Annotated in this window: 107 protein-coding genes and 1 tRNA gene (2 of these 108 only partly in view); 72 read left to right on the forward strand and 36 right to left on the reverse strand. The window is 66.0% G+C overall.

From position 1 onward, the window contains the following. The 3 genes in view from L880_RS34175 to L880_RS0103055 are tightly spaced (at most 37 nt apart) and all read left to right on the forward strand, a layout consistent with a single transcriptional unit that may run on beyond the window. Positions 1 to 1,430: the 3' portion of a hypothetical protein gene (locus L880_RS34175; RefSeq protein ID WP_157462558.1), read on the forward strand. 814 nt of this gene lie to the left of the window's left edge; 1,430 of the gene's 2,244 nt are visible here — the last part of the coding sequence; its start codon lies beyond the left edge, outside the window; its stop codon occupies positions 1,428 to 1,430. Between the two features lie 37 nt (positions 1,431 to 1,467). After that, positions 1,468 to 2,910, forward strand: coding sequence for an exodeoxyribonuclease I (gene sbcB / locus L880_RS0103050; RefSeq protein ID WP_027474410.1), 1,443 nt, complete (start codon positions 1,468 to 1,470; stop codon positions 2,908 to 2,910). 36 nt (positions 2,911 to 2,946) lie between these two features. Next, complete coding sequence (locus L880_RS0103055; RefSeq protein ID WP_027474411.1) at positions 2,947 to 4,188, forward strand: cystathionine gamma-synthase family protein; 1,242 nt, start codon at positions 2,947 to 2,949, stop codon at positions 4,186 to 4,188. Positions 4,189 to 4,218: 30 nt separating this feature from the next. On the opposite strand, the gene L880_RS0103060 is transcribed toward L880_RS0103055, so the two are convergent. The 8 genes from L880_RS0103060 to L880_RS0103095 all read right to left on the reverse strand — a co-directional run bounded on the left by L880_RS0103060 (position 4,219) and on the right by L880_RS0103095 (position 13,018). Further along, complete coding sequence (locus tag L880_RS0103060; protein WP_027474412.1) at positions 4,219 to 5,490, reverse strand: amidohydrolase family protein; 1,272 nt, start codon at positions 5,488 to 5,490, stop codon at positions 4,219 to 4,221. A gap of 36 nt (positions 5,491 to 5,526) precedes the next feature. After that, positions 5,527 to 6,450 (reverse strand): ABC transporter permease, encoded by a 924-nt coding sequence (locus L880_RS0103065; RefSeq protein ID WP_027474413.1) that lies wholly within the window; start codon positions 6,448 to 6,450, stop codon positions 5,527 to 5,529. Further along, positions 6,447 to 7,508: an ABC transporter permease gene (locus L880_RS0103070; RefSeq protein ID WP_027474414.1), complete on the reverse strand. Its 1,062-nt coding sequence runs from the start codon at positions 7,506 to 7,508 to the stop codon at positions 6,447 to 6,449. The genes L880_RS0103065 and L880_RS0103070 overlap by 4 nt, the downstream gene beginning before the upstream one ends. After that, positions 7,505 to 9,082 (reverse strand): ABC transporter ATP-binding protein, encoded by a 1,578-nt coding sequence (locus L880_RS0103075; protein WP_027474415.1) that lies wholly within the window; start codon positions 9,080 to 9,082, stop codon positions 7,505 to 7,507. Before L880_RS0103075 ends, L880_RS0103070 begins: the two co-directional genes overlap by 4 nt. Next, positions 9,075 to 10,019: a 5'-methylthioadenosine/S-adenosylhomocysteine nucleosidase gene (locus L880_RS0103080; protein ID WP_043328384.1), complete on the reverse strand. Its 945-nt coding sequence runs from the start codon at positions 10,017 to 10,019 to the stop codon at positions 9,075 to 9,077. The genes L880_RS0103075 and L880_RS0103080 overlap by 8 nt, the downstream gene beginning before the upstream one ends. Beyond that, entirely contained in the window at positions 10,019 to 10,987 is a 969-nt protein-coding gene (locus L880_RS0103085) for a BMP family protein (protein WP_425389163.1), read from the reverse strand. Before L880_RS0103085 ends, L880_RS0103080 begins: the two co-directional genes overlap by 1 nt. A 127-nt stretch (positions 10,988 to 11,114) precedes the next feature. Then, complete coding sequence (gene upp / locus L880_RS0103090; RefSeq protein WP_019575588.1) at positions 11,115 to 11,744, reverse strand: uracil phosphoribosyltransferase; 630 nt, start codon at positions 11,742 to 11,744, stop codon at positions 11,115 to 11,117. A gap of 284 nt (positions 11,745 to 12,028) precedes the next feature. Further along, positions 12,029 to 13,018 carry a LysR family transcriptional regulator gene (locus tag L880_RS0103095; protein WP_027474418.1) on the reverse strand — a complete coding sequence of 330 codons (990 nt, stop codon included), beginning with the start codon at positions 13,016 to 13,018 and terminating at the stop codon, positions 12,029 to 12,031. A gap of 127 nt (positions 13,019 to 13,145) precedes the next feature. On the opposite strand from L880_RS0103095, the gene L880_RS0103100 reads away from it, so the two are divergent. After that, the gene (locus tag L880_RS0103100) at positions 13,146 to 13,412 is read left to right on the forward strand and encodes a DUF2798 domain-containing protein (protein WP_027474419.1); all 267 of its coding nucleotides are present in this window, start codon (positions 13,146 to 13,148) and stop codon (positions 13,410 to 13,412) included. 24 nt (positions 13,413 to 13,436) lie between these two features. Here L880_RS0103100 and L880_RS0103105 read toward each other — a convergent pair whose 3' ends face one another. After that, positions 13,437 to 14,411 (reverse strand): threo-3-hydroxy-L-aspartate ammonia-lyase, encoded by a 975-nt coding sequence (locus tag L880_RS0103105; RefSeq protein ID WP_027474420.1) that lies wholly within the window; start codon positions 14,409 to 14,411, stop codon positions 13,437 to 13,439. 18 nt (positions 14,412 to 14,429) lie between these two features. Beyond that, entirely contained in the window at positions 14,430 to 15,977 is a 1,548-nt protein-coding gene (locus L880_RS0103110) for a helicase HerA-like C-terminal domain-containing protein (RefSeq protein WP_027474421.1), read from the reverse strand. Between the two features lie 62 nt (positions 15,978 to 16,039). Between L880_RS0103110 and L880_RS0103115 the strand changes: the two genes are divergently transcribed. The 9 genes from L880_RS0103115 (at position 16,040) to L880_RS31465 (ending at position 23,836) form a co-directional block, all read left to right on the forward strand. Next, a complete protein-coding gene (locus L880_RS0103115) occupies positions 16,040 to 16,759 on the forward strand; it encodes a YebC/PmpR family DNA-binding transcriptional regulator (RefSeq protein WP_027474422.1) in 720 nt (239 codons plus the stop codon). Positions 16,760 to 16,764: 5 nt separating this feature from the next. Next, a complete protein-coding gene (gene purD, locus L880_RS0103120; protein ID WP_027474423.1) occupies positions 16,765 to 18,045 on the forward strand; it encodes a phosphoribosylamine--glycine ligase in 1,281 nt (426 codons plus the stop codon). Continuing rightward, a complete protein-coding gene (gene hemF / locus L880_RS0103125; protein WP_027474424.1) occupies positions 18,045 to 18,983 on the forward strand; it encodes an oxygen-dependent coproporphyrinogen oxidase in 939 nt (312 codons plus the stop codon). Before purD ends, hemF begins: the two co-directional genes overlap by 1 nt. A gap of 20 nt (positions 18,984 to 19,003) precedes the next feature. Further along, positions 19,004 to 19,582, forward strand: coding sequence for a nicotinate (nicotinamide) nucleotide adenylyltransferase (gene nadD, locus L880_RS0103130; RefSeq protein ID WP_245614910.1), 579 nt, complete (start codon positions 19,004 to 19,006; stop codon positions 19,580 to 19,582). Continuing rightward, positions 19,582 to 20,346, forward strand: coding sequence for a ribosome silencing factor (rsfS, locus tag L880_RS31460; RefSeq protein ID WP_019575579.1), 765 nt, complete (start codon positions 19,582 to 19,584; stop codon positions 20,344 to 20,346). Before nadD ends, rsfS begins: the two co-directional genes overlap by 1 nt. 12 nt (positions 20,347 to 20,358) lie before the next feature. Next, positions 20,359 to 20,826 (forward strand): 23S rRNA (pseudouridine(1915)-N(3))-methyltransferase RlmH, encoded by a 468-nt coding sequence (gene rlmH, locus L880_RS0103140; RefSeq protein ID WP_027474426.1) that lies wholly within the window; start codon positions 20,359 to 20,361, stop codon positions 20,824 to 20,826. A gap of 70 nt (positions 20,827 to 20,896) precedes the next feature. Beyond that, a complete protein-coding gene (locus tag L880_RS0103145) occupies positions 20,897 to 21,517 on the forward strand; it encodes a Maf family protein (RefSeq protein WP_019575577.1) in 621 nt (206 codons plus the stop codon). A 37-nt stretch (positions 21,518 to 21,554) separates the two neighbouring features. After that, entirely contained in the window at positions 21,555 to 23,039 is a 1,485-nt protein-coding gene (gene rng, locus L880_RS0103150; protein WP_027474428.1) for a ribonuclease G, read from the forward strand. An 8-nt stretch (positions 23,040 to 23,047) separates the two neighbouring features. After that, positions 23,048 to 23,836, forward strand: a complete 789-nt coding sequence (locus tag L880_RS31465) for an aldose epimerase family protein (RefSeq protein WP_051443020.1) — start codon at positions 23,048 to 23,050, stop codon at positions 23,834 to 23,836. 232 nt (positions 23,837 to 24,068) lie between these two features. Here the strand turns inward: L880_RS31465 and msbA are convergent, their stop codons facing one another. After that, positions 24,069 to 25,883 carry a lipid A export permease/ATP-binding protein MsbA gene (msbA, locus tag L880_RS0103160; RefSeq protein ID WP_027474429.1) on the reverse strand — a complete coding sequence of 605 codons (1,815 nt, stop codon included), beginning with the start codon at positions 25,881 to 25,883 and terminating at the stop codon, positions 24,069 to 24,071. Between the two features lie 235 nt (positions 25,884 to 26,118). On the opposite strand from msbA, the gene tolB reads away from it, so the two are divergent. The 15 genes from tolB to typA all read left to right on the forward strand — a co-directional run bounded on the left by tolB (position 26,119) and on the right by typA (position 41,953). After that, positions 26,119 to 27,438, forward strand: coding sequence for a Tol-Pal system beta propeller repeat protein TolB (tolB, locus tag L880_RS0103165; RefSeq protein ID WP_027474430.1), 1,320 nt, complete (start codon positions 26,119 to 26,121; stop codon positions 27,436 to 27,438). A gap of 69 nt (positions 27,439 to 27,507) precedes the next feature. Then, positions 27,508 to 28,050 carry a peptidoglycan-associated lipoprotein Pal gene (pal, locus tag L880_RS0103170; RefSeq protein ID WP_027474431.1) on the forward strand — a complete coding sequence of 181 codons (543 nt, stop codon included), beginning with the start codon at positions 27,508 to 27,510 and terminating at the stop codon, positions 28,048 to 28,050. Positions 28,051 to 28,070: 20 nt separating this feature from the next. Further along, on the forward strand, positions 28,071 to 28,844 hold the full coding sequence (ybgF, locus tag L880_RS0103175; RefSeq protein WP_245614911.1) for a tol-pal system protein YbgF: 774 nt from the start codon (positions 28,071 to 28,073) through the stop codon (positions 28,842 to 28,844). Between the two features lie 4 nt (positions 28,845 to 28,848). After that, positions 28,849 to 29,655 (forward strand): tRNA threonylcarbamoyladenosine dehydratase, encoded by an 807-nt coding sequence (locus tag L880_RS0103180; protein ID WP_027474433.1) that lies wholly within the window; start codon positions 28,849 to 28,851, stop codon positions 29,653 to 29,655. A 42-nt stretch (positions 29,656 to 29,697) separates the two neighbouring features. Continuing rightward, positions 29,698 to 29,773, forward strand: a tRNA-Lys gene (locus L880_RS0103185). 72 nt (positions 29,774 to 29,845) lie between these two features. Beyond that, on the forward strand, positions 29,846 to 30,916 hold the full coding sequence (locus tag L880_RS31470) for an acyltransferase family protein (RefSeq protein WP_169737719.1): 1,071 nt from the start codon (positions 29,846 to 29,848) through the stop codon (positions 30,914 to 30,916). A 124-nt stretch (positions 30,917 to 31,040) separates the two neighbouring features. Further along, positions 31,041 to 31,757, forward strand: a complete 717-nt coding sequence (locus L880_RS0103195) for a c-type cytochrome (RefSeq protein WP_051443069.1) — start codon at positions 31,041 to 31,043, stop codon at positions 31,755 to 31,757. 47 nt (positions 31,758 to 31,804) lie between these two features. Beyond that, positions 31,805 to 33,055, forward strand: a complete 1,251-nt coding sequence (locus tag L880_RS0103200; protein WP_245614912.1) for a cytochrome c — start codon at positions 31,805 to 31,807, stop codon at positions 33,053 to 33,055. A gap of 42 nt (positions 33,056 to 33,097) precedes the next feature. Then, positions 33,098 to 33,490 carry a thioredoxin family protein gene (locus L880_RS0103205; RefSeq protein ID WP_027474436.1) on the forward strand — a complete coding sequence of 131 codons (393 nt, stop codon included), beginning with the start codon at positions 33,098 to 33,100 and terminating at the stop codon, positions 33,488 to 33,490. A gap of 192 nt (positions 33,491 to 33,682) precedes the next feature. After that, positions 33,683 to 34,276, forward strand: coding sequence for a ribosome maturation factor RimP (gene rimP / locus L880_RS0103210; RefSeq protein WP_027474437.1), 594 nt, complete (start codon positions 33,683 to 33,685; stop codon positions 34,274 to 34,276). Between the two features lie 66 nt (positions 34,277 to 34,342). Further along, the gene (gene nusA / locus L880_RS0103215) at positions 34,343 to 35,827 is read left to right on the forward strand and encodes a transcription termination factor NusA (RefSeq protein ID WP_027474438.1); all 1,485 of its coding nucleotides are present in this window, start codon (positions 34,343 to 34,345) and stop codon (positions 35,825 to 35,827) included. Positions 35,828 to 35,851: 24 nt separating this feature from the next. Continuing rightward, positions 35,852 to 38,725 (forward strand): translation initiation factor IF-2, encoded by a 2,874-nt coding sequence (gene infB / locus L880_RS0103220; RefSeq protein WP_027474439.1) that lies wholly within the window; start codon positions 35,852 to 35,854, stop codon positions 38,723 to 38,725. Between the two features lie 30 nt (positions 38,726 to 38,755). Beyond that, complete coding sequence (gene rbfA, locus L880_RS0103225; RefSeq protein WP_027474440.1) at positions 38,756 to 39,127, forward strand: 30S ribosome-binding factor RbfA; 372 nt, start codon at positions 38,756 to 38,758, stop codon at positions 39,125 to 39,127. Positions 39,128 to 39,131: 4 nt separating this feature from the next. After that, positions 39,132 to 40,133 (forward strand): tRNA pseudouridine(55) synthase TruB, encoded by a 1,002-nt coding sequence (gene truB / locus L880_RS31475; RefSeq protein ID WP_051443021.1) that lies wholly within the window; start codon positions 39,132 to 39,134, stop codon positions 40,131 to 40,133. After that, positions 40,130 to 41,953 carry a translational GTPase TypA gene (gene typA / locus L880_RS0103235; protein WP_027474441.1) on the forward strand — a complete coding sequence of 608 codons (1,824 nt, stop codon included), beginning with the start codon at positions 40,130 to 40,132 and terminating at the stop codon, positions 41,951 to 41,953. Before truB ends, typA begins: the two co-directional genes overlap by 4 nt. 125 nt (positions 41,954 to 42,078) lie before the next feature. On the opposite strand, the gene L880_RS0103240 is transcribed toward typA, so the two are convergent. From L880_RS0103240 to cyoA, 7 genes are all read right to left on the reverse strand, one after another. Next, positions 42,079 to 42,615 (reverse strand): response regulator transcription factor, encoded by a 537-nt coding sequence (locus L880_RS0103240; RefSeq protein ID WP_019575559.1) that lies wholly within the window; start codon positions 42,613 to 42,615, stop codon positions 42,079 to 42,081. Next, positions 42,605 to 43,909 (reverse strand): ATP-binding protein, encoded by a 1,305-nt coding sequence (locus tag L880_RS0103245; protein ID WP_051443022.1) that lies wholly within the window; start codon positions 43,907 to 43,909, stop codon positions 42,605 to 42,607. Before L880_RS0103245 ends, L880_RS0103240 begins: the two co-directional genes overlap by 11 nt. 67 nt (positions 43,910 to 43,976) lie before the next feature. Then, positions 43,977 to 44,762: an SURF1 family protein gene (locus L880_RS0103250; protein WP_027474443.1), complete on the reverse strand. Its 786-nt coding sequence runs from the start codon at positions 44,760 to 44,762 to the stop codon at positions 43,977 to 43,979. Beyond that, positions 44,759 to 45,178: a cytochrome o ubiquinol oxidase subunit IV gene (gene cyoD, locus L880_RS0103255; RefSeq protein ID WP_019575556.1), complete on the reverse strand. Its 420-nt coding sequence runs from the start codon at positions 45,176 to 45,178 to the stop codon at positions 44,759 to 44,761. The genes L880_RS0103250 and cyoD overlap by 4 nt, the downstream gene beginning before the upstream one ends. Beyond that, positions 45,175 to 45,822 carry a cytochrome o ubiquinol oxidase subunit III gene (cyoC, locus tag L880_RS0103260; protein WP_019575555.1) on the reverse strand — a complete coding sequence of 216 codons (648 nt, stop codon included), beginning with the start codon at positions 45,820 to 45,822 and terminating at the stop codon, positions 45,175 to 45,177. The genes cyoD and cyoC overlap by 4 nt, the downstream gene beginning before the upstream one ends. After that, entirely contained in the window at positions 45,815 to 47,821 is a 2,007-nt protein-coding gene (gene cyoB / locus L880_RS0103265) for a cytochrome o ubiquinol oxidase subunit I (protein WP_027474444.1), read from the reverse strand. The genes cyoC and cyoB overlap by 8 nt, the downstream gene beginning before the upstream one ends. A 70-nt stretch (positions 47,822 to 47,891) precedes the next feature. Next, positions 47,892 to 48,944, reverse strand: coding sequence for a ubiquinol oxidase subunit II (cyoA, locus tag L880_RS0103270; protein ID WP_051443023.1), 1,053 nt, complete (start codon positions 48,942 to 48,944; stop codon positions 47,892 to 47,894). A gap of 169 nt (positions 48,945 to 49,113) precedes the next feature. On the opposite strand from cyoA, the gene L880_RS0103275 reads away from it, so the two are divergent. The 3 genes from L880_RS0103275 to L880_RS0103285 all read left to right on the forward strand — a co-directional run bounded on the left by L880_RS0103275 (position 49,114) and on the right by L880_RS0103285 (position 52,609). Continuing rightward, a complete protein-coding gene (locus L880_RS0103275) occupies positions 49,114 to 50,454 on the forward strand; it encodes an MFS transporter (RefSeq protein WP_084461006.1) in 1,341 nt (446 codons plus the stop codon). A 188-nt stretch (positions 50,455 to 50,642) separates the two neighbouring features. Further along, positions 50,643 to 51,518 (forward strand): DMT family transporter, encoded by an 876-nt coding sequence (locus L880_RS0103280; RefSeq protein ID WP_027474447.1) that lies wholly within the window; start codon positions 50,643 to 50,645, stop codon positions 51,516 to 51,518. Beyond that, complete coding sequence (locus L880_RS0103285) at positions 51,515 to 52,609, forward strand: enoyl-CoA hydratase/isomerase family protein (RefSeq protein WP_027474448.1); 1,095 nt, start codon at positions 51,515 to 51,517, stop codon at positions 52,607 to 52,609. The genes L880_RS0103280 and L880_RS0103285 overlap by 4 nt, the downstream gene beginning before the upstream one ends. Before the next feature lie 23 nt (positions 52,610 to 52,632). Here L880_RS0103285 and L880_RS0103290 read toward each other — a convergent pair whose 3' ends face one another. The 4 genes from L880_RS0103290 to smpB form a co-directional block, all read right to left on the reverse strand. Continuing rightward, the gene (locus L880_RS0103290) at positions 52,633 to 53,499 is read right to left on the reverse strand and encodes an anti-sigma factor family protein (RefSeq protein WP_043328475.1); all 867 of its coding nucleotides are present in this window, start codon (positions 53,497 to 53,499) and stop codon (positions 52,633 to 52,635) included. A gap of 25 nt (positions 53,500 to 53,524) precedes the next feature. Beyond that, complete coding sequence (locus tag L880_RS0103295) at positions 53,525 to 54,094, reverse strand: RNA polymerase sigma factor (RefSeq protein ID WP_027474450.1); 570 nt, start codon at positions 54,092 to 54,094, stop codon at positions 53,525 to 53,527. Positions 54,095 to 54,106: 12 nt separating this feature from the next. Continuing rightward, entirely contained in the window at positions 54,107 to 54,505 is a 399-nt protein-coding gene (locus L880_RS0103300) for a COG4315 family predicted lipoprotein (RefSeq protein ID WP_043328394.1), read from the reverse strand. A 90-nt stretch (positions 54,506 to 54,595) separates the two neighbouring features. Then, entirely contained in the window at positions 54,596 to 55,069 is a 474-nt protein-coding gene (smpB, locus tag L880_RS0103305; protein ID WP_027474452.1) for an SsrA-binding protein SmpB, read from the reverse strand. A 179-nt stretch (positions 55,070 to 55,248) separates the two neighbouring features. Between smpB and L880_RS0103310 the strand changes: the two genes are divergently transcribed. Further along, positions 55,249 to 55,689, forward strand: coding sequence for a type II toxin-antitoxin system RatA family toxin (locus L880_RS0103310; protein WP_027474453.1), 441 nt, complete (start codon positions 55,249 to 55,251; stop codon positions 55,687 to 55,689). Continuing rightward, entirely contained in the window at positions 55,682 to 56,038 is a 357-nt protein-coding gene (locus tag L880_RS0103315; RefSeq protein ID WP_027474454.1) for an RnfH family protein, read from the forward strand. Before L880_RS0103310 ends, L880_RS0103315 begins: the two co-directional genes overlap by 8 nt. A 6-nt stretch (positions 56,039 to 56,044) precedes the next feature. Here L880_RS0103315 and L880_RS0103320 read toward each other — a convergent pair whose 3' ends face one another. Further along, positions 56,045 to 56,566, reverse strand: coding sequence for a DUF4124 domain-containing protein (locus L880_RS0103320; protein ID WP_027474455.1), 522 nt, complete (start codon positions 56,564 to 56,566; stop codon positions 56,045 to 56,047). A gap of 107 nt (positions 56,567 to 56,673) precedes the next feature. Between L880_RS0103320 and guaB the strand changes: the two genes are divergently transcribed. After that, complete coding sequence (gene guaB, locus L880_RS0103325) at positions 56,674 to 58,143, forward strand: IMP dehydrogenase (protein ID WP_027474456.1); 1,470 nt, start codon at positions 56,674 to 56,676, stop codon at positions 58,141 to 58,143. 14 nt (positions 58,144 to 58,157) lie between these two features. Next, the gene (gene guaA, locus L880_RS0103330) at positions 58,158 to 59,777 is read left to right on the forward strand and encodes a glutamine-hydrolyzing GMP synthase (protein ID WP_019575541.1); all 1,620 of its coding nucleotides are present in this window, start codon (positions 58,158 to 58,160) and stop codon (positions 59,775 to 59,777) included. 104 nt (positions 59,778 to 59,881) lie between these two features. Here the strand turns inward: guaA and L880_RS0103335 are convergent, their stop codons facing one another. Continuing rightward, positions 59,882 to 60,289, reverse strand: a complete 408-nt coding sequence (locus L880_RS0103335) for a hypothetical protein (RefSeq protein WP_027474457.1) — start codon at positions 60,287 to 60,289, stop codon at positions 59,882 to 59,884. 159 nt (positions 60,290 to 60,448) lie between these two features. Here L880_RS0103335 and L880_RS0103340 point away from each other — a divergent pair, with 159 nt between their 5' ends. The 13 genes from L880_RS0103340 (at position 60,449) to L880_RS0103400 (ending at position 73,038) form a co-directional block, all read left to right on the forward strand. Beyond that, entirely contained in the window at positions 60,449 to 60,709 is a 261-nt protein-coding gene (locus L880_RS0103340; RefSeq protein ID WP_027474458.1) for a DUF167 domain-containing protein, read from the forward strand. A 114-nt stretch (positions 60,710 to 60,823) separates the two neighbouring features. Continuing rightward, positions 60,824 to 62,050, forward strand: a complete 1,227-nt coding sequence (locus tag L880_RS0103345) for an efflux RND transporter periplasmic adaptor subunit (protein ID WP_027474459.1) — start codon at positions 60,824 to 60,826, stop codon at positions 62,048 to 62,050. A gap of 1 nt (position 62,051) precedes the next feature. Further along, positions 62,052 to 64,091 carry a MacB family efflux pump subunit gene (locus L880_RS0103350; protein WP_051443025.1) on the forward strand — a complete coding sequence of 680 codons (2,040 nt, stop codon included), beginning with the start codon at positions 62,052 to 62,054 and terminating at the stop codon, positions 64,089 to 64,091. A 114-nt stretch (positions 64,092 to 64,205) separates the two neighbouring features. Then, positions 64,206 to 65,582 (forward strand): efflux transporter outer membrane subunit, encoded by a 1,377-nt coding sequence (locus tag L880_RS0103355; protein WP_051443070.1) that lies wholly within the window; start codon positions 64,206 to 64,208, stop codon positions 65,580 to 65,582. A 119-nt stretch (positions 65,583 to 65,701) separates the two neighbouring features. Beyond that, positions 65,702 to 66,355: an FMN-binding negative transcriptional regulator gene (locus L880_RS0103360; protein ID WP_027474462.1), complete on the forward strand. Its 654-nt coding sequence runs from the start codon at positions 65,702 to 65,704 to the stop codon at positions 66,353 to 66,355. Then, entirely contained in the window at positions 66,355 to 66,588 is a 234-nt protein-coding gene (locus L880_RS0103365; RefSeq protein WP_027474463.1) for a hypothetical protein, read from the forward strand. Before L880_RS0103360 ends, L880_RS0103365 begins: the two co-directional genes overlap by 1 nt. Positions 66,589 to 66,595: 7 nt before the next feature. Then, positions 66,596 to 68,032 (forward strand): tRNA adenosine(34) deaminase TadA, encoded by a 1,437-nt coding sequence (tadA, locus tag L880_RS0103370; RefSeq protein ID WP_051443026.1) that lies wholly within the window; start codon positions 66,596 to 66,598, stop codon positions 68,030 to 68,032. A gap of 65 nt (positions 68,033 to 68,097) precedes the next feature. Then, positions 68,098 to 69,090, forward strand: coding sequence for an LD-carboxypeptidase (locus L880_RS0103375; RefSeq protein WP_027474465.1), 993 nt, complete (start codon positions 68,098 to 68,100; stop codon positions 69,088 to 69,090). 116 nt (positions 69,091 to 69,206) lie between these two features. Continuing rightward, on the forward strand, positions 69,207 to 70,628 hold the full coding sequence (locus L880_RS0103380; RefSeq protein WP_027474466.1) for an aldehyde dehydrogenase family protein: 1,422 nt from the start codon (positions 69,207 to 69,209) through the stop codon (positions 70,626 to 70,628). Between the two features lie 41 nt (positions 70,629 to 70,669). Beyond that, positions 70,670 to 71,290 (forward strand): flavin reductase family protein, encoded by a 621-nt coding sequence (locus L880_RS0103385; protein WP_027474467.1) that lies wholly within the window; start codon positions 70,670 to 70,672, stop codon positions 71,288 to 71,290. 14 nt (positions 71,291 to 71,304) lie between these two features. Beyond that, entirely contained in the window at positions 71,305 to 71,757 is a 453-nt protein-coding gene (arfB, locus tag L880_RS0103390) for an alternative ribosome rescue aminoacyl-tRNA hydrolase ArfB (protein ID WP_027474468.1), read from the forward strand. Between the two features lie 106 nt (positions 71,758 to 71,863). Continuing rightward, a complete protein-coding gene (locus L880_RS0103395; protein WP_157462559.1) occupies positions 71,864 to 72,193 on the forward strand; it encodes a hypothetical protein in 330 nt (109 codons plus the stop codon). Positions 72,194 to 72,291: 98 nt separating this feature from the next. Next, positions 72,292 to 73,038 carry a Crp/Fnr family transcriptional regulator gene (locus tag L880_RS0103400; RefSeq protein ID WP_245614914.1) on the forward strand — a complete coding sequence of 249 codons (747 nt, stop codon included), beginning with the start codon at positions 72,292 to 72,294 and terminating at the stop codon, positions 73,036 to 73,038. A 16-nt stretch (positions 73,039 to 73,054) separates the two neighbouring features. On the opposite strand, the gene L880_RS0103405 is transcribed toward L880_RS0103400, so the two are convergent. Next, the gene (locus L880_RS0103405; protein ID WP_027474471.1) at positions 73,055 to 73,492 is read right to left on the reverse strand and encodes a universal stress protein; all 438 of its coding nucleotides are present in this window, start codon (positions 73,490 to 73,492) and stop codon (positions 73,055 to 73,057) included. Between the two features lie 156 nt (positions 73,493 to 73,648). Next, the gene (locus L880_RS0103410) at positions 73,649 to 75,658 is read right to left on the reverse strand and encodes a peptidase U32 family protein (protein WP_027474472.1); all 2,010 of its coding nucleotides are present in this window, start codon (positions 75,656 to 75,658) and stop codon (positions 73,649 to 73,651) included. A gap of 115 nt (positions 75,659 to 75,773) precedes the next feature. Here L880_RS0103410 and L880_RS0103415 point away from each other — a divergent pair, with 115 nt between their 5' ends. Next, positions 75,774 to 76,520 carry an acetyltransferase domain-containing protein gene (locus L880_RS0103415; RefSeq protein ID WP_027474473.1) on the forward strand — a complete coding sequence of 249 codons (747 nt, stop codon included), beginning with the start codon at positions 75,774 to 75,776 and terminating at the stop codon, positions 76,518 to 76,520. A 64-nt stretch (positions 76,521 to 76,584) separates the two neighbouring features. Here L880_RS0103415 and L880_RS0103420 read toward each other — a convergent pair whose 3' ends face one another. The 6 genes from L880_RS0103420 to L880_RS0103445 form a co-directional block, all read right to left on the reverse strand. Continuing rightward, on the reverse strand, positions 76,585 to 77,370 hold the full coding sequence (locus L880_RS0103420; RefSeq protein WP_027474474.1) for a peptidylprolyl isomerase: 786 nt from the start codon (positions 77,368 to 77,370) through the stop codon (positions 76,585 to 76,587). 87 nt (positions 77,371 to 77,457) lie between these two features. Then, positions 77,458 to 77,727: a BolA family protein gene (locus L880_RS0103425; protein ID WP_027474475.1), complete on the reverse strand. Its 270-nt coding sequence runs from the start codon at positions 77,725 to 77,727 to the stop codon at positions 77,458 to 77,460. Continuing rightward, positions 77,724 to 78,272 carry a septation protein A gene (locus L880_RS0103430; protein ID WP_027474476.1) on the reverse strand — a complete coding sequence of 183 codons (549 nt, stop codon included), beginning with the start codon at positions 78,270 to 78,272 and terminating at the stop codon, positions 77,724 to 77,726. The genes L880_RS0103425 and L880_RS0103430 overlap by 4 nt, the downstream gene beginning before the upstream one ends. Beyond that, on the reverse strand, positions 78,269 to 78,679 hold the full coding sequence (msrB, locus tag L880_RS0103435; protein ID WP_019575520.1) for a peptide-methionine (R)-S-oxide reductase MsrB: 411 nt from the start codon (positions 78,677 to 78,679) through the stop codon (positions 78,269 to 78,271). Before msrB ends, L880_RS0103430 begins: the two co-directional genes overlap by 4 nt. Next, the gene (locus L880_RS0103440; RefSeq protein WP_027474477.1) at positions 78,676 to 80,157 is read right to left on the reverse strand and encodes a protein adenylyltransferase SelO; all 1,482 of its coding nucleotides are present in this window, start codon (positions 80,155 to 80,157) and stop codon (positions 78,676 to 78,678) included. The genes msrB and L880_RS0103440 overlap by 4 nt, the downstream gene beginning before the upstream one ends. 50 nt (positions 80,158 to 80,207) lie before the next feature. Continuing rightward, entirely contained in the window at positions 80,208 to 80,933 is a 726-nt protein-coding gene (locus L880_RS0103445; RefSeq protein ID WP_051443027.1) for a Crp/Fnr family transcriptional regulator, read from the reverse strand. Positions 80,934 to 81,216: 283 nt separating this feature from the next. Between L880_RS0103445 and L880_RS0103450 the strand changes: the two genes are divergently transcribed. The 17 genes from L880_RS0103450 (at position 81,217) to menA (ending at position 100,776) form a co-directional block, all read left to right on the forward strand. Continuing rightward, positions 81,217 to 82,860 carry a 3-(methylthio)propionyl-CoA ligase gene (locus L880_RS0103450; protein WP_027474479.1) on the forward strand — a complete coding sequence of 548 codons (1,644 nt, stop codon included), beginning with the start codon at positions 81,217 to 81,219 and terminating at the stop codon, positions 82,858 to 82,860. 138 nt (positions 82,861 to 82,998) lie between these two features. After that, entirely contained in the window at positions 82,999 to 84,231 is a 1,233-nt protein-coding gene (locus L880_RS0103455) for a branched-chain amino acid ABC transporter substrate-binding protein (RefSeq protein WP_027474480.1), read from the forward strand. A gap of 81 nt (positions 84,232 to 84,312) precedes the next feature. Then, a complete protein-coding gene (locus tag L880_RS0103460) occupies positions 84,313 to 85,266 on the forward strand; it encodes a branched-chain amino acid ABC transporter permease (protein WP_027474481.1) in 954 nt (317 codons plus the stop codon). 3 nt (positions 85,267 to 85,269) lie between these two features. Then, positions 85,270 to 86,571: a branched-chain amino acid ABC transporter permease gene (locus L880_RS0103465; RefSeq protein ID WP_027474482.1), complete on the forward strand. Its 1,302-nt coding sequence runs from the start codon at positions 85,270 to 85,272 to the stop codon at positions 86,569 to 86,571. A gap of 3 nt (positions 86,572 to 86,574) precedes the next feature. After that, positions 86,575 to 87,357 (forward strand): ABC transporter ATP-binding protein, encoded by a 783-nt coding sequence (locus L880_RS0103470; RefSeq protein WP_019575513.1) that lies wholly within the window; start codon positions 86,575 to 86,577, stop codon positions 87,355 to 87,357. Between the two features lie 2 nt (positions 87,358 to 87,359). Further along, positions 87,360 to 88,055: an ABC transporter ATP-binding protein gene (locus L880_RS0103475; protein ID WP_019575512.1), complete on the forward strand. Its 696-nt coding sequence runs from the start codon at positions 87,360 to 87,362 to the stop codon at positions 88,053 to 88,055. Between the two features lie 212 nt (positions 88,056 to 88,267). After that, complete coding sequence (locus tag L880_RS0103480; RefSeq protein ID WP_027474483.1) at positions 88,268 to 90,382, forward strand: 3-hydroxyacyl-CoA dehydrogenase NAD-binding domain-containing protein; 2,115 nt, start codon at positions 88,268 to 88,270, stop codon at positions 90,380 to 90,382. A gap of 26 nt (positions 90,383 to 90,408) precedes the next feature. Further along, positions 90,409 to 91,878, forward strand: coding sequence for a M20 family peptidase (locus L880_RS0103485; protein WP_027474484.1), 1,470 nt, complete (start codon positions 90,409 to 90,411; stop codon positions 91,876 to 91,878). Positions 91,879 to 91,918: 40 nt separating this feature from the next. Beyond that, positions 91,919 to 93,094, forward strand: a complete 1,176-nt coding sequence (locus tag L880_RS0103490; RefSeq protein WP_027474485.1) for an acetyl-CoA C-acyltransferase — start codon at positions 91,919 to 91,921, stop codon at positions 93,092 to 93,094. A gap of 135 nt (positions 93,095 to 93,229) precedes the next feature. Next, the gene (locus L880_RS0103495) at positions 93,230 to 95,056 is read left to right on the forward strand and encodes an acyl-CoA dehydrogenase (protein ID WP_027474486.1); all 1,827 of its coding nucleotides are present in this window, start codon (positions 93,230 to 93,232) and stop codon (positions 95,054 to 95,056) included. Positions 95,057 to 95,067: 11 nt separating this feature from the next. After that, entirely contained in the window at positions 95,068 to 95,289 is a 222-nt protein-coding gene (locus tag L880_RS0103500; protein ID WP_027474487.1) for a hypothetical protein, read from the forward strand. Positions 95,290 to 95,439: 150 nt separating this feature from the next. Next, complete coding sequence (locus tag L880_RS0103505; protein WP_027474488.1) at positions 95,440 to 96,231, forward strand: SDR family oxidoreductase; 792 nt, start codon at positions 95,440 to 95,442, stop codon at positions 96,229 to 96,231. A gap of 53 nt (positions 96,232 to 96,284) precedes the next feature. Continuing rightward, entirely contained in the window at positions 96,285 to 96,704 is a 420-nt protein-coding gene (locus L880_RS0103510; protein ID WP_027474489.1) for a PaaI family thioesterase, read from the forward strand. A 55-nt stretch (positions 96,705 to 96,759) separates the two neighbouring features. Beyond that, complete coding sequence (locus L880_RS0103515) at positions 96,760 to 97,776, forward strand: NADP-dependent oxidoreductase (RefSeq protein ID WP_027474490.1); 1,017 nt, start codon at positions 96,760 to 96,762, stop codon at positions 97,774 to 97,776. Between the two features lie 88 nt (positions 97,777 to 97,864). Continuing rightward, positions 97,865 to 98,803 (forward strand): glutathione S-transferase family protein, encoded by a 939-nt coding sequence (locus L880_RS0103520; RefSeq protein ID WP_027474491.1) that lies wholly within the window; start codon positions 97,865 to 97,867, stop codon positions 98,801 to 98,803. Between the two features lie 34 nt (positions 98,804 to 98,837). Next, a complete protein-coding gene (locus L880_RS0103525) occupies positions 98,838 to 99,743 on the forward strand; it encodes an SDR family oxidoreductase (protein WP_019575502.1) in 906 nt (301 codons plus the stop codon). Between the two features lie 142 nt (positions 99,744 to 99,885). Continuing rightward, positions 99,886 to 100,776 (forward strand): 1,4-dihydroxy-2-naphthoate octaprenyltransferase, encoded by an 891-nt coding sequence (menA, locus tag L880_RS0103530; protein ID WP_043328487.1) that lies wholly within the window; start codon positions 99,886 to 99,888, stop codon positions 100,774 to 100,776. Between the two features lie 4 nt (positions 100,777 to 100,780). Here menA and L880_RS31480 read toward each other — a convergent pair whose 3' ends face one another. After that, positions 100,781 to 101,293 (reverse strand): hypothetical protein, encoded by a 513-nt coding sequence (locus L880_RS31480; RefSeq protein WP_043328399.1) that lies wholly within the window; start codon positions 101,291 to 101,293, stop codon positions 100,781 to 100,783. 4 nt (positions 101,294 to 101,297) lie between these two features. Beyond that, positions 101,298 to 103,163 carry a monovalent cation:proton antiporter-2 (CPA2) family protein gene (locus L880_RS0103540; protein ID WP_027474493.1) on the reverse strand — a complete coding sequence of 622 codons (1,866 nt, stop codon included), beginning with the start codon at positions 103,161 to 103,163 and terminating at the stop codon, positions 101,298 to 101,300. A gap of 159 nt (positions 103,164 to 103,322) precedes the next feature. Here L880_RS0103540 and L880_RS0103545 point away from each other — a divergent pair, with 159 nt between their 5' ends. The 4 genes from L880_RS0103545 to L880_RS0103560 all read left to right on the forward strand — a co-directional run bounded on the left by L880_RS0103545 (position 103,323) and on the right by L880_RS0103560 (position 108,745). Then, complete coding sequence (locus L880_RS0103545) at positions 103,323 to 105,668, forward strand: Tex family protein (RefSeq protein ID WP_027474494.1); 2,346 nt, start codon at positions 103,323 to 103,325, stop codon at positions 105,666 to 105,668. A gap of 36 nt (positions 105,669 to 105,704) precedes the next feature. Beyond that, positions 105,705 to 106,529: an HDOD domain-containing protein gene (locus L880_RS0103550; protein WP_027474495.1), complete on the forward strand. Its 825-nt coding sequence runs from the start codon at positions 105,705 to 105,707 to the stop codon at positions 106,527 to 106,529. 12 nt (positions 106,530 to 106,541) lie between these two features. Beyond that, the gene (locus tag L880_RS0103555) at positions 106,542 to 107,615 is read left to right on the forward strand and encodes a patatin-like phospholipase family protein (protein WP_027474496.1); all 1,074 of its coding nucleotides are present in this window, start codon (positions 106,542 to 106,544) and stop codon (positions 107,613 to 107,615) included. 98 nt (positions 107,616 to 107,713) lie between these two features. Continuing rightward, entirely contained in the window at positions 107,714 to 108,745 is a 1,032-nt protein-coding gene (locus tag L880_RS0103560) for an Rpn family recombination-promoting nuclease/putative transposase (protein WP_027474497.1), read from the forward strand. Positions 108,746 to 108,751: 6 nt separating this feature from the next. Here the strand turns inward: L880_RS0103560 and L880_RS0103565 are convergent, their stop codons facing one another. Further along, positions 108,752 to 109,888 (reverse strand): iron-containing alcohol dehydrogenase, encoded by a 1,137-nt coding sequence (locus L880_RS0103565; RefSeq protein WP_027474498.1) that lies wholly within the window; start codon positions 109,886 to 109,888, stop codon positions 108,752 to 108,754. Positions 109,889 to 110,084: 196 nt separating this feature from the next. Here L880_RS0103565 and L880_RS0103570 point away from each other — a divergent pair, with 196 nt between their 5' ends. After that, positions 110,085 to 111,074, forward strand: coding sequence for an alpha/beta hydrolase (locus L880_RS0103570; RefSeq protein ID WP_027474499.1), 990 nt, complete (start codon positions 110,085 to 110,087; stop codon positions 111,072 to 111,074). After that, the gene (locus tag L880_RS0103575) at positions 111,071 to 111,943 is read left to right on the forward strand and encodes a YbgC/FadM family acyl-CoA thioesterase (RefSeq protein ID WP_027474500.1); all 873 of its coding nucleotides are present in this window, start codon (positions 111,071 to 111,073) and stop codon (positions 111,941 to 111,943) included. The genes L880_RS0103570 and L880_RS0103575 overlap by 4 nt, the downstream gene beginning before the upstream one ends. Before the next feature lie 7 nt (positions 111,944 to 111,950). Here the strand turns inward: L880_RS0103575 and ygfZ are convergent, their stop codons facing one another. Continuing rightward, on the reverse strand, positions 111,951 to 112,261 hold the 3' end of the coding sequence (ygfZ, locus tag L880_RS0103580; RefSeq protein WP_245614916.1) for a CAF17-like 4Fe-4S cluster assembly/insertion protein YgfZ. It continues 631 nt past the right edge of the window; the window shows 311 of its 942 coding nt (coding positions 632–942); the start codon falls outside the window, past its right edge; the stop codon is at positions 111,951 to 111,953.

Raw genomic sequence — 112,261 nt, forward strand, 5'->3', positions numbered from 1 at the left:
TGAGTCTGCAGGCCCAAACCCGCCAGGACACGCTGTACCTGCGTCTGCGCTCCCGCGGCAACAACCATGCGCCGCTCTGGCAGTCGGCGCTGCCCCCACTGCAATACCTGGTGGCAGGGCAGTCTGCCCCACTGAACCTGCAGGCCCGCGACCCCGACGGCGATGCCTTGCGCTGGCAATGGCTGGGGTCCGTGCCGCCAGGGCTGAGCCTGGAGCCCGATGCGCAGGCCGTCTCGGGTGTCTCGGGCGCCACCGTGACCGCCCGCTTCGATCAACCCGGCCGCTACGGTGCCGAGGTGCAGGTGCTCGACGGCGCCGGCGCGCAGGCCCGTGTCGTGCTGGCCTGGGAAGTGGCCCCGGCCCCCATCGAGGCCGACCCGGATGCGGGCAGCTGTGGCGTGCTGGGCGGCGGTGGCCTGAGCACCGGCGGGGTGGACCGGGCCGGCCTGTCCTATGTCACCGCCACCGACTACGCCACGCTCAAGCGTCACCTGGATCGGCTGGAGCCCTTGATCTACGTGCCCGCCGGGGTCACCATCGACATTCCCAACCGCAAGTACGCCGTGGTGCTGCTCCGGGGGCAGACCTTGTTTGGTGATCGTGGGCAAGACGGGCAGCCTGGGGCCTTGCTGCGCGTGGCCTACGAAGACGAGCAGCCCCATGAGTGGGCGGTGTTCAGCCTGGACACAGGCTCCCGCATCAGTGGCCTGCGCATCGAGGGGCCTTACCAGGCGGCCAACACGGCCAACAACACCATCGGTCTGCAACTGGCGGTGGATGCCCTGGACATTGAAGTCGACAACTCCGAGATCTATGGCTGGCCCTGGGCGGCAGTGTCGGTCAAGGCCTCGCGCCAGGCGCGCATCCACCACAACCACATCCACCACAACATCAAATCGGGCCTGGGCTATGGCGTGGTGGTGCAAAACGGGCGCACCTCGGCCGACATCGCCTGCAATGTGTTCCATTTCAACCGCCACGCCGTCGCGGGCTCGGGGCAGACCGGCGAGCGCTATGAGGTGCACCACAACCTGGTGCGGCCCGGCGGCGGGCGTGACGCCTACCACCAGGTCGACATGCACGCCTACCCCAACACCACCCAGGCGGGGGCGTTCCTGAACATCCACGACAACTGGTTCGACTACGGGCAATACGGCACCATGAGCCGGGTGGTGATCGGCATCCGCGGCATCCCCACCGAGGGGCCGCCGGTGATCTACGGCAACTTCTTCAACCAGCCCTACCACGTCAGCGCCACCCAGGACAGCATCTCGCTGACCCTGAACCCCACGCCCACCGAGGCCGATCTGCTGCGCGACAACCGCTTCAAAGTGGGTTTCTCGTACCGGCGTGAGGGCCCCAAGTGCGTGCTGGGCTGGCTGGGGCAGCGCCAGACCGTGTCGTGCAGCAGTGTCGGCCTGGCCCCTTGAGGCAGGAGGTGCTGCGCAGCAAGGATAATGGGCGCCCATGTCGCACACCTTCCTCTGGCACGATTACGAAACCTTTGGCGCCAACACCCGGCGTGACCGCCCGGCGCAGTTCGCGGCCATCCGCACCGATGCCGAGCTCAATGAAATCGGCGCGCCGCTGATGCTGTATTGCCAGCCGGCGCCCGACTACCTGCCTGACCCGCAGTCCTGCCTGATCACAGGCATCACCCCCCAGCTGTGCCTCGAAAAAGGCCTGCCAGAACACCAGTTCGCCGCCCAGATCGAGGCTGCGTTCTCCGAGCCCGGCACCGTGGGCGTGGGCTACAACACCATCCGGTTTGACGATGAGATCACGCGCTTCATGTTCTGGCGCAACCTGATCGACCCCTATGCGCGCGAGTGGCAGAACGGCTGCGGCCGCTGGGACCTGCTGGACGTGGTGCGCATGGCCTACGCGCTGCGGCCCGAGGGCATTGTCTGGCCCACCAAGGAAGACGGCAGCCAGAGCTTCAAGCTGGAGCACCTGAGCGCCGCCAACGGCCTGCTGCATGAAGCCGCCCACGATGCCTTGTCGGACGTGCGTGCCACCATCGCGCTGGCCCGGCTGATCCGCGACAAGCAGCCCCGCCTGTTCGACTTCTGCTTCAGCCTGCACAAGAAAGACCGCGTGGCCACCGAACTGGGTCTGCCCACCTCGCCCCAGCACGCCAAGCCCTTTCTGCATGTGTCGGGCATGTTCCCGGCCGATCGCGGCTGCCTGGCCGTGATGTGGCCCCTGGCCACCCACCCGACCAACAAGAACGAGCTGCTGGCCTGGGACCTGTCGCAAGACCCCAGCGAGCTGGCCTCGCTCGACGCTGCCACGGCCCGGCAGCGCCTGTTCAGCAAGCGCGACGAGCTGCCCGAGGGCGTGCACCGCCTGCCCGTCAAATCGGTGCACCTGAACAAGTCACCCATGGTGGTGGGCCAGCTCAAGACGCTGCGGCCCGAGATGGCGCAGCGCTGGGGCATCGACCTGGAGCAGGCCATGCGCCATGCCGAAAAGGCCCTGGCTCTGCCCGACCTCAGCGAGCTCTGGAAGGCCGTGTTCAACCGGCCCACGGATGACCAACCCACCGATGTGGACCAGGATCTGTACGGCGGCTTCATCGGCCCGGCCGACCGCCGCCGCCTGAACCAGCTGCGCGCCCAGTCGCCCGAGGAACTGGCCACCAGCCGAACGGGCTTCGATGACCCGCGCCTGGGCGAGTTGCTGTTCCGCTACCGCGCGCGCAACTTCCCGGCCACGCTGTCGCCCGCCGAAGCCCAGCGCTGGGAGCAACTGCGCACCGCCCGTCTGTTTGAAGGCGAGGGCGGGGCGCGCACCCTGGAGCAGCTGTTTGCCGAGATCGATTCACTCTCCGAGACCGCGGACGAGCGTGGCGAGGCCCTCTTGGGCGCCTTGTACGATTACGCCGAACACATTGCCCCCGAGTTCTGAGGGCACAACCGTTTTTCCTGTTTTCCGAATCCTGCCATGACCGATACCCACACCAACGGCTTCACCACCCAGATCGTCCACGCCGACCGCCGCGGCAACGTGGAGCACGGTGGCGTGCACAAACCCGTGCACAACTCGGTGCAATATGGCTTCGAACGTGTCGAAGACCTGATCGCCGTGTTCCAGGGCACCGCCAAGGGCGGCTTCAACTACGCGCGCCAGGGCACCCCCACCACGGCCGCGCTGGAGGCCAAGCTCACCCAGATGGAGCAAGGCCTGGGCAGCATCAGTTTCTCCACCGGCATGGCCGCCATCTGCGCCGTGTTCCTCACCCTGCTCAAGGCGGGCGACCACCTGGTGGCCAGCCGTTTCGTATTCGGCAACACCAACAGCATCTTCGGCACCCTGGCCGACCTGGGCATCCAGGTCAGCACCGTGGACGCCACCGACGCGGCCCAGGTGGCCGCAGCCGTGCGGCCCAACACCCGCATGGTGTTTGTCGAGACCATTGCCAACCCCGGCACCCAGGTGGCCGATCTGGCCGGCATCGGCCAGTTGTGCCGCGACAAGGGGCTGCTCTACGTGGTCGACAACACCGTGGCATCGCCCTACCTGTTCAAGCCGCGCAGCGTGGGCGCTGGCCTGGTGATCCACTCGCTGACCAAGAGCATCGGCGGCCATGGCAACGCGCTCGGCGGCTCGGTCACCGACACCGGCCTGTTCGACTGGGCCGGCTATCCCAATATCTTTGCCTCCTACCGCAAGGGCGACGCCAAGGGCTGGGGCCTGCAGCAGATCCGCAAAAAGGGCTTGCGCGACATGGGCGGCACGCTGTCCTCGCATGCGGCCAACCAGCTGGCCACCGGCGCCGAGACCTTGGCACTGCGCATGGATCGCACCAGCGCCACCGCCCTGGCCCTGGCGCAGTGGCTGGAGCAGCACCCTGCGGTGGCCCGTGTGCTTTACCCCGGCCTGCCGTCGCATCCGCAGTACGAGCGCGCGCGTGAGCATTTCAAGGCCGGCTCCTGGTTGCTGTCGTTCGAGCTGAAAAACGCTGACGACTGCCTGGGCCTGTGCAACCGCCTGCAACTGCCCATCAAGGCCACCGGCCTGGCCGACACCCGCACCCTGATCATCCCCGTGGCCCACACCATCTTCTGGGAGGCCGGCGCCGAGGTGCGCGCCGGCATGGGCATTGCCGACAGCATGATCCGCCTGTCGGTCGGGCTGGAAGAGGCCGACGACCTGATCGCCGACTTTGCCCAGGCGCTGGGCTGAGTCTTCAGGCAGGCCGGCTGAGGCCCCGGCTCAGCTTCGGAAGGCCGTGCTGTCGGGGCGGCCTGGCAGGTGCAAGGTGCTGACCGCCGGCTGCGATTGCGCAATGCATTTCCCACGGCGGTAGACGCGCAGCCGGGGCGGACGCAGGCGCAGCGCCTCGATCGGGTCGCGGGCGTCGAGCAGCACAAAGTCTGCGTGGCAGCCGGGGGCGATGCCGTAGCCCTTCAGATGCAGCAGGCGCGCTGGCGCCGTGGTCACGGCCTCGAAGCACTGGCGCATGGCGGCCTGGCTGGTCATCTGGGCCACGTGCAGGCCCATGCTGGCCACCTCCAGCATGTCGCCCGAGCCCAGGCTGTACCAGGGGTCCATCACGCAGTCGTGGCCAAAGGCCACGGTCAGGCCGGCGGCCAGCTGCTCAGGCACGCGGGTCATGCCACGGCGCTTGGGGTAGCTGTCGTGGCGGCCCTGCAGGGTGATGTTGATCAACGGGTTGGCCACCACGCCCAGCTGGGCTTCGGCCATCAGGGCCAGCAGCTTGCTGACGTAGTAGTTGTCCATGCTGTGCATGGAGGTCAGGTGCGAACCGGTGACCCGGCCGTGCAGCCCCAGGCGGTGGGTTTCGGCGGCCAGGGTTTCGACGTGGCGCGACAGCGGGTCGTCGGACTCGTCGCAGTGCATGTCCACCAGCAGGCCGCGTTCGGCGGCCAGCTCGCACAGCAGCTTCACGCTGTCGGCGCCGTGCGCCATGGTGCGCTCGAAGTGCGGAATGCCGCCCACCACCTCCACCCCCAGGTCCAGGGCGCGCTTCAGGTTGTGGAGGGCGTTGGGCGAGCGCAGCACCCCGTCCTGCGGAAAGGCCACCAGCTGCAGGTCGAGGTAGGGCGCCACGGTCTTCTTGACCTCCAGCAGGGCCTGCACCGCCAGCAGGCGGTCATCGCACACATCCACATGCGAGCGGATGGCCAGCAGTCCGCGGGCCACGGCCCAGTCGCAGTAGCTCAGGGCCCGTTGCACGATGGCCTCGTGGGTCAAATGGGGCTTGAGCTCGCCCCACAGGGCAATGCCTTCCAGCAGGGTGCCGCTCTGGTTGATGCGGGGCAGGCCGTAGCTGAGCGTGGAGTCCATGTGGAAGTGCGCATCCACGAAAGGCGGGCTCAGCAGCCGGCCTTGGCCGTCCAGGGTCTCGTGGGCCGGGGCCTGCAGGCCGGCGGCCACTTCGACAATGCGTCCGTCCTGCACCGCCACCGATTGGTCGCGGCGGCCGTCGGGCAGGTTCACGTGTTGGATCAGAAGGTCAAGCATGCGCGGGTTCCATGAGGGGGCTTGGCGGCGGGCGGCTCAGCGCTCGCCCTTGCGGTAGGGTTTCATCAGGGCCTGGGGGTAGCTGGCCTTGCGCGCCACCACCACCAAGGCCAGGATCGACAGCGCATAGGGCAGCATCAGGTAGAGCTGGTAGGGCAGGGTGCTGCCCCCGGATTGCTGCAGGCGCAGCTGCAGCGCGTCGAAGAAGGCGAACAGCAGGGCCCCGAGCAAGGCCTTGCCGGGCCGCCACGAGGCAAACACCACCAGGGCCACGCAGATCCAGCCCCGGCCATTGACCATGTTGAAGAAAAAGGCATTGAAGGCCGACAGGGTCAGGAATGAGCCCGCCACCCCCATCAGGGCCGAGCCGGCCACGATGCCCGCGGTGCGGGTGCGGCCCACGCTCAGGCCCTGGCCCTCGGCGGCCTGCGGGTTCTCGCCCACCATGCGCAGCGCCAGACCCGACGGGGTGCGGTACAGCCACCAGGCCAGGGCCGGCACCAGCAGCAGGGCCAGCAGGGTGAGCGGGGTCTGGGCCGACAGCACCGGGATGCCCAGGCCTTCCATGGGCGCGAAGGGGGTGATGGTGGGTGGCGTGTTCACCTTGGGAAAGCTGACCCGGTAGCCGTAGTAGCTGAGCGCGGTGGCCAGCATCGTGATGCCCAGCCCGGCCACATGCTGCGACAGCGCCAGCCCGACGGTGAGCGCCGCATGCAGCAGGCCGAAGGCGGCCCCCGTCAGGGCGGCCACGGCCACGCCGCCCCACAGCGGCAGGCCCAGGTACACCCCCAGCCAGCCGGCAAAGGCCCCTGCGACCATGATGCCCTCGATGCCCAGGTTGAGCACGCCGGCGCGTTCGCACAGCAGCACGCCCAGGGTGCCGAAGATCAGCGGTGTGGCAATGCGCAGCACGGCCACCCAGAAGGCGGGTTGGGCCAGGATGTCGAGCAGTTCGGTCATTTCAGGCGCACCCGGTATTGCGTGAGCAGGGTGGCCACCAGCACCGACAGCAGCGAGGCCGCCACGATCACGTCGGCGATGTAGGTGGGCACGCCCACGGCGCGGCTCATGCTGTCGGCGCCCACCTGCACGCCAGCCACAAAAATGCTGGCGGCCAGCACGCCCAAGGGGTGCAGCCCGGCCAGCATGGCGATCACGATGCCGCTGTAGCCATAGCCGGGCGACATGTCCAGCGTCACGTAGCTGGTGCGGCCGGCCACCTCGATGGCCCCCGCCAGGCCGGCCAGGGCCCCCGACAGCACCGCCACCAACAGGGCGGTGCGCCCGGTGGCCACCCCGGCAAAGGCGGCCGCACGGGCGTTGGCACCCGTGGCCCGGATGTCGAAGCCCAGCACGGTGAAGCGCATCAGCACCCACACGCCCAGGCACAGCGCCGCCGCCAGCAGCAAGCCGGTGTGCACCCGGGTGCCCTCGATCAGGCGCGACAGCTCCAGTTCGGGCTGCAGGGCCACGCTCTGCGGCCAGCCCAGCGCCGTGGGGTCTTTCATGGGGCCGTCCAGCAGCGCTGACACGCCCAGCAAGGCCATGAAGTTGAGCAGCAGGGTGGTGACCACCTCGTCCACGCCCAGCCGGCTTTTCAGCAGCGCCGGCCCGAGCAGCAGCAGTGCACCGGCCGCGGCGGCTGCCAGCAGCATCAGGGTGAACAGCAGGGGCAGGGGCAAGGCCCAGCCAGCGCTGTCGTGCACGCCCCCCACGGCCACGGCGGCCAGTGCGCCGGCATACAGTTGGCCCTCGGCGCCGATGTTGAACAGGCGGGCGCGGAAGGCCACGGCCGCCGCCAGGCCGGTGAAGATGAGGGGGGTGGCGCGGGTCAGGGTCTCGCTCCAGGCGAACAGCGAGCCGAAGCCCCCCTGCACCAGCAGGCCGTAGGTGCGCCCCACCGGGGCCCCTGCCCACAGCACCAGCAGTGCGCTGATCAGCAGGGTGAAGGCGATGGCCCCCAGGGGGGCCAGCACATGGGCCAGGGGCGAGGCCTGGTGTCGTTTCTCCAGTCTCATGGGGTCTCCGTCATGCGCTGGGCGGGGGCGCTGACCGGGCCACCGGCCATGGCCAGGCCGATGCTTTCGCGGCTCCAGTGGGTGGCCGGGTGGGCCGGGCTCAGGTGGCCGTGGTGCATCACCGCAATGCGGTCGCCCAGGGCCAGCACCTCGTCCAGGTCATCGGAGATCAGCAGCACGGCGGCCCCGGCATCACGGGCGGCCAGCAACTGTTGCTGCACATAGGCCACGGCCCCGATGTCCAGCCCCCAGGTGGGCTGGTGGGCCACGATCAGGCTGGGCACCTGGCTGGCCGCCTGCCCGGGCAGGGGCAGCAAGGCGCGGCCCAGGATGAGTTTTTGCATGTTGCCGCCCGACAGGGCCCGGGCCGGGCTCAGGGGCCCGGCGCCGCGCACATCGAAGGCCTCGATCACCCGCTGGGCATGCTGCCGGGCCACGGCGCGGCGCACCCAGCCCCAGCGCGAGAACACGGGGTGGCGCAGGCGTTCAGAGACGGCGTTCTCCCACACCGGCAGATCGCCGACCACACCCACGGCGTGCCGGTCTTCGGGAATGCGGGCCACCCCCTGGGTGACCAGCCAGGCGGGGGAGGCTTGCAGCGGCTGCCCCTTGAGCAGCACCTCGCCCTGGGCGGCGCGGCGGCTGCCGCACAGCAGCTCGGCCAGTGCCAGTTGCCCATTGCCCGACACCCCGGCAATCGCCACGATCTCGCCGGCCCGCAGTTGCAGGTTGACCTGGCTCAGGCGCTCGCGCTGGCCGGCCGGGGTGCTGACCTCGCGCAGCTCACACGCCACCGGGCCCGGTGCGCCGGCGGGGCGGCGTTCGGGCGCCGACACGGCGTGGCCCACCATCCATTGCGCCAACTGGGCCTGGCTGGTGCCGGCGGCCGGGGCCTCGGCCACCAGGCGGCCAGCCCGCAGCACGGCCACCCGGTGCGATACGCGCAGCACCTCGGCCAGCTTGTGGCTGATGAAGATCACCGACAGGCCCTCGCGCACCAACTGGGCCAGGGTGTCGAACAGGGCTTCGCTCTCTTGCGGGGTGAGCACGGCCGTGGGCTCGTCCAGGATCAGGATGCGCGCGCCCCGGTACAAGGCCTTGAGGATCTCGACCCGCTGGCGCTCGCCCACCGAGAGCTGGCCCACCCGGGCCTCGGGCTGCACAGCCAGGCCAAAGCGCTGGCCCACCTCCAGCAGGCGGGCCCGTGCGCGGGCCCGGGCCGACCAGGGCTGCCACAGGGGTTCGGTGCCCAGGATCACGTTGTCCAGCACGCTGAGGTTGTCGGCCAGCGTGAAGTGTTGGTGCACCATGCCGATGCCGGCGGCCAGGGCCGCGGCCGGGTTGCCGGGCGGCAGGGGCTGGCCGTGCAGGGTGATGTGACCGGTATCGGCCCGGTAGTGGCCGAACAGGATGGACATCAGGGTGGATTTGCCGGCACCGTTCTCGCCCAGCAGGGCCAGCACTTCGCCCGCATTCAGGCTCAGCGAGATGTTGTCGTTGGCCACCAGGCTGCCAAAGCGCTTGGTGATGCCCTGCAATTGCAGCACCGGGGCTGTGCCTGGGGCCTCAGTCATGGTGGGCCGCCAGAAAAGCCAGCAGAACCCGCGCCGAATTGCTGGCCGCCAGTGTCATGAAGGTGTGCATTTCGTTCTCGCCCTCGCCGCCGCCGGCGAGGTCGCTGAGGGATCTGAAGGCAATGAAGGGCACCCGGTTGCTGTAAGCCACCTGAGCGGTGGCGGCGCTTTCCATGTCGAGCACCTGGGCCTGGAAGGTGTTGAATGCGTATTCGCGCCAGGCGGCATTGTCGACAAAGGCCGCGCCCGAGACGCCGCTGCCGCCCACCACCACGCGGGGTGCCTGGCTCAGGCATTGGCGCTGCGCATCGCAGCGCTCCAACGGGGTCTGGGCGATGCGCTCGGCGGTGGCCAGCAGAGCGGCATCGACTTCGAACCAGGCTTTGCGTTCGGTGTCGGCCTGGCGGCTGGATCGCACTTCGACCGTGCGCGGAATGAAGGGGCCGAAGCCCGGGCCGACCAGATCGTTCATCCAGGGCGGCGGCTGGTACTGGCCTGTAGCTGTTTCGCGGGCCAGCACGCCTTCGAGGTAGGGTGCCCAGCGCCGCGGCACGGCCACGTCGCCAATGTGCAGGCTCGGGTCGACGCCGCCGGCAATGCCGCTGAACAAAATGCGTCGCACCTTGAAGTGGTCCAGCGCGCGCTGGGTGTTCATGGCGGCATTGGTCATGCTGATGCCGCTGAGAAACAGCAGCACCGGTTTGCCCTGCAGCCGGCCAGTGGTGAAGTCGACGCCGCCGATGCGGTGGACCCGGGCCTGCCGCAGCTGCGAGCGCAGCAGCACCAGCTCGGGCTCGAAGGCCGACACGATGGCCGTGCGGGGCACGGCATCGAGCCCGGGGGCGGCTTGCAGCGGGGCGACCAAGGCGGTGGCCAGCAGGCCCGCCGTCAGCAGGCCGCGCCACCCCGTTTTGCCGGGTGCGGCAGGCTGCCTCATCACTTGGCGCTGGATTTGGGCTGGCTGTCGTCCACCTTGACGGTGAACTTGCCGGCCAGGATCTCGGCCTCACGCGCCTTCACCTTGTTCACGATGTCGGCCGGCACCTTTTTCTCGAAGGTGCCCAGGGGGGCCAGTTCCGAGCCCTTGTGCTTCATCATCGAGTACGGGCCGTAGTCTTCGGCAGTGAACTTGCCTTCCTTGACCAGCTTGAGGGCGCGGTCGATGCTGGGCTCCATGTTCCAGAGCGCAGACGCCACCACGGTGTCGGGGTACTTGTCCTGGGTGTTGATCACGTTGCCGATGGCCAGCTTGCCTTTTTCCTTGGCGGCGTCGCTGACGCCAAAGCGCTCGGCGTACAGCACATCGGCGCCCTGGTCGATCATGGCGAAGGTGGCTTCCTTGGCCTTGGGCGGGTCGAACCAGCTGTTGATGAAGCTCACGCTGAACTCCACCTTGGGGTTCACTTCCTTGGCGCCGGCCATGAAGGCGTTCATGAGCCGGTTCACCTCGGGGATGGGGAAGCCGCCCACCATGCCGATCTTGTTGGATTTGGTCATGCCGCCTGCCACCATGCCGCTGAGGTAGGCCGGCTCCTGGATGAAGTTGTCGAAGACGCTGAAATTGGGCGCCTGGGGCTTCCCTGAGGAGCCCAGCAGGAAGGAGGTCTTGGGCGAGTCCTTGGCCACCTTGCGGGCCGCCGCCTCGACGCCGAACACCTCGCCGACGATCAGCTGGTTGCCCCCGGCGATGTACTCGCGCATCACGCGCTCGTAATCGGCATTGGCCACGTTCTCGCTGGCCTTGTATTCGATCTCGCCACGGGCTTCGGCGGCCTTCAGGGCCTTGTGGATGCGGCTCACCCACTGCTGCTCGAAGGGCACGGTGTAGATCGCCGCCACCTTGATCTTGGCCTGGGCCAGGACGGGCAGAGAGACCGAGGCTGCGAGCGCGGTGGCAGCCACCATCAGGTGGCGGCGGGACGGGGCGAAACGACGGGACATGAAGGCTCCTTTTGGCAAAGTTGGCGGGGGTTGCGAAATTGAGCGGGCCCGGCAGGCTTCGACGGCCCGTCGTGGCGGCCGTGAGATGCGTTTACTGGGTGCCGAAGATCCGGTCGCCCGCATCGCCCAGGCCCGGCAGGATGTAGCCGTGGTCATTGAGCTGGCGGTCGATCGAGGCGGTGTAGATGGGCACGTCGGGGTGGGCGGCCTGCATGGCGGCCACGCCCTCGGGGCAGGTGAGCAGGCAGACGAACTTGATCGATTTCGGCTTGAGGGCCTTGAGCTTTTCGATCGCGGCGATGGCCGAGTTGCCGGTGGCCAGCATGGGGTCGACCACGATGATGTCGCGCTCGGTCATCTCGGAGGGCATCTTGAAGTAGTACTCGACCGGCTTGAGCGTGTCGGGGTCGCGGTACAGGCCGATGTGGCCGACCCGGGCGCCGGGCACCACGTTGAGCATGCCTTCGAGGATGCCGTTGCCGGCACGCAGGATGGACACGAACACCAGCTTCTTGCCATCGATCACGCGGCCGGTGGTGGTTTCCAGCGGGGTCTGCACCTCGATGTCCTGCAGCGGCAGCTCGCGGGTGATCTCGTAGGTCATGAGGCTGGCCAGTTCGCCGAGCAGGCGGCGGAAGCTGTTGGTGCTGGCCTCGCGGTTGCGCATCAGGGTCAGCTTGTGCTGAACCAGGGGGTGGTCGATGACGTGGACGTTGCTCATGGTGTGTGGCTGGAGTGCAGTGAAAAGTCAGGGACGCCCGCCGGCAGCGCTGGCCGGACCGGGGTGATTAGTGCAAGCGCTGTGCCAGGATGGGTGAAGACCGGCGGCATGGGGTGGCGGGGCTCCTGCAGGGCTTGGCAAAGAGGGGTCGCTGTCGGGCGAGCCCGGGCCAGAGCGGATGCAGGGCCAGGGCGCCCCCCCGCAGCGGGCGGCAGCTGGGGCAAAAGAATACCATGCAGGCGCACCCGGCTGGTGCCTGGAGAGCACCAATTTTGATCAGATGGTCAAGAAATGGGCGGCCGGGGCGCCCCCGGGCAGCGGGGCATGCGCAGCCCGGGGTGATCACTCAGGGCCTCGCTGAGTTCGTCGATGAACAGGCGCAGCTTGGGCGGCACATGCTGGCGGTCGCGGTAGCACACAAAGAACTCCAGCGGCTCGGGAGCCGCATGGGCCTGAGCCGCTTCAGCGCCCCCGTGGATGGCGGGTTCGATGAACAGCGGGATCAACTCGCCCGACTCGATCAGCGGGTTGGACACAAAACTGCCCAGGCGTGCAATGCCGGCACCGGCCAGGCAGGCCTGGGCCAGGGTGTCGATGTCGCTGCAGGTGAGGCTGGGCTCAAAGGCAGCCTCGATGCGCAGGCCGCCGCGGATGAAGGGCCAGGGCATGATCCGCCCGTCCATGGCCATGCGGTAGGCCAGGCAGCGATGCCGGGCCAGGTCTTCCAGGGTGGCCGGCTGCCCGTGCCGGTTCAGATAGGCCGGAGAGGCACAGTAGTGGATGGGCGCACTGGCAATGCGCCGGGCCACCAGGCCAGGCTCCAGCATGTGCTGGTAGCGGATGCTGGCGTCCACGTTCTCGTGCATGAAGTCGACCTGGCGGTCGACCACCAGCAACTCCACATTCAGGCGCGGGTAGCGTTGCATGAAGCCGGTGATCCAGGGGCCCAGCACATGCCGCCCGAAGGCCACCGAGCACGCCACCTTGAAGCGGCCCTGCGGCTCGCCGCGCAGGGCGCCGATCTCGCCATGGGCGTCCTCCAACACCCCGAGCACCGGGCGCACGCGTTCGAAGTAGATCTGGCCCTCGTCGGTCAGGGCCAGGGATCGGGTGCTGCGCCGCAACAGGCGGGTGCCCAGTTCGGCCTCCAGGCGGGCAATGCTCTGGCTGGCGGCCGCCGCGCTCAGGCCCAGCTGGCGGCCCGCTGCGGCAATGCTGCCGCCCTCAACGGCCTTGATGAAGGCCTCGATGCCGCGCAGGGAGGGGGTGGTCATAGGTTTTGAATGGAAGGCCTCAGTCATCACATTTTTGGATGACTGACGGTGTGTGAAGCCACCTTCCGCGGATGCGGCAGGCTGGCCAGAATGCCTCCATCCATTTGAATATCTGAGGGACTTTTCCATGACACACCCCACCAAGAGCCAGCCGCAGCGGCGCCTGCGGCGTCTGCACAAACGCTTCACCCCCCTGGTTTTCGCCTTCTACATGGCGGGCATCATGGCCTTTCTGATGTCGGCCGTGATTGTGGCTGCCGGCTCCGGCCTGGGGGCGGACTACCTCTGGCGCGTGCTGCGCGCCTATGCGCTGGCCATGCCAGTGGCTTTTGTCTGCGTGATGGGGGTGCGGCCTCTGGTGATGCGCCTGGTGGCCATCACCGTTCAGGCCTGAGCCTCCAGCCTACTAAGCTGGAGTTCAGACGCCCTGGCTCAGCAACTGGGCATAGCGCGGCAGGTCGACGTTGCCACCGCTGATGATCACGCCCACCCGCAGGCCCTTCAGGGACAGCCCCCCATGGTGGGCGCCAGCCAGGCTGAGGGCGCCGGTGGGCTCGACCACCAGCTTCATGCGTTCGGCATAAAAACGCATGGATTCGACCAGTTGGGCGTCGTTGACGGTCAGGATGTCGTTGACATCGCGGCGGATGATGCCGAAGGTGAGCTGCCCCAGGTGCTGGGTCTGGGCGCCGTCGGCAATCGTGCGGGGCGGGGCGATGTGCACCACCTCGCCACGGCGCAGCGATTGCTGGCCGTCGTTGCCGGCTTCGGGTTCGACCCCGTACACCCGGCAGTCGGGCGAAAGAGCCCGTGCGGCCAGTGCGCTGCCGGCCAGCAGGCCGCCGCCGCCCAGGCAGACCAACAGCACATCGAGTGGGCCCACTTCGTCGAACAACTCCTTGGCCGCCGTGCCCTGGCCGGTGATCACGTCGGCGTGGTCGAAGGGCGGGATCAGGGTCATGCCGCGCTCGGCCGCGATGCGCCGGCTGATGGCGTCGCGGTCTTCGCTGTAGCGGTCGTAGGTGATGACTTCGGCGCCGTAGCCGCGGGTGGCCTGCAGCTTGGCGGCCGGGGCGTCGGCCGGCATCACGATCACGGCCGGCATGCCCAGTTCACGGGCCGACAAGGCGATCGCCTGGGCGTGGTTGCCGGACGAGAAGGCCAGCACACCGGCGCGCCGCTGGTCGGCGCTGAAGCGGCTCAGGGCATTGAAGGCGCCGCGAAACTTGAAGGCGCCCATGCGCTGCAGGTTCTCGCACTTGAAATACAGCGAGGCCTGCAGGGCCGCATCGGCCGTGCGCGAGCGCAGCACCGGGGTGCGGTGGGCATGGCCGGCCAGGCGGGCCGCGGCGGCTTCGACATCGGCGTAGGTGGGCAGGGTCAATTCGGTCATGGTCTGGGGCCCTTGTGTTCAGCGGCTCTTGCCGCCAAAGATGCCGCCCAGCACGCCGCGGATGATTTCCTTGCCCACGCTGGAGCCCATGGTGCGCAGGGCCGATTTGGCCACGGTCTGGGCCAGGCCGTCGTGGTGGCCCCCCCGCGGGCCGGTGGTGCCGAACAACACATCGTTGAGCACCGAGCCCAGGCCGGGGCCGCCGGCCTGCGTGTTGGCCTGTGTGTTGGCCGGCTGGAGGCCGGGCAGGGTGGGCTTGGCCGTTCCCTGGGCCGGGGCGGGTGGCGCGCTGGCGGTGCGGCCTCGGAGCACTTCGTAGGCGGATTCTCGGTCCACCGCCTTTTCATAGACGCCCGCCACCAGCGAGCCTGCCAGCAGGGCCTGGCGTTGCGCCGGGGTGATGGGGCCGATCTGGCTGCCGGGCGGCAGCACGTAGACGCGCTCGGTCTCGCAGGGGCGGCCCTTGGCGTCCAGCAGGCTGATCAGGGCCTCACCCACGCCGAGTTCGGTGATGGCGGCCTCGATGTCCAGGCCGGCCTTGGGTCGCATGGTCTGGGCGGTGGCCTTGACGGCCTTCTGATCGCGCGGGGTGAAGGCGCGCAGCGCGTGCTGCACGCGGTTGCCGAGCTGGGCCAGCACGGTGTCGGGGATGTCGAGCGGGTTCTGGGTGACGAAATACACGCCCACGCCCTTGGAGCGCACCAGGCGCACCACCAGTTCGATGCGCTCGACCAGCACTTTGGGCGCCTCGTTGAACAGCAGGTGGGCCTCGTCAAAGAAGAACACCAGCTTGGGCTGGTCGGGGTCACCGATCTCAGGCAGGTGCTCGAACAGCTCGGACAGCATCCACAGCAAAAAGGTGGCGTACAGGCGCGGCGAGTTCATCAGCTTGTCGGCCGCCAGGATGTTGACCACGCCACGGCCGTCCACGGTCTGCATCAGGTCGCTGATGTTGAGCATGGGCTCGCCGAAGAACTTGTCGCCGCCCTGGGTCTCGATCTGCAGCAGCCCACGCTGGATGGCGCCCACGCTGGCGGCGCTGATGTTGCCGTAGCTGGTGGTGAACTCCGAGGCGTTGTCGGCCACGTGCTGCAGCATGGCGCGCAGGTCCTTGAGGTCGAGCAGGGCCAGGCCGTGGTCGTCGGCGATCTTGAAGACCAGGTTCAGCACGCCACACTGGGTGTCGTTGAGGTTGAGCATGCGCCCCAGCAGCAGGGGGCCCATGTCAGTCACCGTGGCCCGCACCGGGTGGCCTTGCTCGCCGAAAACGTCCCACAAGGTGGTGGGGCAGGCCAGGGATTCGGGCGTGGGAAGCTGGCGCTCTTTCAGGGCGGCGGCCAGCTTGCCGCTGATCTGGCCGGCCTGGCTGATGCCGGTCAGATCGCCCTTGACATCGGCCATGAACACCGGCACACCGATGCGGGAGAAGTTCTCGGCCAAGGTTTGCAGGGTGACTGTCTTGCCGGTGCCGGTGGCGCCTGTGATCAGTCCGTGGCGGTTGGCCAGGCTGGGCAGCAGGGTGCATTGGGCGTGGGCATTTTGGGCAATCAGGATCGGGTCGGCCATGGTGGGGTGGGCGAAAAGTAAAATCGGTCCCGATAGATTAAACAATTAATAAGGAATCTCCCGTGGCTGGACACAGTAAATGGGCCAATATTCAACACCGCAAGGGCCGTCAGGATGAAAAGCGCGGCAAGGTGTGGACCCGCGTCATCCGTGAAATCATGGTGGCTGCACGCGCCGGTGGCGGTGATCTGACGATCAACCCGCGTCTGCGCCTGGCCGTGGACAAGGCCAAGGCCGCCAACATGCCGGCCGACACCATCAAGCGCAACATCGACAAGGCCACCGGCAACCTCGAAGGCGTGAGCTACGAGGAAATCCGCTACGAGGGCTATGGCATCGGCGGCGCCGCGATCATCGTCGACACCATGACCGACAACCGTGTGCGCACCGTGGCCGATGTGCGCCACGCCTTCAGCAAGTACGGCGGCAACATGGGCACCGAAGGCTCGGTGGCTTTCCAGTTCAAGCACTGTGGCCAGATGATCTTTGCGCCGGGCACCGACGAGGACAAGCTGATGGAAGTGGCCCTCGAAGCCGGGGCCGAAGACGTGATCACGGGCGATGACGGCGCCATCGAGGTGCTGACGGCGCCGGCCGATTTCGAAGCTGTGAAGAACGCCCTGGAGGCCGCCGGCCTGACGCCCGAAGTGGCCGAAGTGACCATGCGTGCCGAAAACACCATCGAGCTGACCGGCGACGACGCCGCGAAGATGCAAAAGCTGCTCGACATGATCGAAGACCTGGACGATGTCCAGGAGGTCTACCACAACGCTGCACTGTGAGCACCATGAAAGTTTTAGTCATTGGCGGCGGTGGCCGCGAACATGCCCTGGCATGGAAACTCAACCAGTCGCCCAAGGTGCACAAGGTCTATGTGGCGCCCGGCAACGGTGGCACAGCCCTCGACGATCGCCTGATCAACGTGCCCATCACCGATGTGAAGGCCTTGCGTGAGTGGGCCCAGGCCGAAAAGATCGGTCTGGCCGTGGTGGGCCCTGAGGCCCCGCTGGCAGCCGGTGTGGTGGACGAGTTCCGGGCCCACGGCCTGCGGGTGTTCGGCCCGACCAAGGCCGCGGCCCAGCTGGAAAGCTCCAAGGCCTTCTCCAAGGCCTTCATGAAGCGGCACGGCATCCCGACCGCGGAGTACGAGAGCTTCACCGACGCGGCCCTGGCCCATGCCTATGTGGACGCCAAGGGCGCGCCCATCGTGGTCAAGGCCGACGGCCTGGCCGCCGGCAAGGGCGTGGTGGTGGCCATGACGGCGGCCGAGGCCCATGAAGCCATCGACTTCATGCTGCTCGACAACAAGCTGGGCGTGGTACACAACGACGGCGGCGCTCGCGTGGTGATCGAAGAGTTCCTGCAGGGCGAAGAGGCCAGCTTCATCGTGCTGTGCGATGGCAAGAACGTGACCGCCCTGGCCACCAGCCAGGACCACAAGCGCTTGCTCGACGGTGACGAAGGCCCCAACACCGGCGGCATGGGCGCCTACTCGCCCGCCCCGGTGGTGACGGCCGATGTGCATGCCCGCGCCATGCGCGAGATCATCCTGCCGACCATCCGCGGCATGGAAAAAGACGGCATTCCGTACACCGGCTTCCTGTATGCCGGCCTGATGATCGACGCCCAGGGCCGGCCCAAGACGCTCGAATTCAACTGCCGCATGGGTGACCCGGAAACCCAGCCCATCATGATGCGCCTGAAGAGCGACCTGTCGGACGTGCTGGCCGCTGCGGTGGACGGCAAGCTCGATCAGGTCGAGCTGCAGTGGGACCGTCGCACTGCCCTGGGTGTGGTGATGGCGGCCCATGGCTACCCCATGAACCCGCGCAAGGGGGATGTGATCACCGGGCTGCCCGCCGAGGCCGATGATGCCGTGGTGTTCCATGCTGGCACCGAGCTGAAGGATGGCGTAGTGCACGTGACCGGCGGTCGGGTGTTGTGCGTGACGGCCCTGGCTGACAGCGTCAAGCTGGCTCAGCAACGCGTCTACGAGGTGGCGGCAGGCATCCATTTCGATGGCGCCCAGTACCGTCGCGACATCGGCCACCGGGCGGTGAAGAGCTGATGGAGGCCGCACACGACGCCGTGGCCTCGGTGCGGGCCTGGCTGCTGGGCTTGCAAGATCGCATCACCTCGGCGATCGAGGCCCAGGAAACAGCCGGCGGCGGCACAGCCCGCTTCCTGGCCGATGCCTGGGACAAACCCGCCGGCGAGAAGCTGCAAGGCAATGGCCTGACCAAGATCCTGGAAGGGGGCGCGGTGTTCGAGCGTGCCGGTTGCGGTTTTTCGCACGTACGGGGCCCCCAGCTGCCGCCTTCGGCCACCCAGCACCGGCCCGAGTTGGCTGGTGCGCCCTTCGAGGCCATGGGCGTGTCGCTGGTGTTCCACCCACGCAACCCCTATGTTCCGACCGTGCACATGAATGTGCGCATGATTGCTGCCACCCCGGCGGGCAAGGCGCCGGTGTGCTGGTTCGGTGGTGGCATGGACCTCACGCCGTTCTATGGTTTTGACGAGGATGCACGGCACTTTCATGCCATCTGCCAACAGGCGCTGGCGCCTTTTGGCGACGACAAATACCCCCGCTTCAAGACCTGGTGCGATGAGTACTTCTTTTTGAAGCACCGCAACGAGCAGCGTGGGGTGGGTGGGGTCTTTTTTGACGACTTCGCCGAGCTGGGTTTTGACCAGAGTCTGGCCATGACCCAGGCTGTGGGGGATGCGTTTTTGCGGGCTTACCTGCCCATCGTCGAGCGCCGGGTGGCCACGCCCTATGGCGAACGCGAACGCGAGTTCCAGCTCTACCGCCGCGGCCGCTATGTGGAGTTCAACCTGGTCTGGGACCGAGGCACCCACTTCGGGCTGCAGTCGGGTGGGCGCACCGAATCCATTCTGCTGTCGATGCCGCCGCTGGCCAGTTGGGCCTACCAGCAGACCCCGGCCACTGGCACGCCCGAGGCGCGCCTGTACGAGCACTTTCTGGTGCGCCAGGCGTGGGTCTGACGCAACGGCCACGTCTGGGGGTGTTCGGCGGGGCCTTCGACCCCCCGCACCGGGCGCATGTCGCGCTGGCCGAGGCCGCGCTGCAGCAGCTGAGCCTGGAGCGGCTGCACGTGCTGCCCACCGGGCAGGCTGCCCACCGGGCCGGCTTGTCGCCGGGTGAGCATCGCCTGGCGATGGCCCGGCTGGCCTTTGCGGCGCTGCCGCGCGTGGTGGTGGATGAGCGCGAATTCCACCGCGCCGGGCCCAGCTTCACGGTGGACACCCTCGATGAATTGCAGCGTGAATTCCCGGCTTTTGAACTGGTGCTGATCATCGGTGCGGACCAGGCCCGGGCCTTCGGGCAATGGCATCGCCACGATGAGATTTTGCGCAAAGCTATAATTTCGGTAGCTGGTCGTGAGCAAGGTGCTGCGGCCGGCGGTCAAACTGAGCTTCAAGATCTCCCGGGAGGGCGATGGGAGCCTCTGCAGTGGCCCCTCATGTCCGTGAGTGCGACGGACATCCGGTCGCGCGTCGCACAAGGCCTGGGTATCGAACATCTGGTTCCCGCTGGCGTTGCGCGCTATATTGAACAACATCATCTTTACGAATCCGCCTGATGACCACCTCCACGGACTCCACCGCCAAAAAAGACATCCAGAAACTCCAGCGGGCCATCGTCGATGGCCTGGAGGATGTGAAGGCCCAAGACATTCAGGTTTTCAACACCGAAGCCCTCTCGCCGCTGTTTGAGCGTGTGATCGTGGCCTCCGGGACCTCCAACCGCCAGACCAAGGCCCTGGCCTCCAGCGTGCGTGATGCCGTGCGTGAGGCTGGCTTCAACAAGCCCCGTACCGAAGGCGAAGAAAACGGCGAATGGATCATTGTGGACTGCGGCGCAGCCGTGGTGCACGTGATGCAGCCCGCCATCCGCCAGTACTACCGCCTGGAAGAGATCTGGGGTGCCACCCCGGTGCGTCTGAAGCTGGGCGCACCCAAGCCTGTGGCTGCAGAAGGCGCCAAGGCACCCGCCAAGAAGGCTGCTGCCAAGAAAACAGCCGCCAAGTCGGCCAAGGCAGCCGAGCCGGCCGCCACCACCCCGGCCAAGGCTGCTGCCAAGGCTGCCAAAGCCCTGAAGGGCACACCGGTGGCCGAAAAGGCACCGGCCAAGACCTCGACCCGGGCGCCGGCCAAGAGCGCTGTCAAGGCACCTGCCAAGACGGCTGCCAAGACTAGCACCGCCAAACCTGCTGCCAAATCCGCAACCAAGCCGGCCGCCAAGAAGGCGCCGCTCAAAGTGATCAAGGTGGGTGCGCCCAAGAAGCCGGCCGCCAAGAAGGCGGCTGCTGCACCGGCCCCGCGCAAGAAGCCCAGCAAGGCTTGATGGATCGCTGGCATGAAGCTGGTGATCGTGGCGGTCGGGCAGCGCGTGCCCGACTGGGCCCAGACGGCGTGGGATGACTACGCCAAGCGCTTCCCGCCTGAGCTCAAGGTGGAGCTCAAGACCGTGAAGACCGAGCCGCGCAGTTCCAAGACGCTCGAAACCCTGCTGGCGGCCGAGCGTGAGCGCATCGAGGCGGCCATTCCCAAAGGGGCCCGTGTGGTGGCGCTTGATGAACGCGGCACCCAGCTCACCACCCTGGCGCTGGCCTCCAAGCTCAAGGGCTGGCAACTGGAGAGTGACGACGTGGCCCTGATCATCGGCGGCCCGGATGGTCTGGAGCCCGCGTTTCGCCAGGCCGCGCATGAGCGCATCCGGCTGTCTGACCTGACCCTGCCTCACGCCATGGTGCGCGTGCTGCTGATCGAGCAGCTGTACCGGGCCTGGTCGGTCAACGCCGGCCATCCCTATCACCGCGAGTGATCTCCGGGTGATTTCCCGGGCCTGGCCTTGGCCCGGCCCTGTTCCGTGTCCAACCGGCTGGAGCCTGACCATGGCCAACCCTGAATTCATCTACCTCGCCTCCCAAAGCCCGCGTCGACGCCAGTTGCTGGAGCAGCTCGGTGTGCCCCACCGGCTGCTGCTGCCCAACACCGACGGCGACCTGGGCGAAGACGCCGAGGCCATCGAAGCCGTGTTGCCCGGCGAGGCGCCGGCCACCTATGTGCAGCGCGTGACCGGACTCAAGCTCGATGCGGCGCTGGCACGGCTCAAGCGCCGGGGCCTGCCGGTGGCGCCGGTGTTGTGCTCAGACACCACGGTGGCCCTGGGCCGGCAGATTTTTGGCAAGCCCGACGATGCGGCGCACGCCCGGCGCATGCTGGCTGAGCTGTCGGGCCAGACCCACCGGGTCTTGACTGCGGTGGCCCTGCAAAAAGGGCGCAAGCGCGTGACGGCCCTGAGCACCTCCAAAGTCACTTTCGCCGAACTCACGCCGGCGCGCATCAAGGCTTACGTGGACAGTGGCGAGCCCATGGGCAAGGCCGGGGCCTATGCCGTGCAGGGCCGCGCGGCGGCCTGGATCTCGCAGTTGAGCGGAAGTTATTCGGGCATCATGGGGCTACCGATGTTTGAAACCGCCGAACTGCTGCGCCAGTGCGGCTGGAAACTTTGAGGCCTGCCCGGCCTGACTTTGAGGAAAAAGCCAAGCCATGCAACAAGACATTCTGATCAACTGGTCGCCCCAGGAAACCCGTGTCGCCGTCATCGAGCACGGCGCCGTGCAAGAGCTGCACATCGAGCGCTCGCTGGAGCGGGGCCTGGTGGGCAATGTCTACCTGGGCAAGGTGACCCGGGTGCTGCCCGGCATGCAATCGGCTTTCATCGACATCGGCTTGGAGCGCGCGGCCTTTCTGCATGTGGCCGACGTGTGGCAAAAGCACCCGGAAGGGGAGGCGCCGCCTTCGCGCCAGGCCCAGCCCGCCGTGCCCATCGAGCGCCAGGTGTTCGAAGGGCAGGCCTTGATGGTCCAGGTGATCAAGGACCCGATTGGCACCAAGGGGGCGCGGTTGTCCACCCAGATCAGCATCGCCGGGAGGCTGCTGGTATTTCTGCCGCAGGACGAGCACGTGGGTGTTTCGCAGAAGATTCCCGTGGGCGAGCGTGAGGCCTTGCGCAGCCGCTTGCAGGCCCTGGTGGGTGAAAAAGCCACCGGGGGAGGGGGCGGCTTCATCCTGCGCACCAATGGTGAGGATGCCACGGATGCCGAACTGGGCGACGACATCGCCTACCTGCGCAAGACCTGGGCCCGCATCAAGGATGCCTCGGTGCGCCTGCCGCCGGCCTCCCTGCTGCACGAAGACCTGAACCTGCTGCAGCGCGTGCTGCGCGATCTGGTGGGCGAGCAGACGCAGAACATCCGCATCGATTCGAAGGAGCAATCCGAGAAGCTGCTGGCGTTCGGCCAGGAGTTCATGCCCTCGGCCGTGGGCAAGCTGCAGCATTACAAGGGCGAGCGGCCCATCTTCGACCTGTTCGGGGTGGAGGAGGAGATCGCGCGTGCGCTGGGGCGGCGGGTGGATCTGAAATCGGGTGGCTACCTGATCGTGGACCAGACCGAAGCCCTGACCACGGTGGATGTGAACACCGGCGGTTTTGTGGGGGCGCGCAATTTCGACGACACCATCTTCAAGACCAACCTGGAGGCGGCCCAGGCCATTGCGCGGCAACTGCGGTTGCGCAACCTGGGCGGCATCATCATTGTCGACTTCATCGACATGGTGCGCGATGACCACCGCGAAGCCGTGCTGGGTGAGTTCCGCAAGCAGTTGGGGCGTGACCGGGTCAAGACCATGATCGGGGGCTTCTCGCAATTGGGGCTGGTCGAGATGACGCGTAAACGCACGCGTGAATCGCTGGCCCACATGCTGTGTGAGCCTTGCCCGCTGTGCCAAGGCTCGGGACAGGTCAAGACCGCCCGCAGTGTGACCTACGACATCCTGCGCGAAATCCTGCGCGAGGCCCGACAGTTCAACCCGCGTGAATTCAGGGTGGTGGCGTCGCCTCAGGTGGTCGATCTGTTCCTTGACGAGGAAAGCCAGCACCTGGCCGGCCTGTCGGACTTCATCGGCAAGCCGATCTCGCTGCAGGCCGAAGGCAGCATGGGGCAGGATCAGTACGACATCGTGTTGCTGTGAGGTCCGGGATGGAGGATTTTTCAGAGGACGCACAAGGCCTGCAGCATCAAGTCCTGGGGGCGCAGATCCTTCAGGCGGTGACCCCGCAGGGCTTGCCTTTGTTGTACCTGAGCCCTTTGAGCGTGGCTGGTCAGCCGGCCCGTGGGGGTGTGCCCTTGCTGTTCCCTCAGTTTGCCCAGTTTGGCCCAGGGCGCAAGCACGGTTTTGCCCGGCATCACCCCTGGGTGCTGGAGCACGCTGAGCCTCAGTCCCTGAGCTATCGCCTGGATGTGTTGCCGGGCCAGTTCGAGGGATGGCCTCACGCTGCGCGATTGCGTCTGAAGGCCACCCTGGCCAGCGAAACCTTGAAACTGCAATGGCAGGTGGAAAACACCGGCCAGACGGGTTTCGAATGGGGTGGCGGCCTGCATCCGTATTGGGCAGTGCCGTCGCTGGAGGCCTGTGAGCTGTTGGGGCTGGAGCATACGCCGGGGCTGGACAGCCTGTCGGGCCAGCCCTTGCTGCCCCAGGCTCAGCCCTGGCGCTTTGGTCCTGAGGGCATGGAGTATTTGTTCGAGGGGCTGCCCGCGCTGCAACTGAGAACCCCCACCCACACCCTGCACTTGCAGGGCAGTGGATTCACGCAGTGGATGGTCTGGAATCCAGGGTTGGAAGGGGCCAAGGGGTTGGCGGATCTACCCGATCATGATGCCCTGCGTTTCATTTGCATCGAACCGGTGTGCGCCCGCCCCATGCAGTGGCTGGCGCCGGGCGCGGGTTTCGAGGGCACGCTGCAGGTGCGTTGGGAAGGCGCTTAGGGGCTTATCCCCGCTGCGCCTGAAGATGCCCTGCACAGGTGGTCCTTGCAGGGCAGCGGATTCGTACAGTGACTGATTTGGAATTCGTCGCTTGAAGAGGGCATGGGCCCCGCAGCGAGGCCTAATTAAAGGGCCTAAATGTTATCTGCATCGATTTTAATCGACGCCTCTCAAGCCAGTTTTCCAGAAGCAAGGGCGTTGAGAGGGGGCTTCAGGCACGCTGGGAGCGTCCTCAGGGCCCGGTTGCGCTGTCGAGCGAGGTGCTTGGGGCGGTGCCGTGCCCGCCGCCGCTTTGGGCCTGCAAGCGTGCGTAAAGGCCTTGGCGGGCCATCAGTTCCGCATGGGTGCCTTGTTCGGCAATCCGCCCCTCCGCCATCACCACCACACGGTTCGCATGCTCGATGGTGGACAGGCGGTGGGCGATCACCACGGTGGTGCGGCCCGCCATCAGCCGGTTCAAGGCCTCTTGAACCAGGCGTTCGGACTCGGTGTCCAGTGCTGAGGTGGCTTCGTCGAGGATCAGGATCGGGGCGTCCTTGTACAGGGCCCGGGCAATGGCCAGACGTTGCCGCTGTCCACCCGACAATTGATGCGCGTTGTGCCCCACGACGCTGCGCAGCCCATCGGGCTGCCTGGCCACGTAGTCGCCCAGGTTGGCGGCCTGCAGGCAGGCCAGCACACGCGCATCATCCACGGCCTGGCCCATGGCCACGTTGTTGGCCAGGCTGTCGTTGAACATCACCACATCTTGGCTGACCAGAGCGAACTGGTGGCGCAGCGAACCCAGGTTCCAGTCGGGCAGGGCGACGCCGTCCAGCAAGACCTGGCCCTGGCTGGGGCTCACAAAACGGGGCAGCAGATTGGCCAGTGTGGTCTTGCCTGAGCCCGAGGGACCGACCAGGGCCACCACCTCGCCGGGCTCGATGCGCAGGCTGACCTTGTCCAGGGCGGGCGGGCTGTCGGCGTGGTAGCTCACGGAGACGTCCTGCAGTTCCAGATGCCCGCGCACGGTGGCGGCCCGGTGCGGACCTTCGGTTTCGGGCTGAACCTGGTCCATCAGGCGCAGGCCCCGCTCCAGCGCAGCCAGCCCGCGGGTCAGCGGATTGGCCAGGTCGGCAAGGCGCCGGATGGGGGCGATCAGCATCAGCATGGCGGTGATGAAGGCCACAAAGCCCCCCACGGTGATGGACGCGTTGGCGGCACCGGCCACCTGGCGTCCCTGCCAAAGCGCCACGCAGATCACCACAGACAAGGCGCCCGCCGACAGCAACTGGGTCAGGGGCGTCATGGCGGAGGAGGCAATCGTGCCCTTGATGGCCAGGCCGCGCAGGCGCTGGCTCAGCCCCTCAAAACGGCCCGCCTGGCCACTCTGCGCGCCATGCAGTCGCACCATGCGGTGGGCCAGCACGTTCTCTTCCACCACATAGGCCAGCTCATCGGTGGCTTGCTGGCTGGCCTTGGTCAGGCGGTAAAGGCGTTTGGACAGCGTTTTCATGACCCAGGCCACACCCGGTACCACCACCCCCACGATCAGGGTGAGCTGCCAGTTCAGGTACAGCAGGTAGCCCAGCAGGGCCAGCAGGGTGAAGCCATCACGTGAGAAGCCGAGGGCCGATTGCACCAGCAATTGGGCACCGGTCTGCACCTCGTAGACCACCGTGTTGGACAAGGCGCTGGCACTTTGCTCGCGAAACAGACGCAGGTCGGCGCTGAGCAAGCGTGCAAACAGGTCTTTGCGCAGGCGCATCATGCCGTCATTGGCGATGCGTGCCAGCGCGTACTGGGCGACAAATTGGGCCAAGCCGCGCACGGCGAACAGGCCCATCAAGGCCAGTGGCACAAACCACAGCGGCAAGGTGCCCTTGGTGAAGCCCTGGTCCAGCAGCGGCTGCATCAGGGCCGGGATCAAAGGTTCGGTGCCGGCCCCGACCAGGGTGGCCAGCACCGCCATGCTCCAGGCCATGGGCTGGCGGCCGAAGTAGCCATTCAGGCGCGCCAGTCGTTGGCGCAGGGGCAGGGTGGGGTGGTTGGCTTCGTCGGTGGGCATGTTGGCGCCGATTCTACGGGCCCCCTGCTTGCCTCAACGGTTCGCAAGCAGGCGTCGGGACGGCGTGAAGGTCCGTGTTTGATACAGATTGACACCTCTGCAGGGCGTGTAAAGTACACACTTTGTGACAGTGCCCCTCGGGCAGTGTGTAACATCACGGTCTTTGGCGCGGCCCCTTTCGCCTTTCATCAGCCGCCCGACCGATTCCCGTGTCGTCACCTGACCACCACTGCGAATGAATCTTCAACGTCACGATCTCCCCGCTTCCGCTCCCCTGTTCCATGCTTCGCGGCGCGTTGTGCTGTCGGCCTTGGCCTTGTCGGCCGCCGTGCCGGCACTGGCCCAGTTCCGTGTCGAAGTATCCGGTGTGGGCCTGACGCAATTGCCCATTGCGGTGGCACCCTTCAAGGGCGAAGCCGGCACTCCGCAAAGGCCGGCCAGCATCATCGCCGCCGACCTGGAGCGAAGCGGCCAGTTCCGCCCCATCGACGCCTCCGGTCCTCAACTGGATGAGGCCTCCCGCCCCGAGATGAGCGCCTGGCGACAGCGAAACACTGATTCGCTGGTGACGGGCAGCATCTCCAAGTTGGCCGATGGCCGTTACGACGTCCGCTTCAGGTTGTGGGATGTGGTGCGAGGGCAGGATCTGGGCGGCCAGAGCTATGCCGTACCGGCCGGCGATCTTCGCCTGGTCTCGCACCGCATCGCTGACTTCGTCTACGAAAAGCTCACCGGTGAAAAGGGCATCTTCTCGACCCGCATCGCCTATGTGACCAAGGCGGGTCAGAAGTACAACCTCTGGGTGGCCGATGCCGATGGCGAAAACGCCCAGTCGGCCCTGACCAGCCCCGAACCCATCATCTCGCCGGCCTGGTCGCCCTCGGGCGGGCAACTGGCCTATGTGTCCTTCGAGTCGCGCAAGCCGGTGGTCTATGTTCACGACGTGGCCAGTGGCAAGCGCCGACTGATCGCCAATTTCAAGGGCTCCAACAGTGCGCCGGCCTGGTCGCCCGATGGCCGCCAATTGGCCGTCACGCTGAGCCGCGATGGGGGCTCCCAGCTCTACACCATTGACTCGGTCAACGGCGGTGAACCCCGCAGGCTTTTGCAGAGCAATGGCATTGATACCGAGCCGGTGTATTCGGCCGATGGCCGATACATCTACTTCGTCAGTGACCGTGGCGGTGCTCCGCAGATCTACCGCGTGTCCACCTCCGGTGGCGCTGCAGAACGGGTGACCTTCACGGGGGGCTACAACATTTCGCCCACGCTGAGCCCGGACGGCCGCTGGCTGGCCTATATCTCGCGTGTGTCCGGCGCCTTCAAGCTGCATGTGATGGACCTCGGCTCGGGCACCGTCAACGCGATCACCGACACGATGGCTGATGAGAGTCCCAGTTTTGCACCGAACGGCAAGCTGATCGTCTACGCCACCCAGCAAGGGGGTCGTGAAGCCCTGATGACCACCACGCTGGACGGCAAGATCAAAGCCCGCCTGGCCGGGCAGGGCGGTGACATCCGCGAGCCGGACTGGGCCCCATTCCAGAAAAATTGAGCTTGGCCGTGCCTTGTGCACGGCGGGCCTGACAGACCTACAGATCCACATCATTCAGGAGTTTTTTTCATGAGCCAACGTTTCTCTATCGCCCTGGTCGCCGCCATGCTGGTGGCTGGTTGCAGCTCCGGCGTCAAGCTGGATCAGGCCCCGGTCGAAGACCGCAGCGCCACGAGCACCACGGGCTCCACCGATGCCAACGGCAACACCTCCGGCACGGCCCAGAGTGGCGTCAAAGGCGTTGACCTGAACGGTGCCGACAGCAAGGTGGCGGGCCCGGTCGGTGTGGAACGTCTGGTGTATTTCGATTACGACAGCTACGTGGTCAAGCCCCAATTCCAGGCACTGCTGGATGCCCATGCACGCTTCCTGAAGGCCAATCCGGCCCGCAAGGTGAACCTGGAGGGCCACACCGACGAACGCGGTGGTCGCGAATACAACCTGGCCCTGGGCCAGAAGCGTGCCGAGGCTGTGCGTCGTTCGCTGACCTTGCTGGGTGTGTCCGATTCGCAGCTGGAAGCGGTGAGTTTCGGCAAGGAAAAGCCGGTGGCCCTGGGCTCTGACGAAGCCTCCCTGGCGCAGAACCGTCGCGTTGAGATCACTTACCGTTGATCATGGCCATGCGCTGCACCATGACCCCTGTTGCCCGCGCCCTGTCGGGTGTGGCTTTGGCCTGCGCGGCCCTGGTTTCGCAGCCCAGCCAGGCTGCGCTGTTTGGTGACGATGAGGCGCGTCAGGCCATCATCGAGTTGCGCCAGAAAGTGGATGTTCAAGCTCGGCGCCAAGCTGATGAGGCCTCTCGGGCCGCCGAGGACTTGGGCCAGTTGCGCCGCAGCCTGCTGGATCTGCAAGCTCAGATCGAGACCTTGCGTGCCGAGCAGGCCAGTCTGCGCGGTCAGAACGAACAACTTGCGCGCGACGTGGCCGAACTGCAACGGCGTCAGAAGGACATTGCCCAGGGCGTGGACGACCGCCTGCGGCGCTTCGAGCCTGTCAAGGTGACTGTGGATGGGCGTGAGTTCTCTGTCGATCCGGCCGAGAAAAAGGATTTCGAAGCCGCTTTGGGGCAGTTCCGCCAGGGGGCCTTCCCCCAAGCGCAGAGCGCATTTGCCGACTTCATCCGACGCTATCCGCAAAGCGGCTACATGCCCACCGCGTTGTTCTGGCTGGGCAATGCCCAGTATGCAACGCGTGATTACAAAGAGGCCATTGCCAACTTCAAGACGCTGCTGAGTGTGGCCTCCGACTCCCCGCGTGCGCCCGAGGCCGCGTTGTCGATTGCCAACTGCCAGACCGAGTTGAAGGACACCAAGGCTGCCCGCAAGACGCTGGAAGACCTGGTCAAGGTGTACCCGCAGTCCGAGGCCGCCACGGCGGCACGCGACCGCATCGCCCGCATGAAGTGACCCTGTGACGGATGTGCTGGTGGGCCTGGAGCCCGATCTGGAGCGGCGCTTCGGCGGGCTGGCCCGTTTGTACGGTGTCGATGGCGCCGCGCGCATCCGTGCCGCCCACGTGGTGGTGATTGGCATCGGGGGCGTGGGCTCTTGGGCGGCCGAGGCCTTGGCGCGCAGTGGTGTGGCCGAGTTGACCTTGATCGACCTGGACAACGTGGCTGAATCCAACATCAATCGGCAGATCCACGCCCTGGGTGCGACGGTAGGTCAGGCCAAGGTGGATGCCATGGCCGAGCGCATCGCCGACATTCATCCGGCCTGCGTGGTGCACCGGGTGGAAGACTTTGTGACGCCAGAGAACTGGCCGGGCTTCTGTCCAGCCGGGGCTTCGGCGGTCATCGATGCCTGCGATCAGGTCAAGACCAAGACGGCACTGGCAGCCTGGGCCAGGCGCAGTTCGGTGCCCTTCATTTCGGTGGGCGCGGCTGGTGGCAAGCGGCACGCCCATCTGGTGGACATCGACGACCTGAGTCAGACCACGCACGACCCCTTGCTGGCCCAACTTCGGTATCGCCTGCGGCGCGAGCAGGGGGCCCCCAAGGACGGCAAGCGCATGGGGGTGTGCTGCGTGTTCAGTCGTGAGGCGGTGGCGCCCCCGGATCCATCCTGCCAGTTGTCCGGTGATGGGTCCTTGAACTGCCATGGCTACGGCTCGGTGGTCAGTGTGACGGCGACGTTCGGACAATGCGCGGCAGGTTGGGTTCTGGATCAATTGGCTGCGCCGAGTTCAAAAAAGCTCAAAAAACACGATATAATCTGAGGCTTCGCTGATTCAGATAATCAAAAATTTGAAAAGGCTGTTGGGACGTTAGCTCAGTTGGTAGAGCAGCGGACTTTTAATCCGTTTGTCGTGGGTTCGACCCCCGCACGTCCCACCAAAGACACCCAAGCCAGCCCGTGGGGCTGGCTTTTTTCATGGGCCGTCAATGACTTCTAGTGCTGTCAATCGAATGCCTCTGGTCGATGCCCTCAAGGGCGTCGCCTGTGTGCTCATCGTGAGTCACCATCTGGCTTTTTACGGGCCCATGTCTGATGTGGCGCTGTCCTTGGCGCCCTCGCTCATCAGCTGGCTGTATGACTACGGTCGCCTGGCGGTTCAGGTGTTTCTGGTCATGGCTGGCTTTCTCACCGCAGGTCAGCTGTCCCGCTTTGCCCGTTCTGGGCAGTGTGTTCCCCTCATGTCTCTGGTCTGGCAGCGCTATCTTCGCCTGGCGATTCCCTACGTCTCTGCCTTGCTGGTGGCCATCGTCATTGCCGCTTTGATCCGGCCTTGGTTGCACCACGAGTCGGTGCCCTCGGCGCCTGATTTCTGGCGCGTCATCTCCCATGTGTTCATGTTGCACAACTGGGTGGGACATGAGGCCTTGTCGGCTGGCGTCTGGTACGTGGCCATCGATTTGCAGTTGTACAGCCTGGCGGTGCTGCTTTTCTGGATCGGCCAGAAGCTGGCTGGCCCAATGGATCCTCATGACGTGGTGGCCCGCTCGCGACTGACCGCATGGGTGGTCAGCCTGACGAGCATGTTGATGCTTGCGTCGCTCCTGTTCTTCAACCGGGATGCGGGCTTCGACATCACCGGTCTTTACTTCTTTGGCTCCTATGCCTTGGGCATGATGGCCCGCTGGGCCTCGGGTCGCCGACACCCCTGGCTGTGGTTGGCGGCCTTGGCTGCGGTGGGGGGTCTGGCCTTGATGTTGGAGTTCCGCATCCGCATTGCGATCGCCTTGGCAACGTCCATGGTGTTGGGGGTGGTGTTGTTGCGTGGTTCCTGGCATTGGTTGCATCACGGCTTGCTGGCCTGGTTGGGGCGCATCTCCTATTCGGTGTTTCTGATCCATTTCCCGGTGTGCCTGGTGTTCAACGCCGCATGGCACCAATGGTTCCCGACCCAGCCCTGGATGAACATCTTGGGGATGGGCTTGGCTTTGGTGACCAGCCTGGCCTGCGGTCATCTCTTCTGGGCGCTGGTTGAAAATCGCGGCAGCGCCAAGGTGATGGGCGCACTGGGCGCTCTGCGCTGATCCGGTCTTTTATCGGGCTTCTGCTATGGGCCGCATGGCCGGCACCCGTTAGAGTCTTCGCATCGTTGATTCAAGCCGGGCGAGGTAACGGGTGCATGGTGTTTGCTTGTTGAGGGTTTTGCTGATGCCGGTCCTGCTGGCCTCGGCCCTGTCTTGGGCGCAAAAGCCGGATTTGGGTGCGCCAACGGCGGCTTCCGCTGTACCCCCTCCTGACTCGATGGCGGCGCGGGTCCAGGCCTGCACGGCCTGCCATGGCCGTGAAGGGCGGGCCACGCCGGATGGCTACTTCCCCCGTCTGGCGGGGAAGCCACAAGGCTATCTTTATCACCAGCTGTTGAATTTCCGCGATGGTCGGCGTCGCTACCCGCTGATGTCCGGCCTGCTGGAGCACCTGAGCGATGCCTACCTGGCTGAGATGGCGGGCTACTTTGCCAGCCTCGAGATCCCTTATCCGCCGCCTCGGCCTCCGATGGTGGATTCGGCGTTGCTGGAACGCGGCAGGCGCCTGGTGCAGCGGGGTGATGCAGGGCGGGGCTTGCCCGCTTGCGTTCAATGCCACGGCTCGGCCATGACGGGTCTGCTTCCGGCGGTGCCGGGTTTGCTGGGGCTGCCCCGGGATTACCTCAACAGCCAGTTGGGGGCCTGGCAGACCGGTCAGCGACAGGCTCAGGCGCCAGATTGCATGGCCAAGGTGGCGCGCATGTTGAGCGCGGACGAGGTCAGTGCCATCTCGGCGTGGCTGGCCAGTCAGGCGCTGCCTGCCAATCCCGGGGCAGTCAAGAGTCTGCCCCAGCCTTTGCCCTTGAAGTGTGGTGGCCTGGCCGCCGGGGAGGGCTCATGAGGCGGTGGTTTTGGGGTGGGGGGCTTGTACTGGGCTTGGGGGTGGCTGTGTTTGCTGTGCTGCTCTGGATGGGGTGGCGCCAGGTGCCGGACTCCTGGTCTGCCGCGGCCGGGGCTTCTGGGCAAACGTCGCCGGTTGATCAGGTGTCGCGGGGTGCCTATCTGGCTCGGGCGGGTAATTGCGCGGCTTGCCACACGGCGCAAGGCGGCAGGCCTTATGCCGGAGGGCGGGCGATCGAGACGCCGTTTGGGCGGGTGTATTCCAGCAATTTGACCTCCGACCCGACAACAGGCCTGGGGCGTTGGACGGAGGAGGACTTCTGGAAAGCCCTGCACCATGGCCGCTCGCGCGATGGGCGGCTGCTGAATCCCGCATTTCCGTATGTTGAGTACAGCCGTGTGACGCCTGAGGATGCGAGCGCCTTGTGGGCCTTCCTGAGAACAGTCCCGCCAGTCGCTCGTGAAAACACAGCCCACGAACTGCCCTGGCCGTATCGCACGCAATGGGCGCTGGCATTCTGGCGTGGCTTGTATTTCCGGCCGGCGGTCTGGCAGGAGCTGTCTGATCAAAGCCCCTCGTGGAATCGGGGTGCTTACCTGGTGCAGGGGTTGGGGCATTGTGCGGCCTGCCACACCCCGCGTGACGCCCTTGGGGGCTATCGGCCGGGTGCTGAATTTGGGGGGTATCACCTGCCTGCGCAGGGTTGGTATGCGCCATCCCTCAAGGATCTTGGTCAGGCCGGGGTGGAGGCTTCGGGTCGAGATGAATGGGTGAGGGTGCTCAAGTCGGGTGCTGGGGCTGCGGCTGTTGTGACCGGTCCCATGGCTGAAGTGGTCTCGCAAAGTACGCAATACCTCAGCGCGGAGGACTTGCATGCCATGGCGTCCTATCTGGCCTCATCTGCCGAGGCGTCGGGTCTTGCTGCGTTGGCGCAGGGGGCGCAGGGGGCTGTAGCCGTTGCTGGGTCGTCGGGGGCGGGGGCTCAACTTTACGAACGGCATTGCTCCTCTTGTCATGGTGAGCGAGGGCAGGGTGTGTTGGGGGCCTATCCTCCGCTGGCAGGCAATCGGGCCGTGCTCATGGCGCAAACCGGCAACCTCGTCCGAATGGTGCTGGAGGGGGGTTATTCGCCCAGTACTGCGGACAACCCTCGGCCGCATGGCATGCCGCCTTTTCGCCTGGTCTTGCGTGACGATGAGGTGGCTGCCGTGTTGTCCTATGTGCGCAATGCCTGGGGGAACTCAGCGCCTCCCATCGTTCCCCTGGATGTTCTTCGAGAGGGTGTGTCCGTGCAGTGAAAAGCGAATCCTGATCTGAAGTTGGCAGGGGTTTGCGCTACCATGCCGGCCAGACTGGGGGTGCTGATGTCAGAGTGGTTTGTGGTTTGTCTGTGTGCCGGCTGGTGCGGGGTTTGCAAGGAATACTCGGCAGGATTCCGCGCGCTGGCCTCGCGCCACCCGGAGGCGGCCTTTCATTGGGTTGATATCGAGGACGAGGCCGATGTCATGGGCGATGTGGATGTGGAAACCTTCCCCACCTTGCTGATCGCTTGCGGTGCCGAGGTGCACCACTTTGGCGCCTTGCCTCCTCAGCCCGAGGTCCTCGCCCGTTTGTTGAGTGGTTTCCAGGCCGAGTCGGGGCGGGTTCCCAGGGCGGATGCAGAGGCAAGGGCCTTGTGGCATCGGGTGCGCGGGGTGTTGGGGCCCGGTACGGCATGCACCGATCCTCCTTGATGCAAAAACTAAAGCCGAAACCTTTGCAAATCAACACTTTAGACGTTACAATAAGGGCTTCACGACCAAACGGGCGGGTAATTACCGCCCGTTTTTTTTGGTTAATCGTTTTTGGTGTGGTGCCTGCGCCCCGGTATGAACCGGGGTTTGAGCGCCACTGACCACCTCTTAACAGGTTGCATCCGGATCAACGTGGCGCTACAGCAAACCGTCGAACAAACCGTAACTGGACTGGGTTATGACCTCGTGGAGATCGAGCGCTCCGCAGGGGGCTTGCTACGCATCACCATCGATCTGCCCTGGTCTCCCGAAGCCGCATCTCAAACGCCCGTCTATGTCACGGTCGAAGACTGCGAAAAAGTCACCCGCCAACTGCAATTCGCTCTTGAAGTCGAAGATGTGGACTATCGGCGTCTCGAGGTCTCCTCCCCCGGCCTGGATCGGCCTTTGCGCAACGAGCAGGACTTCGTGCGTTTTGCGGGCGAGATCATCGACATCACCCTGAAAAGCCCGATGGGCGCCGCAGCCGGCGGCCTGGTCAGCGCCAATCGCAAGAAATTTCGCGGCACGCTGGAGCGTGTCGAATCTGCCGAAGTACCGGCCCAATGGCAAATCGTCTGGCGTGATGAGCCGGCCGTCAAGCCTGGGCAGAAGATCAGCAAGAAGCGCGTGCCTGCGCCCTTGCAGGTGCTTGGTTTCACGCTGGATGAGCTTCGCGAAGCCCGTCTGGCCCCCATTGTCGATTTCAAAGGACGCGCTTCCTCGCAGGAAGCGCCGTCTGCTTGAACGGGTGCATGGCCGAGCGATCTGCCAGCGCCCTCATTGCATCGTTTTGGATAGGAGAGTCGTGACATGAATCGCGAATTGTTGATGTTGGTCGAAGCCATCTCGCGCGAAAAGAATGTGGAGCGTGATGTGGTCTTTGGTGCCGTCGAATCGGCACTGGCCCAGGCTACCAAGAAGCTCTACGAGGGCGAGGTGGACATTCGCGTGGCGATTGACCGCGACACGGGCAATTACGAGACCTTCCGCCGCTGGCACGTGGTGCCCGATGAAGCGGGTCTGCAGCTGCCCGACCAGGAAATCCTGTTGTTCGAAGCCAAGGAGCAGATCCCTGACATCGAACTCGACGAATACATCGAAGAGTCCGTTCCTTCTGTGCCGATCGGCCGCATTGGCGCCATGGCCGCCAAGCAGGTCATTCTGCAGAAGATCCGAGACGCCGAGCGCGAGATGCTGCTCAACGACTTCATGTCTCGTGGCGACAAGATCTTTGTCGGCACCGTCAAGCGCATGGACAAGGGCGACATCATCGTCGAGTCCGGCCGGGTCGAAGGCCGCCTGCGTCGTGGCGAGATGATCCCCAAGGAAAACCTGCGCAACGGCGACCGCGTGCGCGCCATGATCATGGAAGTCGATCTGACCCTGCGTGGGGCTCCGATCGTGTTGTCCCGTTCCGCGCCTGAATTCATGATCGAGTTGTTCCGTCAGGAAGTGCCTGAAATCGAGCAGGGTCTGCTTGAAATCAAGTCCTGTGCCCGTGATGCCGGCTCCCGCGCCAAGATCGCCGTGCTCTCGCACGACAAGCGTGTGGACCCGATCGGCACCTGTGTCGGCGTGCGTGGTACCCGCGTCAACGCGGTCACCAACGAGTTGGCCGGTGAGCGTGTCGACATCGTGCTGTGGAGCGAAGACCCGGCCCAGTTCGTGATCGGTGCCCTGGCCCCGGCCAATGTGCAGTCCATCGTGGTGGACGAAGAAAAGCACGCGATGGACGTGGTGGTGGACGAAGAAAACCTCGCCATCGCCATCGGGCGCGGCGGCCAGAACGTGCGCCTGGCCTCCGACCTGACGGGTTGGAAGATCAACATCATGGATGCGGCCGAATCGGCGCAGAAGCAAGCCAATGAAACACAGGCCACGCGCCAGTTGTTCATGGAAAAGCTCGATGTCGACGAGGAAATCGCCGAGATCCTGATTTCCGAAGGCTTCACCAGCCTCGAAGAAGTGGCCTATGTGCCGATCCAGGAAATGCTGGAGATCGAAAGCTTCGACGAAGACACGGTGAACGAACTGCGTTCGCGGGCCAAGGATGCTCTGCTGACCATGGAAATCGCTCGGGAAGAGAGCGTTGACGAAGTTTCCCAGGACTTGCGTGATCTCGAGGGCCTCAGCCCCGAACTGATCGCCAAGCTGGCAGCTGGCGGGGTCCATACCCGCGACGAACTGGCGGATCTGGCGGTGGATGAACTCACCGACATCACCGGCCAGACCCCTGAAGAAGCCACAGCTTTGATCATGAAGGCACGCGAACATTGGTTCGCGGGTCAAGAGTAATGGTCATGGAGGCAAGAACCAAATATGTCCAGTACCACTGTCGCCGAGTTCGCTAACGAGCTCAAGAAGTCCCCTGAAACCCTGCTCGAGCAGCTTCGCACGGCGGGCGTTTCCAAGCGCTCCTCTTCCGACAATCTGACCGAGTCCGACAAGCAGCAGCTGTTGAGTTTCCTGCAGGCAAGCCACGGCACCACTGCCGTGGACCGCAAGAAGATCACGCTCGTGAAGAAGTCGACCAGCGAAATCAAGCAAGCCGATGCCACTGGCAAGGCCCGCACCATTCAGGTGGAAGTGCGCAAGAAGCGCACCTTCATCCAGCGCGAGGAAGACGTGCGCCCTGAATCGGCCGCCGTGGTCGAGCAGGAAGTGCCGCCCACCGCTGCTGAGACGGCCCACAACGCCGATCTGAGCCGCCGTGAGGAAGAGGCCCGCCGCCAGGCCGAGCAGATCCGTGACCAGGAAACCGAGTTGGCGGCCAAGCGCCGTGAGCGCGAAGAGCTGGAGCGCCGTGAGCGCGAGGCCGAAGAGCGCGCAGCCGCTTACGCAGCCCAGGAAGAAGCCCGTCGGGCCCAGGCCATGGCTGAAAAGGAAGTGGCCAGCAAGGAGCAGGCTGAAGCCGCTGCTGCTGTGCGCGCTGCCGCTGCCGCTGCCCGTGAAAAGGCCGAGGCAGAGTCCCGTGCCCGCGCCCAGGAAGAAGCCACTCGCGCTGCCGACCTGAGCGAGCGTCGCCGCAAGGCCGAGGCCGAAGCTGCTGCCATCCGCTCGATGATGGCCACGCCCAAGAAGGTTCTCGTGGCCAAAAAGCCCGAAGAGCCGAAGCCCGTGGCCAAGCCTGGCGATGCCAAGGCCGGCGTCAAGGGCACTCTGCACAAGCCTGCCGGTACCCCCGGAGCAGGTGCAGGCACCCGCACGGCCAATGCACCGGCTCCTGCAGCAGGTCCTGGTGGCAACAAGGAAGTCAAGTCGGCCAAGCTGTCCTCCAGCTGGGCGGGCGATCCGGCCAAGAAGAAGGAAATCAAGACCCGTGGTGACAGCAGTGGCGGCGTGGGTCGCAACAGTTGGCGCAGCGGTCCGCGTGGCCGACGTGGCAACGACCGTGACAGCCGCGAAGACCAGCAGCAACAGGCCCCGGTCGAAGCACGTGTGATCGAAGTGCACGTGCCCGAAACCATCACCGTGGCCGAACTGGCTCACAAGATGGCGGTCAAGGCCTCTGAGGTGATCAAGCACCTGATGAAGCTGGGTCAGATGGTCACCATCAACCAGCCGCTGGACCAGGACACCGCGATGATCGTGGTCGAGGAAATGGGTCACAAGGCCATCGTCGCCGCACTGGATGATCCGGAAGCCTTCACCGACGAAGACGTGGCAGCCCAGGACGCCGAGCAACTGCCTCGTGCTCCGGTCGTGACCGTGATGGGTCACGTCGACCACGGCAAGACCTCGCTGCTGGACTACATCCGTCGCACCAAGGTGGCCTCTGGCGAAGCCGGTGGGATCACCCAGCACATTGGCGCCTACCACGTGGAAACCCCGCGCGGCATGGTGTCCTTCCTGGACACTCCGGGTCACGAGGCCTTCACGGCTATGCGTGCCCGTGGCGCCCAGGCCACCGACATCGTCATCCTGGTGGTGGCAGCCGACGACGGCGTGATGCCGCAGACCAAGGAAGCCATCAAGCACGCCAAGGCGGCTGGTGTGCCCATCGTGGTTGCCATCAACAAGATCGACAAGCCCGATGCCAACCTGGAGCGCGTGAAGAGCGAGCTGGTGGCTGAAGAGGTCGTGCCTGAAGAGTTCGGTGGCGAGTCGCCCTTCGTGCCGGTGTCGGCCAAGATGGGCACGGGCATCGACGAACTGCTCGAACAGGTGCTGCTGCAGGCTGAAGTGCTGGAGCTCAAGGCCCCGGTCGACGCCAACGCCAAGGGCCTGGTGATCGAAGCCAAGCTCGACAAGGGCCGCGGCCCGGTGGCGACCGTGCTGGTCCAGTCCGGTACGCTCAAGACGGGTGACGTGGTGCTGGCAGGCCAGACCTACGGCCGTGTGCGCGCCATGCTCGACGAAGCGGGGCGCACCATCAAGTCGGCTGGTCCGTCGATCCCGGTGGAAATCCAGGGTCTGACCGAAGTGCCGCAGGCCGGTGATGAATTCATGGTGCTCACGGATGAACGCCGTGCCCGTGAAATCGCCACCTACCGTGCTGGCAAGTTCCGCAACACCAAGCTGGCCAAGCAACAGGCCGCCAAGCTGGAGAACATGTTCTCCGACATGTCGGCTGGCGAAGTCAAGACCTTGCCGATCATCATCAAGGCCGACGTGCAGGGTTCGCAAGAAGCTCTGGCTGCCTCGCTGCTCAAGCTGTCCACCGACGAAGTCAAGGTGCAACTGGTCTACGCCGCTGTGGGCGCGATCAGCGAATCCGACATCAACCTGGCCATCGCTTCGAAGGCCATCGTGATCGGCTTCAACGTGCGTGCCGATGCCGGTGCCCGCAAGACGGCCGAAGGCAACTCCGTCGACATCCATTACTACAACATCATTTACGACGCCGTCGATGAGTTGAAGGCTGCGATGTCGGGCATGCTGACGCCGGACAAGAAGGAAGAAGTCATCGGTACGGCCGAAATCCGCACCGTGTTCGTCGCCTCCAAGATCGGCACGGTGGCTGGCTGTATGGTCACCTCCGGCATGGTCAACCGCTCGGCACGCTTCCGCCTGCTGCGCGACAACGTGGTCATCTACACCGGCGAGCTCGAGTCCCTCAAGCGCGTCAAGGACGATGTCCGCGAAGTCAAGGAAGGCTTCGAGTGCGGTATCAAGCTCAAGAACTACAACGACATCTCCGTGGGCGACCAGCTGGAGTTCTTCGAGATCAAGGAAATCGCCCGCACGCTGTGAGCGTGAGGTGATGACGACCTGAGCACGACGATGGCAAAAAAGCCCTCCAGCACCCCCAACCGCAGCTTCAAGGTGGCCGATCAGATCCAGCGTGATCTGACCGAGCTGATCGCGCGCGAACTCAAAGATCCGCGCGTCGGCATGGTCACCTTGCAGGCGGTGGAGGTGACGCCCGACTATGCGCACGCCAAGGTGTATTTCAGTCTCCTGATTGGCGACCCGAAAGAAACCGAAGAAGCGCTGAACCAGGCCGCCGGCTTTCTGCGCAACGGCCTGTTCAAGCGTCTGCACATTCACACCGTGCCGACACTGCACTTCCACTTCGACCGCACCACCGAGCGTGCGGCCGACATGAACGCCTTGATTGCCAAGGCGGTCTCTTCTCGCGCGAAAGACGACTGAGCCCATGAACGCGCCACGCACAAGGGTGCAACGGCGCCCTGTGCATGGGGTGTTGTTGCTCGACAAACCGCTCGGACTCTCGAGCAACAATGCCTTGCAGAAGGCCAAATGGTTGCTGCGCGCTGAAAAAGCGGGCCACACCGGCACGCTCGATCCCTTGGCCACCGGGGTGTTGCCGCTGTGTTTTGGTGCTGCCACCAAGTTCAGCCAGCTCCACCTGGACGCCGACAAGACTTATGTGGCCGTGGCTCGGCTGGGCCAGCGCAGCAGCACGGGCGACCGCGAGGGCGACATCATCGAGACCCGTGAGGTGGATCCTGCCTGCCTCAGCCCCGAGTCTCTGGCTGCGGTCCGTGAGCGCTTTCTGGGGCCGATCCGTCAGGTGCCGCCCATGCACAGCGCCTTGAAGAAAGACGGCAAGGCCTTGTACGAATATGCCCGCGAGGGCATCGATGTTGAGCGCCCGGCGCGTGATGTGACCATTTTTGAGCTGCAGCTGACCGACGTTTCGGCAGAGCAGGGCTTTCCAGCCCTGCGCATCGAGGTCCGTTGCAGCAAGGGCACCTACATCCGCACCCTGGGCGAAGACATTGGTCAGGCGTTGGGCTGCGGGGCTTACCTCGTGTCCCTGCGTCGCACCGTGACCGGTGATTTCGACCAGAGTCGGTGTGTCAGCCTCGAAGCGTTGGAAGCCCTGCCGGAGGCGGAGCGCTTGGCCAGCCTGATGCCGGTACAGACCTTGCTGACGCATCACACCCGCGTCACGCTGGACAGTCAGAATGCGGGGCGATTTCTGAGCGGCATGCGCCGCCGGGGTGCCTGGGCCGATGCCCGGGCCGTGGCGGTGTTCGGTGACGCGCCGCCCGCCTTGCTGGGGGTGGGCCACGTGTTGGCCGGTGAGCTGATCCCGGAGCGGCTGCTGAGCCCCCTCGAGATCCAACAGATTCTTGAAAACATGGAACGAACCCACGGAAGCGAAGGCAACCGTACTGAGGAAACGAAATGAGCAAACAAATTCGAAACATCGCCATCATTGCCCACGTTGACCATGGCAAAACCACCATGGTTGACCAGCTGCTGCGTCAGTCGGGCACCTTCGCGGAACACGAAAAGATCGTGGACACCGTGATGGACAACAACGCCATCGAAAAAGAACGTGGCATCACGATTCTGGCCAAGAACTGCGCTGTGAGCTGGGAAGGCACCCACATCAACATCGTCGACACCCCGGGCCACGCGGACTTCGGCGGTGAAGTTGAACGCGCTCTGTCGATGGTGGACGGTGTGGTGCTGCTGATCGACGCCCAGGAAGGCCCGATGCCGCAAACCCGTTTCGTGACCAAGAAGGCCCTGGCCCTGGGCCTGCGCCCCATCCTGGTGGTCAACAAGGTCGACAAGCCCGGTGCCAACCCGGACAAGGTCGTCAACGCTGCTTTCGACCTGTTCGACAAGCTGGGCGCGACCGACGAACAACTGGACTTCCCTGTCGTCTATGCCTCGGGCATCAACGGCTGGACCTCGCTGGAAGAAGGCGCTCCCGGCGAACAGTGGGGCCCCGACATGTCGGCCCTGTTCAACACCATCCTGAAGCACGTTCCGTCGCAAAAGGGTGATCCGAACGCTCCTCTGCAGTTGCAAATCTCGGCACTGGACTTCTCCACCTTCGTGGGCCGCATCGGCGTGGGCCGCATCAGCCAAGGCACGCTCAAGCCCATGAGCGATGTGCTGGTCATGGAAGGCCCGGACGGCAAGGCCATCAAGGGCCGCGTCAACCAGGTGCTGACCTTCCAAGGCCTGGACCGCGTCCAGTCCACCGAAGCCGGCCCGGGTGAAATCGTGTTGATCAACGGCATTGCTGACATCGGCATCGGCGTCACTGTCACCGACGTGAACAACCCGGCTCCGCTGCCCATGCTGAAGGTGGACGAACCCACCCTGACCATGAACTTCTGCGTCAACACCTCGCCGCTGGCCGGCCGTGAAGGCAAGTTCGTGACCAGCCGTCAGATCTGGGACCGCCTGCAAAAGGAACTCCAGCACAACGTGGCCCTCCGCGTGAAGGAAACCGACGAAGAAGGTATCTTCGAAGTCATGGGCCGCGGCGAACTGCACTTGACCATCCTGCTGGAAAACATGCGTCGTGAAGGCTACGAAATGGCCGTGTCCAAGCCGCGCGTGGTGTTCCGCGACATCGACGGCGTACGCTACGAGCCGATCGAGCTGGTGACGGCCGACATCGAAGAAGGCCACCAAGGCGGCGTGATGCAAGCCCTGGGCGAGCGCAAGGGCGAGTTGGTCAACATGGAACCCGATGGCCGCGGTCGCGTCCGTCTGGAATACCGCATCCCGGCCCGTGGCCTGATCGGTTTCACCAACGAATTCCTGAACCTGACCCGTGGTTCCGGCCTCATCAGCAACATCTTCGACAGCTACGAACCGCACAAGGGTGAGATCGGCGGCCGCAAGAACGGCGTGCTGATCTCCATGGACGACGGTGAAATCTTCACCTACGCCCTGGGCAAGCTGGACGACCGTGGCCGCATGTTCGTCAAGGCCAACGACCCGGTGTATGAAGGCATGATCGTCGGCATCCACAGCCGTGACAACGATCTGGTGGTCAACGCCACCCGCACCAAGCAGCTGACCAACTTCCGCGTGAGCGGCAAGGAAGATGCCATCAAGATCACGCCTCCGATCGAACTGACGCTCGAATACGGCGTTGAATTCATCGAAGACGACGAACTGGTCGAAATCACGCCCAAGTCGGTGCGCCTGCGCAAGCGCCACCTGAAGGAACAGGATCGCAAGCGCGCCAGCCGCGCTTGATGATGTCCTCGCCCGGCCTGTGTTCATGTGATGCAGGCGGGGGCAGGGGAGAAAAAAGGGGCCATGGGCCCCTTTTTGTTTTTGGACCGGCTGCAGCCGCCCCGAAGCGATGGCTTCGGCTTTGCTTACTTGACCCGCTGCTTCTCCAGCTTGCGGGCCAGGGTGCGGCGGTGCATGCCCAGACGGCGGGCTGTTTCGGAGATGTTGAAGCCCGTCTCGGCCAGGGTTTCGTGGATGCGTTCCCACTCCAGCGTCTTGATCGAGGTGGAGCGGTTGGTCAGCTCCACCTCGGTGCTGCCGGCCACATGGCCGAAAGCGGCCTCGATGTCGTCGGTGTTGGAGGGCTTGGCCAGGTAGTGGCAGGCGCCCAGCTTGATGGCTTCCACGGCGGTGGCGATGCTGGCAAAACCCGTCAGCACCACGATCAAGGCCTCGGGCACCTGTTGGTGCAATTGCTGCACACAAGCCAGGCCTGTGGCATCGCCGTTGAGCTTGAGGTCGATCACAGCGTAGGCCGGCTGGTGCTCCTTCAGCAGGGCCTGCATTTCCTGCAGCGTGCTGGCGTGCAAGGTGCGGTAGCCACGGCGCTCAAACGATCGGCCCAGGGTGCGCGCAAATGCGGCATCGTCTTCGACGATCAATAGCAGACGTTCAGCTTCCATGGCCGCTATTGTCGTCGAGTGTGATGGCCCGCAAGGGCAATCTCAGGGTGACAACCGCGCCCCCGTCAGGGCGATTTTCAGCCCGTACCGTGCCGCCCAGCGTGCGGGCCACGTTGAAGACCAGAAACAGGCCCAGTCCGCCGCCCTGGCGCCCTTTGGTGGACTGGTAAGGTTTGCCGATCTGGCGCAGAACCTCGGCTGCAAATCCTGCCCCTCGGTCTGACACCTGCAGGGTCAGCCAGTCATCGTCACTGTTCGCGCTCACCCGCACCCAGTCTGGTGAAGCCTCCTGGGCGTTGTCCAGCACATTGCAGATCATCTGGCGCAGGGTGGTGTCGGCCGCCATGGGCAGGTCGGTCTTCAGCTTCAGTTCAAATTCAAATCGGCCCAGTTCGCGCGTGCCGCGCCACTGTGTCACCACCTGCTCCAGAAACGCCTGCAGGGTGCTGCGCTCCGCCCCTTCGCCGCGCGCCTCGCCGGCCGACATCAGGATGCCGGTGACGATGGCCTTGCAGCGTGCCAGTTCGCCTTGCATGTCGGTCAGCTCATCGAGCATCTCGGGGTTCTGGCGGAACAGGGGCATGCGCCGCCAGTCTCCGAGGATCACCGCCAGTGTGGACAAGGGGGTGCCCAGCTCATGGGCCGCGCCCGAGGCCAGCAGCCCCATGCGGATGATGTGCTCCTGTTCGGCAGCCTGCTGCCTCAGGTTGGCCAGACGGGCATCGCGCAGGCGCAGGTTGTCCTGGATGCGGGTCATGAAGACCACCAGCAAGGCCGCGTTGAGCATGAAGCACAGCAGCAGGCCCAGCACATAGAAGCTGGCCAGGCCCCGGTCGTGGTCCAGCGGCAGGTCCAGCGGCCGGGCCAGCAGGGCCAGGGCCGCCACACACAGCGTGCACACCACCACCATCGCCCAGGTGGACCAGGCCTCCAGCAGCATGGCGCACAGGGCGATCTGCAGCAGGTACAAGAAGACAAAGGGGTTGGTGGTGCCCCCGCTCAGGTACAGCTGCAGCGTGAGGGCCGCCACGTCCACGCTCAGGGCCAGCAGCAGCTCGTGGTTGCCCACCTCGCGTTGTTCATGCCAGCGCAGGTGGCTGGCGATGTTGAAGCCGATCAGGCAGGCCAGCACTTCCACCATCTGCGGCATGGGCAGATGGATGTCCAGCATCAGCTTGGCGACGGCGATGGTGGCAATCTGGCCCGCCACCGCAAACCAGCGCAGCTGGATCAGCAGCAGCATGTTGCGGTGCCCGGTCAGGTGGTCCAGCCGGGATTGCTCGGTGCTTTTCATGGGGCGGCGCTTCAGGGTTTCAGGGGCGGCTTCAAACGGCCCGCCACACCATGGGCGCGGCAGACTGTCAGGTAGGGGTGGGCTTTTGGCGCCAGGCATAGACCATGGCACCGGCCACCATCAGGGCCAGGGCAAACCAGGTCAGCGCATACACCAGGTGGTTGTTGGTGAAATTCACCACCGTCAGGCCAGCCACGGGTTGCTGGGGCTCACCGGGTTTGGCATCCTCGCCGGCGCCGGATTGTCCCAGATCGCCGGCGCTGGCGTCGGCATCGATGAAATAGGGGGCTGCGGCGCTCAGGCCATGGGCCTGGGCCAGGGCCTGCACATCGCGGGAGTACCAGCGTTGCGCGCCCGGGTCGTTGTGGCGCAGGAAGCCGCCGCCGGGTTCGCTCAGGCGCAACAGTCCTTGCACCTCAACCTCTGTGGCCGGGGTTTCGGCCACCGGGGCGCGCTGCGGTACAAAGCCGCGGTTGACGAAGACCACTTCGCCGCCCGCGGTGCGCAAGGGGGTCAGCACCCAGAAGCCGGCACCGCGCACGGTCGAGGCCTGCACCAGGCTGGTCTTGTCATATAGAAATTGCCCACGCAGGCTGACGTGGCGGTATTCATCGCTGCGGGCGGTGATCTGGGGCCACTGCGCCGGGCCAGGGGCCGGGGTGGCGGGGGCGTGAACGCGTTGCTCGACGCGCTCGATCAGGTCCAGCTTCCAGCCCAGGCGTTGCACCTGCCAGCTGCCCAGAGCCAGAAACAAGACCATCAGCAGCACCCCCGCCAGCATCAGCACCACCTGCAGCCCGCGTGAGCGGCGCCGTGGTTCAGCCGGGTAGAGGGGCGCTGCCGTCGGGCTCATGGCAGGTTGCGCATCTCATGTGCCGAGGTCGGCATCATGTTGTGGTTGAGGTGGAACATCACCCACAGCGAGCCGGCCAGGGTGATCACCACCAGCATGGTCGTGAAGATCAGGGCCAGCATGGTCCAGCCGCCTTCCGAGCGGGTGTTCATGTGCAGGAAGTACACCATGTGCACCACGATCTGGACGGCCGCAAAGCCCAGGATCACCATGGCGGTGGTGCTGGAGCTGCCGAAGGTCTTGCCCATCACCAGCCAGAAGGGGATGGCGGTCAGGATCACCGACAGGATGAAACCCGTGGCGTAGCTCTTCAGGCTGCCGTGGTCATGGCCGCCGTGTTCATCATGACCGTGGTCGTGACCATGTTCGTCATCGTGGCCATGGTCGGCGTGGTCGTTGTGGTGGTGTGCGGTCATGGCAGGACTCCCATCAGGTACACGAAGGTGAAGACGCCGATCCAGACGACGTCCAAGAAGTGCCAGAACATCGACAGGCATTGCAGACGGCGGCGGTTGGCGGCGTTGAGGCCGTGGCGCTTCAGTTGGAACACCAGCGTCACCAGCCACACCAGGCCAAAGCTGACGTGCAGGCCGTGGGTGCCCACGAGCGTGAAGAAGGACGACAGGAAGGCGCTGCGCTGCGGGCCCGCGCCTTCATGGATCAGGTGGGCGAACTCATACAGCTCCAGGCTGATGAAGCCTGCACCGAGCACGCCCGTGACCAGCAACCAGGCGATGGTGCTGTTGAGCCGCTTCTTCTGCATTTCCAGCATGGCAAAGCCATAGGTGATGGACGACAGCAGCAGCAGCGAGGTGTTCACCGCCACCAGGGGCAGGTCGAACAGCTCGGCGCCCGAAGGCCCGGCCGCGTAGCTGCGGCCCAGCACGGCGTAGGTGGCAAACAGGCAGGCAAAGATGAGGCAGTCGCTCATCAGGTAGAGCCAGAAGCCCAGCAGCGTGCCGTTTTCCGGGTGGTGCTCCAGCACGTAGTAGCGCGAGCTCGGGTTCGAGCCCGCCGAGGCGCCGGCCAGGCCGGCAGAGGCGGTGTGTGACTTAGACATGGGCGGTGGCCAGTTGACGGGTACGGGCGGCTTCAACACGCACGACCTCGTCGGCCGGGATGTAGTAGTCGCGCTTGTAGTTGAAGGTGTGGACGATGATGGCGACCAGCGTGGCCACAAAGCCCAGGCCAGCCAGCAGCCACATCTGCCAGATCAGACCGAACGCCATGGCGGCACTCAGTGCGGCGATGACGAAGCCGGCAGCCGTGTTCTTGGGCATGTGGATGGCCACAAAGCCTTGTTGCGGACGCTGGTAGCCGTTCTTCTTCATGTCGTCCCAGGCGTCGTTGTCATGCACCACGGGTGTGAAGGCGAAGTTGTAGTCGGGCGGGGGCGACGAGGTCGACCACTCCAGGGTACGGGCATTCCACGGGTCGCCCGTGGTGTCGCGCAACTGGTCGCGGCGCAGGAAGCTCACCACCAGCTGGATGATGAAGCTGCCGATGCCCAGGGCGATCAACACGGCGCCCAGGGCGGCCACCTGGAACCAGATCTGCAGCGACGGGTCTTCGAAGTGGCTCAGGCGACGGGTCACGCCCATCAGGCCCAGCACGTACAGCGGCATGAAGGCCAGGTAGAAGCCGATCAGCCAGAACCAGAACGAGCACTTGCCCCAGAACGAATCCAGCTTGTAGCCGAAGGCCTTGGGGAACCAGAAGTTGATGGCGGCAAACACGGCAAACACCACGCCGCCGATGATCACGTTGTGGAAGTGGGCGATCAGGAACAGCGAGTTGTGCAGCACGAAGTCAGCCGGGGGCACGGCCAGCAGCACGCCGGTCATGCCGCCGATCACGAAGGTCACCATGAAGCCGATGGTCCACAGCATGGGCACCTCGAAGCGGATGCGGCCCTTGTACATGGTGAACAGCCAGTTGAAGATCTTGGCCCCGGTCGGGATCGAGATGATCATGGTGGTGATGCCGAAGAACGAGTTCACGCTCGCCCCCGACCCCATGGTGAAGAAGTGGTGCAGCCACACCAGGTACGACAGGATGGTGATCACCACGGTGGCATAGACCATCGAGGTGTAGCCGAACAGGCGCTTGCCGCAGAAGGTCGACACGATTTCGGAGTACACGCCGAAGCAAGGCAGCACCAGGATGTAGACCTCAGGGTGACCCCAGATCCAGATCAGGTTCACGTACATCATGGCGTTGCCGCCCAGGTCGTTGCTGAAGAAATTGGTGCCGACATAGCGGTCCAGCGACAGCAGGGCCAGCACGGCAGTCAGCACCGGGAAGGCCGCCACGATCAGCACGTTGGTGCACAGGGCGGTCCAGGTGAACACCGGCATCTTCATCAGGGTCATGCCGGGAGCGCGCATCTTCACGATGGTGGCGATCAGGTTGACCCCTGACAGCAGCGTGCCCACCCCCGCAATCTGCAGAGACCAGATGTAGTAATCCACCCCCACGTCCGGGCTGCCCAGGATGCCCGACAGCGGCGGGTAGGCCAGCCAGCCGGTGCGGGCGAACTCGCCCACGAACAGCGAGGCCATCACCAGCACGGCGCCGAAGGTGGTCATCCAGAAGCTGAAGTTGTTCAGGAAGGGGAAGGACACGTCGCGCGCACCGATCTGCATGGGCACGATGTAGTTCATCAGGCCGGTCACGAAAGGCATGGCGACGAAGAAGATCATGATCACGCCGTGCGCCGTGAACACCTGGTCGTAGTGGTGCGGCGGCAGGAAGCCGGTGGCGTCACCAAACGACAGGGCTTGCTGCGCGCGCATCATCAGCGCGTCGGCAAAGCCGCGCAGCAGCATGATCACGCCCAGGATCATGTACATGATGCCGATGCGCTTGTGGTCGATGCTGGTGATCCAGTCGCGCCACAGCGGGCCCCACAGGCGGAACTTGGTCAGCAGGGCCAGCACGGCCAGGCCGCCGAGCGCCACCATGATGAAGGTGCCCAGCAGAATGGGTTCGTGGAACGGGATGGCGTCCCAGGAGAGACGGCCAAAGATAAGCTTCGTCAGGTCAAGATGTTCGAGCATGGTCAGTCTCGCGGGGAAAGAGTAGGGGAGCCGTGTGCGGCCAGGCCGCAGGCATCAGTGGCAGCTCGTGTCACAGGCCGGTGGGGGCATTGGCCCCGTCCAGGTTGCTGCGGTCATTGGGGGTGCACAGTTCGGCTTTCACATAACGTGCGCCGCGCTGCTTCCAGCCTTGGGCTTCGCCCCGGGTGGCCACGCTGAAGTTGTTGGTGCCCATGCCGCCGGCGGCGTCAATGGCCATCATCTCGTTCATGCACATCTTGCTGCTGTCCACACAGCGGTTCAGGATGGCGTTGTACAGATCAGGTGCCACGCTCGCAAAGCGCTGCACCGGGTCGCGTTCGCTGGGCTGCTCCAGCTTCAGGTACTCGGCGCGGCCCAGGGTGCTGCCCGCGCTCTTGTTGGTCTGCACCCATTTTTCGAAGTCGGCGCCGCTCAGGCCATGGAACTTGAAGCGCATGCCCGAAAAGCCGGCGCCGCTGTAGTTGGCCGAGAAACCTTCAAATTCGCCAGCCTGGTTGATCACGGCGTGCAACTGGGTCTGCATGCCCGGCATGGCGTAGATCTGGCCAGCCAGCGCCGGGATGTAGAACGAGTTCATCACCGTCGAGGCCGTGATCTTGAACTGGATCGGCACATCCACCGGGGCGGCCAGCTCGTTCACGGTGGCAATGCCTTGCTCGGGGTAGATGAACAGCCACTTCCAGTCCAGCGCCACCACTTCCACCGTCAGGGGCTTGATGTCGGAGGGCATCTCATGTTGCGCATCCAGGCGGTGCAGCGGGCGGTACGGATCCAGCGTGTGGGTGCTGATCCAGGTCAGCAGGCCCAGCGCGATGATGATCAGCAGCGGGGCGCCCCAGATCACCAGCTCCAGCTGGGTGGAGTGATCCCAGTCCGGTTCGTAGGCCGCAGCCTTGTTGCTCTGGCGGTAGCGCCAGGCAAACACCAATGTCAGCACGATCACCGGAACGATGATCAGCAGCATCAACAAAGTGGACACCACGATCAGGTGGGCCTGCTGGGATGCGATGTCGCCCGAAGGGTTCATCACCACGGTATTGCAACCGGTCAAGAGAACTGCAGCCAGCGGCAGCAATCCCCGAAGGGGCTTGAGGAGGGTCATGCCAGGGAAAAGCAGTATGTGCTATGGAGGGATGGTGCGGTAATCTAGCGCTGCCTGCCGCGTTTGGCGATTGGACGTTTTGTCCCAGGTCAAATGTTGGCGGGGGTTCGCTCTGGGCCTTCCCAGGCGGATGGCACAACTATTTGAGAGGCAAACTATGGTGTCCAGCATGACTCATACCCTCGGCCTTGGCGCCGACGCAAACCTGCCGTCTCAGGACGCAGCCCGCCGTGAGGGCCACGGCGCCCATGGCAGTCCCATCGCCCCCGGCGAGATCGCCGTCGGCGTGATTGTCGGGCGAGCGTCCGAGTATTTCGACTTCTTCGTCTATGCCATCGCTTCGGTGTTGGTCTTTCCCAGCGTCTTCTTTCCCTTCGAGGGGCGTCTGGAAGGCACGCTGTATTCCTTTGTGGTGTTCTCATTCGCCTTCGTGGCCCGCCCGGTGGGCTCGGTGCTGTTCATGGCCATCCAGCGGCACATGGGGCGCGAGGCCAAGCTGACCCTGGCCCTGTTTCTGTTGGGAATCTCCACGGCAGGCATGGCCTTTTTGCCTTCCTATGCGCAATTGGGTGCAGCGTCCATCGTGCTGCTGTCAGCGTTCCGGATCGCCCAGGGCATTGCCCTGGGGGGCTCTTGGGATGGTCTGCCCTCGCTGCTGGCTCTGAACGCGCCCGCCGAGCGCCGGGGCTGGTATGCGATGTTGGGTCAATTGGGTGCGCCCTTGGGCTTCTTCGTCGCCGCCGGCCTGTTCTCCTTCCTGCTGGGCAATCTGGAGTCGTCTGACTTTCTGGAGTGGGGCTGGCGTTACCCCTTCTATGTGGCCTTTGCCATCAACGTGGTGGCCCTGTTCGCCCGCCTGCGTCTGGTGTCGACCAATGAATACGCCCGCCTGCTGGAAGAGCGTGAGCTGCAACCCACCCGGGTGACCGAGCTGGTGCGCTCGCAAGGCCGCAACCTGATCATCGGCGCCCTGGCCGCCCTGGCCAGCTACGCGCTGTTCCACCTGGTCACGGTGTTTCCGCTGTCCTGGATCACGCTGTACTCCAACCGCTCCATCAGCGACTTCCTCATGGTGCAGATGTTTGGCGCCGTGCTGGCGGCCGGTGGGGTGGTGATGTCAGGCCTGATCGCCGACCGCTTTGGCCGCCGTACCACCCTGGGCACCCTGGCCGCCCTGATTGCGCTGTTCAGCGCGGCGGCCCCCACCCTCATGGGCGGCGGGCAGTCGGGGCAGGATGCCTTCATCGTCACCGGCTTCCTGTTGCTGGGCCTTTCTTATGGGCAAGCGGCCGGCGCCGTGACGGCCAACTTCCCTGCCAAGTTCCGCTACACCGGGGCTGCGCTCACCTCCGACCTGGCCTGGCTGGTCGGTGCCGGCTTCGCGCCGCTGGTGGCCTTGGGCCTGTCGGCCCATTTCGGGCTGGCCTATGTGGGGATCTACCTGCTGTCGGGCGCCATCGGCACCCTGGCGGCCCTGAGCCTGAACCGCGCCCTGGAGTTGCGCGACTGAGCTCTGCTGCTCAGTGGCCCTTGCCGTGATCATCCCCCGGCACCATGCCGGGGTGCACGCCAGCCAGGCTGGCCCAGGCGTTCGGCGCACTGGGCCCATGATCGTGCAAAATGTTCGATTTGGCCCTTGGCGAAGGGGCCAGCCCCTTGTCCGGGCCCCATGAGGGGCCCGGTTTTTCTTTCTTTGTGATGCGACTTTCCCATTCCCGAGCGGTCATCCTGATGGTGGCCGTGACCCTCATGTGGTCGATTGCCGGCGTCGTGACGCGACAACTCGAACATGCCCAGAGTTTTGAAGTCACCTTCTGGCGCAGCCTGTTCAATGTGTTGGCCCTGTTGCTGATCCTGCCCCTGGTACAGGGGCGCGCTGTGTACGCCAACATGCGCCATGGCGGTCGAGCGCTGTGGGTGTCGGGGGTGTGCTGGAGCGTGATGTTCACTGCCTTCATGGTGGCCATCATGCTGACCACGGTGGCCAATGTACTGGTCACCATGGCCTTGGGGCCGCTGTTCACGGCCTTGATTGCCCGGGTGTTTCTGGGCCACCGCATCGCCACCCGGACCTGGCTGGCCATCGTGGTGGCGGGCCTGGGTATCGCCTGGATGTACGGCAGCCAACTGGGCCACGCGCCGTGGGTGGGCACCCTGGTCGCCCTGTGTGTGCCGCTGGCGGGTTCGATCAACTGGACCGTGGTTCAGCGCTCGCATGCCCAGGGCCACACCATCGATCTGGTGCCGTCTGTGCTGATCGGCGCCTTGATTTCCGTGCTGACCACCTTGCCGCTGGCCTTTCCGTTCCGCGCCAGTGGCGCCGACCTGGGGTGGCTGGCCTTGCTGGGGGTGGTTCAGCTGGCGATTCCCTGTGTGCTGGCGGTGCGCTGCGCCCGGGTGCTGAAGGCGCCCGAGGTGGCCTTGCTGGCCCTGCTGGAGGTGATTTTCGGCATTCTGCTGGCCTGGCTGGGGGCCGGAGAGCGGCCCGCACCCCAGGTGCTGGCCGGCGGGGCCCTGGTGATCGGGGCCCTGGTATTCAACGAACTATTAGGTTGGAAGGAGCAAAAAGCATGAGCATTTTCAATGGCGATGTGGTGACCGAGGTGCGTGGCCGCATCGGCCTGATCACGCTGAACCGCCCGCGGGCGCTGAATGCGCTGTCCCTGGGCATGGTGCGTGATCTGACCGTGGCCCTGCAGGCCTGGGCGCAAGACCCGGCCGTGCTGGCCGTGGCCATCCGCGGCAGCAACAAAGAGGGCGTTTTCGGTGCCTTCTGTGCCGGTGGCGACATCCGCTTTCTGCACCAGGCGGGCAGCACGGGCGATCCGGATCTGGAGGCCTTCTTCACCGAAGAATACGCACTCAACCACCTGATCCATGCCTACCCCAAACCCTACATCGCCTTCATGGACGGCATTGTCATGGGCGGCGGCATGGGCATCAGCCAGGGCGGCAGCGTGCGCATCGTGACCGAGCGCACCAAGATGGCCATGCCCGAGACCAACATCGGCCTGTTCCCCGACGTGGGGGGCGGCTACTTCCTGTCGCGCTGCCCGGGGCGCGTGGGCGAATGGCTGGCCCTGACGGGCGACACCATCGGCGCCGCAGACGCCCTGGCCTATGGGCTGGCGGATCACTTCCTGCCGGCCGATCGCCAGGCCGGGCTGTGGGAGGCCCTGGCCAGCGGCCCCTGGGAGACGACCGAGGCGCTGCAAGCCTTCTTGCGCGACCAATGGGCGCAGCCCCCTGTGGCCGAGCAGGCCCATCGAGCCGCGGTGGACCAGCATTTCGCCCTGCCGGATGCAACCGCCATCGTGGCCTCGCTCGAGGCGTCGGCTGACGACTGGGCCCGCCACACGGCGGCCACCTTGCGCAAGCGCTCGCCCCTGATGCTGCACGTGGTGCTGGAGCAGATCCGGCGCGCCCGCAGCCTGGACCTGGCCCAAGACCTGCGCATGGAGCGCGACATGGTGCACCGCTGCTTTCACCTGCGCCCAGGCCAGAGCGAGACGGTGGAAGGCATCCGCGCCCTGGCCGTGGACAAGGACCACCAGCCCCGCTGGAACCCGGGCCGGGTCGAAGAGGTGCCAGCCACCCTGGTGGCGCAGTTCTTCAGCAGTCCCTGGTCGGCCTCTGAGCACCCGCTACGTGACCTGAAGGGCTGAGCCACAGGCGTTGCACGCCGGGTTCAGAGCTGTTTGTAGACGACCAGCGCCAGGTCCAGCAAGGTCTGGCGCGGCAGATCTGCCTGCAAGGCGTAGCCGAAATCGCCTTCCACCCAGTAGAACGAGGGCACGGGCCCCTCTTGACTGAAGCTGAACCCTGCCAGCGGGGCCGGGGCCGCTGCAGGCTGGCCGGCGCCGGCTGCCTGGGCCGGCGAGGCGGGCAGGGCACCCAGGTACAGCGTGAGCCGCTGTCCTTGCGCATTCTGGTACATGAACTGGGCGCGCGCTCCGGTGTCGCCGGGCAGCAGTCGCCCGCCCACCAGGGCGTAGCCCTTGGCCTGCAGGTCGGGCAGCTTGAGGGGGCGGCCCAGGCGCTTGGAGAGCCACTGCACCAGGTGCTGCTGCTGGCTGGCATCCACCTCCACCGGGTGTTTCTGTTCTGGTGCGTAGACGGCGTGGGCCACACTGGCCTGCGCCGAGAACTGGCGGCCGGGAGCCCGCTCCAGGGCCAGCTCGTGGTCGCCGCCGGCCTGCTGAAGGCCCCGGCCCCACCAGCCGGCACCAAACGTCAGCAGCACGGCCGCGGCCATGCCAGCCCAGCGGCCCGCACTGCGCCAGCTTTGCTGCCGCCGGGCGGCACGGGCCAGCGTGGCTTGCAACACGGTGGGCGGCGCCTCTTCAAGCACCTCGGTATGCAATGCCTGCAAGGCCAGCCGATCGGCCTGTTGGGCCCGCACCTCGGCTGCTCGGGCTGGATGCTGGGCCAAGGCTTGCCAGGCGGACTCCGTTTCCGCCATCGACAGGCGCTGGTCGATCAGGGCCTGCAACACGTCATCGGGCGGCAGGGCGGGTGGCTTGCCTTGGGGGGGGGAGGAGGGGGTGTCTGACATGGCAGCGGTGGGCAAAAGGGGCGCCTCAATGGGGCCGGCGCTGGGCAAGGGGACGCACCTTGCCAGCCGAGTCTTGCACTGGGGGGTGTGCCGAGGCCTGGGCCTGGGCCGGGGCTTCCAGCAATTCCCGCAGGCGCGCCCGGCCCCTGGACAGGCGCGACATCACGGTGCCCACGGGCACGCCGGTGACGTGGGCCACCTGTTCGTAGCTGAGGTCTTCCAGGCTGACCAGCAGCAGGGTTTCTCGTTGTTCGGGCGGCAGCCGCAGCAGGCAGCGCTGCAGGTCCAGTGCCTGTTCATGGCCGGAGTCGGGGGCGGCCACCCTATCCAGGGCGGCGTCCAGCGGGTGGTCCGGCCCGGGGCTGTCAGCCACGATGTGCAGGGCCGGCCGGCGCAACTGGTTGATGAACACGTTGTGCATCAGCGCGAACAGCCAAGCCCGCAGGTCGGTGCCGGGCAGCCACAGCCGCCACTTGCTGCAGGCCCGTTCCAGCGTGTCCTGCACCAGATCGTCGGCAGCCCAGCGATCGCCCGTCAGCGAGCGCGCATAGCGCCGCAGGCGGGGGATGTGTTCGCTGAGCGCCGTGGCGTTCATGGTGTGGGGTGCTCAGGGCCGTGCCGTGTGCCAGACCTGGTTGAACCCATCGCCCGTGCGGTCACCGGGCTTGCTGTCCTTGGCCCAGTGGTACAAAGGCTTGCCCTTGAAGGCCCACTGCAGCTGGCCGTCGTCACGGGTGATCACGCTGTAGTCGCCTCGGGCCTTGTCGGTGGCATTGGCCTTCAGGGGCGGCCAGTTGGTGGCACAGGCGCCGTTGCAAACGGATTTGCCCGAGCCGGCCGCGTCGCGGTCAAACACATACAGCGTCATGCCGGTGGGGCCCACCAGGGCATCGCCCGACACGGTGGCGGGCGGGGGCGGGGCGCTCATCGAGGCGCAACCACCCAGCAGGGCGGCGGTCAACAGGTTGGCGGCAAGCGCCGAACGGGAAAAATTCAGGGCGTTCATGGTGTTCTCCTGGGTGTGCAGGGGGTCTGCAGTGGGGTGAACACGCGGCAAGCCCGGAATATTCCATGCCGCTGAAAAATAGTTTCAGCCTCAGCGGTTGCGGCTCTTCATGGCCCGCTCGACCTCGCGCTTGCCTTCACGGTCCTTGATCGTGTCGCGCTTGTCGTGCTCGGCCTTGCCCTTGGCCAGGGCCACCTCGCATTTGATCTTGCCGTTCTTCCAGTGCAGGTTGATCGGCACCAGGGTGTAGCCTTTTTGCTCCACCTTGCCGATCAGGCGTTTGATCTCGTCCTTCTTCATCAGCAGCTTCTTGGTGCGGATGGAGTCCGGGCTGACGTGGGTGGAGGCCGATTTCAGCGGGTTGATCATGCAGCCCAGCACGTACAGCTCGCCGTCGCGGATCACGACATAGCCATCGGTGAGCTGGACCTTGCCTTCTCGGGCGGCCTTGACCTCCCAGCCTTCCAGCACCATGCCCGCCTCGAAGCGCTCTTCGAAGAAATAATTGAATGCGGCCTTCTTGTTGTCGGCAATGCGGGTAGAGGTTTCGGGTTTTTTCGCCATGGTGTCCAGATGGGGCGGCAACAAGAGATTGAAAGAGCCGGGCCATCCCGACCCTGCTGTTGCCGCGGCTTGCGGCCGAAGGGCGGCAGCCACTCACTACAATCCGTTTCGCCTGAATCCGCGATTTTAGGCGCCCCGTTGCCTGTGGGGCGCCGAGTTGCGGGCTGGCCCGCAAATTCATGAAAACCGTCAACAAGTCCGTCCTGATCTGGTACACCCCGCAGGAAATGTTCAAGCTCGTCACCGACGTAGCGCAATACCCGCAATTCCTGCCCTGGTGCGACCACGCCCAGGTGTTGGCTCAGCAAGAGGGTGGCATGACGGCCGAGGTGGGCATTGCCTTCAGCGGCATCCGCCAGACCTTTGTCACCGAAAACACCCATGTTGAAGGCCGCGAAGTGGGCATGAAGCTGGTGAAGGGGCCTTTTTCCAATCTCGAGGGAACCTGGCAATTCCTGCCCGTAGGTGACGGCACCCAGCGGGCCTGCCGGGTTGAGTTGGTGCTGAGCTATGGCTTTTCCAACAAGGCCTTGGGCGCCTTGGTGGGGCCGGTCTTCGACAAGATTGCCGGCAGCCTGGTGGATGCCTTTGTCAAGCGTGCCGAGCAGGTGTATGGCTGAGCCCGCCAAAGTGCTTTCCCTCACGGTGGCCATGGCACCGGCACCGCGTCAGGTGCGCGAGCAGTCGGTCTGTCTGCCGGCGCCTGCCACGGTCATGCAGGCGCTGCGCGCCACGGGCTGGCTGGAGGCTGGCGAGGGCGTCGATCTGAACCTTTACACCGTCAGTGTCTGGGGGCGCCGCGTGGGCTGGGAGCAGGCCCTGCGCGAGGGCGACCGCATCGAGCTGTGCCGCGCCCTGGTGGTCGACCCCAAGGTGGCTCGCCGCGAGCGCTTTGCCAAGCAGGGTGCCCGGGGCACCGGTTTGTTTGCCCGGCGCCGGCCCGGGGCTGCGGCCGGCTACGGCGCCTGAAGCGCCTCAGCGGCAGTCTGAGTCGATCGTGGCCTGGGCGCGGCTGACTTCCGCGTTGCGGGCGCTGTCGTCCAGGATGATGCGCTCGCCGTTCTCGTTCACCTGAGCCAGGCGGATGCCCGACTGCAGCGTGGCCATGTTCTGGCGGGCGCGGGCGCAGTTGTCGGCCTTCTGGCTGGCAATGCGGGCCTCTTCAGCCTTCTTCTTGTCGTTTTCTGCCGCTTCGGCCTGGCGCTTGCGCTCTTCCACGGCCTTGTCCAGGCCGCTCTTGCCAGGGGCGGCGGCCTTGGCGGCATCCGGGGCGTCGCTGCGTGCGCCGGCTGCGCCATCGCTGGCCCCTGCGGCATCGCTGGCAGACCGTGCGGGCATGCCGGGCTGCTTCAGGATGCTCTTGGCCGGCACCTCGGGCGGCGGCGCGCGGTCGCTGAACACCTTGCGGCCTTCCTTGTCCAGCCACATCCATTGGGCGAAAGCAGGGGTTCCCGCCAACAACAGGGCGGCGCAAAGCAGCAGCGAAAGTGATCTCATGGCTTGAGTTTATCCTGCCGCCACAGTCCGGCCAAAGGCATGTTCCAAGGGGTCAAGCCGGTAAGGAGGCGCCGACACGGCTACAATCCTTCTTTTGGAGCTTTGACATGCGCCTTCTCGGAAAAGCGCTCACCTTCGACGATGTGTTGCTGGTGCCAGCGTACTCCCAAGTCCTGCCAAAGGACACTTCCCTCGCCACGAAATTCACCCGAAACATCACCCTGAACCTGCCCTTGGTGTCTGCCGCCATGGACACGGTGACGGAAGCCCGCCTGGCGATCGCGATCGCCCAGGAAGGGGGCATCGGGATCGTCCACAAGAACCTCACTGCGCAAGAGCAGGCCGCCCAGGTGGCCAAGGTCAAGCGCTACGAATCCGGCGTGCTGCGCGATCCGGTGGTCATCACCCCTGAGCACACCGTGCTGCAGGTGATGCAGCTGTCCGAGCAACTGGGCATCTCGGGTTTCCCGGTGTGCGACGGTGGCAAGGTGGTGGGCATCGTGACCGGGCGTGACCTGCGTTTCGAAACCCGCTACGACGTCAAGGTCTCGCAGATCATGACGCCGCGCGAAAAGCTCATCACGGTCAAGGAAGGCGCCACCGCCGAAGAAGCCAAGGCCCTGCTGAACAAGCACCGCCTGGAGCGCCTGATGGTCGTCAACGACGCCTTCGAGCTCAAGGGCCTGATCACCGTCAAGGACATCACCAAGCAGACCAGCTTCCCCAACGCCGCACGCGACCCCTCGGGCCGTCTGCGCGTGGGTGCGGCTGTCGGCGTGGGTGAGGGCACCGAGGAGCGTGTCGAAGCCCTGGTCAGGGCCGGCGTCGATGCCATCGTGGTCGACACCGCCCACGGTCACAGCAAGGGCGTGATCGAGCGCGTGCGTTGGGTCAAGCAGAACTACCCCCAGATCGAAGTCATCGGCGGCAACATCGCCACCGGCGCGGCTGCGCTGGCCCTGGTGGAAGCCGGTGCCGACGCCGTCAAGGTCGGTATCGGCCCGGGCTCGATCTGCACCACCCGCATCGTGGCCGGTGTGGGCGTGCCCCAGATCATGGCCATCGACAACGTGGCCAGCGCCTTGAAGGGCACCGGCGTGCCCCTGATCGGTGACGGCGGTATCCGCTACAGCGGCGACATTGCCAAGGCTTTGGCCGCAGGCGCTTCCACCGTGATGATGGGTGGCATGTTTGCAGGCACCGAAGAAGCCCCTGGCGAAGTGATCCTGTTCCAGGGCCGCAGCTACAAGAGCTACCGCGGCATGGGCAGCATCGGCGCCATGCAGCAAGGCAGTGCTGACCGCTACTTCCAGGAGTCCAGCACCGGCAATCCGAATGCCGACAAGCTGGTGCCTGAAGGCATCGAAGGCCGCGTGCCCTACAAGGGCTCGATGGTCTCCATCGTGTACCAGATGGCTGGCGGCATCCGGGCCTCCATGGGCTACTGCGGCTGCGGCACCATCGCCGAAATGCATGAGCGCGCCGAATTCGTCGAGATCACCTCGGCCGGCATCCGCGAAAGCCACGTGCACGACGTGCAGATCACCAAAGAAGCGCCCAACTACCGCGCCGAGTAAGCGAAGCCCCTGCGATGCAACACCAGAAAATCCTCATCCTCGACTTCGGCTCCCAGGTCACCCAGCTGATCGCACGTCGCGTGCGCGAAGCCCATGTGTTCTGCGAGGTTCATCCCTGCGACGTGTCTGACGAATGGATTCGCCAATATGCGGCCGATGGCCAGCTCAAAGGCGTGATCTTGTCCGGCAGCCATGCCAGCGTCTATGAAGAAACCACCGACAAGGCCCCGCAGGCCGTGTTCGAGCTGGGGATTCCGGTGTTGGGCATCTGCTATGGCATGCAAGCCATGGCGCACCAACTGGGTGGCAAGGTGGAGGGTGGCCACAAGCGCGAATTCGGCTTTGCCGCCGTGCGCGCCCGGGGCCACACCCGTCTGCTCGAAGGCATCCAGGACTTCGTCACCGACGAAGGCCACGGCATGCTCGACGTGTGGATGAGCCACGGCGACAAGGTCACCGAGCTGCCCCCGGGCTTCAAGCTCATGGCCAGCACCGACAGCTGCCCCATCGCCGGCATGGCCGACGAAGACCGCCGCTTCTACGCCGTGCAGTTCCACCCCGAAGTCACGCACACCAAGCAGGGCCCGGCCCTGCTGCAGCGTTTCGTGCTGGGCATCTGCGGCGTCTCCCCTGACTGGATCATGGGCGACTACATCAGCGAGGCGGTCGAAAAGATCCGCCAGCAGGTGGGCGACGAAGAGGTGATCCTGGGCCTGTCGGGCGGTGTGGACTCCAGCGTGGCCGCCGCGCTGATCCACCGCGCCATCGGCGACCAGCTGACCTGTGTCTTCGTCGACCACGGTCTGCTGCGCCTGAACGAGGGCGACATGGTGATGGAGATGTTTGAAGGCAAGCTCCACGCCAAGGTGATCCGGGTCGATGCCTCCGATCTGTTCCTGGGCCAACTGGCCGGCGTCAGCGAGCCCGAAGCCAAGCGCAAGATCATCGGCCGCGAGTTTGTCGAGGTCTTCAAATCCGAAGCCGCCAAGCTCAAGGCCGGCAATGGCGGCCACAAGGGCGCCACCTTCCTGGCCCAGGGCACCATCTACCCCGACGTGATCGAGTCGGGCGGTGCCAAGAGCAAGAAGGCCGTCACCATCAAGAGCCACCACAACGTGGGTGGCCTGCCCGAGCAATTGGGCCTGAAACTGCTCGAACCCCTGCGCGAGCTGTTCAAGGACGAAGTGCGTGAGCTGGGCGTGGCCCTGGGCCTGCCCCACGACATGGTCTACCGCCACCCCTTCCCAGGCCCCGGCCTGGGGGTGCGCATCCTGGGCGAGGTCAAGAAGGAATACGCCGACCTGCTGCGCCGTGCCGACGCGATCTTCATCGAAGAGCTGCGCAACTTCCGCGACGAGGCCACCGGCAAGACCTGGTACGACCTGACCAGCCAGGCCTTCACCGTCTTCCTGCCCGTCAAGAGCGTGGGCGTGATGGGCGACGGCCGCACCTACGACTATGTGGTGGCCCTGCGCGCCGTACAGACCAGCGACTTCATGACCGCCGACTGGGCCGAGCTGCCCTACGCGCTGCTCAAGAAGGTCTCCAGCCGCATCATCAACGAGGTGCGCGGCATCAACCGCGTCACCTACGACGTCAGCTCCAAGCCGCCGGCGACGATCGAGTGGGAGTGATCCTGCCTCGGGCATGGCCTAACAGCCCATGACCAGAAACCAGAAAGCCCGCGTGAACGCGGGCTTTCTGTGTTTTGGGGCTGACGTTTCGCAAGGAGACCGTTTCACCCCATCCCGAACAAGCCCCCCTCATCCAGCAACTCGAACGCAATCTCAGGGCGCTGCTCCAGGCTTTTCTTGATGGCGGCGGGGATGGCCTGGCGGGTTTTCTTGCACAGGCCGGGCTGCTCGTGGACCAGGATGGTGATGCCGCGCAGGGTGCGCACCTCGTTGGGGCTGGTGCTGATGGTCAGGCGGATGCCGAGCTGCTGCTCCAGGCGCTCCTCGATGCGGCGCAGATCGCTGAGGCTGCCCAGGTTTTCCAGCCGCTGCAGCAGGCGCTTTTCCTCCTCGCGGGTCAGGCGCAGCACGCGCAGGTCGCCGCTGGGGTTCTGCAGCAGTTCGTCGCGCCCGCAGACGCAGGCGCCGGGCGGGCATTCGGTGCGGATCGGAAATGGAGGTGTGGGAGACATCACTGCGCTGCGGGCCTTCATGGGTGAGACCCTTGTGGCTGGGCATCTTACTGAATCTGCAATGCCCCGGCGGCGGGCAGGCCACCGCGCACCGAGGCGACGGCGCCACGGCCTCTATGATGCTGCCAGGCCCGTCCGGGCCGTTTGCTTCCAACCTCCATGGCCAAGATCGTTCTCTACTGCCAACCCGGCGCCAAACAGACCCAGCTGATGGGCACCCATGATGGCAAGCCCAAGATCCAACTCAAGGCGCCGCCGGTGGACGGCGAGGCCAACAAGGCGCTGATCGCTTTTGTGGCCCAGCGCTGTGGGGTGTCCAAGTCGGCGGTCACCATCGAGCTGGGCAGCAGCGGGCGTACCAAGCGGGTGGCGGTCGACGGGCTGGACGATGCCGCACTGCGGGCCTTGTTCGGGCTGTGACGGGGGCCCGTTCGGGGCGGGGCGGCGGCTCGCTTTACCTTCCTGTGACGCTGCGCAAGCCGTGATGTCACGCTGGGCTGGCACACTGGGTGGCTTGCAAGCCTCAGATTTTTCATGAACTTTGAATTCAAACGCCTGATCCGCCCAGGGATCGCGGTCGGGGTATTGGCCATCGCCCTGGTGGTGGGCAAGAAGACCTTTTTCGCGCCGCCACCGGCCCCCGCCTACATCACGGCCCCGGTCGCCCGGGCCGACATCGAAGACACCGTGCTGGCCAACGGCACGCTCAAGGCCTTCAAGCAGGTCAGCGTGGGCGCCCAGGTGTCGGGCCAGGTCAAGTCACTGAAAGTGGCCTTGGGTGACGTCGTTCACAAGGGCGACCTGGTGGCCGAGATCGACTCCCTCACCCAGCAGAACACCTTGCGCAACAACGAGGCCGCCCTGGCCAATGTGCAGGCGCAGCTGCGTTCCGCTGAGGCCACCCTGACCCAGGCCGAACTGGCCTTGAAGCGGCAGCAGCAGATGCGCGCCTCGGAGGCCAGCTCGCAAGCCGACCTGGAGGCCGCCCTGGCCACTGAAAAGACCAGCCGGGCCAGCGTGGAGGCGCTGCGCGCCCAGGTGGACCAGGCCAAGGTGGCCGTGGACACCGCCCGCGTCAACCTGGGCTACACCCGCATCGTGTCGCCCATCGACGGGCAGGTGGTGGCCCTGGTGACGGAAGAGGGCACCACCGTCAACGCCAACCAGTCCACCCCCACCATCATCATCGTGGCCAAGGTCGACACCATGACCGTCAAGGCCTCGATCTCCGAGGCCGATGTCACCTCGGTCAAGCCGGGCCAGCGGGTGTATTTCACCATCCTGGGCGAACCCCAGAAGCGCTACGACGCCACCTTGCGCACCATCGAGCCGGCCACCGACAGCATCAGCACCTCCACCACCAGCAGTTCGTCGAGCAGCAGTTCCAGCAGCACCTCCACCAGCAGCGCCACGGCCATCTATTACAACGGCCTGTTCGATGTGCCCAACCCCGACAACAAGCTGCGCATCTCGATGACCGCCATGGTCTACATCGTGCGTGGCCAGGCCAAGAACGCTCTGACCGTGCCCGTGGGCGCGCTCAGCGCCCGCCAACGTGACGGCAGCTACCGCGTCAGTGTGCTGGGTGGCGATGGGCAGGTGCAGGCTCGCACGGTGCACGTGGGCATCAACAACAACGTGACGGTGGAGATCCTGGACGGCCTGAACGAGGGCGAGAAGGTGGTGCTGGGCAGCGCCGCCGGGGCCCCTTCGGCCACAGGCGAGCAGCGCAGCATGCGCCCGCCGCCGGGTGGGTTCTGACATGAGCGCGCACCCAACACCGGGCAGCGCGGCCCTGAACCAGGCTTCGGCTGCGGCACAGCCCCTGCTGTCGCTGCAGGGCGTGTGGCGTGAGTTCCTGGTGGGCGACAGCCCGCTGGCCGTGCTGAAAGACATCCGGCTCGAGGTGGCCGCGGGCGAGATGATCGCCATCGTGGGCCAGTCGGGCTCGGGCAAGTCCACACTGATGAACCTGATCGGCTGCCTGGACCAGCCCAGCCGAGGCAGCTACCAGATCAACGGCCGCGAAGTGGGCAGCCTGCACGCCGATGAGCTGGCTGCGCTGCGGCGCGAGCATTTCGGCTTCATCTTCCAGCGCTACCACCTGCTGGGCGACCTGTCGGCCGCCGGCAACGTAGAGGTGCCCGCCATCTACGCCGGCTCGGGCGCCCGTGAGCGCCGGGCCCGTGCTCTCGCCCTGCTGGAGCGGCTGGGCCTGGCCGGGCGCACCTCGCACGTGCCGGGCAAGCTGTCGGGTGGCCAGCAACAGCGGGTGTCGATCGCCCGTGCGCTGATGAACGGCGGCAGCGTCATCCTGGCCGACGAGCCCACCGGCGCACTGGACACCCAGTCAGGCGCCGAGGTGATGAAGATCCTGGCCGAGCTGCATGCGCTGGGCCACACCATCATCCTGGTCACGCACGACATGCAGGTGGCCAGCCACGCCCAGCGCATCGTCGAACTGCGCGATGGCGAGGTCGTGTCCGACCGCCCGAACACGCCCACCCACGGGGCCTCCGAGGCCCTGGTCGACGACTCCGTCGCCCAGATGCTGAGCCCGGCCCAACACGTGCGCCAGGGCGCCTGGGCCGCCTTCGGAGCCTGGGCCGATCGCCTGGGCGAGGCCTTCCGCATGGCCTTGCTGGCCATGAATGCCCACCGCCTGCGCACCCTGCTGACCATGCTGGGCATCATCATCGGCATTGCCTCGGTGGTGTCGGTGGTGGCCTTGGGCGAGGGCTCGCGCCAGAAGGTGCTGGCCAACATCAGCTCCATCGGCACCAACACCATCGACGTTTACTCGGGCACGGGCTTTGGCGACCCGCGCGCGGCCCGCATCCAGACCCTGAGCCCGGCGGACGCCGATGCGCTCAAGGAGCAGAGCTACGTCGACAGCGTCACCCCCAATGTGCAGGCCTCGGTCACGGCGCGCTACGCCAACATCGATGCCTCGGTGCAGGTCACGGGCGTGGGCGAGCAGTATTTCCGCGTCAAAGGCCTGCAGATGGCTGGCGGCACCGCCTTCAGCGATGCCGCCGTACAGGCCTACGCGCAGGTGGCCGTGATCGACGAGAACGCGCGCAAGAAGCTGTTCCCCAACACCAACCCGGTGGGCCAGGTGCTGCTGCTGGGCAGCATGCCCGTCTATGTGGTGGGCGTGACGGCCAAGAAGGACGGCGGCTTCGGCCCCAGCATGGAGACCCTCAACGTCTTTGTGCCCTACACCACGGCCATGCGTCGCCTGATCGGCCAGGGCTACCTGCGCAGCATCACGGTGCGGGTGGACGACAGCACCTCGATGGCGGCGGCCGAACAAGGCATCAACCAGTTGATGGAGCGCCGCCACGGGCGGGTGGACTTCTATGTGCTCAACACCGACAGCATCCGCCAGACCATCGAAAGCACCACCCGCACGCTCACGTTGCTGGTGTCGTCGATCGCCGTCATCTCTTTGGTGGTGGGCGGCATCGGTGTGATGAACATCATGCTGGTGAGCGTCACCGAGCGCACCGGCGAGATCGGCGTGCGCATGGCGGTGGGGGCCCGGCAAAGCGACATCCAGCAGCAGTTTCTGATCGAGGCCGTGCTGGTCTGTCTGTTGGGCGGTGTGCTGGGCATCTCACTGGCCCTGGGCTTTGGCGCCCTGTTCAAGCACTTCAGCAACAACTTCACGCTGGCGTTTTCCACCTCGGCGATGGCGGCGGCCTTTCTGTGCTCCACCCTCATCGGTGTGGTGTTCGGCTTCCTGCCGGCACGCAGCGCGGCCCGGCTGAACCCTGTCGAAGCCTTGGCCAGAGACTGACCCCAGATGGCCGCCCCCGGACACAAGGCGCTGCGGCGCAACGACTTCATGATGGATTCTTCTTATTCAAAGCCAACCACACCGGGCCAATGGCGACCCGGGCTGCCGCTCGCTTTGGCGCTTGCTTTGGCCCTGGCCTTGGGGGCCTGCACTTCGGTGCGTACCCCCTACCAGGCCCCGCAGCTGGCGGTGCCCGGCACCTGGTCGAACAAGGGCGCGGTGGTGACGGCTCCTGCCGATGTGCCCGACGCCTGGTGGGGGGCCTTTGGCGACCCGCAACTCAACACCCTGGTCGAGGCGGCCCTGAGCCGCAACAACGACCTGGCCGTGGCCGCCCTCAAGGTGCGCAAGGCGCGCCTGCAGGCCGAACTGGCCGAACGCAACCGTTGGCCCACCCTCAGCGGCAGTGTCAGCACCCAGGCCCAGAAGCCGCTGGAAGGCGGGGCCAGCACCCGCAGCAGCGGGGCCAGCGTTTCGGTCAGCTACGAGGCCGACCTGTGGAACCGCCTGGGCAGCCTGAGCGATGTGTCGCGCTGGGAGTCGCTGGCCACCGAGCAGGACCGCCAGGCCACCCGCCTGAGCCTGATCGGCAGCGTGCTGCAGGCCTACTGGCAACTGGCCTACCTGAACCAGCGCATCAGCACCGGCGAGCAAAGCGTGGCCTATGCCGAGAAAACCCGTGACCTGGTGCAGGCCCAATACCGGGCTGGTGCGGTGTCGGCCCTGGAGGCCAGCGAGGCCGAACGCACGGTGCTGAGCCAGCGCGCCACCCTGGCCGACCTGCAACAGCAGCGCCTGAGCGCCCGCACCACCCTGGCCCTGCTGTTCGATGTGGCTCCGGGCGACACCGCACTCCAGCCCTGGCTGGGTGCCGAGCCGCAGCGCCTGCCGTTGCAGGCCATGCCCGAGGTGGCGCCCGGCCTGCCGGCGCAGCTGCTGGCCCGCCGCCCCGACCTGCGTGCGGCAGAACTGCGCCTGCGTGAGACCCTGGCCAGCGCCGATGCCGTGGCCGCCAGCTACTACCCGGCGCTCACCCTCACCGGGGCTCTGGGCAGCAGCAGCCTGGCCCTGGGGCAGGTGCTGTCCAACCCCTATGCCTTGCTGGGCGCAGGCGTGAGCCTGCCGTTTCTGCAGGTCAACACGATGAAGCTGAACAACGCCATCGCCCGCACCCAGTACGAGAGTGCGGTCGTCAGCTACCGCCAGACGCTTTACTCGGCCCTGGGCGATGTCGAGAACGCGCTGGGCACCCGCAGCGCCCTGGCCCAGCAAGGGGAGCTGTTGGCCGGCTCGCTGGCGGCCAGCCGGCGCAGTGAGCAGTTGTACGAGGTGCGCTACCGCCAGGGCTCGGTGGCCCTGAGCCTGTGGCTCGATGCCCAGGAGACACGGCGCACTGCCGAGACCGCCTGGGCGCAGAACCAGCTGTCGCAGCTCAAGAACCAGGTCACCCTGTACCTCGCCCTGGGGGGCAGCGCGCAGCCGGCGCAGTGATGGCCTGATGTGGCTTGGCGGGGTTTGACATGGCTTGACGCGGCTCCAGGGCATGAGAAGGGCGAAATCAGTTTCACAATAGCGCACTTGTCACGCTCTGACGCCAAGAGGTTCTTCTCATGTACCTGCCCCCGCAATTCGCCAGTTCGGACCCGGCGCTGGCCCATGCGCTGATGCGCGAGCACCCGCTGGCCAGTCTGATCTCGAACGACGATGACGGCCTGCCCTATGTCACCCATCTGCCGCTGCATCTGGTGGCCGAGGGCGGGGCAGGGGGTGATGCAGAGGGGGGGCCGCGGTTGCTGGGCCACTGTGCCCGGGCCAACCCGCATTGGCGCTACCTGCAGCAGCGCCCGCGCGCGGTGGTCACCTTCATGGGGCCGCAGGCCTACCTGTCGCCTGCCGTCTACCCCGATCTGGCCCGGGTGCCCACCTGGAACTACCTGGCCGTGCACGCCACCGTGCAGGCCCGTCTGCTGGACGAGGCCGAGGCCAAGGACGCCTTGCTCAAGCACTTGATTGCCGATCACGAGCCGGCCTACGCCGACCAATGGCATGGGCTGGACGCCGATTGGCGCCAGGGCATGCTGCGCGGCATCGTGGCCTTCGAGCTCAGCGTCGAGGCGCTGCAGTGCAAGCTCAAGCTCAACCAGCACCGGCCCGAATCGCATGCCGCCATGCTCCAGGCCTACCGCAGCGCCGACAACGACGGCGCGCGGGGGCTGGCCGATTGGATGCAACGTCTGGGCCTGGTCCCACAGGAGGGTGTGTGATGCGCGGTGGAATCGGTTTGATCGGATTGGTGCTGGCCCTGGTCATCACGGGCCTGCTGGTGAAGCGGCAACTGGGCACAGCCGTGGCCACGCCCCCCTTGGTGCGGCCAGCGCTGCCCGGTGCAGCCGGGGCCCCACCGGCAGCTGTGCCCCTGAACCCGTTGCCCCAGCAGACCAAGGAGGCGGTCGACGCCCTGATGCAAAAGCCCCGGCCCATGCCGGAGGAGCCTTGAGGGCACCATGACGACCACCACGACCACCACCATCGACCCGGTGCTGCCTGACCCGCAGTCCACCCTCGACCACGCCTTCATGCAACTGGCCCTGGCCGAGGCCCGGCTGGCCGCGGCCGCGGGCGAGGTGCCGGTGGGCGCGGTGGTGGTCAAGGACGGGCGGGTGATCGGCCGGGGCCACAACCAGACCATTGCCCGCCACGACCCCAGCGCCCATGCCGAGATCGTGGCGCTGCGCGAGGCCGGCGCAGCGCTGGGCAATTACCGGCTCGACGGCTGCAGTCTGTACGTCACGCTGGAGCCCTGCGCCATGTGCAGCGGGGCCTTGCTGCAGGCCCGTCTGGCCCGGGTGGTGTTTGGTGCGGCCGAACCCAAGACCGGGGCGGCCGGCTCGGTGCTCAATCTGTTTGCCCAGGCCCGGCTCAACCACCAGACCACGGTGCAGGGCGGCGTGGCCGAACACGACTGCAGCGTGGCGCTGCAGCATTTCTTCCAGGCCCGGCGCACGGCCCAGCGCGAGCAGGCCCGGGCCGCCCACCCCTTGCGCGACGACGCCGTGCGCACGCCCGACAGCGCCTTTGCTGAGCTGCCGGGCTACCCCTGGGCGCCCCGTTACCTGAGCGATCTGCCCGCCCTGGCCGGCCTGCGCCTGCATTACCTCGACGAAGGGCCGGCGGACGCGCCCCTCACCTGGCTGTGCCTGCATGGCAACCCGGGCTGGAGCTACCTGTACCGCCACATGCTGCCGGTGTGGCTGGCGGCGGGCCACCGGGTGGTGGCCCCCGACATGCCCGGTTTCGGGCGCAGCGACAAGCCCAAGAAGCCGGCAGCCCACGGTTTCGAATGGCATCGGCAGGTGCTGCTGGAGCTGGTGCAGCGCCTGGATTTGCAGCGCGTGGTGCTGGTGGTGCAGGACTGGGGCGGCATCCTGGGCCTCACCCTGCCCATGGCCGAGCCGGCGCGCTACCAGGGCCTGCTGGCCATGAACACGCTGCTGGCCACCGGCGAAGAGCCCCTGTCCAAAGGCTTTCTGGCCTGGCGCGAGATGTGCCGCAGCAAACCGCTGTTCGATGTGGGGCGCCTGATGGCGCGTGCCGTGCCCAGCCTCAGCGCGGCGGAGTGTGCGGCCTACAACGCCCCGTTTCCCGATCGCGGGCACCGCGCGGCGCTGCAGGCCTTCCCGCCCATGGTGCCCGAGCACCCTGACGCCGCCGGGGCTGCGCTGTCGCGCCAGGCGCGCGATTTCTGGCAGCAGCAGTGGAGCGGCCGCAGCATGATGGTGGTGGGGGCGGCCGACCCGGTGCTGGGGTTGCCGGTGATGCAGCGCCTGCGCCAGCAGATACGCGGCTGCCCTGAACCCTGGGTGCTGCCCGAGGCCGGGCATTTTGTACAAGAGCACGGCGAGCCGATTGCCCGCCGGGCTGTGGAATACTTCAGGCCATGAACCCCGGTGGCTGCAGGCCACCGCCCAACCACGGAGCCGCGGCCCCAAGCCGGCGGACAAGCACTTTGTCAGAGCACGACGATCACGACCACGCCGCCTGCGGCCACGACCACGGCCCCAAGCACATCTACATCTTCTCGCCTTCGAGCGCGGTGCGCGACAAGGCGGCCTTCCGCCGTGGTGTGGCCCGGCTGCGTGCCATGGGGCATGAGGTGGAGATCGACCCCGACGCGCTGGCCAGCCACACGCGCTTCGCCGGCGATGACGAAACCCGGCTGGCCGCCATCAGCCGGGCGGCTGCCAGCGGGGCCGACATCGCCTTGATCTCGCGCGGCGGCTATGGCCTGACGCGCCTGCTGCCCCAGCTGCCTTACAAGGCGATTGCCAAGGCCATCGAGCGCGGCACCGAGTTTGTCGGCATCAGCGATTTCACCGCCTTCCAGAACGCCGTTCTGGCCAAGACGGGCGCCATCACCTGGGCTGGGCCGGCCCTGGGGGCCGACCTGGGCACCGAAGAAGAGCCCGACGACATCATGCTGGCCTGCCTGGACGACCTGTTCAGCGGCCATGGCGAGGGCGCTGGCTGGGAACTGCCTCGCCCGCGCAAGGGCACGGCTGCGGCCGCGGCAGCCCCTGTGCAAAAGCCCTTCACGGTCAAGCAAGGCACGCTGTGGGGTGGCAACCTGGCGGTGCTGTCCAGCCTGATCGGCACCCCCTACCTGCCCGACATCAAGGGCGGCGTGCTGTTCTTCGAGGACATCGGCGAACACCCTTATCGCCTGGAGCGCTTGCTCACGCAGTGGCTGCACGCCGGCCTGCTGGCCCGTCAGAAGGCCATCGTGCTGGGCCAGTTCAACGAATACAAGCTCACCGCCCACGACAAGGGCTTCAAGCTGGACTCGGTGGTGCAATGGCTGCGCAGCCAGCTCAAGGTGCCGGTGCTCACCGGGTTGCCACACGGCCACGTGCCCACCAAGGTGTTGCTGCCGGTGGGCGCTCCCGTGTCGCTGTCGGTGGACGAGCGTGATGCCTTGCTGTTCTGGGGCCATCTGCGCTGAAGTCGGGTCGTCTGGCCCGGCCAGCACCTCGGGGACAAGAGCGACCGACCGGGTCGGGCAGGGCGCTGCATAATCGCCGCTCGCTGCAGGGCCTGTCCTGCCAGTAGGAGACCAGGGTGAAGAACTACGCATCGCACTACATCAACGGCCAATGGGTGGCCGCACACAGCGCCGACCGCTTTCCGGTGCACGACTCGAGCACCGAAGAGGTGTTTGCCTGCGTGCCCGCTGGTGACGCCGATGAGGCCGCCAATGCGGTGCTTGCCGCCCGTGCGGCCTTCGAGGCCTGGGCCGCCACACCGGTGGAAACCCGGGCCGCTCTGCTCGACAAGGTGGCGGCCGGCCTCAAGGCCCGCACCGACGAACTGGCCCTGACCATCGCCCGCGAAGTGGGCATGCCGCTCAAGCTGGCCCGCGCCGTCCAGGTGGGCGGCCCGACCTGGGGCTGGGGCCATTTCGCCAAGGTGGCCCGGGGTTTCGAGTGGGAGCAACAGGTGGGCAACTCGCGCGTGCTGCGCGAGCCCATCGGCGTGGTGGCCTGCATCACGCCCTGGAACTTTCCGCTCAACCAGATCACGCTCAAGGTGGCGGCGGCACTCGCGGCCGGCTGCACGGTGGTGCTCAAGCCCAGCGAAATCGCCCCCGTGAACGCCATGATCCTGGCCGAGATCATCCATGAGGCGGGCTTCCCGCCTGGGGTGTTCAACCTGGTGAACGGGGCCGGCCCGGTGGTGGGCGAGGTGCTGGCCAGCCACCATGAGGTCGACATGGTGAGCTTCACCGGCTCCACCCGGGCCGGCAAGCGTGTGGCCGAGCTGGCGGCCCACAGCGTCAAGCGCGTGGCGCTGGAGCTGGGGGGCAAGTCGGCCAGCGTGGTGCTGCCCGATGCCGATTTTCCGGCCGCCATCAAGGGCAGCGTGTCGGCCTGCCTGCTCAACAGCGGGCAGACCTGTTCGGCCCACACCCGGCTGCTGGTGCCCGAAGATCGCTACGACGAGGTCAAGGCGCTGGCCCAGGCGGCGATCGCCCGTTTTGCCATCGGCCCCAGCCTGGACGAAGCCAGCAAGCTGGGCCCTTTGATCAGCGCGGCCCAGCGCGACCGGGTGCTGGGCTTCATCGAGCAGGACCTGCGCGAGGGCGCCGAGCTGGTGGCCGGCGGGCCGGAACGGCCGGCCTTCGACAAGGGGTATTTCGTTCAACCTACCATCCTGCGGGTGAAGCCTGGGGACACCCTGGCGCGTGAGGAGATCTTCGGCCCGGTGCTGGTCATCATCACCTACCGCGACGAAGAAGAAGCCATCCGCATTGCCAACGACACCCTCTATGGCCTGGGCGGCGGCGTCTGGAGTGCTGACGAGGCCCATGCCGTGGCCGTGGCCCGCCGCATCCGCACCGGGCAGATCGACATCAACGGGGGGCCTTTCAACCCCCAGGCCCCGTTCGGGGGTTACAAGCAATCGGGCAACGGGCGTGAGAACGGCATCTACGGCTTCGAGGAGTTCCTGGAGTACAAGTCGCTGCAGTTCCAGCCGGCTTGATGCCTGGGCCCCGTCTCTGACACCTTGCACGAAAGACCGCCATGACTGAAGACCGCCATGTTTACGAACCGGCCCAGGGCCATGGCCTGCCGCACGACCCCTTCAACGCCATCGTGGGGCCGCGCCCCATCGGCTGGATCTCCACCTGCTCGGCTGCCGGGGCGCTGAACCTGGCGCCGTACAGCTTTTTCAACGCCTTCAATTACGTGCCGCCCATCGTGGGCTTTGCCAGCATTGGCTACAAGGACACGGTGCGCAACATCGAGGAGACCGGCGAGTTCGTCTGGAACCTGGTGAACCGGCCGCTGGTCGAGCCCATGAACCAGAGCTGCGCCGCGGTGCCGCCCGAGGTCAGCGAGTTCGAACTCACGGGGCTGACGCCGCTGCCCTCGCGCCTGGTGAAACCGCCCCGGGTGGGCGAAAGCCCGGTCAACTTCGAATGCCGCCTCACCCAGTTGATCCAGCTCCAGACAGCGGCCCATGAGGCCGTGCCCACCTGGCTGGTGCTGGGCGAGGTGGTGGCGGTGCACATCGAGCGCAGCCTGCTGCGCGACGGCGTCTTTGACACGGCCGCAGCCGGCCCCGTGCTGCGCGGCGGCGGCCCGGCCGACTACTTCAGCGTCGGGCCTGAGCAGCTGTTCAAGCTGTACCGACCGCGCTGAGCGTGGGCGTGAACGTGGGCGCAGACGACGACACCCCTGGCCCGGCCCAGGCGGCCCCGGGTCCGCTGGTGCGCGAAGACGAGGTGGAGTTCACAGCCATCCGGGCCCAGGGCGCGGGCGGCCAGAACGTCAACAAGGTGTCCAGCGCGGTGCACCTGCGCTACAGCATTCCCGAGGCGTCACTGCCCGACGATCTGAAGGAGCGGCTGCTGGGGCTGCGCGACCACCGCATCACCGCCGACGGGGTGGTGGTGATCAAGGCCCAGACCCAGCGCAGCCAGGAGCAGAACCGCCTGGAGGCCTTGCAAAGACTGCAGGCCTTGATCGACTCGGTGGCGGTGCCCCCCAAGACGCGGCGTCCGACCAAGCCCACCCGTGGTTCACGACTGCGCCGCCTGCAAGACAAAAACCAGCGGGGCCTGGTCAAACAGCAGCGCAGCCGCCCACGCGATGAGGGCGGTGCCTGAGCCTGTTGCGCCGCTGCTGCAGCCCGCGCGCGGACAATCTGCAATTCGGAATCCGGCTTGACTGCCGTTGCCGGTTTGCATTTATCATTCGCGCAAGGGAGATGATATGAAACAAATTGTTCAATCCTTGCGCTCCAGCCAAGCCCAGCGACAGGGGCAGATCGCCCGCATCCTGATCGTGTTGGGTCTTTCCGCTGCCTGGGGGCACATGGCTGGCCATTCGATGGGCCTCAGCAACCAGAGTGCGTCTGCGCTCACCCCGATCAGCATTTTGGCGTTGGTCGCCGGTTTTGCACTGGCGGCCCTGACACGACAAGAGCTGAAGGCCTGCCTGGCCCAGCAACAGGCGGCCGCGGAAGACACCATGCACGTGTCGATTGCAACGCGCAGACTGCAATTGATTCACGGCAGCCGCACCGCCGACCCCCAACACTGAACAGAACCCTGCGCCCAGGCCAAGCCCCACGGGCTTGATGGGCTCGCCCGGCACGGCCTGGGTGCCTCGGGTGCTTCAACTGCGACACAATCGAGGGCTTGACGACGCATTTTTCGCGCGTGCTGCCCATGATCCCCATCAAAACCGAATCCGCCTGGCGCGGCACCTCCGACTGCCGTGCCTGCGCCGTGCGCGACATGGCGCTGTTTGCCGAACTCGATGAGCGCGACTTCGCTCAGATCCATGCCCCGATCGACGACCTCGAATACAAGACCGGCGAGTCCTTGTACTCGGAGGGGCAGGGTGCCCAGGGTGTTTTCACGCTGCGCAAAGGGCTGTTGAAACTGGTTCGGCTCACCTCCGACGGGCGCCAGCGCATCGTGCGCGTGGTGCGGCCCGGCGATGTCGCGGGGCTGGAGGCCTTGGTTACACGCCGTTACGACAGCGAAGCCGTGGCGCTCTCGGATGTGCTTGTGTGCCGGATACCGCTGACGGTCTTGCAGGGTCTGGCCACCCACAGCCCACGCCTGCATGGTGCCCTGATGGGCAAATGGCAAGGGGCCCTGAAAGCAGCGGACGATTGGTTGGCCGAACTCAATTTCGGCTCGGCCCGCCAGCGTGTCAGCCACCTGGTGCGCAAAATGCAGTCCGCTGAGCAGCCTGACGAGGTGCTGCTGTTCCGGCGCGAAGACATGGGGGCCATGCTGGACTTGAAGCTGGAGACGGTCAGCCGCGAGGTCAGCGCCCTGGTCCGCGACGGCATTCTCGAGCCCCTGGACCGGCTCGGGCGGCGCTACCGGTTGCTGGACGACACAGGCCTGCAGGCCCTGCAGCAGGGCGACTGAAGCCTGCGTGACCGGTTCAGTCCGCTTGCGGGGGCTTGACGATCAGCACCGGCACGGGTGATGCCTGCAGCAGGTCGTGCGACACCGACCCCTCCAGCACGGTGCGCAGCAGGCTCTTGCCGTGCCCACCCATCACCACCATGGCACAACGCTTGAGCTCGATCAGATCGAGCAGGGCCGGCACCGGGTCGCCCGTCACCACCTCGGTGTGGTGCGGTACACCGGCCGCATGCAGCAAGGCCTGGGCTTTTTCCAGGGCATGGCTGCCGGCCGCGGTGCTGATCTGCTCGATCACCTCGGGGTTGGGCGCCTTCACCAGCTCGTACAAGGTGGCAGGCGTTTGCACATTGGCCAGCAGCAGATGGGCCTGCAGGCCGTCGTGGGCCAATCGGATGGCAAAGCGGACGGCATCCAGAGACAAATCGGTTCCGTCGATGGGCACGAGGATGTGCATGAGGATTCCTTTCAACAACCGGCTGCCACGGTGTGGCAACCCTGTGAAATCAATATACCTCCGGCAGCAGACAGCTTGATGTCCATGGCCCCGGGTGGGGTGTTCCGTGGCGGCCTCTCTTGACGCAGGTCAGGACTTGCCCGCGCCTGTGCAGGCTCAGTGCAGGGGCTTGGCGTCGGGCCGCGTGCGGTAGAAGGTCAGTGGCTCGGCCTTGGCCTGGTTCAACACCGAGCGCTTGATCTTGCCCACCACGTGCATCTCACAGGGTTTGCAGTCAAAGCGCAGGGTGAGTTTCTCTTTGCCGTTGATCAGGGTGAGTGGCTCGGCCCGCACCGTGCCCTGCACGCCGGTCACGCCCTTGGCCTGCTTGGGGCACAGGCTCATCGAGAAGCGCACGCAGTGCTTGGTGATCATCAGCGACACCTCGCCTTCCTCTTCGTGGCTCTCGTAGGCGGCGGCGATCACCTTCACGCCGTGCCGGGCGTAAAAGGCCCGGGCCTTGTCATTGAAGACATTGGCCAGGTAGCTGAGGGTGTCTTCGGGGTAGTTCACCGGAGGCTGCACCGCCTGGCCCCGCTGGGGGCGCTGGTAGGCGGCTGCGCGGGCGGCCTCCAGCGCAGCGATGGCGTCGCGGCGCAGGGGGTTGAGCGCCGAGGCTGGCACAAACCAGGGCTGGCTCAGGGCCACATTCACATCGATGGGCTCGAACACCGTGGCGCCGAACTTGCCCAGGTGCTCGCGCAGGCTGGACTCGTTGCGCTGCGCGTCGCGGGCCAGCTCATGCGGGTGCTGCAGCCGGGCGCTGCCCTGGTGACCGTCTTCGTCGGTCAGCTGCAACTCAAACCCGTCAGCGGTGTCTTGCAGGGCGGCCCAGACGCCGATGCGGCGCTCGCTGGACTTCTTCTCCAGCAGCCGAACCCAGTCCATGTCGCGGTTGCGGTTGATCTCGGTGCCGCGGCGCAGGTCCTTGAAGCCCTCCATGGGGTCTTTGGGGAAGACGCGCCAATGCCCCACCTTGCCGGCCGAGGCCGGTTCGGCCCGGTTGATGGCCACACCGACCAGCTCTTTTTGCAGGTCGTAGTAGCACAGCCCGTCGCCGTTGTGCAGCACCGTGGCGGGGCTGCTGGTTTCCAGCTCGACCCAGTTGGGGCCCACCTGGGTCACCCAGCCGATGGCCTGGCCGGGGTTCTTGGGTGTGTCAAAGGCGCCGATGTCGTCCTTGCGCCCGTTGACGAAGTAGTCGGTGAACTCGCGGTTGAAGTTCTGGTTGGGGTCGGGGGTGAAGGTGAAGCGGGTGCGCCCGCTGGAGGCGCGCGCCAGCGGCGGGCGCGCGGGGTCATAGGAGCCCTCGCGTGACTCGATCACCTCGTCGATCAGCCGCCGGTAGTGCGCGGTGATGTTCTTCACATAGGCCATGTCCTTGTACCGGCCCTCGATCTTGAAGCTGCGCACGCCGGCATCGATCAAGGCCTCCAGGTTGTCGGACTGGTTGTTGTCCTTCATCGACAACACATGCTTGTCGTGCGCCACAAAACGCCCCTGGCTGTCGGTCACCTGGTAGGGCAGGCGGCAGGCCTGCGAACAGTCGCCCCGGTTGGCGCTGCGCCCGGTGTGCGCATGGCTGATGTAGCACTGGCCGCTGTAGGCCACGCACAGGGCGCCGTGCACAAAAAACTCCAGCTGGCAGCGGTTGGGGTCCAGGCCCTGGTGGATGTCGCGGATCTGCTCCAGCGTCAGCTCGCGGGCCAGCACGATCTGCGAGAAGCCCACGTCCTGCATGAAACGGGCTTTCTCCACACTGCGGATGTCGGTCTGGGTGCTGGCGTGGAGCTGGATCGGGGGCAGGTCGATCTCCAGCAAGCCCATGTCCTGCACGATCAGCACGTCAGCGCCGGCGTTGTAGACGTCCCAGGCCATCTGGCGTGCGGGCTCCAGTTCATCGTCGCGCAAGATGGTGTTGAGCGTGATGAAAATGCGGCTGCCAAAGCGGTGGGCGTGGCGGCACAGGCGCTCGATGTCGCGGATGTCGTTGCCGGCCGAGGCCCGGGCGCCAAAACCGGGGCCACCGATGTAGACGGCGTCGGCGCCATGGTTGATGGCTTCGATGCCGATGTCGGCATCGCGTGCCGGGGCCAGAAGCTCGATTTGGTGGCTGAGCAAAGACATGGGTGGGGTGTACCGACAACGGCCGGTCAGGCTGGACTGGAGGAGGGCGGATTTTAGCGGGCCCGCACGGCTTGCGCCTTTCGGGGCGTGCATCAGCCCCTCTACACTCGGGCGCATGAACAAGAATCCGGCCCGTTTTGACTCGATCGACGCCCTGCGGGCGCTGGCCATGCTGTGGATGACGGCCTATCACTTCTGCTTCGACCTCAACCACCTGGGCTGGCTGCACCAGAACTTCTTTCAGGACCCGTTCTGGACCGTGCAGCGCACCCTGATCGTCAGCCTGTTCCTGCTGTGCGCCGGCCTGGGGCAATCGGTGGCCCTGGCCCAGGGGCAGGGCTGGCCCCGGTTTTGGCGGCGCTGGGCCCAGGTGGCGGGCTGCGCCCTGGCGGTCAGCGCGGGTTCGTACCTGATGTTTCCCAACAGCTTCATCTACTTCGGCGTGCTGCATGGCCTGGCCGTGATGCTGGTCCTGGCCCGGCTCAGCGCCGGCTGGGGGCGCTGGCTGTGGCCCGCCGGCGCCCTGGCCCTGGCAGCGGCCTGGGCCGCGCCGATGCTGCACCAGGCCTGGCCGGCCCTGTCGGTGCTGGATGGGCCCGCCCTCAATTGGCTGGGTCTGATCGGCCACAAGCCGGTGACCGAAGACTATGTGCCGGTGCTGCCCTGGCTGGGCGTGATGTGGTGGGGTCTGGCGGTCGGGCAATGGTTGATGCGCGCACAGCCTGCCTGGCTGACCCGGCCTCTGCCGCTGTGGGGGCGTCGGCTGGCCCCCTTGGGCCGCATCAGCCTGAGTTGGTACATGCTGCACCAGCCCGTGCTGCTGGGTGCGCTGATGGCCTGGCGCTGGGCCTTTGGCCACTGACCAAGCACGAACAGGCAACAAAAAAGCGGCCTGAGCCGCTTTTTTGGGGAGGAGAACCAGGGTCTTACTCGACCTTGGCCTTGGCGCGCAGGTCTTCCTGGAACTTGGCCAGGCGTTGCTGCTGCAGTTGCTGGGCGATCTGCGGCTTGACTTCGTCGATCTTGGGCAGTTGGGCCTGACGCACGTCGTCCAGGCGGATCACGTGCCAGCCGAACTGGCTTTGCACCGGGGTGTCGGTGGTCTGGCCCTTGTTGAGCTTGATCAGGGCTTCGGTGAATTCCTTCACATAGCTGCCGGGGTTGGCCCAGTCCAGATCGCCACCCTTGGCGCCCGAACCCGGGTCCTTGGATTGCTTCTTGGCGATGTCTTCGAACTTGGCGCCCTTCTTCAGGCGGGCGATGATGTCCTTGGCTTCGCTTTCCTTCTCGACCAGGATGTGGCGGGCCTTGTATTCCTTGCCACCGTTGGCGGCGGCGAACTTGTCGTATTCAGCCTTGATTTCCTCGTCGGTGACGGGGTTCTTCTTCTGGAAGTCGGCGAACAGTTCGCGGATCAGGATGGTCTGACGGGCGAGTTCGATCTGGGTCTTGAAGTCTTCGGTGGCGTCCAGACCCAGCTTCTGGGCTTCCTGCATGAAGATTTCGCGGGCGATGACTTCGTCCTTGATCTGGCCTTCCAGTTCAGGGGTGACCGGGCGGCCGGAGCGGGCCACTTGCTGGGCCAGCGCGTCAGCACGGGCCTTGGGCACTGCCTTGCCATTCACGATGGCAATGTTTTGTGCCGAGACCGGCAGGGCCAGCGTGACGGCAATGGCAGCAGCAGCAATGCTGCCCAGAGACAGTTTCTTCATCCTTGTTCCTCAGAAAATCCGGAGATGTTGGGGCCTTGGGGCCTGATGGATAGACAAGCCTGGTGGGCGTTAAAGCAAATAAGGCGTTTAAAGCACTTCGATGGCGAGGGCATGCAGGCCCTGGTCCATGAAATCTCGCAGCGAATCATACACAAGCCTGTGCTGGGCCACGCGTGAACGGCCCGTAAACAAAGGCGAGCCGATGCGCACCCTGAAATGGGTGCCGGAGCCACTGCCGTTGGCGCCCGCATGACCGGCGTGGGCTGCGCTTTCATCCAGCACTTCGAGGGTGTGGGTCTGCAAGGCCACACGCAGGGTGTCGGCAATGGCCTGGGCGGTGATGGCCTGCGCGGTCATGAGGGGTCCTTGGCGTCGTCGGTCTTCATGTAGCGCGACAGCACCAGGGCTTGCGCGATCACAAACACAAACATCAGGCCCATGCCGCCGAACAGCTTGAAATTGACCCAGGTGTCGGTGTCATAGTTGAAGGCCACCCACAGGTTCAGGCAGCCCATCACGGCGAAAAAGCCCACCCAACTCCATTGGGTGAGGCGCCAGGCGTCTTCGGGCAGCTCCATCTGGGCCCCCATCAGGCTTTTGAGCAGGTTCTTCTTGAAGACCAGCTGGCCGATCAGCAGGGCCGAGCCCATCAGCCAGTACAGCACGGTGGGCTTCCACTTGATGAAGGTGTCGTTGTGCGAGATCAGCGTGGCACCACCGAACAGCACGATCACGCCCAGGCTGATCCACTGCATGGGCTCGACCTTGCCGGTCTTGTAGCGCAGGTAGCCGATCTGCAGGACGGTGGCCACGATGGCGATGGCCGTGGCCGCGTAGATGCCGGCGAACTTGAAAGCTGCGAAAAACAGCAGGATCGGGAAAAAGTCGAGAAGCAGCTTCATGCTTTGGGTTCGAAGTTGAGCGAGGCCGAGTTCATGCAATACCTCAGGCCGGTCGGGGCCGGGCCGTCTTCGAAGACATGGCCCAGATGAGCCCCGCATTGTGCACAAACTGTCTCGGTGCGGACCATGCCGTGGCTGCGGTCCACGATTTCACGGATGGCGCCGGGCAGTGCCGACTGCCAGAAGCTGGGCCAGCCGCAGCCCGCGTCGAACTTGGTGTCCGAGTCGAACAGCTTCTGGCCACAGCACATGCAGTGGTAGGTGCCGGGGGCCCAGTGGCTCTCGTACTTGCCTGTGAACGGCCGTTCCGTGGCCGCCCGGCGGGTGATCTGGAAGGCGCCCGGTTCGGCACCCTTGGCGGCCAGTTCGGCCTGCCATTCGGCATCGGTTTTTTGGATGAGGGTCATGATGAACAGCTGATGGAGATGGAAGAAGCCCAATCGGGCGGGAAGTCGGCATAGGCCTCGTGGCCGGGGTGTTCGTCAAACGGGTGCTCCAGCAGGCGCAGCAAGGTGCTCACCTCGGACATGTCGCCCGCCTGGGCCCGGTCGATGGCTTGCTGGCCCAGGTGGTTGCGCAGCACGAACTTGGGGTTGTTGCGCAGCATCAGGGCCGCATCGGGGGCGCCCCCTTCGGCCTGGGCACGCGCCAGGTAGCCCGGCAGCCAGTCGTCAAAGGCGCGCCGGTCCAGGAACAGATCACGCACGGCAGCATAGTCGGCGCTACCGGCGGCCCCACTCAGGCGCCGCCAGAAGATCGTGAAGTCGATGCGCTGCTGGGCCAGCAGGCGCAGCGTCGCGTCGATGCGTTCGCCGTCACCCGGCTGGGCCTGGTGCCAGCCCAGCTTGTCACGCAGCCGGGCCTCGAAGGCGGCCGGGAACACCGTTTTGTACGACTCCAGCGCCGCCAGCGCGTCGTCCTGCTCGCCGATCAGGGGCAGCAGGGCCTGGGCCAGGCAAAACAGGTTCCAGTAGGCGATGTTGGGTTGGCGCTGATGCGCGTAACGGCCCTGGCTGTCGCTGTGGTTGCAGATGTGACCGGGGTCGAAGGTGTCCAGGAACTGGAACGGCCCGTAGTCGATGGTCAGGCCCAGGATGCTCATGTTGTCGGTGTTCATCACACCGTGGCAGAAGCCCACCGACTGCCACTGCGCCATCAGGCGGGCCGAGCGTTCGCTGACCTGCTCCAGCAGCGCGGCGTAGGGCTTGCCGGGCCAGCGGGGGTGCTCGCGGCACTCAGGCATGAAGCGGTCGATGACATGGTCTGCCAGGCTGCGCAGGGCTGCCTGGTCATCGCGGGCCGCAAAGTGCTCGAAATGCCCAAAACGGATGAAGCTGGGCGCCGTGCGGGCCACCACGGCGGCGGTTTCGATGGTTTCACGCCGCACGGGGGCCGGCGAGCCCGTCACGCTCAAGGCGCGGGAGGTGGGGATGCCCAGGCCGTGCATGGCCTCGCTGCACAGGAATTCACGGATGCTGGAGCGCAGCACGGCCCGCCCGTCGCCCATGCGGGAGTAGGGCGTGCGGCCACTGCCCTTGAGCTGCAACTCGTCGCCCGAGGGGGTCTGGCCCAGCAGGATGGCGCGCCCGTCACCCAGCTGCCCGGCCCAGACGCCGAACTGGTGGCCGCTGTAGACGCTGGCCAGCGGCTTCATGCCGTCGAGCAACTGGTTGCCGGTGAGCACCTGCAGGGCTTCGTCCGAGTCCAGCCAGCCGGGGTTCAGGCCCAGGCTGCGGGCGGCGGCCTCGCTGCGCCCCACCCACACGGGCGCGGGCAGGGGGCTGGGGTTCAGGTGGGTGTAGAAGGCAGAGCCCAGGGCGGTGAAGCGGCTGGACCAGTCGTGGGCGGTGTCCGCAGGGGTGGGTGCGGGAGCAAGATCGGTCATGCCGGCATTGTCCTGCAGGGGCAAACGCCTGTGCGTTGCAGGGGCATGGCTCAAACCGTGGGCTGCGGGGGCAGGGCGGACGTGTCTGAAATGTCCTCTGCACCGGCCAGATAGCGCCCCAGGGCCGCGTCGCAGCGGATCAGCACCCGCCCATGGTCCATGGCGATGATGCCGCGCGTGGCCAGCTCGCGCAGCACCCGGTTCACGGTCTGGCGCGACAGGCCGACCAGCTTGCCCAGTTCCTCCTGGGTGACATACAGCTGGCGGGTGCTGCGCCAGAACAGGCGGCTCAGGTGCAGGGCCACGCGGTACTCCGGGCTGCGCATGCGCCCGGTTTCGATCAGGGTCATGGCCTGGCCCAGCCGCATGTTCAGGTGCTGGGCCAGGTATTGGTTGAAGCCCAGGCTGGTGGCGTGCAGGTGCTGAAAGCGCTCTTGCGGCAAGCACAGCAGCCAGGTGTCGCGCAAGGCCACCACGTTGTAGCGCCGCGGCTCGTTCTTGAGTGCCGAGCCTTCGCCAAACCACTCGCCGTCGGGCATGCCGATGAAAGCCGAGCGGCGCTGGCCCTGCGACTCGCTTTCCAGCAACACCAGCCCCGACAGCACGGCATACCAGCCATTGACCCGCTCCCCCTGCGGCAGCAGCACCTCGCCCTTGCGCGCCAGAAAGGTGTGGATGGAGGCCTGCAGCGCCTCCTGCTCGGCCGTGGGCAGGCCGCCATACCAGGGTTGGGCGGCCAGAAACTGCCGGGCCATGAGGTCGATACCGTGAAGCATGGCGCGATTGTGGGCCCTCTGACGACCCTTGGAAGGCGGGCCCGTTCATTCGGGTTTGCCCTAGGGGCCTGTCAATGGCACGACACGGTTTGTGCCCGCGGCGGCGTGGCCTGACAGTGCGCGCAGTAACCGAAGGGACATGCATGCGCCGTGGACCTCCACGGCAGTGCCAGAATCATTCTGAGGCGGCTGTGAATGGCCCTTGTGCCAGCGTTGACTCATGTCAACAGTGCGCAGTCCCGAAGGTTTAACTTGAACGACAGAAGCAACTTAAGGAGCCAACATGCTCGGTCTCATGCAGAGCCAACCCCTCTTGATTTCCACCCTGCTCGAGTTCGCGGATCGCCACCATGGTGATGGCGAAATCGTGTCGCGCCGGGTCGAGGGCGACATCCACCGCTACACCTACAAGGACCTCGCGACGCGCTCGCGCCAGGTGGCCAATGCGGTCGAAAAGCTGGGGCTGCAGTTCAGTGACCGCGTGGCCACCCTGGCCTGGAACGGTTACCGCCACCTGGAGCTGTATTACGGCGTGAGCGGCTCGGGCCGCGTGCTGCACACGGTCAACCCCCGCCTGCACCCCGACCAGATCGCCTGGATCATCAACCACGCCGACGACCAGGTGATGTGCTTCGACACCACCTTCCTGCCTCTGGTGCAGGCCGTGCATGCACGTTGCCCCGGCATCAAGCTGTGGGTGGCGCTGTGCGATGCCGACAAGCTGCCCGCTGACACTGGCGTGCCAGGCCTGGTCAGCTACGAGGCCTGGATCGGCGCCCAGAGCAGCGACTACCACTGGCCCGAGTTCGACGAGAACACCGCTTCGAGCATGTGCTACACCAGCGGCACCACCGGCAACCCCAAGGCGGCCCTGTACAGCCACCGCTCCAGCGTGCTGCACGCCTACGCCGCCTCGCTGCCCGATGTGATGTGCCTGTCGGCCCGTGATTCGGTCTTGCCCGTGGTGCCCATGTTCCACGTCAATGCCTGGGGGCTGCCGTATTCGGCGGCCCTCACCGGTTGCAAGCTGGTGTTTCCGGGCCCGGCGCTGGACGGCAAGTCGGTCTACGAACTGATCGAGGCCGAGGGCGTGACCTTTGCCGCGGGCGTGCCCACGGTGTGGCAGATGCTGCTGGGCCACATGAAGCCCGGCGGCCTGCGCTTCAGCAAGCTCAACCGCACCGTGATCGGCGGCTCGGCCTGCCCGCCGGCCATGATCAACGCCTTCCAGGACGAGTACGGCGTGGAGGTGCTGCACGCCTGGGGCATGACCGAGATGTCGCCCCTGGGCACCCTGTGCACGCTCAAGAACAAGCACCTGGGCCTGTCCAAGGAAGAGCAGATGAAGATCCGCATGAAGCAGGGGCGGGCGATCTTCGGGGTCGACATGAAGATCGTCGACGGGGATGGCGAAGAGCTGCCCTGGGACGGCCGAGCCTATGGCGACCTGCTGGTCAAGGGCCCCTGGATCCTGGGCGAGTACTACCGCAGCGAAGGCGCCAGCCCGCTGATCAAGGACAAGCAGGGCCGGGGCTGGTTCCCCACGGGCGACGTGGCCACCATCGATGCCGACGGTTTCATGCAGATCACCGACCGCAGCAAGGACGTGATCAAGTCGGGCGGTGAATGGATCAGCTCGATCGACATCGAGAACATCGCCATGGGCCACCCGGCCATCGCCATGGCGGCCTGCATCGGCATGCCGCACCCCAAGTGGGACGAGCGCCCGGTGGTCGCCGTGGTCAAGAAGCCCGGCGCCGAGGTGACGCGCGAGGAATTGCTGGCCTTCTACGAGGGCAAGACGGCGAAATGGCAGATCCCGGACGACGTCATTTTTGTCGAGGCCATCCCCATCGGGGCCACCGGCAAGATGCTGAAAACCCGGCTGCGCGACCAGCTCCAAGGCTACAAATTGCCCGGCCTGTGAGAGGGGCCATTTGAGCGGCGCAGGTGGCTGGCCGAATGGTTCAGTCGCCTGCGTGATAGATGCTAGGGGCATTCCCTGAGCGCTGCACTGCACAAAGACATTACGCTGAAAACATTCCAAACAGAACGGAGACAAAGCATGAAATTCGTGATGAAGACCGTGGTGGCCTCGACCCTGCTGGCCCTCGCCGGCGGCGCTTTTGCCCAACAGGGTGAAACCGTCAAGATCGCCTGGCTTGATCCGCTGTCGGGTCTGATGGCTGCCGTGGGCACCAACCAGCTCAAGAGCTTCCAGTTCCTGGCCGAAGAGTTCAACAAGAAGAATGCGGCCGGCGTGAAGTTCGAGATCATTGGCATCGACAACAAGCTCAGCCCCCAGGAAACCACCAGCGCCTTGCGCTCAGCCATCGACCAGGGCGCCCGCTATGTGACCCAGGGCAACGGCTCGGGCCCGGCCCTGGCCATCATCGATGCGCTGGAAAAGCACAACGCCCGCAACCCGGGCAAAGAGGTGCTGTACCTCAACTACGCAGCGGTCGACCCCGACCTGACCAACAGCAAGTGCAGCTACTGGCAGTACCGCTTTGACGCCGACACCTCGATGAAGATGGAGGCCCTGACCACCTGGATGAAGGACCAGGCCGACATCAAGAAGGTGTACCTGATCAACCAGAACTACTCGCACGGCCAGCAGGTCTCGAAGTTCGCCAAGGCCAACTTGGGCCGCAAGCGCCCTGACATCCAGATCGTCGGCGACGACCTGCACCCGCTGGCCCAGGTGCGCGACTTCTCGCCCTACATCGCCAAGATCAAGCAGTCGGGCGCCGACACCGTGATCACCGGCAACTGGGGCTCCGACCTGGCGCTGCTGATCAAGGCTGCCAACGATTCGGGCCTGAACAACGTCAAGTTCCTGACCTACTACGCCGTCACCTCGGGCACCCCGACCGCGATGGGGGCGGCCTCGGCCGGCAAGATCTACCAGGTCAGCTACGCCCACTACAACATGGGCGGCGAAATTCAGAAGCTGGCCGACCAGTTCAAGGCCAAGTTCAACGACGACCTTTACACCACCGACATCTACACCGTGTTCGTGGCCCTCACCGAGGCCTTCGCCAAGTCCAAGTCGACCGACCCGGTCAAGGTGGCCGCCACCCTGGAAGGCATGAAGTTCAAGAGCTTCAACGGTGAGGTTGAACTGCGCAAGACCGACCACCAACTGCAGCAGGGCCTGTACATCACCAAGTGGGAGAAGGCGGGCGGCAAGTACCCTTACTCGCCTGAAAACACCGGCTATACCCTGGTGCCCCTGAAGTTCTACGAACCCTATGTGGCCAGCACCCCGACTTCGTGTGAAATGAAGCGCCCCTGAGGCCTGGGCAGGCCTGATCTGCTCTTGCGAGGCCCGACGCCGCTCGGGCCTTTTTTTTGACCCTGATGCAAAAGACTTTCAATGAATCTTGAGTTTTTCACCATCTCCATGCTCAACGGCATCAGCTACGGGCTGCTGCTGTTCATGCTGAGCTCTGGGCTGACGCTCATTTTCAGCATGATGGGCGTTCTGAACTTCGCCCACACGAGCTTCTACATGCTGGGGGCGTACTTCGCCTACACCATCTCGAAGGCCATCGGCTTCTGGCCGGCGCTGTTCGTGGCCCCGCTCGCCGTGGGCGCGCTGGGCTCACTGTTTGAGCGCTACAGCCTGCGCCGGGTGCACAAGTTCGGTCACGTGCCTGAACTGCTGGTCACCTTCGGCCTGTCCTACCTGATCCTCGAAGTGGTGCAACTGGTCTGGGGCCGCTCCACCGTGCCTTACGGCCTGCCTGAGCAGCTGCAGGGCCCGCTGTTCACCCTGTACGGCACCCAGTTCCCCAAGTCGCGCAGCTTCATCATGCTGGTGGCGCTGCTGATGCTGGCCTCGGTCTGGCTGCTGCTGACCCGCACCCGCATCGGGCTGGTGATCCAGGCCGCACTGACCCATCCCGAGATGGCCGAGGCCCTGGGCCACAACGTGCCACGTGTCTTCATGCTGGTGTTCGGCGGCGGTGCGGCCCTGGCCGGGCTGGCGGGCGTGATCGGCGGCAACACCTATGTCACCGAACCGGCCATGGCCGGCTCGGTGGGCTCCATCATCTTCGTGGTGGTGGTGGTGGGCGGCATGGGCTCGCTGGCCGGGGCCTTCCTGGCCTCGCTGCTGATCGGCGTGCTGCAGACTTTTGCGGTGGCGCTGGACTATTCGATGCTCACCGCGCTGGCCGGCCTGGGCGTGCAGGTCAGCGAAAGCTCGGCCGCGTATTCCGTGCTCAAGCTCACCATCTCGCAAGTGGCGCCCATCCTGCCCTACCTGCTGCTGGTGCTGATGCTGATCTTCCGGCCCAAGGGCCTGCTGGGCAAACGGGAGGATTGATCCATGAGCTCCAACAACATCCAAAGCTACGGCTTCAAGCCCCTGAACCTGGGGCGCATCGTGATCTGGACCCTGTTCGCGCTGGCTCTGATCGTGGCCCCGCTGCTGTTCAAGAGCAGCCTGGCGCTGACCATGCTGTCGCAGATCGGCTACCTGATCATCATCTGCCTGAGCTACAACATGCTGCTCGGCCAAGGCGGCATGCTGAGCTTCGGCCACGCGGTCTACACCGGGCTGGGTTCGTTCATTGCCATCCACGCCATGAACATGGCCGGCAAGGGCATGAGCATCCCGGTGTCGCTGATCCCCATCGTGGGTGGCATGGCCGGCATGGGCTTTGCGGCCTTGCTCGGGTGGGTGACCACCAAGAAATCGGGCACCACCTTCGCCATGATCACCATGGGCGTGGGTGAGCTGGTGGCCTCCATGGCGCTGATGCTGCCCGACTTCTTTGGCGGCGAAGGCGGCATCACCACCAACCGGGTGTATGGCCAGAGCTTCATGGGCATCAGCTTCGGGCCGCAGATCCAGGTCTACTACCTGATCGCGTTCTACTGCTTTGTCTGCACGGCAGCGATGTTCGCCTTCACGGGCACCCCGCTGGGGCGCATCCTGAACGCGGTGCGCGACAACCCCGAGCGGGTCGAGTTCATCGGCTACAACACCCAGCGCGTGCGCTACTTCGCCTTCATCATCGCGGGCTTCTTTGCCGGCGTGGGCGGCGGTCTGGCCACCATCAACTTCGAGATCGTCACCGGGGCCGACAGCCTCAGCGTGATCCGCTCGGGCGGCTATCTGCTGTTCACCTTCCTCGGTGGGGCCACCTTCTTCTTCGGGCCCATCATCGGCGCGGTGTTGCTGGTGTTCGCCTCGGTGCTGTTGTCCGAGCTGAGCAAGGCCTGGCTGCTCTACCTGGGGCTGGTGTTCCTGTTCATGGTGATGTATGCGCCCGGCGGCATTGCCAGCCTGGTGATGCTGAATGTGCGCCTGGCCCGATTCGGCCGCCTCAAACCCCTGCTGAACTGCTACCTGGGCATGGCCCTGACCGGCTCGGTGGTGGTGCTGGGGGCGGCTTCGATGATCGAGATGCTCTACCACCTGCAACTCAACGCGGCCCTGGGCCCAGAGATGGAGTTCCTGCACCTGCGCGTGAACGCCGAGGCCACCGCCAGCTGGTTGTGTGCCGGGGCCGTGCTGGCCGTGGGCCTGGGCCTGTTCGAGCTGGTGCGGCGCCGCTTTGTGGCCCGCTGGCACCACATCCAGGAAGAAATCGAAAAAGAAATCAAGCGCACGGAGGCCCACTGAGCCATGACCGCCACTTCTGAATACGCCTTGGAGCTCAACGACCTGCGCAAGAGCTTCGGTCGCTCCGAAATCATCCGTGGTGCCAACCTCAAGGTGGCCCACGGCGAGCGGGTGGCCATCATCGGGCCGAACGGGGCCGGCAAGTCCACCCTGTTCAACCTCATCAGCGGCCGCTTCGCACCCACCAGTGGTGATGTGGTGCTCAACGGGCAGCGCATCAACGGGCTGCCGCCTTATGAGATCAACCGCCGCGGCCTGTCGCGCAGCTTCCAGATCACGAACATCTTTCCCAAGCTGAGCGTGTTCGAGAACCTGCGCTGCGGGGTGCTGTGGAGCCTGGGCTACAAGTACACCTTCTTGCGCTTCCTGTCGGGCCTGCACGACGCCAACGAGCGGGCCGAGGAGTTGATGCGCCAGATCCACCTCGACAAGAAGCGCGACGTGCTGGCCATGAACCTCACCTACGCCGAGCAGCGCGCCCTGGAGATCGGCATCACCATCGGCGGCGGCGCCAACGTGATCCTGCTCGACGAGCCCACGGCCGGCATGAGCCGCAGCGAGACCAAGCGCTTCATCAGCCTGATCCGCGAGGTGACGGTGGGCAAGACCCTGCTGACCGTGGAGCACGACATGGGGGTGGTGTTCGGCCTGGCCGACAAGATCGCCGTGGTGGTGTATGGCGAGGTGATCGCCTTTGACACCCCTGAAGCCGTGCGCGCCAACCAGCGCGTGCAAGAAGCCTATCTGGGCTCTGTGGTGGCCGAGAACCAGGCCGGAGGACATTGAGCATGCTGAAGGTAGAGAACCTGCACGCCTTCTACGGCAAAAGCCATGTGCTGCATGGCGTGCATTTCGATGTGCAGCCGGGCGAAATCGTGGCCCTGCTGGGGCGCAACGGCTCGGGCCGCTCGACCACGGCCAAGGCCGTCATGGGCCTGGTCAACTGGGAGGGCACGATCAACTGGAAAGGGCAGGCGCTCAACGGTCGCAAGGCCTACGAGATCGCCCACCTGGGCATCGGCTACGTGCCCGAGAACCGCGAGATCTTCCCCAAGCTCACGGTGCACCAGAACCTGCTGCTGGGCCGCAAGGGCAATGGCAAGGGCTCGCGCTGGTCGTTTGACGACATGTACGAGATGTTTCCACGCCTGAAGGAGCGTCAGCACACCGAGGCCGGCGTGATGTCGGGCGGTGAGCAGCAGATGCTGACACTGTGCCGCACCCTGATGGGTGACCCCGATCTGATCATCATCGACGAGCCCACCGAGGGCCTGGCCCCGAAGATCGTCGAATTGGTGGGCCAGTACCTGCAGAACCTCAAGGCGCGCGGCATTTCGGTGCTGCTGATCGAGCAGAAGCTGACCATCGCCATGTCGATCTCCGACCGGGCGCTGGTGATGGGCCACGGCAGCATCGTGTTCGAAGGCACGCCCGACCAATTGCGTGCCGATGCCGACGTGCGCAAGGAATGGCTGGAGGTCTGAGGCCCGAGCCCGGGTCTGTGTCAGGACTTGTGCAAAGGGCAGGGTGGCGGGCGGCCACCCTGCACCGAATCAGTTAGGGGTTTTCCCTTGGGAACCGGCCAAAACCGCCCATTTTGTCCCGGCTGGGACATCCCGGTCGTTGCGGTGCAACAAGCTTTCCCTAAAATCAAAATCGCACGATCGTTCTTTTTTATTCATCGAGGAACACCCGCATGACGGCAGAATACAAAGTCCATGGCGATATCGCCGTGATCACCCTGAACAACCCCCCGGTCAACGGCCTGGGCCTCGCGACCCGCCAGGGCATCGTGGCCGGTCTCGAACAAGCCAATGCCGATGCCGCCGTCAAGGCCATCGTGCTGACCGGCGCTGGCAAGGCCTTCTCGGGCGGCGCCGACATCAAGGAATTCGGCAGCCCCAAGGCGCTGCAAGAGCCGAACCTGCTGAGCGTGATCGGTGCCGTCGAGAAATCGGCCAAGCCGGTGGTCGCCGCGGTTCACAGCGTGGCCATGGGGGGCGGCCTGGAGCTGGCCCTGGGCGCGCACTACCGCATCGCGGCACCGGGCACCCAGGTGGCCCTGCCTGAGGTCAAGCTGGGCCTGATCCCGGGCGCCGGCGGCACACAGCGCCTGCCGCGCGTGCTGGGCGTCGAAACCGCCCTCAACCTGATCGTGAGCGGCGAGCCCGTCAAGAGCGAGCTGTTGGCCAGCCTGCCGGGCCAGAAGCTGTTCGACAAGCTGGCCGCCTCGGCCGAGTCGCTGCCCGAAGAAGCCCTGGCCCTGGCCCGCGAAGTGGCCGCCAAGCATGCGGCCGACGGCTCGGCCTTCCCGCTGGTGCGCAACCTGCCTTGCAAACACCCGCTGGGCGACGCCTACTTCCAGTTTGCCCGCAACATGGTCAAGGGCATGGCCAAGAACTACCCCGCCCCGGGCAAGTGTGTGGACGCCGTGCAGGCCGCCACCCAGAAGAAGTTCGATGACGGCATGGTGTTCGAGCGCGACCTCTTCATCAACCTGATGTGGACCCCCGAGTGCCGCGCCCTGCGCCACCTGTTCGTGGCCGAACGCGCTGCCTCCAAGATCCCCGACGTGGCAGACGACACCCCCAAGCGCGACATCCGCCAGGTGGGCGTGATCGGTGCCGGCACCATGGGTGGCGGCATCACCATGAACTTCCTGAACGCCGGCATCCCCGTGAAGATGCTGGAAATGAAGCAGGAAGCCCTGGACCGCGGCATCGCCACGATCCGCAAGAACTACGAAGCCCAGGTCAAGAAGGGCAAGCTCAAGCAGGACAAATACGAGCAGCGCATGAGCCTGCTGAGCACCACCCTGAGCTACGACGACCTGAAGGATGCCGACCTGATCATCGAGGCGGTGTTCGAGGAAATGGACGTCAAGGAAGCCGTGTTCAAGCAACTCGACGCCGTGGCCAAGCCCGGCGCCATCCTGGCCTCCAACACCTCGACGCTCGACGTCGACAAGATCGCCTCCTTCACCCAGCGTCCGCAAGACGTGGTGGGCATGCACTTCTTCAGCCCCGCCAACGTGATGAAGCTGCTCGAAGTGGTGCGTGGCAAGGCCACCGCCAAGGACGTGCTGGCCACCGTGATGGCCGTGGCCAAGAAGATCAAGAAGACCGCCGTGGTCTCGGGCGTGTGCGATGGTTTCATCGGCAACCGCATGATCGAGCAGTACAGCCGCCAGGCCGGTTTCCTGCTCGAAGAAGGCGCCACCCCGGCCCAGGTCGACAAGGCGGTCGAGAAGTTCGGCTTTGCCATGGGCCCGTTCCGCATGGGCGACCTGGCCGGCAACGACATCGGCTGGGCCATCCGCAAGCGCCGCTACACCGAGAAGCCCGACCTCAAATACAGCAAGACCGCCGACCTGCTGTGCGAACTGGGCCGCTATGGCCAGAAGACCGGTGCCGGCTGGTACGACTACGTGCCGGGCAAGCGCGACGCCATCCCCAGCCAGCTGGTGGTCGACATGATCGAGAAGCACCGCAAGGACCTGGGCATCACCCCGCGCAAGATCTCCGACGAAGAGATCGTGCAACGTCTGGTGTTCTCGCTGGTCAACGAAGCCGCCCACATTCTGGAAGAGGGCATTGCCAGCAAGGCCAGTGACATCGACATGGTGTACCTGACCGGCTATGGCTTCCCGATCTGGCGCGGTGGCCCGATGCACTATGCCGATCAGCTGGGCCTGTTCAACGTGGCCGAAGCCATGAAGCGCTTTGCCAAGAACCCGCTCGACGACGCCAAGTTCTGGCAGCCGGCCCCGCTGCTGGCCCGTCTGGTGGCCGAAGGCAAGACCTTCAACTGAGCGCGGCCGTCAGCCCCTGAAACGACATGAGCCTCAAGCGAATCTCCCTGGCCGTGCTGGTGCTGTGCGCCGGCCTGGGTGCGGCGGTGGTGGGCAACACCCTGCTCAAGCCCTCGCGCCAATTGGCGGTGGAACGCATCGAGCCCCCACGGGTCGATGCCGATGCCGCGGCGCGGCGCCTGGCCGGAGCGGTTCGCATCCAGACCGTGTCGTCGGAAGCCGATGCCCAACTCAACGCCGCCGAGTTCGACCGGCTGCACGCCTACCTGGCCGAGCAGTTTCCGCGGGTGCACCAACAGCTCAAGCTGGAGCGCTTTGGCGCCCACAGCCTGATGTTCACCTGGGCCGGCAGCGACCCCAAAGCCTTGCCGCTGGCCCTGATGGCCCACCAGGACGTGGTGCCCATCGCCCCCGGCACCGAAGCCAAATGGACCGTACCCCCTTTCGAGGGGCGCATCCAGGACGGCTTCGTCTGGGGCCGGGGCGCCTGGGACGACAAGGGCAACCTGCTGGCCCAACTGGAAGCCATCGAGTCCTTGCTGGCCAGCGGTTTCCAGCCTCGTCAGACGGTGTACCTGCTGTCGGGCGGTGACGAAGAGGTCGGTGGTGCCGGGGCGCGCGAGATGGCCCAGGTGCTGAAACAGCGCGGCATCCAGTTCGACTTCATCCTGGACGAAGGCCTGCTGGTCACTGAAGGGGTGTTGCCCGGCCTGCAAGGGCCGGCGGCGCTCATCGGTGTGGCAGAAAAGGGCATCGGCACCTGGCAGCTCAGCGTCGACACGGCCCCAGGGCATTCGTCGATGCCGCCGCCCCAGACCGCCATCGGCATGCTGAGCAAGGCCTTGACGCAACTCGAGGCGAACCAACTGCCCGCAGGCGTGACCGGCGTGGCCCAGGACCTGTTCGACACCCTGGCCCCCGAGATGACCGGCGTGAACCGCGTGCTGCTGTCCAACCTGTGGCTGTTCGGGCCGCTGGTGCGACAGCAACTCGAAAAATCACCCAGCTCGAACGCCATGCTGCGCACCACCACGGCCCTGACCATCGTCAACGCCGGCAACAAGCTCAACGTGCTGCCCGGCCATGCCGAAGCCACGGTGAACTTCCGCCTGCTGCCCGGCGACAGCCTGGACTCGGTGGAACAGCACGTGAAGACCGTGGTGGCCAACGAGGCGGTGCAACTGCAGCGCCTGCGCGACAGCGCCGAGCCCTCGGCCGTCTCGCCCACCTCGGCACGGGGCTACCAGCTCATCAACCGCACGGTGCGCGAGCTGTTTGCAGGCGCCGTCGTGGCCCCGGGCCTGATGGTGGGGGGCACCGACTCGCGCTTCTTCGGCGACCTCAGCCGCAACATCTACAAGTTCTCGCCGGTGCGTGCGCACCCCGAAGACTTGCCACGCTTCCATGGCACCAACGAGCGCATCTCGGTGAGCAATTACGTGGAAGCGATCCAGTTCTATCAACAACTGCTGCGCAATGCCTCCAAGGCTTCGTGAGCACAGCCGAACCCCATAACCGACAGAAAGGCACTCCGCCATGACCAAGGCCGTTATTGTTTCCACCGCCCGCACCCCGCTTGCCAAGAGCTGGAAGGGTTCGTTCAACATGACCCATGGCGCCACCCTGGGTGGCCATGCCGTCAAGCACGCCATCGCGCGGGCCGGCATCGATGCCGCCCACGTCGAGGACGTCATCATGGGCTGCGCCAACCCCGAAGGGGCGACCGGCGCCAACATCGCGCGCCAGATCGCCCTGATGGCCGGCTGCCCCGTGAATGTGTCGGGCCTGACGGTGAACCGTTTTTGCTCCTCGGGCCTGCAGACCATCGCCCTGGCATCGCAGCGCATCATCGCGGGCGAAGGCGAGGTGTACGTGGCCGGTGGCGTTGAAAGCATCTCCTGCGTGCAGCAGGAAATGAACCAGCACATGCTGTCCGACCCGGCCCTGCTGAAGATCAAGCCCGAAATCTACTGGTCCATGCTGCAGACCGCCGAACAGGTGGCCAAGCGCTACAACATCGGCCGCGATGTGATGGACGAGTACGGCGCCGCCAGCCAGCAAAAAGCCTGCGCCGCCCAGGCCGCCGGCCTGTTCGATGCCGAAATCGCCCCCATCACCGTGACCGCCGGCGTGGCCGACCCCGTGATGGGCCTGCGCACCAAGGAGGTGACCGTGAGCCGCGACGAAGGCACCCGCGAAGGCACCACCAAGGAAGGCATCAGCGGCATCAAGCCCGCCATGCCCGGTGGCCTTATCTCGGCCGGCAATGCCAGCCAGTTCTCTGACGGCGCCGGCGCCTGCGTGGTGGTCAGCGAAGAGTACGCCGCCCGCCACAACCTGCAGCCGCTGGGCCGCTTCCTGGGCTTTGCCGTGGCCGGTTGCGAGCCTGACGAGATGGGCATCGGCCCGGTCTTCGCCGTGCCCAAGGTGCTGGACCGCCTGGGCCTGAAGGTCAGCGACATCGACCTGTGGGAGCTGAACGAAGCCTTTGCCGTGCAGGTGATCTACTGCCGTGACAAGCTGGGCATTCCGGCCGACCGCCTCAACGTGAACGGTGGCGCCATCGCCCTGGGTCACCCCTATGGTGTGAGCGGCCAGCGTCTGACCGGCCACGCCCTGATCGAAGGCAAGCGCCGCGGCGCCAAGCGCGTGGCCGTGACCATGTGCATTGGCGGCGGCATGGGCGCTGCCGGCATCTTCGAAGTGCTCTGACCCTGTCACAGCCCCGGGGCCGCGACCCGAGCCGGCTCCGGCCCTGGTGCCGACACGGGGCTCGCAGCCCCTGCGGCCTGCCTCCGGCACCTGTCTGGCTGCCGGTCTCTCCCACCCACGCCCAGAGTCCACGCCATGAGCCTCCGTTCCAGCATCGATTTCCTTCTGTTCCAGTGGCTGCAAGCCGACAACCTGAACCAGCGCGAGCGCTTTGCGGACCACAGCCGCGACACCTTTGACGCGGTGCTGGACACCTGCGAGCGCATCGCGCGTGAGAAATACGCCCCCTTCAATCGCCTGGTGGACACCCAGGAGCCGCATTTCGACGGCGAAAAGGTGACCTTGCCCCAGGCCACCCACGATGCGCAGAAGGCCTACGCCGAATCGGGCATGCTGAGTGCCGCGCAGGATTACGACTGGGGCGGCATGCAACTGCCCTACACGGTGGAGTCTGCTGCCAACGCCTTTTTCGGCTGCGCCTCGGTCAGCATCGGCTCGGGCATGTTGACCACCGGCAATGCCAACCTGCTGATGGCCCATGGCACCGAGTTGCAGAAGCAGGTCTTTGCCAAGAACGAATTCGCTGGCCGCTGGTCGGGCACCATGTGCCTGTCCGAGCCACAGGCCGGCTCCAGCCTCAGCGACGTGGCCACCCGGGCCGTGCCCGATGGCGAAGGGCTCGAGGCCGATCCGCTGGGCCCGCGCTACCGCCTCAAGGGCAACAAGATGTGGATCTCGGCCGGCGAACATGAGCTGACCGAGAACATCATCCACCTGGTGCTGGCCAAGATCCCGGGTCCCGATGGCAAGACCATCCCGGGCGTGAAGGGCATCTCGCTGTTCATCGTGCCCAAGAAGCTGGTCGACACCGAGGGCCGCCTGACCGGCGAACGCAATGACGTGGCCCTGGCCGGGCTGAACCACAAGCTGGGCTGGCGGGGCACCACCAACACCTTGCTCAACTTTGGCGAGGGCAAGTTCCAGCCGGGCGGGCAGGGCGGGGCGGTGGGCTACCTGGTGGGGCGCCCGGGTGAAGGCCTGAAATGCATGTTCCACATGATGAACGAGGCCCGCATCGGCGTGGGCATGGCAGCCACCATGCTGGGCATGGCGGGCTACCTGGCCTCGCTGGATTACGCCCGCAACCGGCCCCAGGGCCGGCCCATGGGCGTGGGCGGCAAGGACGCGGCCCAGCCGCAGATCCGCATCATCGAGCACGCCGACGTCAAGCGCATGCTGCTGGCCCAGAAGTCCTACTGCGAAGGGGCCTTGGCCCTGGAGCTGTACTGCGCCCGCCTGGTCGATGAACAACACACCGGCGCCCCCGAGGCGGCCGACGATGCCCGGCTGCTGCTGGAGGTGCTGACCCCCATTGCCAAGAGCTGGCCCAGCGAGTGGTGCCTGGAGGCCAATTCGCTGGCCATCCAGGTGCATGGGGGCTATGGCTACACCCGCGACTTCCCGGTGGAGCAGTACTGGCGCGACAACCGCCTGAACATGATCCACGAAGGCACCCACGGCATCCAGGCCATGGACCTGCTGGGGCGCAAGGTCTTGATGGAAAACGGCCGTGGCCTGCAACTGCTGGCGGCCCGCATCAACAGCACCATCGAACGGGCCCTGCAGCAGCCCGAGCTCGCCGCCCATGCCAACGCACTGGCTGCCGCCTTGCAGCACGTGGGGGCGGCCACCAAGGCGGCCTGGGCCACGGGCGTGCCCACCGATGCCCTGGCCAATGCCGTGCCCTACCTGCAGGCCTTCGGCCACACGGTGCTGGCCTGGATCTGGCTCGATGTGGCCCTGGCCGTGCGGGCCAGCGGCAGCAGCGACGCGACGGCCCAGGGCCGACTGGCCGCCACCCGCTTCTTCTTCCACTACGAGCTGCCCAAGATCGGGGCCTGGCTGCGGGTGGTCGAGACCCGCGACCAGACCTGCGCCGAGTTGCCTGAAGACGCCTTCTGAGGGCCTGTGCCATGGCCCTGTTGCGTGTCAGCCCCCGCCTGTTGCTGCGCCTGCAGCAGCTCATCTGGTGGCTGATCTACGGCGGGCTGCTGAGCGCCGTGCTGGGCCTGGCCACCGAGCGCATCGCGCCGGGGCAGGGTGAGGCGCTGCTGCTCTGGGGCGGCCTGGCCGCCGTGCTGGGCGTGCTGCTGATCCTGGTGCGCGCCGCCTTGCAGGCCCGCGAGGACGCCTGAGGGCCCGGCGGTATCGCCGCCGAGACAGGTGGCAAGGCCCGGAATGCCCAGAATCCTTCTCATTCCATTCGATTCCGTTCCATTCTTTTTTGACCCCGGCTTGAGCCCGGCCCGCGCCGGGTTCGCCATCCAACAGCAGGAGACATCGACATGACCCGCAAAGTGCAACAACTTTTCGATCTGCAAGGCCGCACCGCCCTGGTGACCGGCGGCTCGCGCGGCCTGGGCCTGCAACTGGCCCACGCCCTGGGCGAGGCCGGTGCCCGCATCGTGCTGAGCTCGCGCAAGGCCGAAGACCTGGAAGAGGCCGCAGCCGAGCTCAAGGCCGCCGGCATCGACGCCAGCTGGATTGCCGCTGACTGCGCCCGCGAGGACGACATCCGCCGCCTGGCCGATGAATCCATCGCCCGCCTGGGCCACATCGACATCCTGGTGAACAACGCCGGCGCTGCCTGGGGCTCGCCCGCCGAAGACCACCCGGTAGAGGCCTGGGACAAGGTCATGAACCTCAATGTGCGCGGCTATTTCATCCTCAGCCAACACGTGGCCAAGCACAGCATGATTGCCCGCAAAAAGGGCAGCATCATCAACCTGGCCTCCATCGCAGGCCTGGGCGGCAACCCCAAGGGCATGAACACCATCGCCTACAACACCTCCAAGGGGGCGGTGATCAACTTCACCCGCGCCCTGGCGGCCGAATGGGGCCAGCACAACATCCGCGTCAATGCGATCTGCCCGGGCTTCTTCCCGAGCAAGATGACCGTGGGCACGCTCAAGGCCCTGGGCGAGGAGCGCCTGGCCGCCCATGCCCCCTTGGGCCGCCTGGGCGACGATGAAGACCTGAAGGGCCTGTGCCTGCTGTATGCCTCGGACGCGGGCAAGCACATCACCGGGCAGTGGCTGGCGGTCGATGGCGGTACCTCGATCGTGACGGCGGGCTGAAAATGCCCTGAACAGGGCGCACACTGGCGCCCTGCATTCTCATGGACCTTTTTATGAGCTTTGGCGTCGAAATCCCTTTTGTCACCCTGCTGGGGTTTGAACTCACCCTTTTTGAAGGCGGCCATTCCGAGATCGTGTACCAGCCCCGGCCCGAGCACATGAACTCGTTTCAGGTGGCGCACGGCGGCTCGATCATGACCTTGCTGGACGTGACCATGGCCACGGCGGCGCGCAGCGTGGCCCCCGACATGGGGGTGGTGACCATCGAAATGAAGACCAGCTTCATGCGCCCGGGCACCGGTCGACTGACCGGCAAGGGGCGCCTGATGCACCGCACCCGCAGCATGGCTTTCACCGAAGCCACTGTTTACAACGAAGCCGGCGAGGCCTGTGCCCATTCGACCGGCACCTTCAAGTACGTGAAACGCACCGAGACGCCGGGCCAGGGCCCGGCGGCCGTGTCGACCGACTGAAACACCCACAGCCTACCCAAACCAGGCCGCCGCGGCGGCCGAACCGGAGAACCCCATGCCCCAGAACAAGCAGATCGTGCTCGACAACCGCCCCCAGGGCGAGGCCACCGTCGACAACTTCAAGCTCGTCGTCACCGACACCGCCCCCCTGCAAGAAGGCCAGGTGCTGGTGCAGCACCACTACCTCAGCCTCGACCCCTACATGCGCGGCCGCATGAATGACGGCAAGAGCTACGCCCAGCCCCAGCCCCTGGGCCAGGTGATGATCGGTGGCACCGTGGGTGAGGTGCTGGAAAGCCGCCACCCCCGCTACGCCGCAGGCGACAAGGTGGTGGGCATGGGCGGCTGGCAGCAGTACAGCGTGGTCGATGCCTCCACACCCGGCACCCTGCGCAAGGTGGACACCACCCATGTGCCGCTGTCGCACTACCTGGGCGCCGTCGGCATGCCTGGCGTGACCGCCTGGTACGGTCTGGTCAAGATCATCAACCCCAAGGCCGGCGAGACCGTGGTGGTCAGTGCCGCCACTGGCGCGGTGGGCAGCACCTACGCCGCCGTGGCCAAGGCGCGCGGCTGCCGCGTGGTGGGCATTGCCGGTGGCCCCGAGAAATGCGCCTACGCCGTGAACGAGCTGGGCTTTGACGCCTGCATTGACTACAAGACCCACCCCGATGTCAAAAGCCTGTCGCAGGCCCTCAAAGAGGCCTGCCCCAATGGCATTGACGGCTATTTTGAAAACGTGGGCGGCTACATCCTGGACGCGGTGCTGCTGCGCACCAACGCCTTCGCCCGCATCGCGGTGTGCGGGATGATTGCCGGCTACGACGGCAAGCCGCTGCCCCTGGCCAACCCGGCGCTGATCCTGATCAACCGCCTGAAGGTGGAGGGCTTCATCGTGGGCGAGCACATGGAAGTGTGGCCCGAAGCCCTGGCCGAGCTCGGCGGCCTGGTGGCCAGCGGCAAGCTGCGCCCGCGTGAAAGCGTGGCCCAGGGCATTGAATCGGCCCCCGAGGCCTTCCTGGGCCTGCTCAAGGGCAAGAATTTCGGCAAACAACTGGTCAAGCTGATCTGAGTTCGCGGGGCAGGGCGGGCCAGCCGGGCCCGATGGCCCCCCCCCTGATTCCGCCAGCCCCGCATCCCCCTCTCACACGGAGCACGCCATGCACGACCTGATCCTGCACCATTACCCCACTTCGCCGTTTTCCGAGAAGATCCGCCTCATCCTGGGCTACAAGCAACTGGCCTGGAAGTCGGTGATCATCCCCTCGATCATGCCCAAGCCCGATGTGCTGGCCCTGACCGGCGGCTACCGCAAGACCCCGTTTCTGCAGATCGGTGCCGACATCTACTGCGACACGGCCCTGATCTGTGACGTGCTAGAGCACCGTCAGCCCAGCCCCACGCTGTACCCCGACCACCAAAAAGGCGTGGCCCGGGTGCTGGCCCAGTGGGCCGACACCACCTTGTTCTGGGCCGCCATGGCCTACAACCTGAGCCCCAAGGGGGCGGCGGCCATGTTTGCCGGCGCCCCCCCTGAGGTGGCCAAGGCCTTTGCCGCCGACCGGGGCGCCATGTCCACCGGCATGACCCGCTTGCGCCCGGGCGACGCCACGGCCGCCTACAAGAGCTACCTGCGCCGCCTGGCCAACATGCTCGACGACCATCCCTTCCTGCTGGGCGCCGCGCCCACGGTGGCCGACTTTGCGGCCTACCACCCGCTGTGGTTCAGCCGGGTGCGCAACCCCGTGATGGGCGACATCCTGCAGGCCACCCCGGGTGTGCTGGGCTGGATGGACCGGCTGGCCGCCCTGGGCCACGGCCGCATGGACAAGTTCGACTCGGCAGACGCCATCGCCGTGGCCGCCGCCAGCCAGCCGGCGCCCGTGGGTGATGAGCCCTTCCAGGACGAACATGGCATTGCCCTGGGCAGCCGCGTGAGCATCGCCGCCGAGACCTTTGGCACCGAAACCACCGAAGGCGAACTGGTGGCCGCCACCCGCATGCACTACACCCTGCGCCGCACGGATGAACGCGCCGGCACCGTGCATGTCCATTTCCCGCGCATCGGCTACGTGCTGCGCGCGCTCGACGCGGCCTGAGCGCCTGGGCCCCCGTTCAATCAAGGAGACAAAAATGATCAAGGATTTCAAGAACACCACCGCCGTGCTCACCGGCGCCGGCTCGGGCTTCGGCCTGGAATGCGCCCGCATCGGCGCCCGCCTGGGCATGAACCTGGTGCTGGTCGATGTGCAGCAGGATGCCCTGGACAAGGCCCAGGCCGAACTCGAAGCCGCCGGCGCCCAGGTGCTGGCCCGCCGGGTGGATGTGTCCAAGGCCGATCAGATGGAAGCCCTGGCCGCCGCGGTCAAGGAGCGCTTCGGTGCGCCGCATTTTGTCTTCAACAACGCCGGCGTCGGTGCTGGCGGTCTGGTGTGGGAGAACTCGGTCAAGGACTGGGAATGGGTGCTGGGTGTGAACGTGTGGGGCGTGATCCACGGCGTGCGCCTGTTCACCCCCATGATGCTGGAGGCCGCCGCCAAAGACCCGGCCTACCGGGGCCACATCGTCAACACCGCCAGCATGGCCGGCCTGCTGACCCCGCCCAACATGGGCATCTACAACGTCAGCAAGCACGCCGTGGTCAGCCTGACCGAAACCCTCTACCAGGACCTGCGCCTGGTCAGCGACCAGATCAGCGCCAGCGTGCTGTGCCCCTTCTTCGTGCCCACCGGCATCAACCAGAGCCACCGCAACCAGCCGGCCGAACTGCGTGATCAAAAGCCCACCAAGAGCCAGCTGATCGGCCAGGCCATGAGCGACAAGGCGGTGGGCTCGGGCAAGGTGACGGCCGCCCAGGTGGCCCAGAAGGTGTTCGACGCCATCAGCGCCGACCAGTTCTACATCTACAGCCACCCGCACGCCCTGGGCTCGGTGCAGACCCGGCTCGAAGATGTGGTGCAGGGCCGCAACCCCACCGACCCGTTCTCCCACAAGCCCGAACTGGGCGAGCAGCTCAAGGCGGCCTTGCGCGCCGCCTGAGCCGGCTTCGCGGATCGAGCGGCGCGGAGTGGGCAAAATCGGCGCATTGCCGCTGAAAGCCGAGCCCGCCGTGCCCCATCCGCCCCCTACCAGTCCCCCCGCATTGGCCCGCGTCCGGCCCAGCGTCGTGCAGGCCTGGCAGATGGCGTTGCGCCCGCGCAGCCTGTGGGTGGCGCTGGCCCCCGTGTTGGTGGGGGCCGCCCTGGGGTGGCGACGCACCGGCACGCTGGACGCCTGGGCTGCGGCCGCCGCGCTGCTGGCGGCCTTGCTGATGCAAATCATCACCAACCTGCAAAACGATGTCGGCTACACCCGGCGCGGCGCGCACCAGGCGCCCGAGGCCACCGGGCTGCCCAGGGCCACCGCACTGGGCTGGATCGAGGTGCGCCACATGCAGTGGGCGGTGGCCGGCCTGGCGCTGCTGGCCACGGCCTTCGGCCTGTGGCTGGTGCTGCTCAAAGGCTGGCCCGTGCTGGCCATGGGCACGGCCTCGCTGCTGGCGGCACTGGCCTACATGGGCGGGCCCCGACCCATTGCCTACACACCTTTTGGCGAATTGACCGTGCTGGTGTTTTTCGGCCTGGTGGCCGTGCTGGGCAGTGAATGGCTGCTGACGGGCGGGTTTGACGCCCTCAGTGTGCTGGCCGCGCTCTGCATGGGTGGCCTGGCCGCCGCCGCCCTGGCCGTCAACAACCTGCGTGATGTGGCGCACGATGCGCGGGTGGGGCGCCGCACCCTGGCCGTGTGCCTGGGGGTGGCCCATGCGCGGCGCGTGCACGCGCTGTTGCTGGCCGGCCCTTTTGCCCTGTTGCTGCCCATGGCCTGGTTGGCGGGCTCATCCATGTGCCTGCTGCCGCTCCTGCTCTGGCCACGGGCACGGGAGCTGCTGCGCGGCTTGCGGCGTTGTGCGCAAGCCGATGACTACAGCGCGCTGCTGGTCGCCAGTTTCCGCTTCGAAATGCAGTTTGCCGCCTTGCTGGCCGTGGGGCTGGTGCTCGGCAGCCTGGTTCGGGGCTGGGTGCCGCAGGCCTAGGACCTCAACCCCGCCTGGCCTGCCACCAGGCGCGCACCTGCGTCACCACCCGTGTCTTGAAGGCGCGGGTCGTGCGCCAGGGGGCGCTGTTGCGAACATAGGCCAGCAAGCGGTCTTTCCAGGCTTTCCAGCGCGGGTACCAGCGGGCAAACCAGGCCAACTGCATCAGGGCGGGCTGGGTCAGGTGGAACAGGCGTGCCAACACGGCTGTGCCCAGCAGCTTGGCCCCCAGCAGCAGCACCAGGCCCAGGGCCGCATGCCCCTGGCTGAACAGCCACAGGGCTCCCAGCTTCACCGGCAGCAGGGCCAGGGCCGGCACGGTGAACATCAGCAGCGCGGCCCAGGGGGGCAGGGCGCGGATGCGGCGCTCCAGCCAGGCCAGCAGTGGCAGGCGGGCGATCCACCCGACCAGGGCCGACAGGGTGTCCCAACCCCATTCCTCGAACACCAGCAGCAGGGCCAGCAAGCCCAGCAGCAGGTTCTTGATGAGGCGCAGCAGTGTCTGGAACAGGTTCATGGACTCAGTTTCGGCTTGGGGTGGACACCGGCTCGGCCTTGGTGTCGCCATGGATCAGCGCTTCGGCGGCCGTGTTCAGGGCCTGGCCCTCGCGCTGCGGGGTGGTCAGCGGGGTGGGGGCCCAGCGGTTGCCGTGCAGCAGGGCCAGGGCGGCCTTGGCGTCGCCATTGAGCTGCATCTCCAGGCGCTCCGAATCGCGCCGCCGGATGTCCTCGCCCACGGCAGCGGCTTCTGAGGCTTCCACGCCCAGTTGGCGCAAGGCCTCCAGGCTGAAGGCCATGGCACTCTCAAAGGTCTCGCGCATCTGGTAGTCCACCCCATGGCGCAGCAGCTCGATGGCGTGCTGGCGGTCGAAGGCCCGGGCCAGCACCGGGGTCAGGGGGAAGCTCTGCTTGATCAACTCCACGATGCGGGTGGTGGCCGCCTTGTCGTCCACGCACACCAGCACCGCCCGGGCCGTGCCGGCGCCGCTGGCCTGCAACACATCCAGGCGGGTGCCGTCGCCGTAGTACACATTGAAGCCGAACTGGGCGGCGGCCCGGATCATGTCGGTGTCGCGGTCGATGATGGCGATCTCGATGCGGCGGGCCAGCAGGTTCTGGCTGGCAATCTGGCCGAAGCGGCCGAAACCGATCACCAGCACGCTGGGGGCCAGCTCGGCCGCAGCGTCCACCGACTGGATGCCGCTCAGATCAGGCGGGGCAGGCAGGGCCGCCAGGGCCCGGCGCACCCCGGCCAGCAGCAGGGGGCTCAGGGCCATCGACAGGATCACCGCGGCATTCAGCACCGCATTCATCTCGGCCTCGATCAGGCCCGCATGGGCCGCCGTGGCATACAGCACAAAGGCAAACTCGCCGCCCTCGGCCATCATGGCGGCACGCAGCACCGAGTCGCGCCGGTTGCAACGGGTCAGGCGGGCCACGGTGTACACGCCCAGGCCCTTGAGCAGCATGTAGCCCACCACGCCCGCCAGCAGCTTGGGCCAGCCCTGCAGCACCAGCGGCAGGTCCAGCGACATGCCCACGCCGATGAAGAACAGGCCCAGCAGCAGGCCCCGGAAGGGCTCGATGTCGGCCTCCAGCTGGTGCCGGAAGGTCGATTCGGACAGCATCACCCCGGCGGCGAAGGCGCCCAGCGCCATCGACAGCCCGCCCCACTGCATGGCCAGGGCCGCGCCCAACACCACCAGCAGGGCTGCGGCGGTCATCACCTCGCGGGCGCGCACCTTGCTCAACAGGCTGAACAGCGGGTTGAGCAGCCAGCGGCTGACCGCCACCAGCCCCAGGATGGCGCTGAGCGCCACCCCCATGGTGACCCAGCGCGACACGGGCTCCTGGTCGGCCGGTGCGGGCGCCAGAAAGGCCACGATGGCCAGCAGGGGCACGATGGAGAGGTCTTCCATCAGCAGGATCGACACGATGCGCTGGCCCGCCGGGCTGGAGGACTCGCCGCGCTCGTCCAGCACCTGCATCACGATGGCGGTGCTGGAGAGCACAAAACCCATCGCCGCCACAAAGGCCACCGGCCAGCTCAGGCCCAACAGGTGGCCCAGGGTGGTGAGCAAGGTGGCACAGGTCAGCACCTGCATCAGGCCCAGGCCGAAGATCTGGCGGCGCAGCTTCCAGAGCCGGCTGGGCTGGGTGTCCAGGCCGATCACGAACAGGAACATCACCACCCCCAGCTCGGCCACATGCAGGATGGTCTGGGATTCACTGAACACCGCCAGGCCGAAGGGCCCCACGGCCAGCCCGGCCGCCAGGTAACCCAGCACCGAACCCAGCCCGAGCCGCTTGAACAGCGGCACGGCCAGCACCCCGGCGCCCAGCAGCACCACGGTTTTCAACAGATCACTGCCTTGCTCGATGGCCATTGCACTCCTCATTCCATTCTGCCGGGCAGTTTAGCGGCTGCGCGATCGGCGCCCGACAGCGGCAAAGTTTCACGCTGGCCGGGCGCCACTTGCGCGGCAGGGGCAGGGCGCTGTGGCACACTCGCCGGCTTCGGATTCGACCGTGACGCTGCGAGAGACATGCAAAAGATCATTCGGCAACTGGCCGCTGAAATCAGGGTGAACGAGGCGCAGGTGCGCGCCGCTGTGGAACTGCTGGACGGGGGCGCCACCGTGCCCTTCATTGCCCGCTACCGCAAGGAAGTGACCCAGGGCCTGGACGACATCCAGCTGCGTGAGCTGGAAGCCCGCCTGGCCTACCTGCGCGAGCTGGAAGACCGCCGCGAGGCCATCCTGAAGAGCATTGCCGAGCAAGGCAAGCTGACCGACGCCCTGCGCGCCGCCATTGACGCGGCGCCCACCAAGCAGGAGCTGGAAGACCTGTACCTGCCCTACAAGCAAAAGCGCCGCACCAAGGGCCAGATCGCCCGCGAGGCCGGCATCGAACCCCTGGCCGATCTGTTGTTTGCAGACCCCACCCGGGTGCCGGCCGACGAAGCCCAGGCCTTTGTGAAGGCCGCCAAGGGCGAAGACGGCAGCGACTTCACCACCACCGGGGCCGTGCTCGACGGCGTGCGCGACATCCTGTCCGAGCGCTGGGCCGAAGACGCCGCCTTGGTGCAGAACCTGCGCGAATGGCTGTGGAACGAAGGCCTGCTGAAGAGCAGCAAGATCGAGGGCAAGGACGAGAACCACCCCGATGTGGCCAAGTTCCGCGACTATTTCGACTACGACGAGCCCATCGGCCGCGTGCCCTCGCACCGCGCGCTGGCGGTGTTCCGCGGCCGTACGCTGGAGATCCTGGAAGCCAAGCTGGTGCTGCCGGTGCCGCCCGAAGCGGGCCAACCCTCGGTGGCGGAAGGGCGCATCGCCCTGCACCTGGGCTGGAGCCATGCCGGCCGCCCCGCCGACGACCTGATCCGCAAGTGCGTGGCCTGGACCTGGCGCGTCAAGCTGAGCCTGTCCACCGAGCGTGATCTGTTCTCGCGCCTGCGCGAAGACGCTGAAAAAGTGGCCATCAAGGTGTTTGCCGACAACCTGCGCGATTTGTTGCTGGCGGCGCCCGCCGGCCCGCGCGTGGTGATGGGTCTGGACCCGGGCATCCGCACTGGCGTCAAGGTGGCCGTGGTGGACGCCACCGGCAAGCTGGTGGACACCAGCACCGTGTTCCCGCACGAGCCGCGCCGCGACTGGGACGGCTCGCTGCACACCCTGGGCCGCCTGTGCGAGAAGCATGGCGTGAACCTGATTGCCATCGGCAACGGCACGGCCAGCCGCGAAACCGACAAGCTGGCGGCCGACCTGATCAAGCTGCTGGCCAAGATCGACCGCCACGTCGAGAAGGTGGTGGTCAGCGAGGCCGGTGCCTCGGTGTACTCGGCCAGCGAGTTCGCCTCGCAGGAGATGCCCGATGTGGACGTGAGCCTGCGCGGCGCCGCCAGCATTGCCCGCCGCCTGCAGGATCCGCTGGCCGAGCTGGTCAAGATCGACCCCAAGAGCATCGGCGTGGGCCAGTACCAGCACGATGTGAACCAGAGCGAGCTGGCCCGCACGCTGGAAGCGGTGGTGGAAGACTGCGTGAACTCGGTGGGGGTGGACCTGAACACCGCCAGCGTGCCCTTGCTGTCGCGGGTGTCGGGCCTGAGCGCCGCAGTCGCCAAGGCCGTGGTGCGTTGGCGCGAAGCCAATGGTGCCTTTGCCAGCCGCCAGCAACTGCTGAGCGTGAGCGGCCTGGGCGCCAAGACCTTCGAGCTGAGTGCCGGTTTTCTGCGCATCCGTGGTGGTGAGAACCCGCTGGACATGACCGGCGTGCACCCCGAGACCTACCCCGTGGTGGAGCAGATCATGGCCAAGACCGGCAAGCCGGTGGCCGAGCTGATGGGCCGTGCCGACATGCTCAAGACCCTGAAGCCCGAGCTGTTCGCCAACGAGAAGTTCGGTGTCATCACGGTCAAGGACATCCTGGGCGAGCTGGAAAAGCCGGGCCGCGACCCGCGCCCCGACTTCAAGGTGGCGCGCTTCAACGAAGGCGTGGAAGACATCAAGGACCTGCGCGAAGGCATGGTGCTCGAAGGCACGGTGAGCAACGTGGCCCAGTTTGGCGCCTTCATCGACCTGGGCGTGCACCAGGACGGTCTGGTGCACGTGAGCCAGCTCAGCCACAAGTTCGTCAACGATGCGCGCGAAGTGGTGAAGACTGGCGACATCGTCAAGGTCAAGGTGATGGAGGTGGATGTGGAGCGCAAGCGCATCGGACTGTCCATGAAGCTCGATGCCGCCCCCGCACGCCGCGATGGGCCGCGTGACAACCGCTTTGAAGGCGTCGGTCGCCAGCACCAGGGCGGCGGGCAGCGGCGTCAAAACGACGCTGCCGCCCCTTCCGCCATGGCTTCTGCGTTTGCGAAGCTGCAAAACCGCTCGCGCTGACGATAATCAGAAACAATCAGTTTCAAAATCACAAGCATGGAGCTCGACGACCTTCTGGCCTCTGAAATCGCCCTGCCCAGCATTCCGCGGGTGGTGGCTTTGCTCATGCTGGAGCTGGACAAGGACGAGTCGGACCTGCGTCGCATCACGCAACTGATCAGCACCGACCCGGCCTTGACGGCGCGCCTGCTGCAATTGGCCAACTCGGCCTTCTTTCATCTGGAGCGGCGCGTCAACGGCGTGGCCGAGGCCTTGGCCGTGCTGGGCCTGAACCATGTGCGCACCCTGGTGTCGGCGGCCGCGGTTGGGGGCGCCTTCCGTGGGGTGGCGGGCATCAATCTGCAGCAGTTCTGGCGTTACAGCCTGGACACCGCCAAGGTGTCGCGCATTCTGGCCGGCGTGGTGCGGCAGAACCCCAGCGCGGCCTTCACCTCGGGCTTGCTGCACGCGGTCGGCGAACTGGCCATGCACATGGGCATGCCGCGTGACATGGCCTTGCTCAACCTGGAACACGGCCCGCTGGACCTCAAACGGGCCCGCAGCGAGCGCAAGCGCCTGGGCTTTTGCTACGCCCAGGTGAGCTCAGGCTTCGCCCGCAAGTGGCAGTTTCCGGCCGCCATCGTCGATGCGCTGGAGTACCAGATTGCGCCCTTCGAGAACGAGGTCTATGAGCCTCTGGCCGGGGTCATCCACCTGGCCTCATGGCGCACCCGGGCCAAGGAAGCGGGCTTCACCGACCGGGAGTTGGCGGTGACCTTCCCCGACACCGTCGGCCTGGCGCTGGAGCTCGACATCGACATGGTGTTGCAGCAAGACCCGATCGACTGGACCACGCCCCAGGAAGTGGGTGCCTTTGTCTGAGCCACGGCCCTGATGAAAGCGCTTCGCCTCTATGCCGGGCCGCAGGCCCGCGCCCATTTGCAGGCCCATGGGCTCCAGCCAGAGCACGTGCGCGTGGTGCCTGCCGCTGCGGGCGGCCCCAAGGGGCTGGTGCTGGGCCCGCTGGACCGGTTTCTTTTCGGCGACTGGCTGGCTCGATCCAGCCAGCCTGTTGATCTGGTCGGGGCATCGATTGGCGCCTGGCGCATGGGCACGGCCTGCCTGGACCGCCCGGTCGAGGCCTTTGCCCGGCTGGAGCACGACTACATCGCCCAGCGCTATGACCTGGCGCCGGGCCAGAAGCGCCCCACGGCCGAGCATGTCAGCGAGCGCTTTGCCGACAACCTGAAACTGTTCTTTGGCGGGCGTGAGCATGAGGTGCTGCAGCACCCACGCTACCGGCTGCATGTGATCGCCTCGCGCGGGCGCCACCTGCTGGCCCGGGAGCATGGCCTGGCGACGCCGCTGGGCTACCTGGGGGCGTTTGTGAGCAACACGGTGCAGCGCCGTGCCATGGGCGCCTGGCTGGAGCGGGTGGTGTTTTCGACCCAGCACGCGGCCTTGCCCTTTGGCACCCGTGACTACCGCAGCCGCCAGGTGGCGCTCACCCCGGCCAATTTCATGGATGCGGTGCAGGCCAGTTGCTCCATCCCCTTCGTGCTGCGCTCGGTCAGTGCCATCGCCGGCGCGCCGCCGGGGGCCTACTGGGACGGCGGCATCACCGACTACCACATGCACCTGGACTACCGGAACCCCGCCCCGGGCGTGGTGCTGTACCCGCATTTTCAGCAGGCCGTGGTGCCGGGCTGGCTGGACAAGGCCTTGAAATGGCGCCATCGCGCCAGTGCCTTTCTGGACCCCATGCTGGTGCTGGCTCCCGATCCGGCCTGGGTGCAGACCCTGCCCAATGCCAAGCTGCCCGACCGCAAGGACTTCACCCACTACGGCAACGACCACGCCGGCCGTGCCACCGCCTGGACCCGGGCGGTGCAGGCCAGCCAGCAACTGGCCGACGAGTTCGCCGAGTGGCTGCAGGCCCCGGACATGGGCCGGGTCGAGGCCCTCTGAACCCTGCCACGAGGCAGGGTGGCTGCCCACTGTCTGGCTGAGCCTGCATTCTGGCGGCTGTCGTCCCAGCTGACGTACCTGCGAGGGCAGCATGCGCCATGCCCACGCACCACGACAACGACTACAAGCTGCTCTTCTCCCACCCGGAGATGGTGCGCGACCTGCTGCTCGGCTTCGTGCCTGGTGACTGGGTCCAGGACGCTCGGTTTGAGACCCTGGAGCGAGTCAATGCCAGCTATGTGAGCGAATCCGACAAGCAGCGTCACGACGACATGGTCTGGAGGCTGAAAGTCGGTCCGCGCTGGGTATGGGTCTATCTGCTGCTGGAGTTCCAAAGCCAGCCCGATGAATGGATGGCGGTGCGCATGATGGTCTATGTCGGTCTGCTGGCCCAGCATCTGATCAAGGAAGGGCAGTTGGACCAGGGCAGACTTCCGTCCTTGTTGCCCATGGTCCTTTACAAGGGGCCTCGCCCCTGGTCTTCGGCTCGTGATGTGGCTGACTGTTTCGCCCCTGGCCCACCGGCGCTGGAGCCCTACAGACCGCGCTTGCTGTATCACCTGATCGATGAGGCCAGATTGAAGTTATCCCCGTCCGACGAGGTTAGGAACGTGACCGAAGCCTTGTTCAAGTTGGAGCACAGCGCCAACCGGTCCGACATTGCCAGGCTGGCGTACGCGATGGGTCAGGCGCTCCAGGCCCCTGAGCATCAGAACTTGAGAAGAACCCTCAATGTCTGGCTCCGTCGCCTGATACGGCGCAAAATGCCGGACATCGCCACCGACGAACTCGATCAAATCCATGACCTTCTGAAAGGCCCGACCATGCTCGAAGAAACCCTGGAACGCCTTTACAACGAGGCCATTGAAAAAGGACTGTCCAAAGGACATTCACAAGGACTGTCGCAGGGGCTCTCCCAAGGGCTATCTCAAGGGCTATCCCAGGGCCGTTCACAAGGCATCGCCATGATGCTGGCCCGAGTGATCGAACAGCGCTTCGCCCCCGTGCCCGCCTGGGCCTACCAGCGGCTTCAGAGCGCCTCTGTGGAGCGCTTGGAAGCCTGGTCTGAGCAGATGTTCAGCGCGCCCACCCTGGAGGCTTTGTTGGACGAGGCCGGCGCCCGACACTGACACGGTTTACATCGAGGCTTCCAGCATCTCGCGGTATTCCTCAGGGCTGGCGATGCGCGGGTTGGTCTTGTGGCAGTGGTCGGCCAGGGCGCCCTTGATCACATCGTCGAACTGATCCCGCGTCACGCCCATCGCGGCCAGGCCGGTGGGCAGGCCCAGGCGGGCGTTCATGTCACGGATGGCGTCGGGGATGTCACCGCCTGAACGCAGGCCCATCGCGTGGGCCATGCGGTCCAGCCGGCGCTCACGCTGCACCGATTCAGCACTGGCATTGAAGCGCACCACCGCGGGCAGGAACATGGCGTTCAGGGTGCCGTGGTGCAGGCGCGGGTTCACGCCACCCAGGCTGTGACTTAGGCTGTGCACGCAGCCCAGGCCTTTCTGGAAGGCCATGGCACCCTGCATCGAGGCGCTCATCAGCTGCAGACGGGCTTCGCGGTCCTGGCCGTTTCGCGTGGCGCGTTCGATGTGGGCCCAACCGCGTTCCAGGCCATCGAGGCCGATGCCGTCGGCCGGGGGGTTGAAGGCGGCCGACATGAAGGTCTCCATGCAGTGCGCAATCGCGTCCATGCCGGTCGCGGCCGTGAGGCCTGGGGGCAGGCCCAGGGTGAGTTCGGGGTCGCAGATGGCCGCCCGCGGCACCAGGTGCCACGAGTGGAAGCCCAGCTTGCGGTGGTCGTCCACGATGATGATGGCGCCACGCGCCACCTCGCTGCCGGTGCCGCTGGTGGTGGGCACCGCGATCAGGGGCGCTGCGCGTTCGGTGATTCGGGTGGAGCCGCCCTCGATGGTGGCGTAGGTGGTCAGCGGGCCTTCATGGGTGGCCGCAATCGCAATGCCTTTGGCGCAGTCGATGGCCGAGCCGCCGCCCACGGCGATCAGACCATCGCAGCCCTGAGCCCGGTACAGCTCGACCGCCGCACGCACGGCGGCCTCGGTGGGGTTGGAGGGGGTCTGGTCGAACACGGTCAGGGGCAGGCCGGGCAGGGCGTCCAGGGCTTTTTGCAGCACGCCGGCGGCGCGCACCCCGGCGTCGGTGACGATCAGGGGGCGCTGAATGCCCACGCGCTCGCATTCGGCCGCCAGCAGGCGCACGGCGCCAAACTCGAACTGGATCTGGGTGACGTAGTTGATGAAGGCCATGAAGCGAAGAGAGGAAGTTCGGACAGGTTGAGGAAACACCGGTCGCCGGTCAGGCCGGACGCCACGTTGTACGATGCGCGACCGACTTTAGCGGCTGCAGCCTGGCCTGACCAGACGTTCAAACCCCAGGCGCAGCACCCCCGCGGTCACCCTGGTGACAAGGCCTGCCGCGTGCTTCCGCAACGATCCGAAACCGATGTCTACCAGCCCGTCCACCAGCTCTATTTCCAGCGCTTACCGACTCACCCCCGCCATGCAAAGCGTGATCGACCGCATGGTCAAAGCCAAGCGCCCCGCCTTGCACACGCTGTCCCCCAGGCAGGCCCGCGCCGCCTACGCGGCAGGGGCCGACGTGCTTGAAATCGCCCGCCCCGAACTGGCCGAGGTGCGTGAGCTGACGATCCCGGCCCGCGACGGCGTTGCCTTGCCAGCCCGGCTTTACCGGCCCAGTCTGGAACCAGGCCAGCCCGTGCTGCTGTACCTGCACGGTGGTGGCTTCATGATCGGCAGCATCGCCACCCACGACATCCTGTGCCGCAGCCTGGCCCAGCGTTCGGCTTGTGCGGTGGTGTCGCTCGACTACCGCCTGGCCCCCGAGCATCGCTTCCCGACCGCCTTCAACGATGGCTGGGACGCCTTGCGCTGGCTGCATGGCCACGGCGCCGGCTTGGGGCTGGACACGGCCCGGCTCGGCGTGGGCGGCGACAGTGCCGGAGGCACCCTGGCCGCCGCCCTGGCGGTGCAGGCGGCGCTGGAGGGGCTCCCGCTGGCCCTGCAGTTGTTGTTCTACCCCGGCACCACCGCCCACCAGGACACGGTGTCGCACCAGCGTTTTGCCCACGGTCTGGTGCTGGAGGCGTCCCACATCCAGTGGTTCTTCGACCAGTACGTGCCGTCGCGCCAGGAGCGTGAAGACTGGCGTTTTGCCCCCTTGCTGGCCCCCGACACCGAACACCTGGCCCCGGCCTGGCTGGGCCTGGCCGAATTCGACCCGCTGGTGGATGAGGGCATCGCCTACGCCGACAAGCTGCGCCTGGCCGGTCATGCCGTGGACCTGGAGATCTACCGCGGCGTGACCCACGAATTCATCAAGATGGGCCGGGCCATTCCCGAAGCCCTGCAAGCCCACCAGCAGGCGGCCGACGCGATGCGCGCTGCCCTGCGCCCTTCCACGGAGTCACCATGAGCGCCCCTGCACCGAAACGCACCGATTTCCGATTCTTCCACCGCCTGCGCGTGCGCTGGGTGGAGGTGGACATGCAGAAGATCGTCTTCAACGGCCACTACGCGATGTACCTCGACACCGCCATGGGTGACTACTGGCGCGAGCTGGCCTTGCCCTACGAGGCCTCGATGGAGCTGCTGGGCGGTGAGCTGTACGTGAAGCGCCTGGCGCTCGAATACCACGCTTCGGCCCACTACGACGACGTGCTCGATGTGGGCCTGAGCTGCCGGCGCATCGGCAACTCATCGATCGAACTGGTGGGCGCCATTTTCCGGGGCGAGCAGTTGCTGGTGTCGGGCGAGCTGTTGTATGTGTTCGCCGACCCGGCCACCCAGACCTCGCGCCGCGTGCCCGACGCGCTGCGCAGCCTGCTGCTCGAGCACGCCGCGGGCCAGCCCGTGGTGAGTGTGCGCAGTGGCGACTGGAGCACGCTGGGCACCGATGCGGCCCGGGTGCGCACCGAGGTGTTTGTGCAGGAGCAGGCCATTCCCCTCGATGAGGAATGGGACGAGGCCGATGCCACGGCCTTGCATGCCGTGGTCTACAACCGCCTGGACCAGGCCATGGCCACGGGCCGCCTGTTGGTGCATGCCCCCGGGGTGGCGCGCATCGGCCGCATGGCGGTGCTTCGGCCCATGCGGGGCACCGGCCTGGGGGCCGATGTGCTGCGCACCCTGATGGAGGCCGCCCGCCAGCGCGGCGACCGCGAGGTGCTGCTGCATGCCCAGACGAGCGCCCGCGGGTTCTACGAGCGGCTGGGCTTCCAGCCGCGTGGCGAGGTGTTCTACGAGGTCGACATCCCGCACATCGAAATGGTGCGGGCGCTCTGAGCTTCGTTCAGATATCGGCGAGCAGCGGGTAGGGCAGGGGCTGCACCACCAGTGCCGGGCCGTCGGGCGCGCCCAGGTGCAAGGCCGTGCCGGCCGCACTGGCCGTCACCTGCACCACGGCCAGCAGATCGACCCCGCCAGCGGGTGAGACGGCGGCCTGGACCACCACGCCGCTGGGTTGGTCGGCCGCGTCGCCGGCCAGGAACACCTCCTGCCCGGGGCTGGGGGGCTGCTCCAGACCCTCTGCATGGGCCAGGCAGGTGCGGCGCTTCAGGGTGCCACGGAACTGGCTGCGGGCCACCACCTCCTGGCCCGGGT

Source organism: Curvibacter gracilis ATCC BAA-807 (assembly GCF_000518645.1).
Taxonomy (GTDB): Bacteria; Pseudomonadota; Gammaproteobacteria; order Burkholderiales; family Burkholderiaceae_C; genus Curvibacter; species Curvibacter gracilis.

Coding starts and splice junctions, on each gene's coding strand:
- sbcB (WP_027474410.1), top strand. CDS start 1,468: ATGTCGCACACCTTCCTCTGGCACGATTACGAAACCTTTGGCGCCAAC.
- L880_RS0103055 (WP_027474411.1), top strand. CDS start 2,947: ATGACCGATACCCACACCAACGGCTTCACCACCCAGATCGTCCACGCC.
- L880_RS0103060 (WP_027474412.1), bottom strand. CDS start 5,490: ATGCTTGACCTTCTGATCCAACACGTGAACCTGCCCGACGGCCGCCGC.
- L880_RS0103065 (WP_027474413.1), bottom strand. CDS start 6,450: ATGACCGAACTGCTCGACATCCTGGCCCAACCCGCCTTCTGGGTGGCC.
- L880_RS0103070 (WP_027474414.1), bottom strand. CDS start 7,508: ATGAGACTGGAGAAACGACACCAGGCCTCGCCCCTGGCCCATGTGCTG.
- L880_RS0103075 (WP_027474415.1), bottom strand. CDS start 9,082: ATGACTGAGGCCCCAGGCACAGCCCCGGTGCTGCAATTGCAGGGCATC.
- L880_RS0103080 (WP_043328384.1), bottom strand. CDS start 10,019: ATGAGGCAGCCTGCCGCACCCGGCAAAACGGGGTGGCGCGGCCTGCTG.
- L880_RS0103085 (WP_425389163.1), bottom strand. CDS start 10,987: ATGGTGGCTGCCACCGCGCTCGCAGCCTCGGTCTCTCTGCCCGTCCTG.
- upp (WP_019575588.1), bottom strand. CDS start 11,744: ATGAGCAACGTCCACGTCATCGACCACCCCCTGGTTCAGCACAAGCTG.
- L880_RS0103095 (WP_027474418.1), bottom strand. CDS start 13,018: ATGACCACCCCCTCCCTGCGCGGCATCGAGGCCTTCATCAAGGCCGTT.
- L880_RS0103100 (WP_027474419.1), top strand. CDS start 13,146: ATGACACACCCCACCAAGAGCCAGCCGCAGCGGCGCCTGCGGCGTCTG.
- L880_RS0103105 (WP_027474420.1), bottom strand. CDS start 14,411: ATGACCGAATTGACCCTGCCCACCTACGCCGATGTCGAAGCCGCCGCG.
- L880_RS0103110 (WP_027474421.1), bottom strand. CDS start 15,977: ATGGCCGACCCGATCCTGATTGCCCAAAATGCCCACGCCCAATGCACC.
- purD (WP_027474423.1), top strand. CDS start 16,765: ATGAAAGTTTTAGTCATTGGCGGCGGTGGCCGCGAACATGCCCTGGCA.
- hemF (WP_027474424.1), top strand. CDS start 18,045: ATGGAGGCCGCACACGACGCCGTGGCCTCGGTGCGGGCCTGGCTGCTG.
- rsfS (WP_019575579.1), top strand. CDS start 19,582: ATGACCACCTCCACGGACTCCACCGCCAAAAAAGACATCCAGAAACTC.
- rlmH (WP_027474426.1), top strand. CDS start 20,359: ATGAAGCTGGTGATCGTGGCGGTCGGGCAGCGCGTGCCCGACTGGGCC.
- L880_RS0103145 (WP_019575577.1), top strand. CDS start 20,897: ATGGCCAACCCTGAATTCATCTACCTCGCCTCCCAAAGCCCGCGTCGA.
- rng (WP_027474428.1), top strand. CDS start 21,555: ATGCAACAAGACATTCTGATCAACTGGTCGCCCCAGGAAACCCGTGTC.
- L880_RS31465 (WP_051443020.1), top strand. CDS start 23,048: ATGGAGGATTTTTCAGAGGACGCACAAGGCCTGCAGCATCAAGTCCTG.
- msbA (WP_027474429.1), bottom strand. CDS start 25,883: ATGCCCACCGACGAAGCCAACCACCCCACCCTGCCCCTGCGCCAACGA.
- tolB (WP_027474430.1), top strand. CDS start 26,119: ATGAATCTTCAACGTCACGATCTCCCCGCTTCCGCTCCCCTGTTCCAT.
- pal (WP_027474431.1), top strand. CDS start 27,508: ATGAGCCAACGTTTCTCTATCGCCCTGGTCGCCGCCATGCTGGTGGCT.
- ybgF (WP_245614911.1), top strand. CDS start 28,071: ATGACCCCTGTTGCCCGCGCCCTGTCGGGTGTGGCTTTGGCCTGCGCG.
- L880_RS31470 (WP_169737719.1), top strand. CDS start 29,846: ATGCCTCTGGTCGATGCCCTCAAGGGCGTCGCCTGTGTGCTCATCGTG.
- L880_RS0103195 (WP_051443069.1), top strand. CDS start 31,041: ATGCCGGTCCTGCTGGCCTCGGCCCTGTCTTGGGCGCAAAAGCCGGAT.
- L880_RS0103205 (WP_027474436.1), top strand. CDS start 33,098: ATGCCGGCCAGACTGGGGGTGCTGATGTCAGAGTGGTTTGTGGTTTGT.
- nusA (WP_027474438.1), top strand. CDS start 34,343: ATGAATCGCGAATTGTTGATGTTGGTCGAAGCCATCTCGCGCGAAAAG.
- infB (WP_027474439.1), top strand. CDS start 35,852: ATGTCCAGTACCACTGTCGCCGAGTTCGCTAACGAGCTCAAGAAGTCC.
- rbfA (WP_027474440.1), top strand. CDS start 38,756: ATGGCAAAAAAGCCCTCCAGCACCCCCAACCGCAGCTTCAAGGTGGCC.
- truB (WP_051443021.1), top strand. CDS start 39,132: ATGAACGCGCCACGCACAAGGGTGCAACGGCGCCCTGTGCATGGGGTG.
- typA (WP_027474441.1), top strand. CDS start 40,130: ATGAGCAAACAAATTCGAAACATCGCCATCATTGCCCACGTTGACCAT.
- L880_RS0103240 (WP_019575559.1), bottom strand. CDS start 42,615: ATGGAAGCTGAACGTCTGCTATTGATCGTCGAAGACGATGCCGCATTT.
- L880_RS0103245 (WP_051443022.1), bottom strand. CDS start 43,909: ATGAAAAGCACCGAGCAATCCCGGCTGGACCACCTGACCGGGCACCGC.
- L880_RS0103250 (WP_027474443.1), bottom strand. CDS start 44,762: ATGAGCCCGACGGCAGCGCCCCTCTACCCGGCTGAACCACGGCGCCGC.
- cyoD (WP_019575556.1), bottom strand. CDS start 45,178: ATGACCGCACACCACCACAACGACCACGCCGACCATGGCCACGATGAC.
- cyoC (WP_019575555.1), bottom strand. CDS start 45,822: ATGTCTAAGTCACACACCGCCTCTGCCGGCCTGGCCGGCGCCTCGGCG.
- cyoB (WP_027474444.1), bottom strand. CDS start 47,821: ATGCTCGAACATCTTGACCTGACGAAGCTTATCTTTGGCCGTCTCTCC.
- cyoA (WP_051443023.1), bottom strand. CDS start 48,944: ATGACCCTCCTCAAGCCCCTTCGGGGATTGCTGCCGCTGGCTGCAGTT.
- L880_RS0103275 (WP_084461006.1), top strand. CDS start 49,114: ATGACTCATACCCTCGGCCTTGGCGCCGACGCAAACCTGCCGTCTCAG.
- L880_RS0103280 (WP_027474447.1), top strand. CDS start 50,643: ATGCGACTTTCCCATTCCCGAGCGGTCATCCTGATGGTGGCCGTGACC.
- L880_RS0103285 (WP_027474448.1), top strand. CDS start 51,515: ATGAGCATTTTCAATGGCGATGTGGTGACCGAGGTGCGTGGCCGCATC.
- L880_RS0103290 (WP_043328475.1), bottom strand. CDS start 53,499: ATGTCAGACACCCCCTCCTCCCCCCCCCAAGGCAAGCCACCCGCCCTG.
- L880_RS0103295 (WP_027474450.1), bottom strand. CDS start 54,094: ATGAACGCCACGGCGCTCAGCGAACACATCCCCCGCCTGCGGCGCTAT.
- L880_RS0103300 (WP_043328394.1), bottom strand. CDS start 54,505: ATGAACGCCCTGAATTTTTCCCGTTCGGCGCTTGCCGCCAACCTGTTG.
- smpB (WP_027474452.1), bottom strand. CDS start 55,069: ATGGCGAAAAAACCCGAAACCTCTACCCGCATTGCCGACAACAAGAAG.
- L880_RS0103310 (WP_027474453.1), top strand. CDS start 55,249: ATGAAAACCGTCAACAAGTCCGTCCTGATCTGGTACACCCCGCAGGAA.
- L880_RS0103315 (WP_027474454.1), top strand. CDS start 55,682: ATGGCTGAGCCCGCCAAAGTGCTTTCCCTCACGGTGGCCATGGCACCG.
- L880_RS0103320 (WP_027474455.1), bottom strand. CDS start 56,566: ATGAGATCACTTTCGCTGCTGCTTTGCGCCGCCCTGTTGTTGGCGGGA.
- guaB (WP_027474456.1), top strand. CDS start 56,674: ATGCGCCTTCTCGGAAAAGCGCTCACCTTCGACGATGTGTTGCTGGTG.
- guaA (WP_019575541.1), top strand. CDS start 58,158: ATGCAACACCAGAAAATCCTCATCCTCGACTTCGGCTCCCAGGTCACC.
- L880_RS0103335 (WP_027474457.1), bottom strand. CDS start 60,289: ATGTCTCCCACACCTCCATTTCCGATCCGCACCGAATGCCCGCCCGGC.
- L880_RS0103340 (WP_027474458.1), top strand. CDS start 60,449: ATGGCCAAGATCGTTCTCTACTGCCAACCCGGCGCCAAACAGACCCAG.
- L880_RS0103345 (WP_027474459.1), top strand. CDS start 60,824: ATGAACTTTGAATTCAAACGCCTGATCCGCCCAGGGATCGCGGTCGGG.
- L880_RS0103350 (WP_051443025.1), top strand. CDS start 62,052: ATGAGCGCGCACCCAACACCGGGCAGCGCGGCCCTGAACCAGGCTTCG.
- L880_RS0103360 (WP_027474462.1), top strand. CDS start 65,702: ATGTACCTGCCCCCGCAATTCGCCAGTTCGGACCCGGCGCTGGCCCAT.
- L880_RS0103365 (WP_027474463.1), top strand. CDS start 66,355: ATGCGCGGTGGAATCGGTTTGATCGGATTGGTGCTGGCCCTGGTCATC.
- tadA (WP_051443026.1), top strand. CDS start 66,596: ATGACGACCACCACGACCACCACCATCGACCCGGTGCTGCCTGACCCG.
- L880_RS0103385 (WP_027474467.1), top strand. CDS start 70,670: ATGACTGAAGACCGCCATGTTTACGAACCGGCCCAGGGCCATGGCCTG.
- L880_RS0103395 (WP_157462559.1), top strand. CDS start 71,864: ATGAAACAAATTGTTCAATCCTTGCGCTCCAGCCAAGCCCAGCGACAG.
- L880_RS0103405 (WP_027474471.1), bottom strand. CDS start 73,492: ATGCACATCCTCGTGCCCATCGACGGAACCGATTTGTCTCTGGATGCC.
- L880_RS0103410 (WP_027474472.1), bottom strand. CDS start 75,658: ATGTCTTTGCTCAGCCACCAAATCGAGCTTCTGGCCCCGGCACGCGAT.
- L880_RS0103415 (WP_027474473.1), top strand. CDS start 75,774: ATGAACAAGAATCCGGCCCGTTTTGACTCGATCGACGCCCTGCGGGCG.
- L880_RS0103420 (WP_027474474.1), bottom strand. CDS start 77,370: ATGAAGAAACTGTCTCTGGGCAGCATTGCTGCTGCTGCCATTGCCGTC.
- L880_RS0103425 (WP_027474475.1), bottom strand. CDS start 77,727: ATGACCGCGCAGGCCATCACCGCCCAGGCCATTGCCGACACCCTGCGT.
- L880_RS0103430 (WP_027474476.1), bottom strand. CDS start 78,272: ATGAAGCTGCTTCTCGACTTTTTCCCGATCCTGCTGTTTTTCGCAGCT.
- msrB (WP_019575520.1), bottom strand. CDS start 78,679: ATGACCCTCATCCAAAAAACCGATGCCGAATGGCAGGCCGAACTGGCC.
- L880_RS0103440 (WP_027474477.1), bottom strand. CDS start 80,157: ATGACCGATCTTGCTCCCGCACCCACCCCTGCGGACACCGCCCACGAC.
- L880_RS0103445 (WP_051443027.1), bottom strand. CDS start 80,933: ATGCTTCACGGTATCGACCTCATGGCCCGGCAGTTTCTGGCCGCCCAA.
- L880_RS0103450 (WP_027474479.1), top strand. CDS start 81,217: ATGCTCGGTCTCATGCAGAGCCAACCCCTCTTGATTTCCACCCTGCTC.
- L880_RS0103455 (WP_027474480.1), top strand. CDS start 82,999: ATGAAATTCGTGATGAAGACCGTGGTGGCCTCGACCCTGCTGGCCCTC.
- L880_RS0103460 (WP_027474481.1), top strand. CDS start 84,313: ATGAATCTTGAGTTTTTCACCATCTCCATGCTCAACGGCATCAGCTAC.
- L880_RS0103465 (WP_027474482.1), top strand. CDS start 85,270: ATGAGCTCCAACAACATCCAAAGCTACGGCTTCAAGCCCCTGAACCTG.
- L880_RS0103470 (WP_019575513.1), top strand. CDS start 86,575: ATGACCGCCACTTCTGAATACGCCTTGGAGCTCAACGACCTGCGCAAG.
- L880_RS0103475 (WP_019575512.1), top strand. CDS start 87,360: ATGCTGAAGGTAGAGAACCTGCACGCCTTCTACGGCAAAAGCCATGTG.
- L880_RS0103480 (WP_027474483.1), top strand. CDS start 88,268: ATGACGGCAGAATACAAAGTCCATGGCGATATCGCCGTGATCACCCTG.
- L880_RS0103485 (WP_027474484.1), top strand. CDS start 90,409: ATGAGCCTCAAGCGAATCTCCCTGGCCGTGCTGGTGCTGTGCGCCGGC.
- L880_RS0103490 (WP_027474485.1), top strand. CDS start 91,919: ATGACCAAGGCCGTTATTGTTTCCACCGCCCGCACCCCGCTTGCCAAG.
- L880_RS0103495 (WP_027474486.1), top strand. CDS start 93,230: ATGAGCCTCCGTTCCAGCATCGATTTCCTTCTGTTCCAGTGGCTGCAA.
- L880_RS0103500 (WP_027474487.1), top strand. CDS start 95,068: ATGGCCCTGTTGCGTGTCAGCCCCCGCCTGTTGCTGCGCCTGCAGCAG.
- L880_RS0103505 (WP_027474488.1), top strand. CDS start 95,440: ATGACCCGCAAAGTGCAACAACTTTTCGATCTGCAAGGCCGCACCGCC.
- L880_RS0103510 (WP_027474489.1), top strand. CDS start 96,285: ATGAGCTTTGGCGTCGAAATCCCTTTTGTCACCCTGCTGGGGTTTGAA.
- L880_RS0103515 (WP_027474490.1), top strand. CDS start 96,760: ATGCCCCAGAACAAGCAGATCGTGCTCGACAACCGCCCCCAGGGCGAG.
- L880_RS0103520 (WP_027474491.1), top strand. CDS start 97,865: ATGCACGACCTGATCCTGCACCATTACCCCACTTCGCCGTTTTCCGAG.
- L880_RS0103525 (WP_019575502.1), top strand. CDS start 98,838: ATGATCAAGGATTTCAAGAACACCACCGCCGTGCTCACCGGCGCCGGC.
- menA (WP_043328487.1), top strand. CDS start 99,886: ATGGCGTTGCGCCCGCGCAGCCTGTGGGTGGCGCTGGCCCCCGTGTTG.
- L880_RS31480 (WP_043328399.1), bottom strand. CDS start 101,293: ATGAACCTGTTCCAGACACTGCTGCGCCTCATCAAGAACCTGCTGCTG.
- L880_RS0103540 (WP_027474493.1), bottom strand. CDS start 103,163: ATGGCCATCGAGCAAGGCAGTGATCTGTTGAAAACCGTGGTGCTGCTG.
- L880_RS0103545 (WP_027474494.1), top strand. CDS start 103,323: ATGCAAAAGATCATTCGGCAACTGGCCGCTGAAATCAGGGTGAACGAG.
- L880_RS0103550 (WP_027474495.1), top strand. CDS start 105,705: ATGGAGCTCGACGACCTTCTGGCCTCTGAAATCGCCCTGCCCAGCATT.
- L880_RS0103555 (WP_027474496.1), top strand. CDS start 106,542: ATGAAAGCGCTTCGCCTCTATGCCGGGCCGCAGGCCCGCGCCCATTTG.
- L880_RS0103560 (WP_027474497.1), top strand. CDS start 107,714: ATGCCCACGCACCACGACAACGACTACAAGCTGCTCTTCTCCCACCCG.
- L880_RS0103565 (WP_027474498.1), bottom strand. CDS start 109,888: ATGGCCTTCATCAACTACGTCACCCAGATCCAGTTCGAGTTTGGCGCC.
- L880_RS0103570 (WP_027474499.1), top strand. CDS start 110,085: ATGTCTACCAGCCCGTCCACCAGCTCTATTTCCAGCGCTTACCGACTC.
- L880_RS0103575 (WP_027474500.1), top strand. CDS start 111,071: ATGAGCGCCCCTGCACCGAAACGCACCGATTTCCGATTCTTCCACCGC.